This is a genomic window from Enterobacter cloacae complex sp. 342H5 (assembly GCF_050030905.1).
Classification (GTDB): Bacteria; Pseudomonadota; Gammaproteobacteria; order Enterobacterales; family Enterobacteriaceae; genus Enterobacter; species Enterobacter intestinihominis.
This window is the reverse complement of record NZ_JBLGVB010000001.1, coordinates 2,747,625-2,861,666: the sequence shown is the minus strand read 5'-3', so window position 1 is coordinate 2,861,666 and position 114,042 is coordinate 2,747,625. Positions and strand designations below refer to the sequence as shown.

Annotated in this window: 112 protein-coding genes, 3 tRNA genes and 4 pseudogenes (2 of these 119 running past the window's edge); 69 read left to right on the top strand and 50 right to left on the bottom strand. The window is 55.3% G+C overall.

Going from position 1 to position 114,042, the window contains the following annotated elements; translation table 11 throughout:
- Positions 1–1,157 carry the 3' portion of an MFS transporter gene (locus ACQG03_RS13735; RefSeq protein ID WP_022648579.1) on the top strand. 52 nt of this gene lie to the left of the window's left edge, so only the last 1,157 of its 1,209 coding nucleotides appear in the window; its start codon lies beyond the left edge, outside the window; its stop codon occupies positions 1,155–1,157.
- On the opposite strand, the gene mtfA is transcribed toward ACQG03_RS13735, so the two are convergent.
- Positions 1,154–1,951: a DgsA anti-repressor MtfA gene (gene mtfA, locus ACQG03_RS13730; protein ID WP_022648578.1), complete on the bottom strand. Its 798-nt coding sequence runs from the start codon at positions 1,949–1,951 to the stop codon at positions 1,154–1,156. The genes ACQG03_RS13735 and mtfA overlap by 4 nt on opposite strands.
- A gap of 266 nt (positions 1,952–2,217) precedes the next feature.
- Here mtfA and ACQG03_RS13725 point away from each other — a divergent pair, with 266 nt between their 5' ends.
- The gene (locus ACQG03_RS13725; protein WP_023300505.1) at positions 2,218–3,120 is read left to right on the top strand and encodes a LysR family transcriptional regulator; all 903 of its coding nucleotides are present in this window, start codon (positions 2,218–2,220) and stop codon (positions 3,118–3,120) included.
- On the opposite strand, the gene ACQG03_RS13720 is transcribed toward ACQG03_RS13725, so the two are convergent.
- The 3 genes from ACQG03_RS13720 to ACQG03_RS13710 form a co-directional block, all read right to left on the bottom strand.
- Entirely contained in the window at positions 3,092–3,880 is a 789-nt protein-coding gene (locus tag ACQG03_RS13720; protein WP_063150055.1) for a substrate-binding domain-containing protein, read from the bottom strand. The genes ACQG03_RS13725 and ACQG03_RS13720 overlap by 29 nt on opposite strands.
- A 6-nt stretch (positions 3,881–3,886) precedes the next feature.
- Positions 3,887–5,188 carry an MFS transporter gene (locus ACQG03_RS13715; RefSeq protein WP_023300503.1) on the bottom strand — a complete coding sequence of 434 codons (1,302 nt, stop codon included), beginning with the start codon at positions 5,186–5,188 and terminating at the stop codon, positions 3,887–3,889.
- 260 nt (positions 5,189–5,448) lie between these two features.
- A complete protein-coding gene (locus tag ACQG03_RS13710; protein WP_063162915.1) occupies positions 5,449–6,744 on the bottom strand; it encodes a serine hydrolase domain-containing protein in 1,296 nt (431 codons plus the stop codon).
- Positions 6,745–6,839: 95 nt separating this feature from the next.
- On the opposite strand from ACQG03_RS13710, the gene ACQG03_RS13705 reads away from it, so the two are divergent.
- Entirely contained in the window at positions 6,840–7,745 is a 906-nt protein-coding gene (locus tag ACQG03_RS13705) for a LysR family transcriptional regulator (protein WP_063162916.1), read from the top strand.
- Here the strand turns inward: ACQG03_RS13705 and fumA are convergent.
- Both fumA and ACQG03_RS13695 read right to left on the bottom strand, forming a co-directional pair.
- Positions 7,734–9,383: a class I fumarate hydratase FumA gene (gene fumA / locus ACQG03_RS13700; RefSeq protein ID WP_063162917.1), complete on the bottom strand. Its 1,650-nt coding sequence runs from the start codon at positions 9,381–9,383 to the stop codon at positions 7,734–7,736. The genes ACQG03_RS13705 and fumA overlap by 12 nt on opposite strands.
- 52 nt (positions 9,384–9,435) lie before the next feature.
- Positions 9,436–10,944, bottom strand: a complete 1,509-nt coding sequence (locus ACQG03_RS13695; RefSeq protein ID WP_074148335.1) for an anion permease — start codon at positions 10,942–10,944, stop codon at positions 9,436–9,438.
- A gap of 608 nt (positions 10,945–11,552) precedes the next feature.
- Here ACQG03_RS13695 and ACQG03_RS13690 point away from each other — a divergent pair.
- Positions 11,553–14,333, top strand: coding sequence for a flavocytochrome c (locus ACQG03_RS13690; protein WP_063162918.1), 2,781 nt, complete (start codon positions 11,553–11,555; stop codon positions 14,331–14,333).
- Positions 14,334–14,391: 58 nt separating this feature from the next.
- Positions 14,392–15,354 carry an FAD:protein FMN transferase gene (locus tag ACQG03_RS13685; protein WP_063162919.1) on the top strand — a complete coding sequence of 321 codons (963 nt, stop codon included), beginning with the start codon at positions 14,392–14,394 and terminating at the stop codon, positions 15,352–15,354.
- Here ACQG03_RS13685 and dcuR read toward each other — a convergent pair.
- Both dcuR and ACQG03_RS13675 read right to left on the bottom strand, forming a co-directional pair.
- The gene (dcuR, locus tag ACQG03_RS13680; RefSeq protein WP_023300497.1) at positions 15,335–16,054 is read right to left on the bottom strand and encodes a two-component system response regulator DcuR; all 720 of its coding nucleotides are present in this window, start codon (positions 16,052–16,054) and stop codon (positions 15,335–15,337) included. The genes ACQG03_RS13685 and dcuR overlap by 20 nt on opposite strands.
- Positions 16,051–17,667: a sensor histidine kinase gene (locus tag ACQG03_RS13675; RefSeq protein WP_063162920.1), complete on the bottom strand. Its 1,617-nt coding sequence runs from the start codon at positions 17,665–17,667 to the stop codon at positions 16,051–16,053. Before ACQG03_RS13675 ends, dcuR begins: the two co-directional genes overlap by 4 nt.
- Before the next feature lie 153 nt (positions 17,668–17,820).
- On the opposite strand from ACQG03_RS13675, the gene ACQG03_RS13670 reads away from it, so the two are divergent.
- Positions 17,821–18,684, top strand: a complete 864-nt coding sequence (locus ACQG03_RS13670; RefSeq protein ID WP_023300495.1) for an N-acetylmuramic acid 6-phosphate etherase — start codon at positions 17,821–17,823, stop codon at positions 18,682–18,684.
- A gap of 55 nt (positions 18,685–18,739) precedes the next feature.
- Here the strand turns inward: ACQG03_RS13670 and ompC are convergent, their stop codons facing one another.
- Complete coding sequence (ompC, locus tag ACQG03_RS13665) at positions 18,740–19,906, bottom strand: porin OmpC (RefSeq protein ID WP_023300494.1); 1,167 nt, start codon at positions 19,904–19,906, stop codon at positions 18,740–18,742.
- 284 nt (positions 19,907–20,190) lie between these two features.
- Between ompC and ACQG03_RS13660 the strand changes: the two genes are divergently transcribed.
- The 3 genes from ACQG03_RS13660 to ACQG03_RS13650 are packed head-to-tail and all read left to right on the top strand — an operon-like array spanning position 20,191 to position 22,841.
- Entirely contained in the window at positions 20,191–20,892 is a 702-nt protein-coding gene (locus ACQG03_RS13660) for a phosphohydrolase (RefSeq protein ID WP_023306528.1), read from the top strand.
- Between the two features lie 43 nt (positions 20,893–20,935).
- On the top strand, positions 20,936–22,369 hold the full coding sequence (locus ACQG03_RS13655; RefSeq protein WP_087878644.1) for a DNA cytosine methyltransferase: 1,434 nt from the start codon (positions 20,936–20,938) through the stop codon (positions 22,367–22,369).
- Positions 22,350–22,841 (top strand): very short patch repair endonuclease, encoded by a 492-nt coding sequence (locus ACQG03_RS13650; protein WP_022648562.1) that lies wholly within the window; start codon positions 22,350–22,352, stop codon positions 22,839–22,841. Before ACQG03_RS13655 ends, ACQG03_RS13650 begins: the two co-directional genes overlap by 20 nt.
- Here the strand turns inward: ACQG03_RS13650 and yedA are convergent.
- Positions 22,813–23,727: a drug/metabolite exporter YedA gene (yedA, locus tag ACQG03_RS13645; RefSeq protein ID WP_023300492.1), complete on the bottom strand. Its 915-nt coding sequence runs from the start codon at positions 23,725–23,727 to the stop codon at positions 22,813–22,815. The genes ACQG03_RS13650 and yedA overlap by 29 nt on opposite strands.
- Positions 23,728–23,902: 175 nt before the next feature.
- Between yedA and ACQG03_RS13640 the strand changes: the two genes are divergently transcribed.
- From ACQG03_RS13640 to dgcQ, 3 genes are all read left to right on the top strand, one after another.
- Complete coding sequence (locus ACQG03_RS13640) at positions 23,903–24,817, top strand: DUF808 family protein (protein ID WP_169441341.1); 915 nt, start codon at positions 23,903–23,905, stop codon at positions 24,815–24,817.
- A gap of 77 nt (positions 24,818–24,894) precedes the next feature.
- On the top strand, positions 24,895–25,077 hold the full coding sequence (locus tag ACQG03_RS13635; RefSeq protein ID WP_022648559.1) for a YodC family protein: 183 nt from the start codon (positions 24,895–24,897) through the stop codon (positions 25,075–25,077).
- Positions 25,078–25,161: 84 nt separating this feature from the next.
- Complete coding sequence (gene dgcQ / locus ACQG03_RS13630; protein WP_063162921.1) at positions 25,162–26,862, top strand: cellulose biosynthesis regulator diguanylate cyclase DgcQ; 1,701 nt, start codon at positions 25,162–25,164, stop codon at positions 26,860–26,862.
- On the opposite strand, the gene ACQG03_RS13625 is transcribed toward dgcQ, so the two are convergent.
- Together ACQG03_RS13625 and yodD are read right to left on the bottom strand one after the other, a co-directional pair.
- A complete protein-coding gene (locus ACQG03_RS13625) occupies positions 26,847–27,647 on the bottom strand; it encodes a mannosyl-3-phosphoglycerate phosphatase-related protein (protein ID WP_023300489.1) in 801 nt (266 codons plus the stop codon). The two genes, dgcQ and ACQG03_RS13625, sit on opposite strands and share 16 nt — an antisense overlap.
- A gap of 296 nt (positions 27,648–27,943) precedes the next feature.
- Positions 27,944–28,171, bottom strand: a complete 228-nt coding sequence (yodD, locus tag ACQG03_RS13620) for a YodD family peroxide/acid resistance protein (protein ID WP_017383339.1) — start codon at positions 28,169–28,171, stop codon at positions 27,944–27,946.
- Positions 28,172–28,299: 128 nt separating this feature from the next.
- Here yodD and dsrB point away from each other — a divergent pair, with 128 nt between their 5' ends.
- Positions 28,300–28,488, top strand: coding sequence for a protein DsrB (gene dsrB / locus ACQG03_RS13615; RefSeq protein ID WP_003859583.1), 189 nt, complete (start codon positions 28,300–28,302; stop codon positions 28,486–28,488).
- A gap of 98 nt (positions 28,489–28,586) precedes the next feature.
- On the opposite strand, the gene rcsA is transcribed toward dsrB, so the two are convergent.
- The 14 genes and pseudogenes from rcsA to fliF all read right to left on the bottom strand — a co-directional run bounded on the left by rcsA (position 28,587) and on the right by fliF (position 40,109).
- On the bottom strand, positions 28,587–29,210 hold the full coding sequence (rcsA, locus tag ACQG03_RS13610) for a transcriptional regulator RcsA (RefSeq protein WP_022648556.1): 624 nt from the start codon (positions 29,208–29,210) through the stop codon (positions 28,587–28,589).
- Positions 29,211–29,500: 290 nt separating this feature from the next.
- Positions 29,501–30,293, bottom strand: a pseudogene (gene fliR / locus ACQG03_RS13605) (flagellar biosynthetic protein FliR); the annotation flags it as partial.
- A 6-nt stretch (positions 30,294–30,299) separates the two neighbouring features.
- Positions 30,300–30,569: a flagellar biosynthesis protein FliQ gene (fliQ, locus tag ACQG03_RS13600; RefSeq protein ID WP_003859587.1), complete on the bottom strand. Its 270-nt coding sequence runs from the start codon at positions 30,567–30,569 to the stop codon at positions 30,300–30,302.
- Between the two features lie 10 nt (positions 30,570–30,579).
- Positions 30,580–31,317 (bottom strand): flagellar type III secretion system pore protein FliP, encoded by a 738-nt coding sequence (gene fliP, locus ACQG03_RS13595; RefSeq protein WP_022648554.1) that lies wholly within the window; start codon positions 31,315–31,317, stop codon positions 30,580–30,582.
- Positions 31,317–31,691 (bottom strand): flagellar biosynthetic protein FliO, encoded by a 375-nt coding sequence (gene fliO / locus ACQG03_RS13590; RefSeq protein WP_022648553.1) that lies wholly within the window; start codon positions 31,689–31,691, stop codon positions 31,317–31,319. The genes fliP and fliO overlap by 1 nt, the downstream gene beginning before the upstream one ends.
- Before the next feature lie 2 nt (positions 31,692–31,693).
- Positions 31,694–32,107: a flagellar motor switch protein FliN gene (fliN, locus tag ACQG03_RS13585; RefSeq protein ID WP_003859592.1), complete on the bottom strand. Its 414-nt coding sequence runs from the start codon at positions 32,105–32,107 to the stop codon at positions 31,694–31,696.
- Positions 32,104–33,108 (bottom strand): flagellar motor switch protein FliM, encoded by a 1,005-nt coding sequence (gene fliM / locus ACQG03_RS13580; protein WP_006811158.1) that lies wholly within the window; start codon positions 33,106–33,108, stop codon positions 32,104–32,106. The genes fliN and fliM overlap by 4 nt, the downstream gene beginning before the upstream one ends.
- A 4-nt stretch (positions 33,109–33,112) precedes the next feature.
- Positions 33,113–33,583, bottom strand: coding sequence for a flagellar basal body-associated protein FliL (gene fliL, locus ACQG03_RS13575; RefSeq protein ID WP_003859598.1), 471 nt, complete (start codon positions 33,581–33,583; stop codon positions 33,113–33,115).
- Positions 33,584–33,689: 106 nt separating this feature from the next.
- On the bottom strand, positions 33,690–34,904 hold the full coding sequence (fliK, locus tag ACQG03_RS13570; protein WP_063162922.1) for a flagellar hook length control protein FliK: 1,215 nt from the start codon (positions 34,902–34,904) through the stop codon (positions 33,690–33,692).
- A complete protein-coding gene (fliJ, locus tag ACQG03_RS13565; RefSeq protein WP_006811155.1) occupies positions 34,901–35,344 on the bottom strand; it encodes a flagellar export protein FliJ in 444 nt (147 codons plus the stop codon). Before fliJ ends, fliK begins: the two co-directional genes overlap by 4 nt.
- A gap of 21 nt (positions 35,345–35,365) precedes the next feature.
- Complete coding sequence (fliI, locus tag ACQG03_RS13560; protein WP_032624018.1) at positions 35,366–36,736, bottom strand: flagellar protein export ATPase FliI; 1,371 nt, start codon at positions 36,734–36,736, stop codon at positions 35,366–35,368.
- Positions 36,736–37,443 carry a flagellar assembly protein FliH gene (gene fliH / locus ACQG03_RS13555; protein ID WP_022648550.1) on the bottom strand — a complete coding sequence of 236 codons (708 nt, stop codon included), beginning with the start codon at positions 37,441–37,443 and terminating at the stop codon, positions 36,736–36,738. The genes fliI and fliH overlap by 1 nt, the downstream gene beginning before the upstream one ends.
- Positions 37,436–38,434: a flagellar motor switch protein FliG gene (fliG, locus tag ACQG03_RS13550; RefSeq protein ID WP_003859608.1), complete on the bottom strand. Its 999-nt coding sequence runs from the start codon at positions 38,432–38,434 to the stop codon at positions 37,436–37,438. Before fliG ends, fliH begins: the two co-directional genes overlap by 8 nt.
- Positions 38,427–40,109 (bottom strand): flagellar basal-body MS-ring/collar protein FliF, encoded by a 1,683-nt coding sequence (gene fliF, locus ACQG03_RS13545; RefSeq protein ID WP_063162923.1) that lies wholly within the window; start codon positions 40,107–40,109, stop codon positions 38,427–38,429. The genes fliG and fliF overlap by 8 nt, the downstream gene beginning before the upstream one ends.
- Positions 40,110–40,337: 228 nt before the next feature.
- Between fliF and fliE the strand changes: the two genes are divergently transcribed.
- Positions 40,338–40,652, top strand: coding sequence for a flagellar hook-basal body complex protein FliE (gene fliE / locus ACQG03_RS13540; protein ID WP_038416322.1), 315 nt, complete (start codon positions 40,338–40,340; stop codon positions 40,650–40,652).
- Positions 40,653–40,727: 75 nt separating this feature from the next.
- A complete protein-coding gene (yedD, locus tag ACQG03_RS13535) occupies positions 40,728–41,141 on the top strand; it encodes a lipoprotein YedD (RefSeq protein WP_022648547.1) in 414 nt (137 codons plus the stop codon).
- A gap of 558 nt (positions 41,142–41,699) precedes the next feature.
- Here yedD and amyA read toward each other — a convergent pair.
- The 4 genes from amyA to fliD all read right to left on the bottom strand — a co-directional run bounded on the left by amyA (position 41,700) and on the right by fliD (position 45,510).
- On the bottom strand, positions 41,700–43,187 hold the full coding sequence (amyA, locus tag ACQG03_RS13530; protein ID WP_063162925.1) for an alpha-amylase: 1,488 nt from the start codon (positions 43,185–43,187) through the stop codon (positions 41,700–41,702).
- Between the two features lie 98 nt (positions 43,188–43,285).
- Positions 43,286–43,657: a flagella biosynthesis regulatory protein FliT gene (gene fliT / locus ACQG03_RS13525; RefSeq protein WP_006811148.1), complete on the bottom strand. Its 372-nt coding sequence runs from the start codon at positions 43,655–43,657 to the stop codon at positions 43,286–43,288.
- Positions 43,657–44,067 carry a flagellar export chaperone FliS gene (gene fliS / locus ACQG03_RS13520; protein WP_063162926.1) on the bottom strand — a complete coding sequence of 137 codons (411 nt, stop codon included), beginning with the start codon at positions 44,065–44,067 and terminating at the stop codon, positions 43,657–43,659. The genes fliT and fliS overlap by 1 nt, the downstream gene beginning before the upstream one ends.
- Positions 44,068–44,097: 30 nt before the next feature.
- The gene (gene fliD, locus ACQG03_RS13515; RefSeq protein ID WP_063162927.1) at positions 44,098–45,510 is read right to left on the bottom strand and encodes a flagellar filament capping protein FliD; all 1,413 of its coding nucleotides are present in this window, start codon (positions 45,508–45,510) and stop codon (positions 44,098–44,100) included.
- A 269-nt stretch (positions 45,511–45,779) separates the two neighbouring features.
- Here fliD and ACQG03_RS13510 point away from each other — a divergent pair, with 269 nt between their 5' ends.
- The 8 genes from ACQG03_RS13510 (at position 45,780) to sdiA (ending at position 52,992) form a co-directional block, all read left to right on the top strand.
- Positions 45,780–47,141, top strand: coding sequence for a flagellin (locus tag ACQG03_RS13510; protein ID WP_032624022.1), 1,362 nt, complete (start codon positions 45,780–45,782; stop codon positions 47,139–47,141).
- Between the two features lie 163 nt (positions 47,142–47,304).
- Positions 47,305–48,024: an RNA polymerase sigma factor FliA gene (locus tag ACQG03_RS13505; protein ID WP_003859623.1), complete on the top strand. Its 720-nt coding sequence runs from the start codon at positions 47,305–47,307 to the stop codon at positions 48,022–48,024.
- Between the two features lie 54 nt (positions 48,025–48,078).
- Entirely contained in the window at positions 48,079–48,630 is a 552-nt protein-coding gene (gene fliZ, locus ACQG03_RS13500) for a flagella biosynthesis regulatory protein FliZ (RefSeq protein ID WP_015570235.1), read from the top strand.
- 86 nt (positions 48,631–48,716) lie between these two features.
- Positions 48,717–49,517, top strand: a complete 801-nt coding sequence (gene tcyJ, locus ACQG03_RS13495) for a cystine ABC transporter substrate-binding protein (RefSeq protein ID WP_063162928.1) — start codon at positions 48,717–48,719, stop codon at positions 49,515–49,517.
- A 103-nt stretch (positions 49,518–49,620) separates the two neighbouring features.
- Positions 49,621–50,607 carry a D-cysteine desulfhydrase gene (dcyD, locus tag ACQG03_RS13490; RefSeq protein ID WP_063162929.1) on the top strand — a complete coding sequence of 329 codons (987 nt, stop codon included), beginning with the start codon at positions 49,621–49,623 and terminating at the stop codon, positions 50,605–50,607.
- Between the two features lie 21 nt (positions 50,608–50,628).
- Positions 50,629–51,297: a cystine ABC transporter permease gene (gene tcyL / locus ACQG03_RS13485; RefSeq protein WP_022648540.1), complete on the top strand. Its 669-nt coding sequence runs from the start codon at positions 50,629–50,631 to the stop codon at positions 51,295–51,297.
- Complete coding sequence (tcyN, locus tag ACQG03_RS13480) at positions 51,294–52,046, top strand: L-cystine ABC transporter ATP-binding protein TcyN (RefSeq protein ID WP_023306513.1); 753 nt, start codon at positions 51,294–51,296, stop codon at positions 52,044–52,046. The genes tcyL and tcyN overlap by 4 nt, the downstream gene beginning before the upstream one ends.
- Before the next feature lie 223 nt (positions 52,047–52,269).
- Positions 52,270–52,992, top strand: coding sequence for a transcriptional regulator SdiA (gene sdiA, locus ACQG03_RS13475; protein ID WP_032622448.1), 723 nt, complete (start codon positions 52,270–52,272; stop codon positions 52,990–52,992).
- A 64-nt stretch (positions 52,993–53,056) separates the two neighbouring features.
- On the opposite strand, the gene ACQG03_RS13470 is transcribed toward sdiA, so the two are convergent.
- Complete coding sequence (locus ACQG03_RS13470; RefSeq protein WP_003859644.1) at positions 53,057–53,281, bottom strand: DUF2594 family protein; 225 nt, start codon at positions 53,279–53,281, stop codon at positions 53,057–53,059.
- Positions 53,268–53,348: a hypothetical protein gene (locus ACQG03_RS13465; protein ID WP_418235935.1), complete on the bottom strand. Its 81-nt coding sequence runs from the start codon at positions 53,346–53,348 to the stop codon at positions 53,268–53,270. The genes ACQG03_RS13470 and ACQG03_RS13465 overlap by 14 nt, the downstream gene beginning before the upstream one ends.
- Before the next feature lie 397 nt (positions 53,349–53,745).
- On the opposite strand from ACQG03_RS13465, the gene uvrY reads away from it, so the two are divergent.
- The 6 genes from uvrY to ACQG03_RS13435 all read left to right on the top strand — a co-directional run bounded on the left by uvrY (position 53,746) and on the right by ACQG03_RS13435 (position 57,298).
- Positions 53,746–54,402: a UvrY/SirA/GacA family response regulator transcription factor gene (uvrY, locus tag ACQG03_RS13460; protein ID WP_017384478.1), complete on the top strand. Its 657-nt coding sequence runs from the start codon at positions 53,746–53,748 to the stop codon at positions 54,400–54,402.
- Positions 54,399–56,231 (top strand): excinuclease ABC subunit UvrC, encoded by a 1,833-nt coding sequence (gene uvrC, locus ACQG03_RS13455; RefSeq protein WP_023300478.1) that lies wholly within the window; start codon positions 54,399–54,401, stop codon positions 56,229–56,231. Before uvrY ends, uvrC begins: the two co-directional genes overlap by 4 nt.
- A 56-nt stretch (positions 56,232–56,287) precedes the next feature.
- Positions 56,288–56,836: a CDP-diacylglycerol--glycerol-3-phosphate 3-phosphatidyltransferase gene (gene pgsA, locus ACQG03_RS13450; RefSeq protein WP_003859652.1), complete on the top strand. Its 549-nt coding sequence runs from the start codon at positions 56,288–56,290 to the stop codon at positions 56,834–56,836.
- A gap of 163 nt (positions 56,837–56,999) precedes the next feature.
- Positions 57,000–57,075 (top strand) — tRNA-Gly (locus ACQG03_RS13445).
- 51 nt (positions 57,076–57,126) lie between these two features.
- Positions 57,127–57,200, top strand: a tRNA-Cys gene (locus ACQG03_RS13440).
- Positions 57,201–57,211: 11 nt separating this feature from the next.
- Positions 57,212–57,298 (top strand) — tRNA-Leu (locus tag ACQG03_RS13435).
- A 139-nt stretch (positions 57,299–57,437) separates the two neighbouring features.
- Here the strand turns inward: ACQG03_RS13435 and ACQG03_RS13430 are convergent.
- A pseudogene (locus tag ACQG03_RS13430) lies at positions 57,438–57,557 on the bottom strand (integrase); the annotation flags it as partial.
- On the opposite strand from ACQG03_RS13430, the gene ACQG03_RS13425 reads away from it, so the two are divergent.
- Genes ACQG03_RS13425 through ACQG03_RS13415 form a run of 3 tightly spaced genes read left to right on the top strand, consistent with a single transcriptional unit; the run spans position 57,510 to position 59,079 of the window.
- The gene (locus ACQG03_RS13425) at positions 57,510–57,797 is read left to right on the top strand and encodes a DUF4225 domain-containing protein (protein ID WP_426726153.1); all 288 of its coding nucleotides are present in this window, start codon (positions 57,510–57,512) and stop codon (positions 57,795–57,797) included. The pseudogene ACQG03_RS13430 and the gene ACQG03_RS13425 overlap by 48 nt on opposite strands.
- 2 nt (positions 57,798–57,799) lie before the next feature.
- Positions 57,800–58,123, top strand: coding sequence for a hypothetical protein (locus ACQG03_RS13420; RefSeq protein ID WP_048966679.1), 324 nt, complete (start codon positions 57,800–57,802; stop codon positions 58,121–58,123).
- 29 nt (positions 58,124–58,152) lie between these two features.
- Positions 58,153–59,079, top strand: coding sequence for a LysR substrate-binding domain-containing protein (locus ACQG03_RS13415; RefSeq protein ID WP_046619373.1), 927 nt, complete (start codon positions 58,153–58,155; stop codon positions 59,077–59,079).
- A gap of 5 nt (positions 59,080–59,084) precedes the next feature.
- On the opposite strand, the gene ACQG03_RS13410 is transcribed toward ACQG03_RS13415, so the two are convergent.
- The 6 genes and pseudogenes from ACQG03_RS13410 to ACQG03_RS13385 all read right to left on the bottom strand — a co-directional run bounded on the left by ACQG03_RS13410 (position 59,085) and on the right by ACQG03_RS13385 (position 64,693).
- Positions 59,085–59,555 (bottom strand): hypothetical protein, encoded by a 471-nt coding sequence (locus ACQG03_RS13410; RefSeq protein ID WP_023306510.1) that lies wholly within the window; start codon positions 59,553–59,555, stop codon positions 59,085–59,087.
- A gap of 163 nt (positions 59,556–59,718) precedes the next feature.
- A complete protein-coding gene (locus tag ACQG03_RS13405; RefSeq protein WP_032622411.1) occupies positions 59,719–60,435 on the bottom strand; it encodes an ABC transporter ATP-binding protein in 717 nt (238 codons plus the stop codon).
- Complete coding sequence (locus ACQG03_RS13400; RefSeq protein ID WP_023306508.1) at positions 60,432–61,307, bottom strand: ATP-binding cassette domain-containing protein; 876 nt, start codon at positions 61,305–61,307, stop codon at positions 60,432–60,434. Before ACQG03_RS13400 ends, ACQG03_RS13405 begins: the two co-directional genes overlap by 4 nt.
- A complete protein-coding gene (gene livM / locus ACQG03_RS13395) occupies positions 61,304–62,578 on the bottom strand; it encodes a high-affinity branched-chain amino acid ABC transporter permease LivM (protein WP_063162930.1) in 1,275 nt (424 codons plus the stop codon). The genes ACQG03_RS13400 and livM overlap by 4 nt, the downstream gene beginning before the upstream one ends.
- An 11-nt stretch (positions 62,579–62,589) precedes the next feature.
- Positions 62,590–63,504: an ABC transporter permease subunit gene (locus tag ACQG03_RS13390; RefSeq protein WP_003859667.1), complete on the bottom strand. Its 915-nt coding sequence runs from the start codon at positions 63,502–63,504 to the stop codon at positions 62,590–62,592.
- Between the two features lie 68 nt (positions 63,505–63,572).
- A pseudogene (locus ACQG03_RS13385) lies at positions 63,573–64,693 on the bottom strand (branched-chain amino acid ABC transporter substrate-binding protein).
- A gap of 411 nt (positions 64,694–65,104) precedes the next feature.
- Here ACQG03_RS13385 and ACQG03_RS13380 point away from each other — a divergent pair.
- Positions 65,105–65,773 (top strand): YecA family protein, encoded by a 669-nt coding sequence (locus ACQG03_RS13380; protein ID WP_038416285.1) that lies wholly within the window; start codon positions 65,105–65,107, stop codon positions 65,771–65,773.
- 316 nt (positions 65,774–66,089) lie between these two features.
- Here ACQG03_RS13380 and tyrP read toward each other — a convergent pair whose 3' ends face one another.
- Complete coding sequence (gene tyrP / locus ACQG03_RS13375) at positions 66,090–67,301, bottom strand: tyrosine transporter TyrP (protein WP_063163110.1); 1,212 nt, start codon at positions 67,299–67,301, stop codon at positions 66,090–66,092.
- A 188-nt stretch (positions 67,302–67,489) separates the two neighbouring features.
- Between tyrP and ACQG03_RS13370 the strand changes: the two genes are divergently transcribed.
- Positions 67,490–67,729: a YecH family metal-binding protein gene (locus ACQG03_RS13370; protein WP_038416284.1), complete on the top strand. Its 240-nt coding sequence runs from the start codon at positions 67,490–67,492 to the stop codon at positions 67,727–67,729.
- 36 nt (positions 67,730–67,765) lie between these two features.
- On the opposite strand, the gene ftnA is transcribed toward ACQG03_RS13370, so the two are convergent.
- Both ftnA and yecR read right to left on the bottom strand, forming a co-directional pair.
- A complete protein-coding gene (ftnA, locus tag ACQG03_RS13365) occupies positions 67,766–68,263 on the bottom strand; it encodes a non-heme ferritin (protein ID WP_022648525.1) in 498 nt (165 codons plus the stop codon).
- A 200-nt stretch (positions 68,264–68,463) separates the two neighbouring features.
- Positions 68,464–68,802, bottom strand: a complete 339-nt coding sequence (yecR, locus tag ACQG03_RS13360; RefSeq protein WP_022648524.1) for a YecR family lipoprotein — start codon at positions 68,800–68,802, stop codon at positions 68,464–68,466.
- Between the two features lie 245 nt (positions 68,803–69,047).
- Between yecR and ACQG03_RS13355 the strand changes: the two genes are divergently transcribed.
- Positions 69,048–69,686 (top strand): RpiB/LacA/LacB family sugar-phosphate isomerase, encoded by a 639-nt coding sequence (locus ACQG03_RS13355; protein ID WP_003859680.1) that lies wholly within the window; start codon positions 69,048–69,050, stop codon positions 69,684–69,686.
- A 42-nt stretch (positions 69,687–69,728) separates the two neighbouring features.
- Here ACQG03_RS13355 and ACQG03_RS13350 read toward each other — a convergent pair whose 3' ends face one another.
- Positions 69,729–71,147, bottom strand: a complete 1,419-nt coding sequence (locus ACQG03_RS13350) for an MFS transporter (RefSeq protein WP_063162931.1) — start codon at positions 71,145–71,147, stop codon at positions 69,729–69,731.
- 214 nt (positions 71,148–71,361) lie between these two features.
- Here ACQG03_RS13350 and azuC point away from each other — a divergent pair, with 214 nt between their 5' ends.
- Both azuC and ACQG03_RS13340 read left to right on the top strand, forming a co-directional pair.
- Entirely contained in the window at positions 71,362–71,445 is an 84-nt protein-coding gene (gene azuC, locus ACQG03_RS13345) for a stress response protein AzuC (protein WP_003859682.1), read from the top strand.
- A 106-nt stretch (positions 71,446–71,551) separates the two neighbouring features.
- On the top strand, positions 71,552–71,803 hold the full coding sequence (locus tag ACQG03_RS13340) for a DUF2766 family protein (RefSeq protein WP_003859683.1): 252 nt from the start codon (positions 71,552–71,554) through the stop codon (positions 71,801–71,803).
- An 80-nt stretch (positions 71,804–71,883) separates the two neighbouring features.
- Here the strand turns inward: ACQG03_RS13340 and ACQG03_RS13335 are convergent, their stop codons facing one another.
- Positions 71,884–73,227: an anaerobic C4-dicarboxylate transporter gene (locus ACQG03_RS13335; protein ID WP_022648521.1), complete on the bottom strand. Its 1,344-nt coding sequence runs from the start codon at positions 73,225–73,227 to the stop codon at positions 71,884–71,886.
- Between the two features lie 141 nt (positions 73,228–73,368).
- Entirely contained in the window at positions 73,369–73,872 is a 504-nt protein-coding gene (locus ACQG03_RS13330; protein WP_063151903.1) for a non-heme ferritin-like protein, read from the bottom strand.
- 504 nt (positions 73,873–74,376) lie between these two features.
- Here ACQG03_RS13330 and ACQG03_RS13325 point away from each other — a divergent pair.
- The 6 genes from ACQG03_RS13325 to otsA all read left to right on the top strand — a co-directional run bounded on the left by ACQG03_RS13325 (position 74,377) and on the right by otsA (position 81,177).
- A complete protein-coding gene (locus ACQG03_RS13325) occupies positions 74,377–74,934 on the top strand; it encodes a DJ-1/PfpI family protein (protein WP_045308667.1) in 558 nt (185 codons plus the stop codon).
- 316 nt (positions 74,935–75,250) lie between these two features.
- Positions 75,251–76,240 (top strand): arabinose ABC transporter substrate-binding protein AraF, encoded by a 990-nt coding sequence (gene araF / locus ACQG03_RS13320; RefSeq protein ID WP_023300466.1) that lies wholly within the window; start codon positions 75,251–75,253, stop codon positions 76,238–76,240.
- Positions 76,241–76,311: 71 nt separating this feature from the next.
- The gene (araG, locus tag ACQG03_RS13315) at positions 76,312–77,826 is read left to right on the top strand and encodes an L-arabinose ABC transporter ATP-binding protein AraG (protein WP_023300465.1); all 1,515 of its coding nucleotides are present in this window, start codon (positions 76,312–76,314) and stop codon (positions 77,824–77,826) included.
- A gap of 14 nt (positions 77,827–77,840) precedes the next feature.
- Positions 77,841–78,821 (top strand): arabinose ABC transporter permease AraH, encoded by a 981-nt coding sequence (gene araH, locus ACQG03_RS13310; RefSeq protein ID WP_022648516.1) that lies wholly within the window; start codon positions 77,841–77,843, stop codon positions 78,819–78,821.
- A gap of 153 nt (positions 78,822–78,974) precedes the next feature.
- Complete coding sequence (otsB, locus tag ACQG03_RS13305; protein ID WP_032676180.1) at positions 78,975–79,778, top strand: trehalose-phosphatase; 804 nt, start codon at positions 78,975–78,977, stop codon at positions 79,776–79,778.
- On the top strand, positions 79,753–81,177 hold the full coding sequence (gene otsA, locus ACQG03_RS13300; protein WP_058677595.1) for an alpha,alpha-trehalose-phosphate synthase: 1,425 nt from the start codon (positions 79,753–79,755) through the stop codon (positions 81,175–81,177). The genes otsB and otsA overlap by 26 nt, the downstream gene beginning before the upstream one ends.
- Before the next feature lie 15 nt (positions 81,178–81,192).
- On the opposite strand, the gene uspC is transcribed toward otsA, so the two are convergent.
- Positions 81,193–81,621, bottom strand: a complete 429-nt coding sequence (gene uspC / locus ACQG03_RS13295; protein WP_022648513.1) for a universal stress protein UspC — start codon at positions 81,619–81,621, stop codon at positions 81,193–81,195.
- Between the two features lie 796 nt (positions 81,622–82,417).
- On the opposite strand from uspC, the gene flhD reads away from it, so the two are divergent.
- The 6 genes from flhD (at position 82,418) to cheW (ending at position 87,823) form a co-directional block, all read left to right on the top strand.
- Positions 82,418–82,768, top strand: a complete 351-nt coding sequence (flhD, locus tag ACQG03_RS13290; RefSeq protein WP_003859693.1) for a flagellar transcriptional regulator FlhD — start codon at positions 82,418–82,420, stop codon at positions 82,766–82,768.
- 2 nt (positions 82,769–82,770) lie between these two features.
- Positions 82,771–83,349, top strand: a complete 579-nt coding sequence (flhC, locus tag ACQG03_RS13285) for a flagellar transcriptional regulator FlhC (RefSeq protein ID WP_022648512.1) — start codon at positions 82,771–82,773, stop codon at positions 83,347–83,349.
- 123 nt (positions 83,350–83,472) lie between these two features.
- A complete protein-coding gene (gene motA / locus ACQG03_RS13280; RefSeq protein WP_003859696.1) occupies positions 83,473–84,360 on the top strand; it encodes a flagellar motor stator protein MotA in 888 nt (295 codons plus the stop codon).
- Complete coding sequence (motB, locus tag ACQG03_RS13275; RefSeq protein WP_022648511.1) at positions 84,357–85,286, top strand: flagellar motor protein MotB; 930 nt, start codon at positions 84,357–84,359, stop codon at positions 85,284–85,286. Before motA ends, motB begins: the two co-directional genes overlap by 4 nt.
- Positions 85,287–85,290: 4 nt before the next feature.
- Entirely contained in the window at positions 85,291–87,300 is a 2,010-nt protein-coding gene (gene cheA, locus ACQG03_RS13270) for a chemotaxis protein CheA (RefSeq protein WP_022648510.1), read from the top strand.
- A gap of 19 nt (positions 87,301–87,319) precedes the next feature.
- Positions 87,320–87,823: a chemotaxis protein CheW gene (gene cheW, locus ACQG03_RS13265; RefSeq protein ID WP_003859699.1), complete on the top strand. Its 504-nt coding sequence runs from the start codon at positions 87,320–87,322 to the stop codon at positions 87,821–87,823.
- Between the two features lie 96 nt (positions 87,824–87,919).
- On the opposite strand, the gene ACQG03_RS13260 is transcribed toward cheW, so the two are convergent.
- Entirely contained in the window at positions 87,920–89,179 is a 1,260-nt protein-coding gene (locus tag ACQG03_RS13260) for a dicarboxylate/amino acid:cation symporter (RefSeq protein WP_063162933.1), read from the bottom strand.
- Between the two features lie 427 nt (positions 89,180–89,606).
- Between ACQG03_RS13260 and ACQG03_RS13255 the strand changes: the two genes are divergently transcribed.
- From ACQG03_RS13255 to ACQG03_RS13170, 18 genes and pseudogenes are all read left to right on the top strand, one after another.
- Entirely contained in the window at positions 89,607–90,179 is a 573-nt protein-coding gene (locus ACQG03_RS13255) for a spore coat protein U domain-containing protein (RefSeq protein WP_022648508.1), read from the top strand.
- A 7-nt stretch (positions 90,180–90,186) separates the two neighbouring features.
- Entirely contained in the window at positions 90,187–90,732 is a 546-nt protein-coding gene (locus tag ACQG03_RS13250; RefSeq protein WP_022648507.1) for a Csu type fimbrial protein, read from the top strand.
- A 16-nt stretch (positions 90,733–90,748) separates the two neighbouring features.
- Positions 90,749–91,510: a fimbrial biogenesis chaperone gene (locus tag ACQG03_RS13245; protein WP_023306493.1), complete on the top strand. Its 762-nt coding sequence runs from the start codon at positions 90,749–90,751 to the stop codon at positions 91,508–91,510.
- Positions 91,486–93,870, top strand: a complete 2,385-nt coding sequence (locus tag ACQG03_RS13240) for a fimbria/pilus outer membrane usher protein (RefSeq protein WP_023300458.1) — start codon at positions 91,486–91,488, stop codon at positions 93,868–93,870. The genes ACQG03_RS13245 and ACQG03_RS13240 overlap by 25 nt, the downstream gene beginning before the upstream one ends.
- Positions 93,867–94,829: a Csu type fimbrial protein gene (locus tag ACQG03_RS13235; RefSeq protein ID WP_023300457.1), complete on the top strand. Its 963-nt coding sequence runs from the start codon at positions 93,867–93,869 to the stop codon at positions 94,827–94,829. The genes ACQG03_RS13240 and ACQG03_RS13235 overlap by 4 nt, the downstream gene beginning before the upstream one ends.
- Before the next feature lie 86 nt (positions 94,830–94,915).
- Positions 94,916–96,573 (top strand): annotated as a pseudogene (gene tar / locus ACQG03_RS13230) (methyl-accepting chemotaxis protein II).
- Positions 96,574–96,617: 44 nt separating this feature from the next.
- Complete coding sequence (gene tap, locus ACQG03_RS13225) at positions 96,618–98,219, top strand: methyl-accepting chemotaxis protein IV (protein WP_023300455.1); 1,602 nt, start codon at positions 96,618–96,620, stop codon at positions 98,217–98,219.
- Positions 98,220–98,238: 19 nt separating this feature from the next.
- Complete coding sequence (cheR, locus tag ACQG03_RS13220) at positions 98,239–99,105, top strand: protein-glutamate O-methyltransferase CheR (RefSeq protein ID WP_017384409.1); 867 nt, start codon at positions 98,239–98,241, stop codon at positions 99,103–99,105.
- Positions 99,102–100,151 carry a protein-glutamate methylesterase/protein-glutamine glutaminase gene (locus ACQG03_RS13215; RefSeq protein ID WP_014884341.1) on the top strand — a complete coding sequence of 350 codons (1,050 nt, stop codon included), beginning with the start codon at positions 99,102–99,104 and terminating at the stop codon, positions 100,149–100,151. The genes cheR and ACQG03_RS13215 overlap by 4 nt, the downstream gene beginning before the upstream one ends.
- Before the next feature lie 17 nt (positions 100,152–100,168).
- A complete protein-coding gene (cheY, locus tag ACQG03_RS13210) occupies positions 100,169–100,558 on the top strand; it encodes a chemotaxis response regulator CheY (RefSeq protein WP_000763862.1) in 390 nt (129 codons plus the stop codon).
- Positions 100,559–100,568: 10 nt separating this feature from the next.
- A complete protein-coding gene (gene cheZ / locus ACQG03_RS13205; RefSeq protein WP_022648501.1) occupies positions 100,569–101,213 on the top strand; it encodes a protein phosphatase CheZ in 645 nt (214 codons plus the stop codon).
- Between the two features lie 149 nt (positions 101,214–101,362).
- On the top strand, positions 101,363–102,511 hold the full coding sequence (gene flhB / locus ACQG03_RS13200) for a flagellar biosynthesis protein FlhB (RefSeq protein WP_022648500.1): 1,149 nt from the start codon (positions 101,363–101,365) through the stop codon (positions 102,509–102,511).
- On the top strand, positions 102,504–104,582 hold the full coding sequence (gene flhA, locus ACQG03_RS13195; RefSeq protein WP_003859723.1) for a flagellar biosynthesis protein FlhA: 2,079 nt from the start codon (positions 102,504–102,506) through the stop codon (positions 104,580–104,582). Before flhB ends, flhA begins: the two co-directional genes overlap by 8 nt.
- Positions 104,582–104,974, top strand: coding sequence for a flagellar protein FlhE (gene flhE / locus ACQG03_RS13190; protein ID WP_063162934.1), 393 nt, complete (start codon positions 104,582–104,584; stop codon positions 104,972–104,974). Before flhA ends, flhE begins: the two co-directional genes overlap by 1 nt.
- A 261-nt stretch (positions 104,975–105,235) precedes the next feature.
- Positions 105,236–106,819, top strand: a complete 1,584-nt coding sequence (locus ACQG03_RS13185; RefSeq protein ID WP_022648498.1) for an MFS transporter — start codon at positions 105,236–105,238, stop codon at positions 106,817–106,819.
- A gap of 4 nt (positions 106,820–106,823) precedes the next feature.
- Positions 106,824–107,963 carry a glycoside hydrolase family 88/105 protein gene (locus ACQG03_RS13180; protein ID WP_045308666.1) on the top strand — a complete coding sequence of 380 codons (1,140 nt, stop codon included), beginning with the start codon at positions 106,824–106,826 and terminating at the stop codon, positions 107,961–107,963.
- A gap of 245 nt (positions 107,964–108,208) precedes the next feature.
- The gene (locus tag ACQG03_RS13175; protein ID WP_022648496.1) at positions 108,209–108,499 is read left to right on the top strand and encodes a hypothetical protein; all 291 of its coding nucleotides are present in this window, start codon (positions 108,209–108,211) and stop codon (positions 108,497–108,499) included.
- 45 nt (positions 108,500–108,544) lie between these two features.
- Positions 108,545–108,985 carry a DUF3421 domain-containing protein gene (locus ACQG03_RS13170; RefSeq protein ID WP_022648495.1) on the top strand — a complete coding sequence of 147 codons (441 nt, stop codon included), beginning with the start codon at positions 108,545–108,547 and terminating at the stop codon, positions 108,983–108,985.
- 45 nt (positions 108,986–109,030) lie between these two features.
- Here the strand turns inward: ACQG03_RS13170 and argS are convergent, their stop codons facing one another.
- Complete coding sequence (argS, locus tag ACQG03_RS13165) at positions 109,031–110,764, bottom strand: arginine--tRNA ligase (RefSeq protein WP_063150079.1); 1,734 nt, start codon at positions 110,762–110,764, stop codon at positions 109,031–109,033.
- A 238-nt stretch (positions 110,765–111,002) separates the two neighbouring features.
- Between argS and ACQG03_RS13160 the strand changes: the two genes are divergently transcribed.
- Positions 111,003–111,563, top strand: coding sequence for a VOC family protein (locus ACQG03_RS13160; protein WP_063162935.1), 561 nt, complete (start codon positions 111,003–111,005; stop codon positions 111,561–111,563).
- Positions 111,564–111,641: 78 nt separating this feature from the next.
- Positions 111,642–112,385, top strand: a complete 744-nt coding sequence (cutC, locus tag ACQG03_RS13155; protein WP_032622415.1) for a copper homeostasis protein CutC — start codon at positions 111,642–111,644, stop codon at positions 112,383–112,385.
- A gap of 186 nt (positions 112,386–112,571) precedes the next feature.
- On the opposite strand, the gene cmoB is transcribed toward cutC, so the two are convergent.
- Complete coding sequence (gene cmoB / locus ACQG03_RS13150) at positions 112,572–113,543, bottom strand: tRNA 5-methoxyuridine(34)/uridine 5-oxyacetic acid(34) synthase CmoB (protein WP_063162936.1); 972 nt, start codon at positions 113,541–113,543, stop codon at positions 112,572–112,574.
- Positions 113,540–114,042, bottom strand: partial view of a carboxy-S-adenosyl-L-methionine synthase CmoA gene (gene cmoA / locus ACQG03_RS13145; RefSeq protein WP_038416270.1) — the 3' portion only. The gene runs 241 nt beyond the window's last position; 503 of the gene's 744 nt are visible here — the last part of the coding sequence; its start codon lies beyond the right edge, outside the window — the gene reads right to left on this strand; it ends in the stop codon at positions 113,540–113,542. The genes cmoB and cmoA overlap by 4 nt, the downstream gene beginning before the upstream one ends.

The window sequence follows — 114,042 nt, the reverse complement described above, 5'->3', positions numbered from 1 at the left end:
GGCCCCTTGCACTGGGCGCCGGTTTATTGGGTATCGGACAAAACGGTTTGCTGGTCATGCTGCCGCAGCTGGTCTCCCTGACCGGACTGTCGCTCTCCGTCTGGGCCGGGCTGCTGATGTTCGGCTCGATGCTCTTTTTGCCCGCATCGCCCTGGTGGGGACGCCAGAGCGAGCGGCACGGCTGTAAGGTCGTGATGCTGGCCTCGTTAGGCGGCTATCTGGCGAGCTTCGTCCTGATGGCGCTGGTGGTCTGGGCGATGGCCAACGGCGCGCTGAATGCCCTCTGGGGAATGGCGGGCCTGGTTCTGTCGCGCATGCTGTACGGCCTGACGGTATCGGGGCTGGTGCCTGCGGCCCAGACGTGGGCCATTCAACGCGCGGGGCTGGATAAAAGGATGGCGGCGCTGGCAACGATAAGCTCTGGCCTTAGCTGCGGGCGTCTGCTGGGACCGCCTCTGGCCGCGCTGATGCTCAGCGTCAGCCCGGTCGCACCGCTCTGGCTGATGGCGCTGGCGCCGTTTATCGCGCTGCTTCTGGTGCTGCGCGAAGCCGCCGATCCCCCGCTGCCGCCGGTGGCGCACCAGTCGACGCGGTTACAGGCCTCTATGATGCCTTTCCTGCTGCTGGCGCTGCTGCTGGCGGCGTTGGTCAGCCTGATGCAGCTTGGTTTATCGCCGCATCTTCATCCGTTATTTAATGGCGATGCCGTGCAAATCAGCCATCATGTCGCCCTGCTGCTGAGCCTGGCCGCGCTGGCGACCCTGGCGGCGCAGTTTCTGGTGGTACGCCCGCAGCATTTTAGCCCGAGGGTTTTACTCTTAATTGCCGCGGTCTTGATGGTGGCGGGGCTTGGGCTGATGTGTCTCGCCAGTTTAGCCCTGTTCTACGTGGGCATTGTCATCACCTCGCTGGGTGCCGCCATGGCCACGCCGGGATACCAGCTTTTGCTCAACGATCGGCTGACGACGGGCAAAGGGGCAGGGGTGATCGCCACCAGCCATACGCTGGGGTACGGGGCCAGTGCGCTGCTGGTACCCGTGGTGACGCGCTTTTACGGTGAGCAGTTTTTGATTACTGCCGCATGGGGAATGGCGCTGCTGTTTCTCGCGGTGAGCGTATGGGTAAGATCGACCGATCGTACCCCTGCTGAACATTAGTGGAACGGATGAGAGGAGGTGCTGGCTGCGTCCTCACTTTGCCGCAGACGCTGGAGCGGATCCTGCTGGTAAAACTGACAGAAACGCTGCCACAGCGCCGGGAAGCGTGGGGCAAAAAGCTCAGGTGCGCTAAAGAAATACTCGGACAGCACCGCGAAGCACTCGGCGGGATCGGTCGCGGCATAGGCATCAATGCTGGCCGCGCTTTCACCCACCAGGTCTATCTCATCCTGAATGTTTTCCATCGCCGCGTGCAGGTCGTGCTCCCATCCCGCGACTTCACGCAGCGGGATCAGCGGCACGCCGCTGGCGCGATCGCCGTTGCGGGTATCCAGCTTATGCGCTACTTCGTGAATGATCAGGTTGAAGCCCGAGGCATCGAACGAGTCCTGAATATCCAGCCAGTTGAGGATGATCGGCCCTTGCTGCCAGCTCTGCCCGGACTGCACCATACGCTGGTTGTGCACCAGCCCGATGTCATCCTCCCACTCATCATCGACGATAAACGGCGCCGGGTAGATCAGCACTTCGTGGAAGCCATCCAGCCATTCGATACCCAGCTCCAGTACCGGTAAGCAGAAGAGCAGGGCGATGCGCGAATTTTTAAGCGGATCCAGTTCGAAGCCCTGTAGCGGCACCAGCCGTTTTTGCTGTAAAAAACGCTCGGCCAGCTGAATCAGCTTTGATTGCTCTTCAGGCAAGAGATTCGCCAGCACGGGGATCGCCAGAGCCTCATCCCAGGGCAGCGCCATATTTCGACCAGCTTCGTTCGTTTTCCAGGGCCACTTAATCATCGCTTTGCTCGTTACTCGCACGTGAACAAAATGGAAAGGTCAGGGGCTGTTAGCATGCCAACATACTCTGTTAAGCAGTATGACACTCCTCTTCGGCGGCATGCAGACTGGCAGCCTGTTTAAGAGGAATCCAGCCCGCATAAACTATCACTATGTGCCGTCAGGTTGATAGCGCTTTAGGGGTATCCCCTTCATTTTGTGAAGTATGTCGTACGCGGCTATGATAAATCTCTTCTTACCCTACCGTGCTTAAGGATCCCGTCAGTATGCCCGTCAATTTTGACCTCAACGATCTCTACGCCTTTCGCGCTTTACTGGAATACGGCAATTTCCGTCTTGCGGCGGAGTCTATTTGCCTTTCCCAGTCGGCGTTGAGTCGCAGAATTGAAAAGCTGGAGGCGGCACTGGGGACAAAACTGTTCGACAGAACTACCCGGCGCGTCACGCTGACCCTGTATGGACAGACCTTTGCCGACCGGTGCGGGCAACTGCTTGTCGACGTGGAGTCCATGCTTTCGGATATCGATAAGGCCAGCGAGGAGCGCACGGGATTAATCACCGTGGCGACGGTGCCGTCAGCCGCCTGTTACTTTATGCCGGATGTGATCCGCCGCTTTCAGTCTCGTTACCCCCGCGTGCGCATTAAACTTATCGACAGCAGCGCCGGAAATGTTATCGAGGCCGTCACCCGCGGACAGGCGGATTTTGGTATCTGCTTTGCCCGGAGTTTACAGCCCGACATCGAGTTTGTCCCGCTGGTGGAAGACGTCTACGTGGCCGCCTGCCGACGAGACAGCCCGCTTGCAAAAAGAAAAAGCCTGACGTGGCAGGCTTTTTATCAGCAGGATTATATCGGTCTGGATAAGACCTCCGGCAACCGCAATCTTCTCGACCAGCGGGTCGGACATATTCGGCCTGAGCGCCCCAGCATCTGTGAAACGCGGCACGTGACGACTATGCTCGGGATGGTTGAAGCCGGGATCGGCATTGCGGCCGTTCCCGCCATGTCAATGCCCCGCGCAGAGCATTCGCTGCTGACGTCGGTGCCTTTAACCGAGCCAGAGGTCAGGCGAACCGTGGGGTTGATTCGCCGCCGCGGGCGGATCCAGTCCTACATTGCTGCCGAACTCGAAACGCTGATCACCGAGCAGTATCGCGAGGTGCACTGACGGGCGTTAAGCCCGTTGCCGTAATGACGCTGGCCGCCTGTGGCGAGGAGAGAAAGGCCAGCAGCGCTTTTCCCTGTTCGGGATGGTCGGCCTTCTGCGTTACGGCTCCGGCGAAACGGGTAATGTACTGCATGTCGTCAGGCAACTTACCCACAAACGTCACGCCCGGGACCGGCAGAAGCTCGCTCACCTGCTGAAAGCCGAGATCGTATTTCCCTTTTGCCACTTCAGACGCCACCGGGATGCGCTCAACCCGGTGCGCTTTATTTTGGACCTGGCCGTCGATGCCCAGCTTACGGAACAACTGGCTCTCAACATACCGGCCGCTGGCGCTGTCGGAATAAGCCATGGAATGCGCCTTCAGCAGCGTTTGCCGCAGGGCGGGTACCGTACTGATATCCGGCACCGGCGCGCCCGCTTTGACGACCATCCCGACGGGCGAATCCGCCAGCTCCACGCGGGAGCCCGCCGCCGTCCTGCGATCCTGTTCCAGTTTCGCCAGCGCATCGCCCACCATAATCACCACGTCCGCTTTTTCGCCCCGGGCGAGCCGGGCCGGAATGGCCTGCGGTGTTTTGCCCATCGACGGGCCGGAGACCACAATGAGCCTGTCGCCGCTTTGCGCTTCGTACTGCGGCGTCAGCTTCTCCAGCGCCGCTTTGAAGCCACCAGAAATCATCACCGTTACCTCCTGCGCAAGCGTGCCCGCGCTGAGGGTGGCGAAGGTCAGGGCGGCAATCACCGTTCTGAATGTAAGCATGAGGGATCACTCCTTAACGGCGGTTTGCAGGATTAACGTGCGACGACGATAGAGATAAAGCGTTGCCAGCAGGGCGCAAACGGCGGCAAAGCTCATCCAGTAGCCCGGGGAGGCTTTGTCGCCGGTGTACTCAATTAAGGCGGTAGAAATCACCGGCGTGAAACCGCCAAAGACCGCCGTTGCCAGGCTATAAGCCAGCGAGAAGCCCGCCACGCGCACCTCTGCTGGCATGATCTCCGTCAGGGCCGGGATCATCGCGCCGTTATACAGGCCGTAGAGGAAAGAGAGCCACAGCAGCACGGTCAGCATCATGGAGAAACTCGGGGCTGCCGCCAGCATCGTCAGTGCCGGATAGCTGGTCGCCAGCGCCAGCAGCGTCATGGCGATCAGCACCGGTTTGCGTCCGAAGCGGTCCGACAGCGCGCCGCCAATCGGTAGCCAGATGAAGTTAGAAATGGCTACCAGTAGCGTGACCAAAAGACTGTCCGAGGCGCTGAGCATCAGGACTTTTTTACCGAAGGTCGGTGCGTAAACGGTGATCAGGTAAAACGCGGTGGTGGTCATCGCCACCATCAGCATGCCCGCGATGACTACTGGCCAGTTGGCGAGCAGCGTTGTGAAGACCTGACGCATCGCCAGATGGTGGCGACGGGCGCTGAATTCCTCGGTCTCCTCCAGCTTGCGGCGCAGGAAAAAGATGAACGGCACAATCAGACAGCCAAACAGGAACGGAATACGCCACCCCCATTCGCGAATGGCACTCTCTTCCAGCACCATATTCAGCGCAAAGCCCATCGCCGCCGCGATCATAATGGCGACCTGCTGGCTACCCGACTGCCAGCTGGTGTAGAAACCCTTGCGGCCCGGCGTGGCGATCTCCGCCAGATAAACCGAAACCCCGCCCAGCTCGGCGCCTGCCGAAAAGCCCTGCAACAGGCGGCCAGTCAGCACCAGTAGCGGCGCCCAAAGGCCAATGCTCTGATAAGAAGGGATCAGCACAATCAGAAAGGTTCCGGCGGCCATAATCGACAGGGTGACGATCAGCCCTTTACGGCGGCCCACTTTATCAATGTAAGCCCCCAGCACAATGGCCCCGATCGGACGCATCAGAAAGCCCGCGCCAAAGACGGCGAAGGTCATCATCAGCGACGCAAATTCACTGCTTGCCGGGAAGAACGTGTGGGCGATGTAGGTGGCATAAAAGCCGAACAGAAAGAAGTCGAATTGCTCAAGAAAGTTGCCCGACGTGACGCGGAAAATTGCGCCCGCTTTCGAACGAACCGTTGCAGGTGAGGTTGAGGAAACCATGATTATCTCCAGTTTTATAGTGACGTTATGCTCGTCTGTTTCTGAAAACTGGATCAGGAAGTGGAAATTGATAAGCGCAAATCGCGCATGGACTGATGCGTGTGGTGCATTAATGACAAAGCGTTGACCAGTATTTACATATTCAACAATAACTTAACATTTCGGTGATCTTTTATTTACCACATTTCGCTAAGTTGCTGATATATCAGTTTTGTGACACCGCGCAGGTGAGAAGCCAGGCAGGGCCTGGCTTGGGATTATCAGCGCAGCGCGTTCGCAATCGCGCTAAACATCAGCGACGCTTCCAGCGGCTGGGCGCTGAATGACGGCTCTGCCTGCGGCCAGGTGGACCACTGGACGATAACCAGATTTTCTTTCTGATTAACCACGATCATCTGACCAAAAATACCCAGCGCCCACAGGGAATCCTTCAGCGAATTTTCGACTTTCGGCTCCACGTTTGTGGCGGTGGCCGGCACTTCGTTGTTCCACCACTGGTAGCCGTACAACCCCTTCGGATGCGCCTCGGACACCGATCCTTTGGCCTGTGTCCAGGCTGAGGACTGTTTCACCCAGCCCTCGGGGAGGATCTGCTTTCCGTCCGGCAGCGTACCGTTATGCAGGATAAACTCCCCGAAACGCCCCCAGTCTCCCAGCGTGGCGTTGAACCCATGCGCACCCACGTCGTGCTGGCCTTTGCTGTAAGCATGCCACACGCCGTCGCTCGCCATGCCGTACGGTTGCCAGATGCTTTTCTCCAGATACGCCGCGAGCGTCATGCCGGTGGCGCGCTCAAGCACATCGCCTAACAGCCAGGCGCCACCCGAGGAATAGGACCAGTTTTCACCCGCCGGGTGTTCACGGTGTAATCCTTTCACCAGGGTGCGCACGCAGTCGTAGGTGCCCGGTTTCGCTTCGCATTCGGTAAGCCGGGCGAAGTCTGACTGCGGGTTAGTGTAATCTTCGTTCCACGCCACGCCCGAGGTGTGGGTGATGAGCTGTTTTAGCGTTACGCCCTCCCAGGCGGTGCCTTTTAAATCCGGTTCGTACTGGGTGATGAGGTCGTCCAGGGAGTGGATTTTACCCTCTTTTATCGCAACGCCCACCAGCGCGGAAACCACCGATTTGCCCACGGAACGCGACGTCCAGAGCGTTGAGTTGGTATTGCCTTCTCCCAGGTATTTATAGGCCACTTTGCCATTTTTCAGCACCAGCATGCCGCTGACGTTCTGGCGCTTCAGGTAATCCTGAAGATTGTAAATCTTACCCTTCACCTGATAGCGGGCATCGGTGAGCGGTTTTTCTGCGGGCAGCAGCGGCGTTGCGTTGCCGTGGCGGAACACATCGCCCGCGTAGTTGCGGTAGTCATTGCGAAAGCCCACCACGCGATCGGCCTGGCTCCAGGTGAGCATGGTATGTGCGTCCGGGAGTCTGGCATCGAAAGGCGCCGGACAGGTCGTAAGGTCGGTACCGTTGCAGGCCGCCATGACGGCGGGCGAGAGCAGGCTGCTGACAACCAGCGCCGCGAGCAGCGTGCGGTTTGTTTTGATTTTCATATTTATCTCGTTTGGCTCAGGAAGGACTTCAGTTTAAGAACCTGCGGCCTATAATAAAAAACGCGTTATGGGGGAAAATCCCCCGGAAAAATCGCGTGGAGAATGACGTGGCATCACTGATCTATTCCTTTGCCCAACTTGAGGCCTTCACCGCCGTCGCTGAGCACGGCAGCCTGATGAAGGCGGCCAGTAAACTCGGCAAAGATCGTACAACCTTGCGGGATCTGATCGATTTTCTTGAGGATGGGCTGGGCTACGCTTTGTTCCTGCGGGAGGGGCGCAGCCTGCGCCTGACGCCGGAGGGGGAGCAGCTTCAGCGGCAGGCGCACCTGCTGATGCGGCAGGTCAAAGCATTTGAGGCGTTTGCCCGATCGGTGCCCGACAGCGCCACGCAGGACATTGCCCTCGTTTACGATCCGTTCACCCCCAGAGCTTTTTTACAGGCGCTGATTGCCACACTGGCGGCGAAAAAGATCCGCCTGAGCCTGACCAGCGCATCGCGCGATGAGGCGGAAGCCATGCTGGCGAACGGTCAGGCCGATCTGGGGATCTGCCAGGCGCGCAACCGCAGCGTGGGCAATGAGATGGAGTGGCGGGCGCTGGGGGCGATCGAAATGGATTTTTACGCCGCAACGACGCTTTTTGCGGAGGTTGCGTCGCCGGTGTCGCTGCTCGATCTCTCTCTGGTTCCGCAGGTGATTATGCATGCCGCGTCAGACGAGCCGGTTGCCCGTCGCCTGCAAATTTCAGGGCACACGCTTTTCACTAACGAACTGGAGATGCTGCGCGGCCTGCTGGAGCAGGGCTGCGGCTGGGGGTTTTTGCCGACCCATCTTCACGCAACGCAGTGGAAAAATGTAAAAAGGCTGCCCACCGAAGTGGGCAGCCAGGGGATCGGTCAAACGATGGTGACGATCTGGAAACCGGGCAGCGACAAGCGCGGGTCAATTAATGAAACGCTGTCGCTGCTGCCGTCATTGTGGAAAGACTCAGCGCTGTGAACAGCCTTTGCACTGCTTGTTCTGGATCTGCTGGAAGAAATCGTTGCCTTTGTCATCCACCAGGATAAACGCCGGGAAGTTCTCCACTTCAATTTTCCAGATCGCTTCCATTCCCAGTTCCGGATACGCCACGCACTCCAGACTCTTGATGCTGTTTTGCGCCAGCACCGCCGCCGGGCCGCCAATGCTGCCGAGATAGAAGCCGCCGTGCTTGTGGCAGGCGTCCGTCACCTGCTGGCTGCGGTTACCTTTCGCCAGCATGATCATGCTCGCACCTTGGGATTGCAATAAGTCCACGTAGGAGTCCATACGCCCGGCGGTGGTTGGACCTAAGGAGCCTGACGCGTAGCCTTCTGGCGTTTTGGCCGGGCCTGCATAGTAAATCGGGTGATCTTTGACGTACTGCGGCAGGGCTTCGCCGTTATCGAGCAGTTCTTTCAGCTTCGCATGGGCGATGTCGCGCGCCACAATAATGGTGCCATTCAGCGACAGGCGGGTGGAGACCGGGTGCGCGGAAAGCTGCGCCAGAATATCGGGCATCGGCTTGTTCAGATCAATGCTTACCACGTCGCCTTCTCCCTGCTGGCGCAGGGATTCAGGAATATACTGGCCCGGATTGTGCTCCAGCTTCTCAATCCAGATCCCGTTGCGGTTGATTTTCGCTTTGATATTACGGTCAGCGGAGCAGGAGACGCCCATGCCGATTGGACAGGAGGCACCGTGGCGCGGCAGACGGATCACGCGAATATCGTGCGCGAAGTATTTCCCGCCAAACTGTGCGCCAAGGCCGAGGTTTTGCGCTTCCTGAAGCAGTTCCTGCTCGAGCTGGACGTCGCGGAACGCCTGGCCGTGCGCGTTGCCTTCGGTTGGCAGGCTATCGTAGTAGCGCGCAGAGGCGAGCTTGACGGTTTTCAGCGTGGCTTCCGCTGAGGTGCCGCCGATAACGAAGGCGATATGGTAAGGCGGGCAGGCCGCGGTGCCGAGGGTCCGCATCTTCTCAACCAGATAATTTTTCAGCTTCGCCGGGGTGATCAGCGCTTTGGTTTCCTGATACAGATAAGTTTTGTTGGCGGAACCGCCGCCTTTCGCCATGCAGAGGAATTTGTACTCGTCACCATTCACGCTGTAGAGGTCGATCTGCGCGGGCAGGTTGGTGCCAGTATTCACCTCTTTATACATATCCAGCGCCGCATTCTGCGAGTAGCGCAGGTTGTCTTCAATATAGGTGTTATACACGCCCTGGCTCAGCGCTGCTTCGTCACCGCCGCCGGTCCAGACGCGCTGACCTTTCTTACCCATAATAATCGCGGTGCCGGTATCCTGGCAGGTCGGCAGCACGCCTTTCGCCGCAATCTCGGAATTGCGCAGGAATTGCAGGGCGACGTACTTATCGTTCTCGCTGGCTTCAGGGTCGCTCAGAATAGCCGCAACCTGCTTCTGGTGAGAGGTGCGCAGCATAAACGCCGCGTCGTGGAAGGCCTGCTGGGCCAGCAGGGTCAACGCCTCTGGCTCGACTTTCAGCACTTCCTGACCGTCGAACTCGGCAACGGAAACGTGCTCTTTGGTCAGCAGATAATATTCGGTGTCGTCATGCGCGAGTGGGAAGGGGTTCTGGTAGATAAAGGGTTTGTTTGACATAGCTTGCTCCACAAAAATTTAACCGCCGGAGGAAATGTCCGGCGGTCAGAAATCAGAACATCATGGACATCCACGGGTAACCAATCAGCAGCAGAGCTGCCAGGAAAATGGCACCGAAGATGGTGCCGAGGCGCCAGTAGTCTTTGGTTGGCAGGTAGCCGCTACCGTAGTAAATCGGGCTTGGGCCCGTACCGTACGGGGTGATGATCCCCATCACGCCCAGCGAGGTCACCATCAGCAGAACGAACACTTCCATATTCATGCCCGGAATGGTGGAGGCGATGGTCAGCATCGCAGGCAGCAGCGCCGTGGTGTGCGCGGTGGTGCTGGCGAACAGGTAGTGCAGCAGGTAGAACGCCAGCAGCAGGACGATGGTGGCGACATCCGGAGAGATACCGCTCATCAGCATGCCGCCTTCTTTACCCAGCCAGCTGATAAAGCCGGTGGAGGAGAGACCATCCGCCAGTGCCACCAGGGTGGCGAACCAGACGAAGGTATTCCACGCGGCTTTGTTGCCGGTGATGTCGTTCCACTCCAGCACGCCGGTCCACAGCATCAGGCCAACGATCAGCAGGGCAGCCATGGCCGGTTCAATCCACGCCGCGGCGAAGATCCACATCAGAAGCGCGCAGCACACGAACACCAGCAGCAGGATCTCATTGCGCGACAGTTTGCCCAGTTTTTCCAGTTCGCGGGTCGCCCACAGTGGTACTTCATTGTTTACCTTCACTTCTGGCGGGTAGAACCAGTAGGCCAGCAGCGGCATGGTCAGGATCAGCAGGATACCCAGCGGCAGGAAGGCGAGGAACCAGGTCCCCCAGGAGATATCAATTCCAACGGTGCTTTTCACCAGCGCCAGTGCCAGCAGGTTAGGTGCCAGAGCGGAAAGGAACATCGAGCTGGTGATACAAGCCGCGGTGATTGCCACCCACATCAGATAGGAACCGATTTTGCGCGCGCTTGGGTCGTTGGGTTTTGAACCGTACAACGGCGGCAGGTTAGCGATAATCGGGTAGATGGTCCCGCCGCTGCGCGCGGTGTTGGACGGGGTGAACGGGGCCAGCAGCAGGTCCGCAAACGTAATGGCGTAACCGAGCGTCAGGCTGCGACGGCCCAGGTACTTCACCAGAATCAGCGCCAGACGGCGGCCGAAGCGGGTTTTGTCGTAGCCTGCGGCAAACATAAAGGCACCGAAGATCAGCCACACGGTGGAGTTACCAAACCCGCTCACCGCCCATTTAAAGGAGGCGCCCGCCAGCTTGAATTTCGGGTCAGCCAGCTGTTCGGGGCTAAAGAGCACCCACTGGCTGCACAGCGCAATCGCCACCACGCCGGTGAGGCCGATTACGGCGCCCGGCAGAGGTTCGAAAATCAACCCGACGATGACGCCAACAAAGATGGCGAAGTAGTGCCACGCATATGGCGGCAGCCCTTCCGGAACGGGGACAAACAACAGCAGGACGGCGACAATGACGGGCAGGGCCATCATCAGCAGGCGTTTTGCTGTTCCATTTGATGCCAGATTCGCCGCAGGAGGCGTTACAGCAGTTTTTGTTTTCATAGTTTCACGTCTTAAGTTGTCAAAAATTCGTCGTACAGCGAAAACACAAATTCGATTGCTTTATTCGTTTTGCTTTTTTTAGTTATTTAAGGTGCGTTTTTGTGTTTTCAGTAATAGCGATTTAACGCATTTTTGTTTGCGCTAAATAAAAAATGATGATGTTTTTATATTGCGCCTTTGGATGCCATTACTATTGATCGCGATCAAAAAAACAGAATTGAGGACGTAATTTTATACTTTTTATAATAACCACTCTGAGTAGTGTGGTTATTCGCTATTTTTAAGCATTTTATTTATCAATTTTATAACATTATTAATTTGGGTTGTGTTTTAAGTTTTGATTTTAAAGGGTTTTTTATGTACTTGGTGTATTGGCTTTACCATTGTTGATTTAACTTTTTTTAAATTAATGTGAACGTATAAAACATTCACGCTAACACCAATGTGTTATTAATGTTATCGCAGGGATTAAATAGTTTATTAACTAACGTAATGGCTTTAGAAACTAAAAAAAGCTTTATATTAATGTCATGACATCGGCGAAAACACGAAATAAAAAATCCATACCGATAACGAATTCTTAATTTTTAAAGTTTGGAGTTTCTATTATGAGCACTAACGAACGTATTTTAAGCCCCTTCACATTACCGAATGGTACTGAACTGAAAAACCGTTTGTTAATGGCCCCGATGACAACCTGTACGGGGTATTTCGATGGCACCGTGACCAGCGAGCTGGTGGAGTACTACCGCGCCCGCGCTGGCAGCATCGGCACCATTATCGTTGAATGCTGTTTTGTTGACGATCTTGGCCTTGCGTTCCCGGGCGCAATTGGTATTGATAACGACGAAAAAATCGCCGGACTGGCAAAAGTCGCTGACGCCATCAAGTCCAAAGGTTCCAAAGCCCTTCTGCAAATTTACCACGGCGGCCGTATGGTCGACCCAAAACTGATCGGCGGCCGCACGCCGGTTGGCCCAAGCGCGGTTGCCGCGCCGCGTGACGGTGCCGCGACGCCGGTTGCTCTGACTTCAGAAGAAGTGGAAGGCATGATCGGCAAGTTCGGCGAAGCCGTACGCCGCGCAATTCAGGCCGGCTTCGATGGCGTCGAAATCCACGGGGCGAATACCTATCTGATCCAGCAGTTCTACTCCCCGAACTCTAATCAGCGCGACGACGAGTGGGGTGGCAGCCGCGATAACCGCGCGAAATTCCCGCTGGCGGTGCTGGACATTACCCACAAGATGGTGCGCCAGTATGCGGACGACGCGTTCATCGTTGGCTACCGCTTCTCACCGGAAGAGCTGGAAGTCCCCGGCATTCGCTTCGAAGACACCCTGTATCTGCTGGAAAAACTGGCCGCTCGTGGGGTGGATTATCTGCACTTCTCCCTTGGCGCCGCCCTGCGTCCTTCTATCGTCGATACTCAGGACCCGACGCCACTTATCGAAAAATACTGCGCCATGCGCTCTGACACGCTGGCGCAGGTACCGGTGATGGGCGTTGGCGGCGTGGTGAATGCCACGGATGTGAATGAAGCGCTGGATCACGGTTACGACCTGATAGCCGTTGGCCGCGCCACCATCGCCTATCCAGACTGGACCGATCGCATCGCGGCGGGCGAAAGCCTGGAGCTGTTTATGGACAGTACCCGACGCGAAGAACTGAGCATCCCGGAACCGCTGTGGCGCTTCTCGCTGGTGGAAGCGATGATCCGCGACATGAGCATGGGCGAATCTAAATTCAAACCGGGCACCTTTATTGAAAAAGTGCAGGACGATGCTAACGAACTGGTGATTAACGTCAGCCTCGAAACCGACCGCATCGCCGATATCGAACTGGCCTCCGGCCCGAGTGAAGACGTCGAGTTTGTCACCAGCTTCGAAGAGATCCGCACCCGAATTCTGGATGCCAATACCCCGCACGTGGATGCTATCACCGGCGCGACCAGCCAGAGCGAGGCGGTGAAAAAAGCGGTCTCGAAGGCGATGCTGAAATCCAGCAAAGCGCTGGCGGCAGAAGAGGGCGCTGACCCGAATGAGACTAAAAGCGTGGACGTGGTGGTGGTCGGCAGCGGCGGCGCCGGTCTGGCGGCGGCGATTCAGGCGCACGACGAAGGCGCGAGCGTGCTGATCGTTGAGAAAATGCCGACTATTGGCGGGAACACCATTAAAGCCTCTGCCGGGATGAACGCGGCGGAGACCCGCTTCCAGCGCGTGAAGGGCATTCAGGACAGCAAAGAGCTGTTCTACCAGGAAAGCCTGAAAGGCGGTGGCAATAAGAACAACCCTGAACTGCTGCGTCGCTTTGTCGAGAACGCGCCGCAGGCCATCGAATGGCTGGCAACGCGCGGCATTATGCTCAACGACATCACCACCACCGGCGGGATGAGCATCGACCGTACGCACCGTCCGAAAGATGGTTCCGCGGTGGGCGGATATCTGATTAGCGGTCTGGTGCGCAATGTCAACAAACGCAACATCGAGGTGATGCTGGATACCTCCGTGAGCGACATCATCTTCGAAAACGGCGAAGTGACCGGCGTGCGTCTGACCACCGAAGAGAACGAAACCCTCACCGTGGCAACTAAAAGCGTAATTGTCGCGACGGGCGGCTTCAGCGCCAACAGCCAGATGGTGGTGAAATACCGTCCGGACCTGGAAGGGTTCGTGACGACTAACCACAAAGGCGCAACCGGCGGCGGTATCGCGCTGCTGGAGCGTATTGGCGCAGGCACCGTCGATATGGGCGAAATCCAGATCCACCCAACCGTTGAGCAGAAAACGTCGTACCTGATTTCCGAATCCATCCGCGGCGGCGGGGCGATTCTGGTAAACCAGCAGGGCAACCGCTTCTATAACGAAATGTCGACCCGCGACAAAGTCTCGGCGCAAATCATCGCGCTGCCGGAGAAATACGCTTACATCGTCTTTGACGAGCATGTTCGCGCCAAAAACAAAGCCGCGGATGAGTACATCGCGAAAGGGTTTGTCACCAGCGCCAGCTCGCCAAAAGCCCTGGCGGAAGCGCTGGGGATGGATCACCACCAGTTCCTGGCAACGCTGGAACGCTACAACGGCTTTGTGGAAAAACAGCATGACGATGATTTTGGCCGCACCACCGCGCTGCGTGCGCCTATCAACGAAGGGCCGTTCTATGCCATTCAGATTGCGCCGGGCGTGCACCACACCATGGGCGGTGTGACCATCAATACAGAAACCTGCGTGCTGGACAGCAACCACAACGTATTACCGGGAGCGTTTGCTGCGGGTGAGGTTGTCGGGGGTATCCACGGCGGTAACCGCATCGGTGGTAATGCGGTGGCAGATATCATTATTTTTGGTACGCTTGCCGGACATCAGGCGGCTATGCGTTCGAAAACACGGTAAGGCTCCTGTTTCCCCGGCGGCGCGGTGCTTGCCGGGGCTACATCTGAGGACTTATGTAATGCCTGATAGCCATCGCGTTTACAGCTACAACGCCGTTCTGATGGGCTCGCCCATCCTCCTGAAACTCTTCTCCCATGACGAAGCCCTCGCGTCCCGCGTGTTTCGCCTGATCAAACAGTACGAAGATCTCCTCACCGTCAACCGTGCGCATTCGCAGGTGATGGATGTCAACCATGCTGCCGGTCAGCATCCGGTTGTCGTCAGTCGCCCGGTGTTTGACCTGATCCGCTGCGCGAAAGCGGCCAGCCTGCCTACAGACAGTGCGTTCAACCTGGCGATAGGTCCGCTGGTCAAACGCTGGAAAATTGGCTTTAAGGGGGACGCTGTACCGCCCGCGGACGAGATCGCCGCCTTGCTGAGTATCACGGATCCTGCGAACGTGGTACTGGATGGCGCCAACAGCAGCGTGTTTCTTACACGCCAGGGAATGGAGATCGATCTGGGGGCTATCGCCAAAGGTTATATCGCCGACAGGGTGCGGGATTACTTGCATAAAGAGGGCGCCGAACTCGGGTTGATCAACCTTGGCGGCAACGTCCAGACGTTAGGCTCGCCGGAGGACGGCTGGCACGTCGGCCTGAAAAAACCGTTCGCCGGTGATGCGCTGATTGGCGCCATAACGGTAGAAAACCGGTCGGTTGTGACGTCAGGCACCTATGAGCGCTACTTCGAGCAGAACGGCAAACGTTATCATCACATACTTGACCCGCGTACCGGCTACCCGCTGGATAACGAACTGGACAGCGTGACGATTATTTCGCAAGACTCCCTCGACGGCGATATCTGGACCACGCTGATCTACGGCATGGGCGTGGAGCAGGGCTGCGCCGCGCTGCGTTCGCGCCCCGATATTGAAGCCATTTTTGTCACCAAAACAAAAGAAGTGGTGATCTCCTCGATGCATCACTTCCGTTTTACCCTTCTGGACGACAGCTACCGAATTACTGGCAGTACTGTTTGAGCAGGCCGACCTGTTCCGGCTGCAAACGGTAGCGATATACCGGTCGACCGGTGGCGCCGTAGTGAATGCTGGTGAACAGGATATTGATTTGCGCCAGCCAGATCAGGTATTTGCGGCAGGAGACGCGGGAAATGTTGACCGCATTCGCCAGATCGTCGGTGGAAAATTCTATCTCCGGATGGCTGTCGATCCACTGGCAAATGGTGCGCAGCGTCTGCGGCGTTAAGCCTTTCGGTAATTTTTTGCTGTCGGCCAGCTCCGGCGCGCCGCCGTGGATCAGCCTGTCGACGTCGGCCTGTTCATAATACTGATGCGAGCCCATCAGACTGCGCTTTGCCTTCCAGCCGTTCAGCGCCTCTTCAAAACGCGGGAACTGGAACGGTTTAATCAGGTAATCCACCACGCCATAGTGCATCGACGTCTGGATCGTTGCGGCGTCGGAGGCTGACGAAATCATGATAACGTCAATCGGGCGGCCCGATGCGCGGATGATGGGCAATAGATCCAGCCCGTTATCCTGCTGCATATAGACATCCAGCAGCACCAGATCGATCGGCTGGCCTGGGTTTGCGATCAATGCTTCGGCCTGGTTGAGCGTGGAAGCGACGCCGCAGCAGTTAAAACCCTCAACGCGGTTAACATACAGACGGTTGAGGTCGGCTACCATGGCGTCATCATCGACAATTAATACATTTATCACGCGATATTCCTCTCGCTATCCCAGGGGATCTGAACAAAAAATTGGGTAAATACGCCAGGCTCCGACTCGACGATAATATCTCCGCCCAGGTTCTGGATCTGCTGACGTGCAAGGAACAGCCCAACGCCACGGTTTTCACCTTTTGTTGAGTAGCCCTTTGTAAAAATAGCCTCCAGCCGCTCGGGATCAATGCCGGGACCGTCATCGCTGACCTCACCGCTCAGCCAGCCGTTCTGATAATGCAGCAGCAGGCCGATCTCGCCTTCCGGCTGACCTTCCATCGCATCCAGGGCATTTTCGATTAAATTGCCCAGCACGGTGATCAGAACCGCAACCTGCTCTTCATTGCTGGTGTCAGGAAGCTGACTCTCCTCGGCCAGCGTCAGGGTCACTCCCGCCTCTTTGGCGCGGTTGATTTTACCCAGCAGGAAACCCGCAATGACCGGCGATTTAACCTTGCGCTGTATCGCGCCGATATCCGTCTGATAATTCTGTGCGGTCTGGATGATGTACTCTTCCAGCTTATCGTAGCGCTTCATGTGCAGCAGGCCGAGGATCACGTGCAGCTTGTTCATAAACTCATGCGTATGTGAGCGCAGGGCATCAACATAGTTGACCATACCATCGATACGCTGCATTAACTGGCTGATTTCGGTCTTATCGCGGAAGGTGCTGATTGCCCCGATGACCTGATTCTGGCTTTTCACGGGGACCATGTTGCACAGCAGTAGCCGTCCGTTACAGCCGATCTCTTGATCCTGACGAGCAATGCCGGTTTTCGCCACTTCCCGCAGGCTGACCAGCAATGGTTCGCCGCTGCTCTCGGAGTGCTCACCCGAGCTCAGGAGCAAAATTTCTCTGGCGGTGTGGTTAATCATCGTCACGCGCCCGTGCATATCAACAGCCATCACGCCTTCGCGCAGGGACTGCAACATGGCCTGGCGCTGCTCAAAGAGGGCAGAGATCTCGTAAGGCTCCAGCCCGAAGAGAATACGTTTCAGAACCCGGACCAGACCCCATATCGCCACTGAGCTCATCAGAACGCTGAATAAGATGGTCCACACGGCATTGAGCCGACCGCGGGCAATCTGATCTTCAACTTTATTCAGCGAAATACCCACCACGACCACGCCGATCTGGTCGTGCCGATCGTCATAAACGGGCGTAAAGACGCGCAGTGCTTCCGCGAGCGCGCCGCGGTTCACGGAGACATTCTCTTTCCCTTCGAGGGCGGGCGTCAGATCGTCGCCAATAAAATGCAAACCTAACAGCGCTTCGTTTGGATGGGAATAGCGGATCCCACGCAGGTCGGTAACCACGGTAAACAGCAGGTCGTTGCGCTTCGTCACCGCCTGGGCAATCGGCTGGATGATGCCAGCCTGCGGCGATTCCATCAGGCCACGCTTGATCTCCGGGCTGTCGGCCAGCGTTCGGGCGATACCCAGCGCAGTATCTTTCACGTCATCGCGCGTGGCACGGGTGATCTGCACAGAGTACAGCGCGAAGACCACCAGCAGCACAGAGCCGATAATGGCGCACACCATCAGCGTAACCAGCGTATTCAGCTTCATAGGGCGCTTGCGCGTCGGGGGGAAGGGCTGCAAATCGCTCATTAACACTCCGCGATGAAAAAGAAAGGGCTAATTATCGCTGATGACGGGCATTTCATAAAGCCATGTAAAGAGAGGCGTTTCGTGAGCCTTCTCTCATGTGACCTGTATAAAACACTTTATAGTGTGGGGGTACTCATAATAAGGAGGCAGTTTATGAGCATTATGCTTACCGGTACGGCCAGGGAAAGACGGCACGCCAGCACGATGAACATCGACAGATTATCTACGCTGGATATGCTTAATGTCATACACCAGGATGACGCACAAATCTCTTCTGCACTTACCCCTCACTTAAGTATGCTGGCTCGCGTGGTGGATAACGCGGCGGCGACGCTTAGTCACGGCGGACGTCTGGTGCTGATCGGCGCAGGCGCGTCCGGAGGCGTGGCGAAGCAGGCGGCAGAAGCGTTCGCGCCGGGAAAACATCCGGTCATTGCGATGACAGCAGGCGATAACGCCGGAAGCTACGCGCGCGGTGTTGCCGACCTTCAGACGATAAAATTCGGCGAGCATGACATGATGCTGGCGCTGTCCGTCAGCGGCAAAACGCCATGGGTTTGGGGCGCGATGCGTCATGCGTGGTCTCTGGGCTCAACGGTCGCGCTCATTACGGAGGATGCGCAAAGTGAAGCGGCGCAGCTGGCGAGCATGGTTATTGCCCCCGATCTGGGCGCGGATGTGGTTGCCGGGTATACCAACGCCAAAGCGGGCATTGCGCAAAGCATGATAATGCATATGGTCACCACCGGTCTGGCGATACGGACAGGACGGGTGTACAGCAACCTGCGTGTTGATCTGGAGGCAAGCAATACCAGATGGGCCGAGCGACAAATTGCCATTGTAATGGAAGCGGGGGGATGCTCCCGGGCGCAGGCGAAGGCGGCGCTGGAAAGCTGTAACCATCAGTGTAAAACGGCGGTGCTTATGGTGCTGACGGGTATGGATGCCTGGAAAGCGCATGAATTACTGGCACAGAATAACGGGTTTGTTCGCCTGGCCTTGCAGGAAGCGCCGTAATATTTCAGCGTCAAATAAAAAAAGCCCGCGTTGCGGGCTTTGCTATTTATGGGGATCAGAACTGGTAGATCATACCGATGCCAACGATGTCATCGGTTGCAATACCGTTGTCACTGTAGAAGGCATCATCTTCGTCCAGCAGGTTGATTTTATAATCAACGTAGGTGGAGAAGTTCTTGTTGAAGCTGTAGGTCATGCCCACGTCGATGTAGTTAACCAGATCCTGGTCTACATAGTCATAACCATTGCCTGGATGATAATCGTTACCACCCAAATCGATGCCTTTTGAATAGACCCACGCCAGGGATGGACGCAGACCGAAGTCAAACTGGTACTGCGCTACGGCTTCAAAGTTCTGAGTTTTGTTGGCGATGCCATCGTTGCCGTACGGAGTCATGTTGCGGGTTTCCGCATACATCATTGCCAGGTAGACATCATTCGCATCGTATTTTGCACCGATTGTCCACGCTTCCGCACGTTCACCGCCGGCATATTTGCTGAAGCGATTATAGGTACCTGCGCCGTAAGCAACCTGGTCGTTGGTACGGTCAGACGATGAATAAGCGGCACCCAGCGACAGACCGAAATCGAAGTCATAGGTAGTTGACATACCGAAGCCGTCGCCGTTCTGGAAACGAACATCATCATGGCCGTTTTTGGTGCCTTCCTGATTTTCGTTTGCGTTAGCACCTTCATTAGCACCCTGATATTGCAGTGCAAAGTTCAGGCCGTTAACCAGACCGAAGAAGTCATTATTACGGTAGGTCGCCACACCGTTAGTACGGCCAACCATATAGTTGTCGGTCCAGGTATAGGAGTCGCCACCAAATACTGGCAGCATATCGGTCCAGGCTTCAACGTCATACACGACGCCGTAATTACGGCCATAATCGAATGAGCCATATTCGCCGTATTTCAGGCCAGCAAAGGCCAGACGGTTAAAAGAGGTGTCGCCTGCGCCTTCGGTATCGTTAGCGTAGGTTTTATATTCCCACTGGCCGTAACCAATAAGATCGTTATTAATTTGTGTTTCGCCTTTGAAACCAATCTGGACATAGGTTTCATCGCCGTCGTCGCCTGGGTTGTCGGAGAAGGTATGACGTGCATCAACTTTACCGTACAGGTCAACTTTGTTGCCGTCTTTGTTATACATTTCCGCCGCATTTGCTGCGCCAGCCATTAATAACGCGGGTACGAGAATTGCCAGAACTTTTCTTTTCATTATATATTCCCTTTAAATATAAATTGTCTGAATATATGTAATTACCCTCCGTAACTACATGGCTGATACTATTCTATGGATTATTATTTAGGTTCAAAAATAAATGTAATTAAACTGGTAAAAATATTACAAAATATTTCTTTTTATCTCTTTATTTTTCGCGTGAATTAATTCATTGAAAATATAGCGGGTAATTATTATTAAGTATTTCTAAATTCTATTTATTAAGGGTTTTGATTCGGGTGTATTATAATTCACTCTCTTTTGAGCAACAGGATGGGATGATGGAACTTGCGCAGTGGCAGCACCGTTTTGAGCGCTGGCTCGACGAAAATCATTTTACTGATGATGCGGCGCACGATATCGCCCATTTTCGCCGCGTCTGGATGACGGCGCAGACCATTATGGCTGACGGGGATTGCGATCCGCTGGTTGTGCTGACCGCATGCTACTTCCATGACATTGTCAGCCTGCCGAAAAATCACCCGCAGCGTAGTCACTCCTCGCGGCTGGCAGCGCGAGAAACGCGCCAGATCCTGAGCCGCGATTTTCCTGATTTTCCGCCCGATCGGTATGCGGCCGTTGAGCATGCCATTGAAGCGCACAGCTTCAGTGCCGGTATCGCGCCGCAAAGCCCGGAGGCCAAAACGGTCCAGGATGCCGACCGGCTGGAGGCGTTAGGCGCCATCGGCCTTGCGCGCGTCTTTGCCGTGTCCGGTGCGCTGGGCACCGCGTTGTTTGATGCCGACGACCCGTTTGCCGGGGCGCGTGCGCTGGATGATAAAGCTTTCGCGCTCGATCACTTTCAGACCAAACTCCTGCGCCTGCCGGACACCATGCAAACCGCACGGGGACGCGAACTTGCGCGTCACAATGCCGATTTTCTGATCCAGTTTATGGCGAAGCTGAGTGCCGAATTACAGGGCGATTACCTCGGAACCGACAGCCAGATATTGACCCATTTCCGTCGCAGTGTGCGATCCTGAACTGTGGTACTCTGTTTTCTGTCTTTATTGTCCGGTTAAGAGAATGCAGGAAAATCGATCAGTGACTGTGCCCGCGCCTGAGCGGGTTGAGAAATCAACGGCAGCCGTGCAGGCACTCCTGCGTCAGCTGCTGGAAATGTATGATGCTAAAACGCTGGCAAACCAGCTGGTGGCACATGGCGAGAGCCACTGGAGCCCGGCAATACTCAAGCGACTGCTGATAAGCGACAGGGCAGGGCACCGCCTGAGCGACGGCGAGTTCTGTTATCTGCGTAACCTGCTGCCGCACCCGCCTGCTGCGCATCCGAATTATGCCTTTCGCTTTATCGATCTCTTTGCCGGTATTGGCGGCATTCGCCATGGCTTTGAAGCTATTGGCGGGCAGTGCGTGTTCACCAGTGAATGGAACAAACATGCCGTCCGCACCTATAAGGCGAACTGGTACTGCGACCCCAACGAGCACCAGTTTAATGCCGACATCCGCGACGTCACCCTGAGCCACAAAACCGGCGTCAGCGACGAAGAAGCCGCTGAGCACATTCGCAACACCATTCCGGCGCACGATGTGCTGCTGGCAGGCTTCCCGTGTCAGCCGTTCTCACTGGCTGGCGTGTCGAAAAAGAACGCGCTGGGACGCGCTCACGGCTTTGCCTGTGATACGCAGGGCACACTGTTCTTTGATGTTGCCCGGATTATTGATGCCCGCCGCCCGGCAATTTTTGTGCTGGAGAACGTCAAGAATTTAAAGAGTCATGACGGCGGCAAAACCTTCCGCATTATCATGCAAACGCTGGATGAACTGGGTTACGACGTGGCGGATGCAGAGGATATGGGGCCGGACGATCCGAAAATTATCGACGGCAAACACTTCCTGCCACAGCACCGCGAGCGCATCGTGCTGGTGGGATTCCGCCGCGATCTCAATCTGAAAGGCGATTTTACGCTGCGCGATTTGCCCTCGCTGTATCCGGCGCGCCGTCCGACAGTGGCCGATCTGCTGGAGCCCGCCGTCGATGCGAAATTCATTCTGACGCCAGTGCTGTGGAAATACCTCTATCGCTATGCCAAAAAGCATCAGGCCAAAGGCAATGGCTTTGGGTTTGGCATGGTCAATCCGCTTAATCCTGACAGCGTGACGCGTACGCTGTCGGCGCGCTATTACAAAGATGGCGCGGAAATTCTTATCGATCGGGGCTGGGATAAGGCGCTGGGCGAAAAAGATTTCGACGACCCTCAGAATCAACAGCACCGACCGCGGCGCTTAACGCCGCGCGAGTGCGCCCGCTTAATGGGCTTTGAGGCGCCGCAGGGCTACAGTTTTCGCATTCCGGTGTCGGATACACAAGCCTATCGTCAGTTTGGCAACTCGGTGGTGGTGCCAGCCTTTGCCGCCGTCGCAAAACTGCTGGCCTCACGCATCAGCAAGGCCGTTCAGCTGCGTCAGAGTGAGGCCGTCAATGGCGGACGTTCACAATAAGGCCACGCGCAGTAAAAACATGCGTGCCATCGGCACGCGTGATACCGCGATCGAAAAAAGGATCGCTGGCCTCCTGACCTCCATCGGGTTTGAATTCAGGGTTCAGGATGCCACGCTTGCCGGGCGTCCTGATTTCGTGATCGATGCGTATCAATGCATCATCTTTACCCACGGCTGTTTCTGGCATCATCACGACTGCTATCTGTTTAAAGTCCCGGCGACACGCACCGACTTCTGGCTGGAGAAGATTGGCAGGAACGTCGAGCGTGATAAACGCGATGTTTCGCAGCTTTACGCCCAGGGCTGGCGGGTGCTGATTGTCTGGGAGTGCGCACTGCGCGGAAGAATGAAGCTGAATGACGTGGAACTGACGGAGCGGCTGGAAGAGTGGATCTGCGGCGGCGGTCAGGCCGCGCAGATCGATACCCAGGGCATTCACCCGATCACGGTTTCTCCACCTCACACGCCGTGACAATCGGTTTCGCGGGCAGTAAATATTTACCCAGCGTGACCAGCACCACGGCAAAGACAATCACGCCCAGCGCCAACCATTCAATCGTCGACAGCACTTCGCCCGCAAAACCGGTACCCAGCAGCACGGCAACCACCGGGTTAACGTAGGCGTAGCTGGTGGCAACCGCCGGTGAGACGTTGCGGATCAGGTACATATAGGCGTTGATGGCAATAATCGAGCCAAACAGGGCCAGATACCCGACGGCCAGGAAACCTGAGAGATCTGGCATTGCCGTCAGTTTTTCACCCGTCAACGCCGAGGCAATCAGCAGCACGATGCCTGCCGCGAGCATTTCAATGGCACCCGCCATCATCCCGGAGGGCAGCTCAATGCGGGAGCCGTAGACCGAGCCGAACGCCCAGCTCATCGAGCCGATCATGATCATAACGGCAGCCCAGGGGTTTCCGCTCAGGTTACCGCCGCTGTTCAGCATGATAATACCTACAAGCCCAATCGCGATGCCCAGCCATTCGAGCTTACGGGTGCGGATCCCGAACAGACGACTAAAGCAGAGCGTAAACAGCGGCACGGTCGCGACGACCACGGCGGCGATGCCCGACGGCACGTTCTGGTGTTCGGCGACGGTTACTGCGCCATTGCCCACCGCTAGCAGCAGCAGGCCAATCAGGGCGGCGTTAAGCAGGGGACGCAGCGGCGGTAGCCTGTGGCCGCGCAGCAATAAAAACGCCATCAGCAGCACGCCAGCCGTAAGGAAACGAATACCGGCCATCATCAGCGGGGGCCAGCTTTCCACGCCAATACGAATGACAAAGTAGGTGGATCCCCAGATGATATACAGGGAAAAAAGTGCTCCAATGAGCGGTAATAAATGCCGAAAACGCATAGTCCCTCACGACGAAATAAAAAGTTCGCTCATAGTTAACGCCAAAACTATCGGGCTGGCGAGTGCTTTAATTGTGTTGTTAATGTGAAATTTTTGTTGACGTGAGGTGCCTGTTTCCGGGCGCTGAGTTTTGTTCCATACTATTCACTTAATTAGCAAAAAAAGAAGGATAGAGATTTTGGCAGGAAGTAGCTTATTAACATTACTGGACGATATCGCCACCTTGCTGGATGACATTTCAGTCATGGGAAAACTGGCGGCGAAAAAAACCGCCGGGGTACTGGGGGATGACTTGTCGCTTAACGCGCAGCAGGTCAGCGGCGTGCGGGCGAACCGTGAGCTGCCGGTGGTGTGGGGCGTAGCGAAAGGGTCCTTTATTAACAAGGTGATCCTTGTTCCGCTGGCGCTTCTGATTAGCGCCTTTATACCCTGGGCCATTACGCCATTGCTGATGATTGGCGGGGCGTTCCTGTGCTTCGAGGGTGCCGAAAAAGTGTTGCATATGTTTGCCGCACGCAAAGAGAAAGACACCCCGGAAATGCGCCAGCAGCGTCTGGAAGCGCTGGCCGCGCAGGATCCAAAAACGTTCGAGCGCGATAAGGTCAAAGGTGCGATCCGTACTGACTTTATCCTTTCGGCCGAGATTGTGGCGATTACGCTTGGGATCGTATCCGAAGCACCGCTGATGAATCAGGTCATGGTGCTTTCGTTGATTGCCATTCTTGTAACGGTTGGGGTGTATGGGCTGGTCGGTCTGATCGTCAAGCTGGATGATATCGGCTTCTGGCTGGAAAAAAAATCCAGCGCCATTGCCCGCGTTATCGGCAAAAGCCTGCTGGTGCTGGCGCCGTGGCTGATGAAAAGTTTGTCGATAGTGGGAACTCTGGCGATGTTCCTGGTCGGCGGCGGTATTATCGTGCACGGCGTTGCTTCGCTGCATCATGCAATTGAACATCTGGCGTCGGGACATGGTTCGGTGATCGCCGCCATTCTGCCGACGCTGCTTAACCTTGTGTTGGGCTTTATCGTAGGTGTCATTGTGGTGGCAGTGGTCAAGCTGGTAGAAAAAGTACGCGGAAAATCGCATTAATTTTTGCTGACCCCGGATGCAAAAAGACCATTCCTCGTCTAAATTGAAAACGTTTCACCCTGATACAGGAGGCAGGTATGGTCTTTTTGGTCAGTGATGAAGTTAAGCCAAAGAATGGTGGTCCATGCATGATTGTCACCGGTTATTCCAGTGGAATGGTGGAGTGCCGGTGGCATGACGGATACGGCATTAAGCGGGAGGCTTTTCGTGAAGATGAGCTTCAGCCTGGTGATAAAAGGCAAAAACGCGATAAGGCTTAATCACACAACGCCCGGCCTTGCCGGGCGTTTTTACTGGCAGAAGACTTATCATATCGGATGGTGAGCGACACTCAGGGAGTGCGTGTGCAGCACAATACCTTTGTTGTAAAACAATCTTTTTTGCAGTGGCTGCATAAGCGTAACAATCCCCGTTTGGTTGTTAACCTCTGTTTTATCGTTGTCCTGATCTTTTCCACCCTCCTGACCTGGCGCGAAGTTGTGGTACTGGAAGATGCCTATATCTCCAGTCAGCGTAACCATCTGGAAACGGTTGCCAGTGCGCTGGACAGACAACTCCAGTTCAGCGTCGATAAAATGCTGTTTTTTCGCCACAGCATGCGTGATGCGCTGGAAACGCCGCTGGCGTTTGGCGTGCTGCATGATGCGGTAAAGCGTTTTGCCCGTTTGCGCGCATCCCCCACCTGGCAAATTGAGGTTGATAAACAGCGCACATTGCCGATCAACGGTGTGTCTGATGCCTTCGTTGAAAAGACCACCCTTCTGAATCGCGATGATGAGTTTCTTGATAATGAACTGTCCGCCGCGCTTGAAGTGGGGTATTTATTGCGTCTGGCATCCAGTTCTTCCGGCAACGAAGAGCGCGTGATTTATGTCTCTCGCGCCGGATTCTTTCTGGAAACGGATACGCCGGAAAATGCCAGCGATATCGTGCAGCGTTACTACCATCTGGTCACTCAGCCCTGGTTTACCCAACAGTCCGAGCGTGAGAACCGTGCGCGTGCCGTGCGCTGGTTTATCTCGCCTCCTTCCTCCTTTGTGGGCAAAAAGCCGCTGATCACCGCCAGTGTGCCTGTTTATTACAATCACGTCTGGTATGGCGTGGTGGCGATGGATTTCACCTTTGCCACCCTGCGTCGTCTGCTGGTGGAGGCCGTAGGCGATAACCCGGAAGGGGAATACCAGCTGTATGACAGTCGTCTCACCCTGCTCGCGACGTCTGGATCATCTGCTGCGGACGTTAATCATTTTGACGCGCCCGAACTAGCGCAGATAGCGCACGCAATAGAATCGGATTCCGAAGGCGGCATTCGCCTGGGGAGTCGTTTTGTCAGCTGGGAGCGTCTCGACCACTTTGATGGCATCGTCCTGCGCGTGCACACCCTGGAAGAAGGGGTGCGCGGCGATTTCGGCAGCATCAGTATTGTGCTGGCATTGCTTTGGGCGCTGTTCACCGCGATGCTGCTCATCTCATGGCTGGTGATCCGGCGCATGGTCAGTAATATGTATTCGTTGCAGAATTCGCTGCAATGGCAGGCCTGGCACGACCCTCTGACCCGGTTGAATAATCGTGGGTCGCTGTTTGAGCGGGCGAAAATACTGGCGAAGCAGTGTGAACAGCAGGCGCTGCCTTTCTCTGTCATCCAGATCGATCTTGACTGCTTTAAGAGCATTAATGACCGGTTCGGGCACCAGGCGGGTGATAAGGTATTGTCCCATTCTGCGGGGCTGATTGCCAGTACCCTGCGCACTAAAGATATTGCCGGGCGCGTCGGCGGCGAAGAGTTCTGTGTGGTGCTGCCCGGCATGACGCTTGAAGAGGCGGCGGAAGTTGCAGAGCAGATCCGTGAGCGTATCGACAGCAAAGAGATCCTGATTAAGAAAAGTACTACCCTGCGCGTGAGCGCGTCGTTTGGCGTCTCTGGCGCGCAGGAGAAGGGCAATTATCACTTCGAAAATCTGCAATCCACCGCCGATGCGCGTCTGTATGAGGCGAAACAGCGCGGGCGTAACCGGGTCATCTGGCAGGATCACGTTAAAAAGTAATCAAGCCCCTCGCGCCAGCCGGCCGGTCCGGTGTGCTGAGTGCGATAAACCCGTGTGGGATCGTTGTTCTTAAGGCTGACCCCCTCCCGGTTGAAGCCTTTCACCACCACGGCGAAGGCTACGCTGTCCAGCAGAGGGGCATCATTGGGGCCGTCGCCCAGGCCCAGCGTTGTCGGGTCAAATCCGTCGTGCAGGCGATACTGTTCCACAAGCCAGTGCACCGCCACGTCTTTGCCACAGCTCGTGTCCAGAATATGCCAGAAGCGAGCACCCGGGACGATCTTCAGCCCCTGCCGGGCCAGTTCGGCTGCGAAGCGTTTCATTTGTTCATCACTGTCACGCCAGATCAGCGTCACGGAAGCCTCGTGTTTACGTGCAAGCGCCGCACGGGGACGGCTTAGCCCGGTCCATTCGGCGACCACGCGCTCATCCACATCGTCGAAGGTGGTGAATTTCAGATGCATCTCCTGGCGTACCCGGGCAATAAACTGCCGGATATCGTCATGCTTCTTTTCTGAGATGAACCGTGCGGCGTTTTCCCACCGTACGTCAGGCTGGATCACCGCGCCGTTTTCCGCAATGTAGGGCAGCCCGCCAAGGCCAAGTTCCTGCTGGATGTCACGCATTTCGGACGCGGTTTTGCTGCTGCACAGAATGACTGGTACCTGTTCATCCTGTAATCTCTTCAGCCAGGAAGCGGCAGGCTGCCAGTCGAGAGTGTGAAAATCCAGCAGCGTACCGTCGAGATCGGTAAAGACGAGCAGAGTCTCCTTTAGCGAAGGCATAACGTCTCCTGAATAATGATGTTCATCTAAGAAAAGTCTTAAAAAAAATCAGCATTGATGTCCCGTTGAAGTGGAAACGATCCCGATAAACCCACACGCAGCGCATGTTTATACTCATAACCAAAATTCACATGTATAAAATATAATATTCGCTAAGAGAATATATGCTTGTAAGACAAATCTGTTGGGGATAATGTCTTACCTGCATCAGATTTCCTGGTGTAACGAATTTACAAGTGCTTCTTGCATAAGCAAGTTTGATCCCGGTCATCCCCATGACCGGGATTTTTTTCGCCTTAGCGGTTCGTTTCCGAGACACTAAAGTCATGGATATCCAGCTCGAATGCTTCAGCCAGTTCACGGTAGGTATGGTAATCACGACCATTGACCACGACACGGTCTGAATTATCCTCCGCGCGATGAACTTCGGACTCACTGATTTCATTAATGGCGGCAAGCAGGGCATCGACATCCACTTCCACCTCACGCTTAATGGTGTCGCTGTACTCTTTGTCAGTCTTCACGGCGGGCTCCTCATTTAACCGTCTCAACAGCTAAGTATAGACCGCACACAAAAACGCCATTCGCGTCAGGCGGCGATGCCAGCCAGGGTAATTTGTTCTACACTGGCTCAAAACCACAGGAGGAATGTATGAAGGTCAACGATCGGGTAACCGTCAAAACGGACGGTGGGCCGCGCCGCCCGGGCGTGGTGCTGGCAATAGAAGAGTTTAATGAAGGCACAATGTATCTGGTGTCGCTGGAAGATTACCCGCTCGGCATCTGGTTCTTCAACGAACTGGGGCACCCGGATGGGATCTTTGTGGAAACGGCGGAATAGGTCGGCGTCGGGGGCGTCTTCTCCCCGGCCCGGCTGCTGAAAAGCAAAATCTCTGGCCAGGCCAGAGATCAAGGTAGGGTACAACATGGCCGTGCAAATTAGCGCATATTAACGAAAATCCCATTCGTCACATTATCTGTCAGGCGTACGACATGGTATATCACTTGCTTATTATGCGTTTTAATTTTCCTTTTAATATTTCCTTTGTGTGACGATACTGTTTTTGCCTTGATATTCATCTGGTCTGAGATCTGAATTGTCCCTTGTCCAGCCATCCACATTCTTAGCATACTTGATTCAGTTCTGCTTAATGATAGGGTTGGTAAGTTAACCGCCCCTACATTCTTAACTTCTTTATTCAAATAATCGCCCAGAATGTCATCAAGCGACTCTGGTTTAATCGATTTCGAACTGATTAATAAGTTTTTACGCACCAACAAATACTCATCGAAATGAATATTGGCGATCGCCATAAAAACAATAAACAGGGTTCTGGGATGCTGATTAATGATCTGCTTAATGTGCTGACTGTTAGCGGGGTCGTGAATGAAACAGTCCTCATTAATAAACACCACGCCGGGCTTGTGAGTCTCACAAGCGGCTGCGAGTTCTTCAACGGTGTGTGCATCGTTGATGTCTCTCTTTCTTACCCCTCTGCTTGCTAAGTACCCGGTTAACCCTAGCCGGGTGTAGCTGCATAAATCCATAATGATCGTTGACATGGCATACCCTCACTCAATGCGTAACGATAATTCACCACCTGCCTGAGAGCTCATAAACAGCCATACGGGATGGAAAAAATCTAATAAAACCTGTGAGCATGACAAAGACTTTCAGGCGAACTCACTATCCCGTAAAGTTACGTATAATTTGCCAGGAATCATCTTAAAGTAAAGTAAATATTAAGTATTGTGAGGTGGTTAGAAACATTTAAACCGCGTCAGATATATCCTGGTAGATGTTTTTCAAGATTATTTTTAGGAATATCCTCAGAAAGACATTGCAAACACTGCGGGTTATTATTTGCGTGGAAGTTCGCTGACAATATCCGCTAAGAGATTGAATATCTCGCTGAATAAATGCTCGCAGAAGGGGGCGATAAGTGGCATCAATAATGACATTAATAAAAGGCCAACCGTCAACGTCACCGGAAAGCCGATGACGAATACCGACAGCTGCGGGGCCATTCGGTTGAGTAAACCCAATGCGAGGTTAACGGTGAGCAGCAGGGTTATGACAGGCAGCGCCAGCATCAGCCCGTTGAGGAAGATCAGCCCGGCAGCCCGCACCAGCGCCAGAAAAGCGTTACTGTTCACCGGGTTGTCGCCAATCGGCAGCGTGTGGAAGGTGTCCACCAGCATAGAGATGAGCCACAGGTGGCCGTTGAACGAGAGAAACAACAGCATCGCCAGCAGGTCGATAATACGCGCCAGCACGGGCATATTCAGATGGCTGCCCGGGTCAACGAACGTCGCGAAAGACAGACCCATCTGCAAACCGATCAGTTCGCCCGCCGTTCGTACCGCGGCGAAGGCGAGCTGCATCGTAAATCCGACCGCCACGCCAATCATCACCTGTTGCAGGGCAATCCAGATCGCATTCGGGGAAAAAATCGGAATATCCACCGCCGGCAGGGAAGGGGCAACGATAATGGTGATAACCATGCCCAACCCAATTTTGATGCGTTTAGGCACCGACTTTTCACTGAGTATGGGGGCGGTGGAGATCAGCGCCATGATGCGCAGCATCGGCCAGAAATAGATCCCGAGCCACTGAACAAACTGATCGCTGGTGAATTGCAGCATCGTCCGTCAGCCGATGATGTAAGGCAGATTGGTGAACAGGTTGCGCATGTAATCCAGCAGCAAATTGAGCATCCAGGGCCCGGCAACGATAATCGCCACGAAGACGGCGATGATCTTCGGGATGAACGACAGGGTCATTTCGTTAATCTGCGTGGCGGCCTGAAGAATACTGATAATCAGACCGGTTACCAGCGCAACCAGAAGCAGGGGCGCGGCGACGGCAATCGCGACTTTCATCGCTTCCGTGCCCATCATCATGACCGACTCAGGCGTCATTGCGCGCTCCTCAACTGTAGAAACTCTGCGCCAGCGAGCTGACCAGCAGCTGCCAGCCGTCGACCAGCACGAACAGCATGATCTTAAAGGGCAGGGCAATAGTTGCGGGCGGGACCATCATCATCCCGAGCGCCATCAGGACGCTGGCGATCACCAGGTCAATAATCAGGAACGGAATGAAAATGGTGAAGCCAATCTGGAACGCCGTTTTCAGCTCACTGGTCACATACGCTGGCAGCAGAATGCGCATCGGCACCGCTTCCGGTCCCTGTAACTCGCCCGTGTTAGCGAGACGGGCAAACAGGGCCAAATCCGCTTCGCGCGTCTGGCGAAGCATAAATTCACGTAATGGCTGAGCCCCCTTTTCCAGGGCAACCTGCATGGAAATTTTATCTTCGCTGAACGGCTGGTACGCCTCGGTGTAAATCTTGTCGATCACCGGCGACATAATGAAAAAGGTCAGGAACAGGGCTAAACCCAGCAGCACCTGATTGGGCGGCGCGGACGGCGTGCCGAGCGCATTTCGCAGCAGACCAAACACAATGATGATGCGGGTGAAACTGGTCATCATCAGCAGGATCGCCGGGATAAAGGTCAGTGAGGTGATGAACACCAGCGTCTGCACGGAGAGGGACCAGCTTTGTCCCCCGTTCGCCAGCGGCGTGGAAACCAGCCCCGGCAGCTGCGCATACACAGAAGGCGCGAACAGGCCCAGACCTGCCAGCGTAAGCAATAACAAACGGCGCATCAGGATCTCCCGGAACGCTTGAGCAAACTCTTCATAACGGACTGAAAATCCGCAGGGGCCTGGGCGTTAGCCTCCACCGTGACAGGCGCAGGGGGCAGCGTGTGAAGAACGTTAATGCTGGAGGCGGTCACGCCCAGCACCAGTCGCGCATCTTCCACTTCCACAATGACCACGCGCTCGCGTGGGCCGAGTGTGGTGCTGGCGCTGACCTTCAGTCCGCGCGTGCCGGCCGTTTTCCCCGCCAGCCCAAAACGCTTTGCCAGCCAGGCGGCGATAAGGATAAAGGCAATAATACCGAACAGCGCGCCGCTCACCTGAAGCAGCGGGGAGCCGGGTACGGCGGAGGGCGCGGACAGTGTTGCCTGGGTTTTCATACTTAACGGCTCAGGCGACGCATACGTTCGGAAGGGGTAATGATGTCGGTGATACGTACGCCGTATTTATCGGCCACCACCACAACTTCGCCCTGTGCAATCAGGTAGCCGTTGATCAGAATATCCAGTGGCTCACCCGCTAAACCGTCCAGGGCTACAACGGAACCCTGCGTCAGGCGCAGCAGCTCTTTAATAGTCATGCGGGTGCGGCCCAGCTCAACGGTCAGCTTGACCGGAATGTCCATAATCAGGTCGATGTCCTGTAACGTCCCGCTGACGTCGCCGCCGCCTAACTGCTGGAAGACCGCGTCTGCCGCGCTTTTCGTCGGCGTCGTTTTTTGCTCGTTTAACGCGTCAGCCCACAGATCGTCCAGTGCTCCGCTGTTTTCATCGGACGGATTGTTCATGTCACTCATTTGGGCTGTTCCTCATTCAGCGAATTCAAAATCGGGTTGATCAAGTGCTCAACGCGTAACGCATACTGGCCGTTAATCGTGCCGTACTGGCTTGTCAGCACGGGTACGCCATCCACATGGGCAATAATGCGGTCGGGTTTATCTATCGGCAAAACGTCGCCGGGTTGTAATTTCAGGATCTGCGATAACCGCATGGAGATGTCGGCAAAGTTAGCCACCAGCTCCAGCTGCGAGTGCTGAACCTGGCGCACCAGGTTCTCACGCCAGTTCTGATCTTCATGGCGTGAGTTCTCCAGCGGCGGGTTCACCAGCAGTTCGCGCAGCGGTTCAATCATGCTGAACGGCAGGCAGATGTTGAACTCGCCCGTCAGGTTGCCGATCTCGACGTGGAACGGGGTGTTCACCACGATGTCATTCGGTGAAGTGGTGATGTTGGTAAACTTCACCTGCATCTCGGAACGCACGTACTCCACTTCCAGCGGGTTAATCGCTTTCCACGCGTCGCTGTAGGATTCCAGCGCCAGCTTCAGCATGCGGTTGATAACGCGCTGTTCGGTATGGGTAAACTCGCGGCCTTCCACTTTGGTCGGGAAACGGCCATCGCCACCGAACAGGTTGTCCACTGCGATGAATACCAGGCTTGGCGAGAACACCACCAGGCCGGTACCGCGCAGCGGTTTCAGATGGATCAGGTTAAGGTTGGTTGGCACCGGCAGGTTGCGGGCAAACTCATGATACGGCTGAATGCGGATCGCACCGACGGTGATATCCGGGCTACGACGCAGCAGGTTAAACAGCCCCATTCGGAACTGACGTGCGAAACGTTCATTGATGATCTCCAGCGCCTGTAAACGCTCGCGCACCACGCGACGCTGGGTATTGGGATCGTAGGGACGAATATTATCGTCGCCGGTCAGACCCGGCTTCGGATCGTCACTCTTATCGCTGTCGCCATTGAGCAGCGCATCGATTTCTGCCTGAGAAAGAATACTGTCGCCCATGTCGTTACCGCAGAATGAAGGCTGTATACAGAACGTCAGTGACTTCCTGCTTAGGTTGGCCATTGACCAGCGGGGTCGCCAGCGTCTGTTTGATCGCATCGACCAGCTTTTGCTTGCCCACATCGGTGGCGAGCGCGGAGGCATCCTGACGAGAAAACAGCAGCAGCAGACGGCTACGCACTTCTGGCAGGTAGTCGTTCAGACGTGCACGGGTCGCTTCATCTTTCAGACGCAGCGTAATGCCCACGTAAAGCACGCGATCCGCATCGCCGAGGTTCACGGTGAACGTATCCAGCGGGTAGAAGACCGGCGCCGGTGGAGGCGGCGCTTCAGCTTTGGCGGCTGCGCTGGAGGGTTCCTGCTGCATACGCCAGTAACTGTAGCCTGCGGTGGCGCAGGCCGCGAGGGTAATCAACACCAGCAGCGGGATCCAGATGGAACGCTTGCTTTTTTTGGTGATAGCGGAGTCTGTCATCTGATACGAGCTTCCTGTTTCGGTACAGCTTAATACGGTGATTATCCCGTGTCCGGCTTAGGTCAAAGCGTGGAAAAGACGGGGATAATCACGTTACCTCTGGCGTTTAGGCAAAGATGTCTACGGCACGGCTGCCGCGCGCGGCGGATTGCAGGGCGGCAGGGGTTGGCAATAACTCTTCGCTCTCCTCGTTAAACCCGCCATGCTGGCCTGAACGCGAAGCGTGCTGTTGTTGCCCGGATGAAGATTGCTGCTGCCCGGCAAAGCCTTCGCTGCTGACGCTGCTTTGGGAAAGCTGTATGCCGTTTTCCGCAAGCTGCGTGCGCAGGATCGGCAGGGCCGCTTCCAGCGCCGCACGAACGTGGCTGTGGGGCGAAACCATCTGCAACTGCGCCTGGTTGTCATCCAGCTTAAGCGAAATTTGCACCTGACCCAGATCTTCCGGGTGCAGGCGTAGCTCTGCGGTCTGTTGGCCCTGTCTGGTGAACAGGGTGATGTGCTGGCTTAGATTCTGCTGCCATTCGTGCGTGCCCAGCGGCTGGCTTAACACCGGCGCGGTCGCAACGGTAGCGGCAGGCTGGGGGGGTGCCAGGTGACTAACGATCGGGGCCAGCGTCGCGGTTGGGCTGGCGGCAGACGACGCCGTGCTCACTACGTCCTGCTTCTCCGCGACGGCGGCAACAGCTGGCGTAACGGCTGCCGTGGCGGGCAGCGACGTGTCGCTGTCCTGAACCGACGTTTTTTCCTGACCCGTTAACGCATGGCTAAGCGGCTGATGCTGGCCGTTGTCCGTCTGGGCTAGCGCAGAGGGGAGGGCGGCACGGGGGGCGACCTCCCCGGTGCTTGCTGGCTGCGTCGCCATTGGGGTGGTAGTCTGCTGGTGCGGTAACATCGCCATCAGCGCGCTTAACCCGGCCAGCTCCTCTTCTTCAGTCGTGGTCTCGCTATTTGCTTTCGCGTCCGTCCGGGTAAGCGCCTTCAGCGCATCCGTATTCGCTGCGGGTTTCAGGCCGGAGACGAGGCTTTGCAGGGAGACGGCGGTATCTTCATCAGTCAGGGTCTCCTGGCGGGAGAGCAGCTCGGCGATTTTGGCCTGGAGCGTGGTATCACCGTTTTTTTCCTGTGCCGCTGTCGACAGCTTGCTGCCCGCCGCTTTCAGATCGGCCAGCGTCAGCGGAGCATCTTTGCCTTTGCCGGTGGTCTCGGTCAGCGCGCCCGCCAGCAGAGAGAGAAAATCTTGCGCGCTCTCAGCGCCTTTTCCGGTCAGCGTGCCGCCGGACGGGTCGCTGTCGGTCATCAGCAGTTGTTGCAGTGTGATCATTCTGGTTTCCTCATTGATGCGCGCTGGGCAAACTCATCCATTTTTTTCTGATCCAGACGGTTTTCCGCCAGGGTCGAGGCTGCAATCTGCCGGTCCTGTAAGGTTTGCCAGGCCTGCAACCGCTGTTTTTTCTCGCGCCAGAAATTCAGCGCGGTATCGACTTTTTGCGTCCACTGGTTAAGCTGCTGGCGATGCTGCTCAATCGCCTTTTCCAGCGTCTGGATAAACTGCTGATAGTTAATCCAGCGCTGGCTACCAATGCCCTGCGTCATGTCGGTGTTAAGGTTGGTGCGATATTCATGCTGATAGTCGATTAACATCTTCAACTGTTCTTCAGCCTGCTGGCACCCGCGTCGCATTGCGCCAAGTTGCAATGCGGCATCATCAACTTCTTTTTCAGCCAGATCTTTCAGCGTTGATAACGCGCTGTTCTGCGCCATGACCTTCGCCCTCCACCTGTGTTACACCTGCGGGAAAATCAGCTCCAGTGCCTGGAGGGAATCTTCCCAGTCGGCACGTTCAAAAATACCCTGTTGCAGAAATGCCTCCAGCTGCGGCCACAGGGCAATCGCTTTATCGAGCATCGGATCGCTGCCTTTGGCGTACGCCCCGACGCTTACCAGATCGCGGTTGCGCTGGAAGCTGGAGAGCAGTTGTTTGAAGTTACGCACGCGGGCGTAGTGTTGTTCGGTGATCAAGGCCGTCATCGCACGGCTGATCGAGGCTTCAATATCAATCGCCGGGTAGTGTCCGGCTTCGGCCAGACGGCGCGACAGCACGATATGGCCGTCGAGGATCGCGCGCGCAGAATCGGCAATCGGGTCCTGCTGGTCATCGCCTTCGGTCAGTACCGTATAGAACGCGGTGATGGAACCTCCGCCGCTGATGCCATTCCCCGCACGCTCAACCAACGCCGGGAGCTTGGCGAAGACCGACGGCGGGTAACCTTTGGTGGCGGGCGGCTCGCCGATGGCCAGCGCAATCTCACGCTGCGCCATCGCGTAGCGGGTCAGGGAGTCCATAATCAGCAGCACGTGTTGGCCCCGGTCGCGGAAATCTTCCGCGATTCGCGTGGCGTAGGCGGCACCCTGCATACGCAGCAGCGGCGATACGTCCGCCGGGGCGGCGATCACCACCGAGCGGGCGCGACCCTCCGCACCAAGAATGTTTTCGATGAAATCTTTGACTTCGCGACCACGCTCACCAATCAGGCCGACGACGATAACGTCCGCCTGGGTATAACGCGCCATCATGCCGAGCAGGACCGATTTACCCACGCCGGAGCCGGCAAACAGCCCCATACGCTGGCCGCGTCCCACGGTGAGCAGGGCGTTAATCGGCCGCACGCCGGTATCCAGTACGTGCTCGATTGGCGTGCGTTGCAGCGGGTTAAAGGGTTGGGTGATCAGCGCGCCGGTTTCGGTGGTATCAGGGGAGGGCAGGCCATCGAGCGGTTTGCCGCTCCCGTCCAGCACGCGGCCCAGCAGCGCCGGACCGAGCGGGAGCTGTTTGCCGCTTTGCAGGCCGTCACCGCTGATGTTTTTCGCGTAGACGCGGGCGCCGGGCAAAATCCCTTCCACTTCCTCAAGGGGCATCAGAAACAGTCGCTGGCCGTTAAACCCGACCACTTCACTTTCCACTTCACGCGTCTCACTCCCGTCCTGACGCTCAATCACGCAGGTGGCGCCGAGCGGAAGTTGCAGACCCGTGGCTTCCAGGACCAGACCGGTGGCACGCGTCAGGCGTCCATAACGACGAACGGATGGCAGCTGCGCCATCTTCGTTTCAAAATTATCGAGCGTGTTAAGCCAGCGCGTAAGGCGAGCGGTCATCAGACGACTCCCGGTGCCGCCAGGCGGCACAGTTCCTGCCAGCGGGTCGCGACGCTGGCATCCAGATCTCCCTCATCCGCCGAGACCTTACAGCCTCCGTGATGGAGCGACGGATCGCCGCGCAGCCGCCAGCCGTGCAGGCTCAGCGTCGCGCCGAGGCTCTCTTCCACGCGCTGCAAATCATCAGGATGCACGCGCAGCTGCGGTTTGCCGCTGAACAGCGGCTCCTGCTGGAGCAGCCCCTGGATTTGCTTAATCAGCGCGGCGTTATCCACGACCGGCGTCTGGCCGATCACCTGACGGGCCGCCTCCAGCGCCATCTGCATCAGGCGCGAGGCAATCACGCTGTCCAGCGCATCCAGCGTGTGCTGAAACTCGCTCACCAGCTGCTGCATGCGGGCATGCAGCGGCGCCTGCTGCTGGCGCGCCTGCTCAATGCCCTGCTCTAAACCTTTCGCCAGCCCTTCCTGATAACCCTGTGCGTGCCCGGTCTGACGGCCTTCGTTCATCCCGGCGTTGAAGCCCTGCTCGTGCGCCTGCATTTGCATCTGGGCCAGCATCTGGGCGCGCTGTTCCTCTTCACTCAGCTCGGGCACGCCCGCCCCGGCGTCGCCCTCATCGGACGACACTATGGCAGGGGTGAACTCTGCGGTGGGAGGGGAGAGGTCGTCAGGCGTCCAGCGCTTCCACGACAGTTCATCAGACATAGGTGTCGTCTCCGCTGCCAATCACCATCTCGCCGGTTTCTGCCAGACGACGAACAATAAGCAGGATCGCTTTCTGTTCGTTCTCCACCTGAGACAAACGCACCGGGCCACGGTTGGCCAGGTCGTCGCGCAGGATATCGGCCGCACGCTGGGACATGTTGCGCAGGAACTTCTCGCGCAGCGGCTGCTCGGCGCCTTTGAGGGCGATAAGCAGGGACTCCGAATCCACTTCCTGAAGCAGGCGCTGGATGCTGCGATCGTCCACTTCGACCAGGTTTTCGAACAGGAACATCTCGTCGATAATTTTCTGTGCCAGTTCGCCGTCGAACTCGCGCACCGCCGTAATAACCGCCTCTTCCTGCTGCGTTTTCATCAGGTTGATGATTTCCGCTGCCGTTCTCACGCCGCCCATTTTGCTGCGCTTGAGGTTCTGGCCGTCGAGCAGGTTGTTCAGCACTTCGGTCAGCTCCGCCAGCGCGGCTGGCTGGACGCCGCCGAAGGTGGCGATACGCAGCATCACGTCGTGGCGCAGGCGCTCGTCGAACAGCGCCAGAATATCGGCCGCCTGGCCCCGTTTGAGGTGGACCAGAATGGTGGCGATAATCTGCGGGTGCTCGTCGCGAATAAGATCGGCGGCGCTTTGCGGCTCCATAAAGTTGAGCGTTTCGATCCCGCTGGCGGTGTCGCGCGTTTCGAGAATATCTTCCAGCAGGCTGGCGGCGCGTTCTTCGCCCAGCGCCTTAACCAGCACGGAGCGCAGGTATTCGTTGGCGTTGACGTTGAGCGCAGCAAACTGCTCGGCTTCCTGCTCAAACTCCGCCAGCACTTCGGTCAGCTGCTTGTTGGAGATCTGGCGCACGTTGGCCATCGCCGCGCTGAGGATCTGCACTTCTCGCTGAGAGAGGTGTTTAAACACCTCCGCCGCGCGATCTTCGCCAATGGTCATCAGCAGGATGACGCTCTTATCGGTGCCTGTAAGCGTATTACTCATGTTCGTTACCCATCCAACCGCGGATGACCAGCGCGACGACGCGCGGATCGTTATCTGACATTTCGCGAATGCGCTGGCTCATCACCTCTGCGCCCATACGCTGGTTAGCACGGCGCTGCTGCATCTGTTCATCTTTGCTGAGACGAACTTCAACCGCTTCTTCCTCGTCCGGACGCGCGTTCTTCTGTTCCAGCGCAGCTTTTTCGGCTTCAGCGCGACGCTGAAGCTGAGGACGGACACCCTTACGCCACAGCAGCCACGTGACAATCAGCACCAGCAGCCAGCGGCCTGCGGACATCAGCTGATCGAAGAACGCCTGCTGTTGCCAGAACGGCAGTTCGCCACCGGTCTCATCCACCGGGTTGAACGGTGAGTTCACAACGTTGAGGGTATCGCCACGTTTTTCAGAGAAGCCCATCGCTTCGCGGGTCAAATCTTCGATCTGCTTCATCTGCTCTGCCGTGAGCGGCAGCGGTTTACCGTCCGGCAGCGTTTTGTAGTTCACCACCACGGCAACAGAGAGACGCTGAATATCTCCCGTGTTCAGTTTGGTATGGCGGATAGTCCGGTCGACTTCGTAGTTGGTCGTTTCGTTACGGCTGCTGTTACGCGGGCCGGCACTGTTCGCGGTCGAGGTCGTCTGCTGATTCGTTTGCTGACCGTTCTGCGGGTTGGCCGGCGGCGTGGAGATTGGCGCGGCGTTGGCAGGCGCAGGCTGGTTAGAGAGCGCACCCGGCACACCACCAGGATACTGGCCACCGACCTGTTCCGTCTCATTGATCTGACGCGAGCGTAACACGGCGCGAGAAGCATCCCCGTTCGGGGCGTACTGCTCTTCGGTCTGTTCTTTATTCGAGAAATCAATCTGCGCGGTGACCTGCGCATGCACGTTGCTGTTGCCCACCACCGGGCCCAGAATCGCTTCGATGCGACGCTGGAGACGGCCTTCCACGTCGGCAGCGTATTTCAGCTGGGCGTCGTTGAGATCGCGCCCGGCGGTGTTGGACTGCGTCAGCAGGTGACCGCTCTGATCCACCAGCGTAACGTTACCCGGCGGCAGACCGGCTACCGCACTGGAGACCAGGTGCGTGACGGCGCTGATCTGCCCTTCATCCAGCGCACGGCCAGGTTCGAGGTTAACCGTCACAGAGGCAGAAGGGGACTTTTGTTCGCGGACAAACAGGGACGGCTTAGGCATCGCCAGGTGCACGCGGGCACTTTTCACCGGGCCTAAGGTTTCAATCGTACGGGCCAGCTCACCTTCCAGCGCGCGCTGGTAGTTAACCTGCTCGCTGAACTGGCTGATGCCGAATTTTTCCTGATCCAGCAGTTCAAACCCAACCGCGCCGCCTTTCGGCAGCCCCTGCTGGGCGAGACGCAGGCGAAGCTCGTGCACTTTATCTGCCGGCACTTCAAGCGCACCGCCGTTATCGGCAAAGCGATACGGGATGTTCATCTGGGTCAACTGGGTGACGATGGCACCGCCATCCTGGTCGGAAAGGTTGCTGTAGAGCGTGCGGTAATCCGGGCTTTTTGCCCATAAGACCATCGCGACAACGATCGCAATGGCGGCAGCGCCTGCCACAATCAACGGGATCTTAGGGTTGGCGCGAAGGCGGTTCATCCACTCGAGTGATTTATTCTGCGGCGCTGTCGATGCTGCTGTCGCACTCATTGCGCACCTCTTAAATCCTGGTGGTTTACGTTATTCGTGTAGAGAAACAAAACTGACTCCCGGGTCGGCAAACACGACAAAAGTTCCATACTGATGGCCCTGCCATTATTTGATGATTCGGGATTTTCTATGCGTCAAATAACCTGGTTTTTTAACGCTATTTACCGCCATTATCTTATTGACAAGCTGTTAGTCTTGACCTCGTAAAAAACCATCCAGGGGAGAGTCATGGCTATACAGGGCATTGAAGGGGTACTCAGTCAGTTACAGGCAACGGCGATGACCGCCCGTAATCAGAGCGTAACTGACCAGCCGCAGGGCATTAGCTTCGCCGGTCAACTGCATGCGGCGCTGGACCGGATCAGCGATAAGCAAAACGCGGCCCGTACCCAGGCTGAGAGATTTACCCTCGGTGAACCCGGCGTGGCGCTCAACGATGTGATGGCCGATCTGCAAAAAGCGTCGGTGTCATTGCAGATGGGGTTGCAGGTGCGTAACAAGCTAGTGTCGGCGTATCAGGAAGTCATGGGGATGCAGGTTTAATCAATACCTATCTTACGCTGGCAGCCTGATGGCTTTAATGCCACAATATTTTTTTCTTCGCATGCAGGAAAGATGATGAAAAAAGTAGCAATTGTGGCTGCAATGCTGACGTTAGCGGGATGCGTTCAGGTCGAAAACTATCAGGAAGTGGTTAAGCATCCGGCACCTTCGCATCTGGCAGGTTACTGGCAGTCGAAAGGGCCGCAGAGCGCGATGGTGAGCCCGGAGGCGATTGCCACGCTGGTGGTGACGCCAGAGGGTGATACCCTGGACTGCCGTCAGTGGCAGCGCGTTATCGCGGTGCCGGGTAAGATCATGCTGCGTTCAGATGATTATTATAACGTGACCGAAAAACGAGACGTCTATCCGCTCGATCGTGATGGGGCGGCGCTGGAGTATGACGGCATGGAACTGTACAAGGTTGACCGCCCAACGGTGGAATGCGCAGATTACCTGAGCAAGAATCCGCTGGAGAGTAAGCTTCCGTAACCGTTTTGGAGTTTGCGCCCTCTACCCGTGGTCTGAGGGATCTCCACAAAATAATGCCTTCACCGTCGGCCCCCTCTCCCTGGAGGGAGAGGGCTGGGGTGAGGGGGAACATACGGCTCTGGTGGTCATTCCGTTCACTTTATGTTCCTTGCTACTCTGTAGCGACATGAGCGGTGAACGTGCCAGAGTGGCTCAGTCGCCACCACCCTGGCGACCCGGGCTCCCGGCGGAAAATCGCCGCTTCGCGGTACCCTCAGCTTTTTCCTTCAGGCTATCGGGTCGGGCATGAGCCTGCATCCATGCAGGCCACGCCCTCTCGGCGCTTCCCTGCGCCACGCCCTCTCGGCGCTTCCCTGCGCCACGCCCTCTCGGCGCTTCCCTGCGCCTCGCCCCGGCCTTACGGAAACGCTTCGGCGATTTACAGCCGGACCAGGGCATCGCTGAAAGTCCTCAGTTATTATGAAGGCAACGTTATTGCTTCTGCTTTCAAATTACTGGAGATATCTCTCCCTGTGGGAGAGGGTCGGGGTGAGGGCATCAGGCCGCACCTTTCCCGTACTACAGCGCGTCTTCAATCACCCAGACGCTGACGCTTCCCCCGTTACAGAAGAACGTCCCTTCGCCATCCGCCGCCGTGGTCACGGTTTCCTCGCGGTTGCCTAAAAAATCCCGCCAGGTCTTATTGCCGTAATTCTCGCCGAGGCAGATCGTCTTCTCACCGTTATCACCATTCGACAGCACCACCACACAGCCCGGGTGCTCCTCTGTCCCGCTGCGGCTAAACGCAATGCAGTTTGGATGATCGAAAAAGAGGGTTTGCACGCCGTGGGCAAAACGCTGCCGGGCGAGGATCAGCTCGTGGAGCTGTTCAATCACCGGCATATCGATGTGATACGTCTCGCCATCCCCGCCGGTGTCGTCATAGCTGGCGCCAAAAAGATCCGGGTAGAATACGCTCGGCACGCCGTTTTCACGCAGCAGGATGAGCGCGTAGGCCAGCGGTTTGAACCAGGCTTCAACCGGGGCTTCCAGCGCCTGCAAGGGTTGGGTATCGTGGTTGGCTACCAGGGTCACGGCATGGAACGGATCGGCTTCCACCAGCGTACCGGTGAAAATCTGGCTCATATCGTAGTCGCGTCCCTGGCGTGAGGCTTCGTGAAATTTCATTTGCAGTGGCGCATCAAACAGCATGGTTTTACCGTTCACCTGATTGATGTAGTGCTGCAATTTATCCACTTCGTGAGACCAGTATTCCGCCACGATAAACAGCGGCTGCGGGGCCACCTCCTGGACGTGCTCAATCCACTCTTTGTAGAACCAGGCCGGGATGTGTTTTACCGCGTCCAGGCGGAAGCCGTCGCAGTGGGTTTGCTCCATCACCCAGCGCGCCCAGTATTTGATCTCCTCCGTCACCGCATGGTTGCGAAAATCAATATTTTCACCCATCAGGTAATCGAAATTGCCCATCTCGTCGTCGACCTGATCGTTCCAGCCTTCGCCGGTGTAGTCGTTCACGATTTTGAAGATACCGTCCTCATTGGGGTTTTCAATGTGGTCGATACCGCTAAAGCATTTGTAATCCCAGATGAACTTCGAATACTGGCCGGCCCGAACGGGAAAGGTGTAGCGCGTCCAGGCTTCACATTCGATGATCTCATCGCTGATTTGGGTGCGATCCTGAGCATCCACGCGCTGCACGCGGACGGGTTCCTTTTCATCGGCCCCCATTTTATGGTTGACCACCACGTCCAGAAGCACCGCAATCTGGTTGCTTTTTAAGGCGTTGATGGCCTCCAGCAGTTGGGCTTTATCCCCGTATTTGGTGGCGACACTGCCTTTCTGGTCAAACTCACCGAGGTCGAAAAGGTCATAAGAGTCATACCCGACGGAATAGCCGCCGGATGCGCCTTTGTAGGCCGGGGGTAACCAGACCATATTAATGCCGATTTCGTTCAGGTTGGGGGCTAATGCCGTGACTTCTCGCCACAATTCACCGCCGGTGGGGTAGTACCAGTGAAAACATTGTAAAAGTGTTGGGTTGCGCATGCACCATCTCCATGAGGTCGCGAAACTCAAGTATGGAGCAGGTTTGGCAGAAATGCCTGGCGAACGAAACGGTTAACGCTCGAACGCCAGTTAAATGGCTAATTGATATCGCTATTACTTTGCGGAACCAGGACATGACCGCCCTGGTTACCGTAGGTGGAGAGAACGGTTTTCTGGATGGAGGATTGCCCAACCAGCTTCGCCAGTTCATCCATTCTGGCTTGCAGCAACGTTTTTACCTGTCCTTCGTTGTCCAGGATCACCCGCAGCGTCGGGCGAAGCTGCTCCTGAATCTGCATCGAAGGTTCACTTTCCTGAGTGAGACGAGCCAGTGAGTGCACCGCATTAACATAGTCGGTTTCACAGATGATCAGATCATCCCATAGTCCCTGCCGGGCCAGTCGCAACATCAACTGGCTCTGCTCAAGGAGTTGCTGATAAAGGGCATAAAGTTGCGGTGCGTTACTCATTAGACGGCGTCCTGCATCAGTTGTGGCGTACCGGCAACCTCCTTCCACCCGTCAGCGATATTGCGCAGCAGGTTTTCCACCTCTTCGATGGCGCTGGCGTCGTTATTCACGTTGGCGTGCAGGAGGCGACGTACCATATAGGCATAAAGGGCAATCAGGTTTAGCGTAAGCTCATCCCCGTTATTTTCCACCAGGCCAACCTTCAGCCCGTTTTCGATAATGTTGATGGCTTTTGAGAGCGCCAGCCCTTTTGCCGGGATATTACCGTCTGCCAGGAACAGACGCGCGCGTACCAGCGCGCTGAGGGCTCCATCAAATAGCATGATAACCAGCTGCTGCTGGCTGGCGCTCATCACCGCGCTTTCAACTTCTATCTTTGCGTAGGCTTGCGTGCCTTTTGCGCCGTACATGTTATCCCCCTCGGGTCTGATTAGCGTTTACTACTTGTTACTGGACGTATTTTCGAACTGCTGCGTCAGGTAGCTGCTGGTGTTGTTCAGCGAGGTCATCAGTACGTCCAGCTGGGTAAACTGGGCTTTGTACTGCGCCACTCTCGCGTCAATACGTTCGCTCACGGCGTTATATTGATCCGTCAGCTTGTTCAGCGTTTTGCTGACGCCATCTTTGGCCGCCTGGATAATGCCTTTACTGGAAAGCCAGTCAGTCAGATGGGTGGCCATGGTGGTAGTGATCCCGGTGGTTTTACCGTCACCCACAACCAAATCTTTCACGGCAGACGGGTTATCCGTCAGCGCTTTTTTCAGCTTGTCGCTGTCCAGCTCCAGCTTGCCCGTGCTTGGATCGGAGGTAATGCCGACCTGAGACAGCGTTTTATAGGCGGTTCCGCCGACGGTGTTGCTCAGCATGGTTTTCAGCTGCGTCTGAATAGTACGCAGCGTGCTGTCCCCGAGCAGGGCGCCGTTGCTGGAGTCCTGCGCATCTGTACCCGCATCAACCGCCGTATATTTGGTTAATGATGCAAAACTGTCCTGAAGGGTGTTGTAGGCATCCACCCAGGCTTTCATCGCCGTTTCCGCTTTCGACGTATCTTTAGCGATCGTCAGCGTCTGGTTACCGGTGGTGACGTCGTTCAGGTTCAGGGTGATATCTTCCAGCGCATCGCTGATGGTGTTGCTGCTGTTTTCGATATCGACGTTATTCACCTTCAGCTTGGCGTTCTGCGCGGTGACGCTTTCCGTCATGCCGTTGCTGGCGTCGGTGCTGGTGCCGTTGTAACCCATAAAGGATTGCAGGGCGCTGTCGCCGCTCACGCTGATGCTGACCGCGTTGTCCGCCCCGGTTTCGGTGGAGGTGATGGACAGACGATACTGACCATTACCGACGTTAATAATACTGGCGGTCACGCCGGCGTCAGCTTTGTTAATCGCATCGCGAATGCCGGTCAGCGAGGAGTTTGCCGCGCTGATATCGACGGTCACCGGATCTTTACCGTTACCGGCGGTAAAGGTGATCTTGCTGTCAGCCGTGGCAATGGCCGTTTTGGTATCCGGCTGCGCGTTTTTGGTCGTCAGGGTTTGCGCCTGCGCCAGCTGCGACACGCTGATGGTGTATTTACCGGCAATCGCGCTGCCGGTAGTGGTGGCGCTGAATGCCGTGGTACTGCTCGACGTGCTGGTCGCTGTAAACAGGTCGGCTTTATTCAGCGCGGTGTTGGCGGTCTGAAACGCTTCCAGTGAACTTTTCAACGTGCCGTAAGCGCTCAGCTTGGCGGTATACGATGTCTGTTGTTTGGAAATTGGCGTCAGCTGTGCTTTTTCGGCCGTGGTCAGACTATCCAGAATGTCTGCTAACTTAAGACCCGAACCAATCCCCAATGATGAAATACTTGCCATATTTATTCCTTAATCTATCGACACGTAGAACGAATAGTGGGGTTATCGGCCTTAATGGGGGAAAGTTTACGGTTAATTTCTTTTTTTTAATGGCGGGAATAACGCTAATAGAGAAGAGCTTTTCCGTGGCTAAAAAAATTAACGCGATCCTGAAAAAAAATCTAAAGGTTGTTTTGGACCAGACGATAACACCTTTGACGGCGATGAAGCCGAAGGGTGGAAACCCAAATCTAACCAAACAGATTTGATGAACAACAGGAATCGAAATCATGGCACAAGTCATTAATACCAACAGCCTCTCGCTGATCACTCAGAACAACATCAACAAGAACCAGTCCGCTCTGTCTTCTTCTATCGAGCGTCTGTCTTCTGGTCTGCGTATCAACAGCGCGAAAGATGACGCTGCGGGCCAGGCTATCGCTAACCGCTTCACCTCTAACATCAAAGGCCTGACTCAGGCTGCACGTAACGCTAACGACGGTATCTCTCTGGCGCAGACCACTGAAGGCGCACTGTCTGAAATCAACAACAACCTTCAGCGTGTTCGTGAACTGACCGTTCAGGCAACGACCGGTACTAACTCTGATTCTGACCTGTCTTCAATCCAGGACGAAATCAAATCCCGTCTGGACGAAATCGACCGCGTATCCGGTCAGACTCAGTTCAACGGCGTGAACGTGCTGGCTAAAAACGGCACCATGAAAATTCAAGTAGGTGCTAATGATGGTCAGACAATTGCCATTGATCTACAGAAGATTGATTCCTCAACCTTAGGTCTTAATGGTTTGTCGGTATCTAAAAACTCGTTGAATGTTAGCGAGCCTGTTACTCAAATTAATAACGCCGCAAATACCGCACCTCTGAAGGTTGACCTCAGCGCTGTAGCTACAGATTTAGGCGTTGATGCGTCGTCCTTAACGTTGAGTAACGTTTTAGACAAAGACGGTAACGCAACCAAAAACTATGTTGTGAAGTCAGGAAACGATTACTTCGCAGCGTCTGTAGACCGTGCAACTGGTAAAGTTGCGCTTAACAAGGCCGATGTTGAGTATACAGATCCTGCAAATGGTCTTACTACTGCTGCTACACAAGCAGGTCAGTTTGTTAAAGTTTCAGCTGATAAAGATGGAAACGCAACGGCCTTTGTTACTTTCCAAGGTAAGAATTACGCGGCAAAAGCAGCTTCACTTGTTGATACAGGGGATGCAACTACAGCAGCACAAGGTACCGCTGCGACTACTAATAAAGTAACGCTTCAACTCAGTGATAAAGCTGCAGTGATTGGCACTGGTACAGCTGCAAACCCACAGTTCCCAGCCACTTCTGCTACAGCTGAATTTGCTGGCACTGCTACGAACGATCCACTGGCTCTGCTGGACAAAGCTATCGCGTCCGTAGACAAATTCCGTTCTTCACTGGGTGCGGTTCAGAACCGTCTGAGCTCTGCCGTAACCAACCTGAACAACACCACCACCAACCTGTCTGAAGCGCAGTCCCGTATTCAGGACGCCGACTATGCGACCGAAGTGTCCAACATGTCTAAAGCGCAGATCGTTCAGCAGGCCGGTAACTCCGTGCTGTCCAAAGCTAACCAGGTTCCTCAGCAGGTTCTGTCTCTGCTGCAAGGCTAATCGCCTGATTACGCTCAAACCCCGCTTCGGCGGGGTTTTTTCTGTCCGCATTTACGCGTAACCCCCCAAATAACCCCTCATTTCACCCACTATTCACCCGATTAAAACCCCTCCAGAATCGGATAATCATGCCGATAACTCAACTAACGCAGGGCTGTTTATCGTGAATTCACTCTATACCGCTGAAGGTGTAATGGATAAACACTCGCTGTGGCAGCGTTATGTTCCGCTGGTGCGTCACGAAGCATTGCGCCTCCAGGTGCGTTTGCCGGCGAGCGTGGAACTGGACGATCTGCTACAGGCGGGCGGTATCGGGTTATTGAATGCAGTTGACCGGTACGACGCTCTGCAAGGAACGGCATTTACGACTTACGCAGTGCAGCGTATTCGTGGTGCGATGCTGGACGAGCTGCGCAGCCGCGACTGGGTGCCGCGCAGCGTTCGCCGCAACGCGCGCGAAGTGGCGCATGCGATGGGGCAGCTGGAACAGGAGCTGGGGCGCAACGCGACGGAAACCGAAGTAGCGGAGCGTCTGGGCATTCCTGTTGAAGAGTATCGCCAGATGTTGCTCGATACCAATAACAGCCAACTCTTCTCTTATGATGAGTGGCGCGAAGAGCATGGCGATAGCATCGAGCTGGTGACCGATGAACACCAGCAAGAAAACCCGTTACACCATTTACTGGAAGGGAATTTACGCCAGCGCGTGATGGAAGCGATTGAAGCTTTACCGGAACGTGAGCAACTGGTGTTAACCCTCTATTACCAGGAAGAGCTCAATCTCAAAGAGATTGGCGCCGTGCTGGAGGTGGGCGAGTCACGGGTGAGCCAGCTGCACAGCCAGGCCATTAAACGCCTGCGCACAAAACTGGGTAAGTTATAGGTGAGTTATTCGCCTTGGAAATGCCGCACAACGTATTGACAACCAGGAGTTATCATGACGGTGCAGCAATCTAAAAGACGGCCTTTAAGCCGCTACCTGAAAGACTTTAAACACAGCCAGACGCATTGCGCCCACTGTAAAAAATTACTCGACCGCATCACGTTGGTTCGTCGCGGTGAAATCGTGAATAAGATTGCGATTTCCCGCCTCGACACGCTGATGGATGAAGCCGCCTGGCTTGAAGAGCAAAAAGAGTGGGTAGCGCTTTGCCGTTTCTGTGGCGATCTCCATTGCAAAGAGCAAAGCGACTTCTTCGATATTATCGGCTTCAAGCAATTCCTGTTTGAACAAACGGAGATGAGTCACGGCACCGTGCGTGAATACGTGGTTCGCCTGCGCCGCCTGGGTCAGCATTTGACCATGCAAAATATCTCCCGCGATCTGCTGACGACCGGATACCTGGATGAAAATCTGGAACCCTGGCTGCCCGCCACCAGTACCAACAATTACCGCATCGCGCTGCGAAAGTATGCACAATATAAAGTCCAGATGCCGGGCGTCATAAAGCAGAAAGTCCGCGCCGGAACAACTTCTGATATATATTAAAAAAGAATAAGATGTAGCGCAGCCGCCTTTGACGTTGCAGGCGATTTCTCTACACTACTCAAAAATTCCACTGTATCGGAGTACTTATGAAATTAGCACTTCTGGGTCGTCAGGCGCTGATGGGGATGATGGCCGTTGCGCTGGTAGCGGGGATTAGCGTGAAAACGTACGCGGCAGATAATCTGCTCAACAAAGTCAAAGAGCGCGGCACGCTGCTGGTTGGGCTGGAAGGAACCTATCCTCCGTTCAGCTTCCAGGGCGACGACGGTAAGCTGACCGGTTTTGAAGTGGAGTTTGCGCAGGAGCTGGCCAAGCATCTCGGCGTCAAAGCCTCCCTGAAACCGACCAAATGGGATGGTATGCTGGCGTCACTGGATTCCAAACGTATCGACGTGGTGATTAACCAGGTGACCATTTCTGACGAGCGTAAGAAGAAGTATGACTTCTCCACGCCGTACACCGTGTCCGGTATCCAGGCGCTGGTGAAGAAAGGTAACGAAGGCAGCATCAAATCCGCCGCGGATCTGAAAGGTAAGAAAGTCGGCGTCGGTCTGGGCACCAACTATGAAGAGTGGCTGCGCCAGAACGTGCAGGGCGTGGACATCCGCACCTATGATGATGACCCGACGAAATACCAGGATCTGCGCGTAGGCCGTATCGACGCCATTCTGGTTGACCGCCTGGCAGCGCTGGATCTGGTGAAGAAAACCAACAATACCCTGGCCGTCGCGGGCGATGCGTTCTCCCGTCAGGAGTCCGGCGTGGCGGTGCGTAAAGGTAACGAAGATCTGCTGAAAGCCATTGATGCTGCCATTGCTGAAATGCAGAAAGACGGCAGCCTGAAGGCGCTTTCTGAGAAGTGGTTCGGCGCAGACGTGACGAAATAAGTCTCTGACCGACAAAAAAAGGCGCTTTTAAAAGCGCCTTTTTTATTTCTCGCGCGTCTGCGTGCATAATGAAATAACAATTGTTTGCGTGACCGGAGGAACCATGTCACTACAGAATTTAACGCGCTTTCCTCGTCTGGAATTTATCGGCGCACCCACGCCGCTGGAGTATCTGCCGCGATTTTCTGACTATCTGGGGCGCGATATTTTCATTAAGCGTGACGATGTGACGCCCATGGCGATGGGCGGGAATAAGCTGCGCAAGCTGGAATTTCTCGCCGCCGATGCCCTGCGCGAGGGCGCGGATACGCTGATCACCGCCGGGGCAATTCAGTCTAACCACGTTCGCCAGACGGCGGCAGTGGCGGCGAAGCTGGGCCTTCACTGCGTAGCCCTGCTGGAGAACCCGATTGGCACGCAGGCAGAGAATTACCTGACTAACGGTAACCGCCTGCTGCTGGATCTGTTCAACGTGCAGGTTGAAATGGTTGACGCGTTGACCGACCCGGCTGCACAGCTTGATGAACTGGCGACGCGCCTGGAAGCGCAGGGCTTTCGTCCGTACGTCATCCCGGTTGGCGGCTCGAATGCGCTGGGTGCTCTCGGCTATGTTGAGAGCGCGCTGGAAATCGCCCAGCAGTGCGAAGGCGCGGTGAGTTTGTCCTCGGTGGTAGTGGCGTCCGGCAGCGCGGGTACCCATGCCGGTTTAGCGGTCGGGCTTGAGCAACTGATGCCGGACGTAGAGTTGATTGGCGTGACGGTTTCCAGAAGCGTTGCGGATCAAAAGCCGAAAGTCGTCACCCTGCAACAGGCGGTGGCAGAACAGCTTGCGCTTCAGGCGAAGGCGGAAATATTGCTGTGGGATGACTACTTCGCGCCGGGTTATGGCACCCCCAATGATGAAGGGATGGAGGCCGTTCAGCTGCTGGCCCGCCTCGAAGGTATTCTGCTTGACCCTGTCTATACCGGTAAGGCGATGGCGGGCCATATCGACGGTATCGCCCGCAAGCGCTTTAAGGATGAAGGACCTATTTTGTTTGTTCATACTGGCGGGGCGCCTGCGCTGTTTGCCTATCATCCCCATGTCTAAAAATCAGGTAGAAAAATAATAATGCAAGAAAGTATTCAACTGGTTATTGATTCGCTGCCGTTCTTGCTTAAGGGCGCGGTGTTTACTTTACAGCTCAGTATCGGCGGGATGTTCTTCGGGCTGGTGCTCGGGTTTGTGCTGGCACTGATGCGCATGTCGAACGTCTGGCCGGTGCGGTGGCTGGCGCGGTTTTACATCTCCGTGTTTCGCGGAACGCCGCTTATCGCCCAGCTGTTTATGATTTACTACGGGCTGCCCCAGTTCGGTATCGAGCTGGATCCGATCCCGGCGGCGATGATTGGCCTGTCGCTGAATACGGCGGCGTACACCTCTGAAACGCTGCGTGCGGCGATCTCGTCCATCGATAAAGGACAGTGGGAAGCGGCGGCCAGTATCGGGATGACCCCGTGGCAGACGCTGCGCCGGGCGATCCTGCCCCAGGCGGCGCGCGTGGCGCTACCTCCGCTGAGCAACAGCTTTATCAGCCTGGTGAAAGACACCTCGCTTGCGGCGACCATTCAGGTGCCGGAGCTGTTCCGTCAGGCGCAGCTGATCACCTCGCGCACGCTGGAAGTGTTTACCATGTATCTGGCGGCCTCGCTGATTTACTGGGTGATGGCGACGGTGCTGTCCGCCCTGCAAAACTATTTTGAAAACCAGCTTAACCGCCAGGAGCGAGATCCAAAATGAGTGCAATTGACGTCAAAAACCTGGTGAAAAAATTCCACGGGCAAACGGTGCTGCACGGCATCGACCTTGAGGTTGAGCAGGGCGAAGTGGTGGCAATTATCGGCCCGAGTGGGTCAGGGAAAACCACGCTGTTGCGCAGCATTAATTTGCTTGAGCAGCCTGAAGGCGGGACGATCCGCGTGGGCGATATCACCATTGATACCGGGAAACCCATCAGCCAGCAAAAAGGGCTGATTCGCCGCCTGCGTCAGCATGTTGGCTTCGTATTCCAGAGCTTTAATCTCTTTCCGCACCGTACGGTGCTGGAAAATATTATCGAAGGTCCGGTCATCGTAAAGGGTGAACCAAAGGAAGACGCGACGGCCCGCGCCCGCGAGCTGCTGGCGAAGGTTGGCCTGGCCGGGAAGGAGACGAGCTATCCGCGTCGGTTATCTGGCGGACAGCAGCAGCGTGTCGCCATTGCGCGCGCGCTGGCGATGCGCCCGGATGTGATCCTGTTCGACGAACCCACATCCGCACTCGATCCTGAGCTGGTCGGGGAAGTGCTTAACACTATCCGACAGCTGGCGCAGGAAAAACGCACGATGGTGATTGTGACGCATGAAATGAGCTTCGCTCGCGACGTTGCCGATCGGGCAATTTTCATGGATCAGGGGCGAATAGTAGAGCAGGGGCCAGCTAAGGCGCTGTTTGCCAATCCTCAGCAGCCTCGAACCCGCCAGTTCCTTGAAAAATTCTTAATGCAGTAGCATTTTCACGCTCAATTTGCTCCAGATGTCGCTTCTGGAGCAAATTATCCTCCCATAACTTCAGTTTTGTTGATTTTTTATTCCGCCCGATGTGGATAAGCCATCGCCAAATTAAAGATAATCCGTCTGTGGTCGATATTTTATATAAATGATCCTGCTTTATGTGTTAGGTTATATTCACCATAATAATGATTATCTTTATCAGAGGCTTCATTCGGCAAGTATGAGGGATATAGACTTTTTCACCTGGCGACGGGAATGCGTCCTCCGGTTTCAGGAAATGACCTGTGCTGACGAGGTATATCAGGAACTTCAGCGACAAACGCAGGCGCTTGAATTCGATTATTATGCGCTTTGTGTTCGACACCCTGTGCCATTTACCCGCCCGCGAACATCCGTCCATTCCAGTTATCCGCAACAATGGATGGCGCAATATCAATCCGAGAATTATTTCGCCATTGACCCGGTACTGAAGCCGGAGAATTTCATTCAGGGTCATTTGCCCTGGACGGATGAATTATTCACGGATGCCCAGCAATTATGGGACGGCGCGCGGGACCACGGTTTACGTAAGGGAATTACCCAGTGTCTGATGCTGCCAAATCATGCGCTCGGCTTCCTCTCCGTGTCATGTACTAGCTTACAGGCACACTCGATATCCAGTGAAGAAATTGAGCTGCGTTTACAAATGCTGGTTCAGATGGCGCTCACTACACTGTTGCGCTTTGAACATGAGACGGTGATGCCGCCGGAAATGAAATTCAGCAAGCGTGAACGGGAAATTCTGAAGTGGACCGCAGAAGGGAAGACGTCGGCAGAAATTGCCATCATTCTTTCCATCTCGGAAAATACCGTCAACTTCCATCAGAAGAATATGCAGAAGAAATTCAACGCGCCGAATAAGATCCAGATAGCGTGTTATGCCGCGGCGACTGGGCTTATTTGACTGATATCACGTTCTGCGTGTCAGACGAGGAAAAGGCTGAATGCACTGCATCCAGCCTTTTTTGTTACTGGCGGTAGGCTTGTTTAATTTGCTTAACTGTATTGGCAAAAACAGCGGATTCCGCCTGATCTTCCATCTGCGCGATCTGTTTTTCCATTTTAATGATCACACGTCCAGCATCAGCCTGGCCCATCGCCTGTAGCATAAGCGTCAGCAGCGACTTCAGGCAGTTTACTTCCTGTGCCAGTTCCTGGTTATTCTCGGCAGTGGCAAATTCAGGTGTGCTCATTTATTTTCCTCATTATAAAACAGCGCATGAGCGCGACGATGAAAGTTAAGGCGGCGGAGTATACCACAAGCTGCGGCAAAAAATGCAGTGGTTGTTTTTTATACTTTTACGCGTATTGATTATTGGCTGGTGCGGATTATGAAGGTAATCTGCCCAATATGTTAGCGACAATTAAATGTTTATCGCCGGTACGCCATCCGTTAATTGTTGTTACAAAAAAATGAGAGCATTTTTTAGTTTACGTTAACAAATGTTTTGGTGGCTTTTTGAATGCTGGTGCTAAAAAATAGCGGTAAAGCCCAGTACACATGGGTTTTCTTTCCACTTACTGTACAGCCTAATTTCCAAAAACGAGACCCGAATCGTATAGACGATTTTTTAGCGTTTTAATCTTGCATGGAAAACCGTTAATATAAACCCAATTAGCAGTCAGTAGCGTTATCCCTATTCTGGAGACATTTCCTTTGATCAACGTCCTTCTTGTTGATGACCACGAACTGGTGCGCGCAGGGATACGACGCATTCTTGAAGATATAAAGGGTATTAAAGTTGCCGGCGAGGCGTGCTGTGGCGAAGATGCCGTCAAATGGTGTCGCGCGAACTCCGCAGACGTGGTGCTGATGGATATGAACATGCCCGGTATTGGCGGGCTTGAAGCCACGCGCAAAATCGCGCGCATGTTCGTTGATACCAAAGTCATCATGCTGACCGTCCATACCGAAAATCCGCTGCCCGCCAGGGTCATGCAGGCGGGGGCTGCGGGGTATCTCAGTAAAGGTGCTGCACCGCAGGAAGTCGTCAATGCGATCCGCACCGTTCACGCAGGGCAGCGCTATATCGCTTCTGATATTGCTCAGCAGATGGCGTTGAGTCAGATTGAACCGGAAAAAACGGAATCTCCGTTTGCCAGTTTGTCTGAGCGCGAATTGCAGATTATGCTGATGATCACTAAAGGTCAGAAGGTGAATGAGATTTCTGAGCAGTTGAATCTCAGCCCGAAAACGGTCAACAGCTATCGCTATCGGATGTTCAGTAAACTGAACATCCACGGTGATGTCGAACTGACTCACCTGGCCATTCGCCATGGTTTGTGCAATGCGGAGTCGTTAATAAGTCAGTGAGTGAAGCGTTCGATTCAAAAGCATTTCTGAAAACCGTCACCAGCCAGCCAGGCGTCTACCGGATGTATGATGCTGGCGGTACGGTTATCTATGTCGGTAAGGCGAAAGATCTGAAGAAACGCCTTTCAAGTTATTTCCGCAGCAACCTTGCCTCCCGTAAAACCGAAGCGCTGGTCGCACTTATACACAACATTGATGTCACCGTAACGCACACGGAAACGGAAGCGCTGCTCCTTGAGCACAACTACATTAAGTTGTATCAGCCGCGCTACAACGTTCTGCTGCGTGATGACAAGTCCTATCCGTTTATCTTCCTGAGCGGCGACACGCACCCGCGGCTGGCGATGCATCGTGGCGCTAAGCATGCGAAAGGAGAATATTTCGGCCCCTTCCCGAACGGTTATGCCGTGCGGGAAACGCTGGCGCTTTTGCAAAAAATCTTCCCTGTTCGCCAGTGCGAAAACAGCGTTTATCGCAACCGCTCCCGGCCATGCCTGCAATATCAGATTGGCCGCTGCCTGGGACCATGCGTTGAAGGGCTGGTGAGCGAAGAAGAGTACGCGCAGCAGGTGGAATATGTCCGCCTGTTTTTAGCCGGGAAAGACGATCAGGTGCTGACGCAACTGATTACCCGCATGGAAAAAGCCAGCGCGGCGCTGGAATTTGAGGAGGCCGCACGCATCCGCGACCAGATCCAGGCGGTGCGCAGGGTGACCGAGAAGCAGTTTGTTTCCAATACGGGCGACGACCTCGATGTCATCGGCGTTGCCTTTGACGCCGGCCTGGCCTGCGTTCACGTGCTGTTTATTCGTCAGGGCAAAGTGCTCGGCAGCCGCAGTTACTTCCCGAAAGTGCCGGGCGGGACTGAGATGGGTGAAGTGGTGGAGACCTTTGTCGGCCAGTTTTATTTGCAGGGCAGCCAGATGCGTACGCTGCCCTCGGAGATCCTGCTCGACTTCACGCTGGACGATAAAACCCTGCTGGCGGACTCACTTTCAGAGCTGGCAGGTCGCCGGGTGAATGTCCAGACGAAACCGCGCGGCGATCGTGCGCGTTATCTGAAGCTGGCGCGAACCAATGCCGCCACGGCGCTGACCACCAAACTTTCCCAGCAATCGACCGTCAGCCAACGTTTAACCGCCCTTGCTACGCTGCTCAAGCTGCCGGAAGTGAAACGCATGGAATGCTTCGACATCAGCCATACGATGGGTGAGCAGACCGTGGCGTCGTGTGTGGTCTTTGATGCCAATGGCCCACTGCGGGCAGAGTATCGTCGCTATAACATCACCGGCATTACGCCCGGTGACGATTATGCCGCCATGAATCAGGTCCTGCGTCGTCGCTATGGTAAAGCGATTGAAGAGAGCAAAATCCCGGACGTTATCCTTATCGACGGCGGGAAAGGGCAGTTGGGGCAGGCGAAGGCGGTATTCGAATCGCTCGACGTGGAGTGGGATAAGAACCATCCGTTGCTGCTAGGGGTAGCGAAAGGGGCAGATCGTAAGGCTGGCCTGGAAACGCTGTTCTTTGAGCCGGAAGGCGAGGGCTTTAGCCTGCCGCCAGATTCCCCTGCACTGCACGTGATCCAGCACATCCGAGATGAGTCGCACGATCATGCCATTAGCGGACACCGCAAAAAACGGGCGAAAGTGAAAAATACCAGTACCCTTGAGACGATTGAAGGCGTCGGGCCAAAACGTCGCCAGATGCTGTTGAAGTATATGGGCGGATTGCAAGGATTACTCAACGCCAGTATGGAAGAAATTGCAAAAGTGCCGGGTATTTCGCAAGGGCTGGCAGAAAAGATCTACTACTCGTTGAAACATTGAGGGCTCTGTAGCAACATAGAGCTAAATTTTACTGACAACAGACAGTTACCGTCATCATGCGATTTAATATCCCTACGTTGCTTACTCTCTTTCGCGTTGTGCTCATTCCGTTCTTCGTCCTGGCATTTTACCTGCCGGTCGTCTGGGCGCCTTTTGCCTGTGCGCTTATTTTCCTGATTGCCGCCGTGACGGACTGGTTTGACGGTTATCTGGCGCGTCGTTGGAACCAGAGTACCCGCTTTGGCGCGTTCCTCGATCCGGTTGCGGATAAGGTGATGGTGGCAATCGCGATGGTGCTGGTGGCGGAACATTATCATACCTGGTGGGTGACGCTGCCTGCCGCGACCATGATTGGCCGTGAGATTATTATCTCTGCCCTGCGCGAGTGGATGGCGGAGCTGGGTAAACGCAGCAGCGTGGCGGTGTCCTGGATCGGTAAAGTTAAAACCACTGCGCAGATGGCGGCGCTGGTGTGGATGCTGTGGCGTCCGAATGCCTGGGTAGAGTGGGCCGGCATTGGTCTGCTGTGGGTTGCGGCGGTGCTGACATTGTGGTCAATGCTGCAATATTTGAACGCTGCGCGCGGTGATTTGCTTGAACAGTGATCGTTTCGGCTTAATTTTCAGCAAACGATCCTGAGATGCAAAAAATAACGTTGACTCATAACGTCATATCAGTAGAATGCAACGCATCGAACGGCGGCACAGTAAGCCGGACGATAATGAAATCAAGTGCTTAGCAAGGCGTTAAATAGTTACTTGATAACATGCGGGAATAGCTCAGTTGGTAGAGCACGACCTTGCCAAGGTCGGGGTCGCGAGTTCGAGTCTCGTTTCCCGCTCCAGATTAATGCATCGGCAGTTTGCGGGTGCAGGTCGAAAGACAAAAGATTTAAGGCGCGTTAGCAAAGCGGTTATGTAGCGGATTGCAAATCCGTCTAGTCCGGTTCGACTCCGGAACGCGCCTCCACTTTCTTCCCTGGCCGGATGGTGGAATCGGTAGACACAAGGGATTTAAAATCCCTCGGCGTTCGCGCTGTGTGGGTTCAAGTCCCACTCCGGCTACCATGGGAAAAGTAGAATAAAATCAATGATAAGCAGTGTCGTGTAAACCACCGAAAGGTGGTTTTTTATTGCCTAATTTTCGCCATTCGCCATTCTTTCGCCATTCAGCTTCACCACAAAAAGAGGGCATTACTGCCCCTTCGACTACCGGAACTATAGGAATTTTTCTATCATAACGTGCTGTCTGTGACGCGTTTTTATGACCAGCGATTCCCTGTTTTTCGTTAAGCGTGCCTTCCAGATCCGATATCCCTTTAGATTTGCTGCTACGAAGTTAGGTTATGGTAATAACCAGGCTGACTTAGTCTATGGCGTCGTTGATCTCTCTTTATCGGCATATGGTGCGGGCAGAAAAGTTTTGGGTCCCAGAGAGAGGTCCTGGAGTTTATTCCACGATTATATCAGAGGTTGGCAAGAGGCTTTTAAAACCGCAATGGCGCTGGATTTGACCAGTGGGAGCATTACGGGGTGGCAGATGTACCAGATAGCAAAAGAGAATTGATTATGTCTCAAGAGTTAGAATTTTCGCTTCATCCACCTGTTTGGCCTGCCGTGGCCTATTTCATTGTATCTATTGCAATTTTTCTCTTGCTTTATCTCGGCAAACTAAAAGTTCACAGGCTGCATAAATACCCGCTATTTATCGTGTATAGGGTGTTTGTAATCGCTATTGCAGCCGTTCAGATAAACATCTTTGCCAATGGCTACGAGTTTGTCAGCAGCTTTTTGCATATAGATTTTGACCCCTATCGCTATGACTCGGTATATTGGGGATCATTGTTTTTCTCCATAATTTACTTGCTGGCGTTGCCCCGGAACAAGTTTTAGCATAATGAAATTTTCATTTAAGGGACGCTATGTCTTTACCGCCATTGTATGCACTGCGTGCGTTTGAAGTTGCTGCGCGGTTGAACTCCTTCAGTAAAGCCGCTGAAACGCTCAATATTACGCCGGGCGCGGTCAGCAGACATGTCCGTACCCTTGAACTGTGGTTCGACTGCGAGCTTTTCAAAAGGCTAGGTCCTCGCGTGGAGGTCACTGAAGCCGGGCGAGTGCTTGCCGGACAGCTTAACGAAAGCTTCACGAGCATTGAATGGGCCTGCCGGGCATTTCGCAGTGAAAACCATCTGCTGCGGTTAAAAACACCCAGCACCCTGACCATGAGATGGCTTCTCGACGTGCTGCGATCTTTTCGCAACAACCATCCAAAACCGCAGGTGGAGATTGCCAGCGTCTGGATGGACATTGACACCGTTGATTTCAATCTTGAGCCATACGACTGCGCCATCCTTCTCGGTAATGGCCGTTTTGGTGAGACAACGGAAAGCCAGCTGCTTTTTCATGAATGGCTTATCCCGGTTTGCACCCCATCGCTTATCGAACCGGCCCGGCAGCAGCTTTCGCAATGCGATTTGATCCATCCTTCACCGGACAGACGTGACTGGCGGCGCTGGCTGCGAAGAACAGGATTGTTTCCGGGGCTCGATATGAGCAGCGGCATGGTGTTTGATACCCTTGAACAGGGAAGTATCGCCGCGATGAACGGGCACGGCATCGCTATCGCCGACCTGCATCTCACGCTTGATGCCCTGAAAAGCGGCCTGCTGGGCCTGCCGTTCAGGGAAGCTATCGCGACGGGAGATGGTTACTACCTCGTCTGGCCAAAAAATTCGCTCAAAAGAGAGAGCATCCAGCACCTTCTGGGCTGGCTGCAAAACCATACCCCGGTCGTTCCGGCTCTGGATATCGATTACCTGGAATACGATGAAAGCCGGGTTTATTAATACCGTTATGAGTAAGAGATGTTTGCCATCTTTTTATAGCGTTCTGGCAAAGCGCTGTTCAGGCTGAGTACCTTATCCAGAATATAAAATGCTGGCGTGTTTTTCTGCTGCTCAGCGTCAATAATTGCACCGCGTAATATCGTGGCGGCAGACGAAATCCTGTGAAAATATTCTTCAGTCTCGGGCGTCTGTAATTCACCCGACGTGGCGTAGCGCACGTGCGGCCAGCCGGAGAAGTCGAGCAGCGGAAGGGGCTTTCCTGCTTCAGGATGACAGGCTGAAATCAGCGCAGCCGCTTGCTTAGGGTCGCGATGGGCAACGGACAGCATGTATACGCGCTGCGAAAACGGTGACAGAGCCTCTGAGTGATGTTTCGTCGCCATAAGCATGGCCATAAAATCCTGTAAATCATCGGCTGAATCGGTGTCAGGTGGTAATACAGTTTTCATTAACTGATATAACGCATCAAGTGTCATATTTGCCCCGGATCCTCTTATCATTATTATTCAGTTTGCGGCTGAACGTTTTATCGACCCGCGCAAAGGCGGGTCGTAAAGATGATATTTGAATGCGGTCGCATCAGAAAAACGATTAATAATGGCAATCACTGTGAGTTTTTCTCACTATAGCCTCCAGGCTTCACACGCCGCCCAGGTACGCCTTTCTCACCTCCGGATCCTTTAGCAACGCCTCGCCGCTGCCGCTTAACCGAATCTGGCCGTTAACCATCACATAGCCGCGGTCGGACAATTTCAGCGCGTGGTGGGCATTCTGCTCGACCAGAAAAATCGTCATTCCGTTACGGGCCAGTTCGCGCAGCGTCTGGAAGATCTGTTTAACCACGATTGGTGCGAGGCCGAGGCTGGGTTCATCCAGCAGCAGAAGTTTAGGACGGCTCATCAGCGCCCGGGCAATAGCCAGCATCTGCTGTTCACCGCCGGAGAGCGTCATCGCCCGCTGGTTACGCCGCTCCTTGAGGCGAGGGAAGAGGTCGAACATGCTTTGCATATCTTCAGCTGCATGCTGATTGCCGACGGGGATTGTCCCCATCAGCAGGTTCTCTTCTACAGACATATCCGGGAAAATGCGTCGTCCCTCAGGTGCCTGCGCGATGCCGCCGGTGGCAACATAGTGGGTGGATTTGTGGCTGATATCCTCGCCGCAGAAGAGGATCTGCCCGTTGCGGATCCGGGGCTGACCAAAGACAGACATCAGTAATGTTGACTTCCCCGCGCCATTAGCGCCAATCAGGGCCACGGTTTCCCCTTTGTTTACCTCAAGTGAAACCTGCTTCAACGCCTGGATCACCCCGTAAAAAACGTCCACATTATGAAATTGAAGCATCGGTGCGCTCACAGATTTACCTCGCTTTCGTCAGTGCCCAGATACGCGGCAATCACTTTTTCATTGTGCTGGATCTCAGCCGGTTTACCTCTGGCAATCACATCGCCGTGATCGAGCACAATGATGTCATCTGAAATGCCCATCACCATCCCCATATCATGCTCGATCAGCAAAACCGTGATGTCGTGGTGGTCGCGCAGGAACCGGATGATCTCGCTCAGCTTGTGCGTCTCCACCGGGTTCAGACCGGCAGCAGGTTCATCGAGACAAATCATCTCCGGGCCGGTGCACATGGCGCGGGCGATTTCGAGGCGTCGTTGCTGGCCATAGGACATTTCCCCGGCCAGACGGTTCGCGCAATCTACCAGATCCACCACCTCCAGCCAGTAAAACGCCCGGTCCAGCGCCTCGTTCTCTGCCCGACGATACGCAGGGGTGTTCAGCACCCCCGCCAGCAGATTGCGATTGACGCGCATGTGCTGTGCCACCAGCAGGTTTTCCACAACGGACATCTCGCGGAACAGGCGGATGTTCTGAAACGTGCGCGCAAGACCCGCGCGGTTCACCAGATGCGTGCCGCCAAACATCTTATAGAACAGGCGTTGACCAAGCTGCGCCGGGCTGAGCCAGTCGCCCGGCTGGAGTTTCTGGCCGAGCACCTGAATGACATTGGTAGTTTTATTTCGTGCATTGAACAGAATGTTGCCGCCGGAGGCCCGGTAGAAACCGGTCAGGCAGTTAAAGACGGTTGTTTTTCCCGCGCCGTTAGGCCCAATGAGTGCAGTAATAGAGCCGCGCTGCACCTCAAGATTGACGTCGTTTAAGGCCTTGATCCCGCCGAAGTGCATCATCAGATGTTCTACACGCAAAATCGTTGCGTTCATGGCGCCACTCCTTTACGCACGGCAAATCCGCTGCGGTTGATGCGGATCAGACCGCGAGGACGCCAGATCATCATCACCACCATCAGCATGCCAAACAGTAGCACGCGGTATTCCGCAAAGCTGCGCAGCAGTTCCGGCGTGACGGTCAGCACAAAGGCGGCCAGTACGACGCCGACGGTGGAGCCCATCCCGCCCAGGACCACAATCGCGAGGATGAGGGCCGATTCAAAAAAGGTGAAAGAGGTGGGGTTAACAAACCCCTGCCAGGTGGCAAAAAACACCCCGGCGATACCTGCCGTCGATGCGCCCAGGGTGAAGGCCGAGAGTTTGACCAGAACGTGATTCAGCCCCATGGAACGGCAGGCAATCTCATCCTCACGGAGCGCTTCCCACGCGCGTCCAATGGGCATTCGGGTCAGCCGGTGTTTAATGTACAGCACCAGCATGACTACCAGGAACAGTACCGCATAGATGAAAATAAACTTCATGTTGGGGTTATAGGTCAGGCCGAAGAACTCGTGGAAGGGGATGCCACCTTCTTTGGCGCGTCGGCCAAACTCCAGGCCAAAAAAGGTCGGAGCAGGGGCTGAAACGCCGTTAGGCCCGCCGGTGAAGGTAAGCCAGTTGTTCAGCACCAGACGGATGATCTCGCCAAACCCGAGCGTGACGATGGCGAGATAATCCCCGTGCATGCGCAGCACCGGAAAGCCGAGCAGGGCGCCCGCGCCCGCAGCCATTAGCGCCGCCAGCGGCAGCATGCTCCAGAACCCAAGCCCCAGATACTGATACCCGAGCGCCAGTCCGTAAGCGCCGATGGCATAGAAGGCGACATAACCCAGATCCAGCAACCCTGCCAGGCCAACGACAATGTTCAGCCCAAGACCGAGCAGGACGTAGATCAGTCCGAGTATAGCGACCGTCAGAACGTATTTTGTGGCCACAAACGGGAAGCAGATCGCCAGCGTGACAATCAGCGGAATGATCCAGCGCATGCGGCTTTTATACGCCGGTGGCCGGACATACACCCCCGCATTGTCAGATTCAAACCGCGCCTGTAAACGTCTTCCGGCCGCCGTAGCTGAAAAGGCGCTCAGCAAAAAGCGTCCCACCATCACCGTGCCTACAATCCACGCCAGCCGCTGGCCGTCAAAGGTAAAGCTGTAACCATCCAGTATGACGCCCGCAATCGGGCCGAAAATAATCAGGGCGATCATTCCGGAAAAAATCGCGTCCAGAATGCAGCGCTTCAGGGAAAAGCCGTCAGAGGTCATCGCGTTGTTCCTTACACTTTAGCCACGACAGGGCGGCCCAGCAGCCCCTGAGGACGGAAGATCAGGATTAATACCAGCAATCCAAACGAGAACACGTCTTTATAATCCGAGTTCACCATCCCGGAGAATTGCGCTTCTGCGACGCCCAGAATCAGCCCGCCAAGCATCGCACCGGGCAGAGAGCCGATGCCGCCCAGCACCGCCGCCGTAAAGGCCTTGATGCCGATAACGAACCCGACGTAAAAATCAAAGGTGCCGTAATTCATGGTGATCAGCACGCCCGCCAGCCCGGCCATGGCTGCGCCGATAACAAACACCAACGAAATAATTCTGTCGGTGTTGATACCCAAAATGGAGGCCATCTTACGATCCTGCTGCACCGCACGGCACATGCGCCCTAAGCGGGTACGGTTGATAATCCAGGTCAGCACCAGCATGCCCGCGAACGAGGCGATGAGAATAAAGACTTTGGTATAGGTTATCTGGACAAACCCTTCGCCGAGGTGAAAACGCAGCACGCCATCCAGCATGGTCGGTACGCCCTGCTGCCGTGGGCCCTGGCTGAGCTGGACGTAGTTTTGCAGTATCAACGACATCCCGATGGCCGAAATCAGCGGCGCCAGACGCGTCGAATTGCGTAGCGGCTTATAGGCGATGCGCTCAATCGTCCAGCCATAAACGCCGGTGACCACGATGGTGAAAACCAGGGTTCCCAGGATCAGCAGCGGAAAGGAGTGGAGTCCAAAAAACGCCAGCAGGGCCAGGCCAATGGCCGAGAGATAGGCGGAGATCATATACACTTCGCCGTGGGCGAAATTGATCATACCGATGATGCCGTACACCATGGTGTAGCCGATGGCGATAAGACCATAGACCGAACCCAGCGTTAAGCCATTAATTAATTGTTGCAGGAAGAATGTACTCATGGTCGCGCACCTGAATAAAGGGTTACGCCGACAGTCAGACCTGCCGGCGTTGAGCAGATTCCGTCCCGTTATGGCACTTCTTTATATTTGCCTTTGTCGTCCCACTGGTAGACCACGTAGTCAGACACTTTGAGGTCACCTTTGCTGTCCCAGGCTTTTTTACCCATCACCGTGTCGACAGGGTTGGCCTTCAGCCACTCGCTGGCTTTTGCGGAATCCGTCCCTTTCGTGGCCTTGAATGCCGCTGCGATAGCCTGCACAGACGCGTAGGCGTAGAGGGTGTATCCTTCTGGTTCAAATTTACCGGCGCGGAATTTCTCGATGACGGCTTTTCCGTCCGGGATCAGGCGCGGGTCTTTACCGAAGGTCATGTAAATACCGTTGGTGTACTGCGCCCCACCGGCGGCGGTGACCATCTCTTCATTGACGATACAGTCTCCCGAGAAGAACTTCGCCTGCACGCCCTGTTCACGCATCTGGCGAACCAGCGGGCCCGCTTCCGGGTGACAGCCCCCGAAGAACACCACGTCTGGTTTTTGTGCGCCAATTTTGGTCACCAGCGCGTTAAAGTCTTTCTCCCCGCGGGACAACCCTTCGTACATCACATCCTTAACGCCGCGTTTCGCCAGCGCCGCTTTAGTGGCGTCCGCCAGCCCCTGACCGTAGGTGTCTTTATCGTGGATGATGACGACCCGTTTGGCTTTAAGCTTATCAAGAATAAAATCGCTGGCGACCTGGCCCTGCTGGTCGTCACGTCCGCACATGCGGAACATATCGCTCATGCCCCGCTCGGTAATAAGCGGGTTCGTTGAGCCGGGGTGATGGAGAGGATCCCGGCATCGCTATAGACCTCGGAGGCGGGCATGGTCGACGAGGAGCAGAAGTGGCCGACGACCGCTTTCACTTTATCCTGATCGACTAAGCGGTTGGCGACGGCAACGGCCTGTTTGGGTTCGCAGGCGTCATCGCCCTGAACCAGTTTGATTTTCTCACCGTTGATCCCGCCAGCGGCGTTAATGTCTTCCGCCGCCTGCGTAGCGCCATGCCAGTATTGATCGCCATAGGTTGCGTTCGGGCCTGTGAACGGCCCGGCCACGCCGATCACGATATCGGCCTGTGCAGAAAAGGCCGTCACCAGACAACCGGCCAGCAACAGGGAGAGGGGAGTTTTGGTAAATTTCAGCGACATTATTATGTTCCTTAGCAAAGAGGTTTTTGCACCAGGTATAAACCCGAACGCCTGATGGCATCGTAAATCCAAAAACAAGAGCGAGAACAAAATGCACTTTAGAAGCAATCTCGTGCTTAATACGGCGAGGATCCCACGCACCGCGAAGCGCGCAGAACATTAAGCAAAAAGGTTGCCAGAATGGTTAATCCCTTGACCGGGTCACAACACGTTGAGTATAGAGCGCCGTTTTATGCGCCTTTGCGGGATGAGATGAATTTACAGCGGAGATCACATCTCCTTAACAACAAAGCCCATAAGTTGTGCAACGGTCACGATTTGCACGTTTTTGCAGCAATAAAGACCTAAACTTCAGATAGGCATGCGCGGCGATATATGTCAGGATCGTTTTTTTTATCAGGAGTATCAGCAATGGCTGAAGGCCCATTAAATGAAAGCGAGATGGCGTGGCTGGAAGAGACATTAATCTCTTACGGACACGACGATGCATCCGTGATTGACGTGTCCGAACTGGACGGCATGCTTACCGCAGTACTTTCCGGTCCCGTTGTGGTGGAGCCCGACACCTGGCTGGTGGCGGTATGGGGTGGCGAGAAGTATATTCCGCGCTGGAAAAACGATCGTGAGATGAACCGTTTTATCGATCTCTGCTTTAAGCACATGAACGATATTGCCGAGCGCCTGAGCGAATACCCGGATCAGTTTGAACCGCTGTTTGGCTATAACGACGTTGACGGTCAGAGCTATACCGTAGTGGAAGAGTGGTGCTATGGCTACATGCGCGGCGTGGCGCTGACGGACTGGTCATCCCTGCCGGAAGCGCTGGAAGCGGATCTGGCGGTGATTGCCCTGCACGGAACGGAAGAGCACAGCGAGAAGCTGGAAGCGCTGACCGAAGAGGAGTATATGGCCAGCATCGAGAGCATTCAGCCTGCGGCGCTGCGTTTGTACAACTACTGGGTGGCTAATCCGCAGCAGCCGGAAGCGAAAAAGCCGATCGTGAACGGGTCGAAGGTGGGACGTAACGATCCGTGTCCGTGCGGGAGCGGGAAGAAGTTTAAGAGTTGCTGCCTGCATTAAATCATTAATTACTGTGGCCTGAATGGGGCACGGGTGTTGAGTCCCCGCTAAAATCGGCGAACCGGAGACCAGATGACAAGGGCTGGACGCCATGGATGGCGGCCAGAGGCGAATCGAGACAGGATGTCGAGTTGAGCCGACCGCAGGCAGATGGTCGGGAGGTGAGCGCAGTGCGAAGCACCGATTTTCCGCGGGGCCGCGGGGATTGATAAGGGGGCCGCGGCGGCCCCCTTATCCCGTTCACATGCTGTGAAAAAATCATATTCTGTTGATCTTAAGGTGAACGGAACAGTACCTCAGGACCTGTATAAATAAGTTATCCCACTTCCGGCAGCATCCCCGCTGCAATCAAAATCTGCACCAGAATAATCACCACCCCACAACCAAACACCACGCACAGCAGCGGCTTACCACCCTCCACGCGGTATCCTTGCTGCGGATGTTGCTGGCGGCTCTTCCACGCCAGCAGGGAAGGCAGCAGCAGGGCCAGTACCGATAACGCCACGCCAGCATATCCTAGCGCCATCACAAACCCGCGCGGATAAAAGAGCGCGAAGGCCAGCGGCGGCAGGAAGGTCATCGCCCCCGTCTGTAAGCGTCCGGCAACGGTATTGCGACGCTGGAACAGATCCGCCATATAGTCAAACAGGCCAAGCGCCACGCCGAGGAAGGAGGTTGCCAGCGCCAGGTCTGCAAACAGATGTACCGCCAGCTCCACGTGTGAAGAGGCCACCACGTTACGCAGGGCAACCAGGAATCCATTCAGACCAGAATGCTCTGCCATCAGGCCGATAAAGGTGGTGGAATCAATACTGCCCAGCGTCACCAGCTGCCAGAACAGGTAAGCAATCAACGGAATGGCGCTGCCGATCACAAAGACGCGGCGCAGCTTGCGAATATCCCCGTTCATATAGCTCACGATGCTCGGCACGCTGCCGTGAAAACCGAAAGAGGTGAAAATCACCGGGATGGCCGAAAGCGCCAGACCTTTCTCAAGCGGGAGGGAGAGCAGGTTAACCTTGTGCACATGCGGTGCCAGCAGCACCAGCATCACAACAAGGAAGAGAATTTTGGCGCTGAACAAAAAACGGTTAAACAGATCGACCAGCGACGTGCCCGCACAAACCACACCGCCACCGATCAGCGTAAAGACAATGGCGCCTGTTTCCGGTGAAAGCGACGCACCGAAGCCGTCATTGATACTTGACGCAATTAGCTCCCCGGCGCCGCTGATGTAGGCGGCGGTCAGCGCGTACATCAGGAACATCATGCTGAAACCGGTGATCCACTGCCCGTAGCGTCCAAGATAGCGTGCAGCCAGGGAGCCTAAGCCGGTATCGGCAGGGACATGTTGATAAACCTCCAGCAATAATAGCGCGGTGTAACACATCAGGGCCCAAAGACCGCCCAGCAGCACTACGGTAACCCCAAACCCGACGCCGGCGGCAGCCAACGGCATGGCCAACATTCCTGCGCCAATTGTCGTTCCGGCGACGATAAAAATACTTCCCAGAGTTCTGTTCTTCACGCTTTCCTCTACAACGCTTCCATACCGCGACTCATTCTGCGGCGCAGAGTAAGGTAAAAGCACCATCTCGTCAAATCACCGTTACATAGGGTGTAATGATTAATTTACAAAAAGAAAGGGGGAACCTGCGCCAGCGCAAAGCGTGCCGTGGAGGGAGCATTTAGTCTGCTTTTTATTTGCGAGAGGTAATGATGTCAATTCACGGACACGACGTGCTGAATATGATGATTGAGTCAGGTGAGCGCTATACGGAGCAGAGTCTGGTTGAGGCGATACATGCCCGCTTTGGCGAAGCGGCGCGTTTCCATACTTGTTCAGCTTCGGAAATGACAGCCGCGGAGCTGGTGGCGTTTCTGGCGGCGCGCGGAAAATTCATTCCGGCAGCAGACGGATTTTCCACGCACGAAAGTAAAATTTGCCGTCATTGAATAAAGCGGTGCTGAAAACTCAGCACCGCTTTTCTATTAATTCTGCGTGTCGAGCGTCGACAGCTCTTTATCAATGAAGTACAGACCTTCCCCGGATTTACCTGCCAGAGATAATTTATCCAGCACGGATTTAAACAGCTTCTCTTCTTCGTGCTGTTCAGCCACATACCACTGAAGGAAATTAAAGGTTGGATAATCCTGACTGGTCATGGCGGCATGAGCCAGTTCATTTATTTTCTGGGTGATCAGCTGTTCGTGCTCATAGGTGGCACGGAACAGTTCATCAAGAGAGCCGTACTCGGCGAAAGGCGATACCACGTTATCAATGCGCGGCAGGCTGCCGGTGTCCGTCAGGTAATCAAACAGACGCTGCATGTGCGTCATCTCTTCCTGGGCATGACGACGCAGGAAGGCGGCAGCCCCTTCAAAGCTGTGATAGCTGCACCAGGCGCTCATCTGCTGATAAAGCAGGGAAGAAAATAGCTCAAGATTCATTTGCGCATTGAGCTTGTCGATCATTTCAGTTTTTAACATGGTGCAGCTCCGGTTTATTAATTCTGGTTCACGATGAGCGACACTATAATTTGTTATTTAATTATTTGCAAAAAGTAAAATAAATATTTATTTATTAAAAATACGAATGGGAATAAAACGCATTGCCGCCATTTGTATTTATTAATGAGAATTGTTTTTGTTCTTATTAAATAAACTGCCAGCGTGACTGGCAGTCGCGGTTAATACCACGGATTCTGGCTGGAAGAGGTAACGGCATATCCCTGACATTTATACTGAATGGTCACACTTTCGTTCAGACAGAGTGAACCGCTGATCAGGGTGCAGGTTTTAATCGGCTGCCCGTAGGCTGACGCGGAGGCGTAGCCCATGCGTTGGCAGGCCTTTGTTGCCGTACCGTTATTAACATAGTCATCAGACCAGGCGTTTTGCAGCATGGTCTGGCCATAGTCGAGGCGCACAATTCCGTTTGGGGCATCCGTACTACTGACTTCTGCCTGACGGTTGATGCTGCACCCGGCGAGCAACAGGATCGTTCCGGCTATGATTACACGTTTCATGTTTCACTCTGCGTGACGGGAAATACGCCATTGTAACCAACGCGACGGGACGCAATGGCCGGAATAGCCGGAGGATCTGCCCTTTCACTCTACAACGAGCCGGGCCACCGCGCGAAATTGTGAGCGCATCTTTGTTTTTTAAAACAAGTTTTCACTTAATTTGAAAGTGCGTTTGTTTGATAGTAAGGTTAAGTTGAAAAGGTATCCACAGCGGGATCGCCCGCCATGCATTCAGGAGAGACAAGATGAAAATTGCACTGATGATGGAAAACAGCCAGGCCGCTAAGAATCCCATCATCCTTAATGAGCTGAAAGCCGTTGCTGATGAGAAAGGTTTCCCGGTCTATAACGTCGGTATGAGTGATGAGAACGATCATCATCTCACTTATATTCACCTGGGCATCATGGCGAGCATTCTGCTTAACGCAAAAGCCGTTGATTTTGTTGTCACCGGCTGCGGTACCGGGCAGGGCGCGTTAATGTCCCTGAACATCCATCCGGGTGTGATTTGCGGTTACTGCATCGATCCTGCGGATGCTTTCCTGTTCGCGCAAATCAACAACGGTAACGCGCTTTCTCTGCCGTTTGCGAAGGGCTTCGGCTGGGGGGCAGAACTGAACGTACGCTTTATCTTTGAGAAAGCGTTTACCGGACGCAATGGCGAAGGCTATCCACCAGAGCGTAAGGAGCCGCAGGTGCGTAACGCCGGTATTCTGAACCAGGTGAAAGCGGCGGTGGTAAAAGAAAACTATCTGGATACCCTGCGTGCAATCGATCCTGAGCTGGTTAAAACCGCCGTCTCAGGCCAGCGCTTCCAGCAGTGCTTCTTCGAGAACTGCCAAGACAAAGAGATCGAAGCCTTCGTGCGCGGTATTGTTGGCTGATTTCCTTTGCCGGGCGGTGCGTTGCCCGCCCGGCACAGAGCCTTACTTTTTCGATGATACCGCGCTGCCTGCATTTTTGGTCAGACGCAGCGTGTCAACCATTCCCACCAGGCAGATCAGCGCGATCGCCACAAATGCCAGCCGGAAGCTCATTCCCGGCATGCCGGCAATCCCCATCGTCTCACTGACTTTTTCCCCGATACGAATACCAATTGCCCCGAGCGTGATCCCAAGTCCCACGGCAAGCTGCGTTGCGGTTGAAAACAGCGTATTGGCATAGCTCATCTGCGCAGAGGGTACATCCGCAAAGGCCAGCGTACTGATGGCTGTAAACTGGATCGAACGAAAAACGCCACCCAGATAGAGGATCAGCATGACGAGCCACACAGGAGTCTGCGGCGTAAGAAAGGCGCAGGCCAGCAGCGCCAGGACATTCAGTGAACCGTTAATCAGCAACAGCCGCTTAAACCCCAGGCTGCGGATCAGGGGCGTCGTCGCCGGTTTAATGGTGAGATTGCCTACGAAAACGGCCAGCACCAGCAGGCCAGAATGGAACGCGTCCATGCCAAAGCCGACCTGGAACATCAGCGGTAACAGGAACGGAACCGCGCTGATGGAGGCGCGAAACAGCGATCCGCCGTACAGGGTGACGCGAAACGTCGGCACTTGCATCGCATCGAGCCTGATCATCGGCCAGGTTGCCCGCTTAAAGTGGCGAAGCGCCAGGCTCAACGCGACGACACCGACGATAAACAGCGTGGCGGTTAATTCTGTCCGCAGAGGCTCTGCGCCCATTAACTCCATCGCATAAACCAGGCTCACCATGGCAAGGGTGGTGACCACAAAACCCGGCAAGTCAAACGGTCGGCGCGTATCTTCATGCAGGTCTGGAATGATTCGCAGTGCCAGCAAAATGGCGATTATCCCCAGCGGCACATTAATAAAGAAGATCCAGCGCCAGTCGGCATAGCTTGTAATGAACCCGCCCAGCGGCGGGCCGATGATCGGCGCGACCAGCGCAGGCCACGTCAGGGTGGCGATTGCCGTGATGAGCTGATGCTTTGGCGTTGTACGTAACACGGCCAGGCGACCCACGGGCACCATCAGCGCGCCACCCATGCCCTGGAAGACGCGCATTGCGACAAACTCCTCGAGCGTGGTGGACAGGCCGCAAAATACCGAGGCCAGCGTGAAGATCGCCAGCGCGAGGGCAAATACTTTTCGCGCGCCGAAGCGGTCGGCGATCCAGCCGCTGGCGGGGATCAGCACGGCAAGGGTGATCAGGTAGGCGCTGATGCCGATATTCAGATCCACGGCCTGTACGCCGAAGCTTTTTGACATATCCGGCAATGCGGTGGCGATCACCGTCCCGTCCAGAAACTCCATAAAGAAAGCACCGGCCACCAGCAGTGCCGCAGGCGATAATCCACGGCTCTCTTTGCCGGATACGTTTTCACTCATTCTCTTCCTGCCCGCTCAAAAAATTTTATAAAAATTTACTGGAATTTATAAGTCTGTAACGTGCGGATTTATCGTGCCTTTTTTTAACAAACCGGCAGCACTGAGGGTTTGTTAACCGTGATGCAGGTCACAAAATGGTTGATTTTTGTGATGACGGTCATATTATAAGCGTATTGATAATAACACCTGCATAACACGTTACTGGAGCAACATAATGAAACTGCGCAAAATCCTGAAAAGCATGTGGGCTAACTACTGCACAACGTTTAAAGACGTCCCACCGGGTGCGATGTTCTGATAAAAAAACCTGCTTCGGCAGGTTTTTTTATGTCTGCGGACGACGAGAGGGAGATGGAAGGGCGTCTGTTTTGCTACTATGGCGGCCTTTGAATAAGGAGAACCCCATGTCACAAAACCTGAGCGCCGATCAGGAACTGGTATCTGACGTCGTCGCCTGCCAGCTGGTTATCAAACAAATCCTTGATGTGATTGACGTTATCGCGCCGGTTGAGGTACGCGAAAAGATGTCGACCCAGCTAAAAAACATCGATTTCACCAATCATCCTGCTGCGGCGGACCCGGTTACGCTCCGCGCGATCCAGAAAGCGATCGCGCTGATTGAACTGCGCTTCACGCCGCAGGGTGAGTCACATTAAAATAAACCGATGTTTTAAAATTAGAAACCGTTTTCTGATTTTACGTCGAAGGGCGACAGAGTCTGTCGCCCACAGAAGGCTCAAAAGAACGTCTGCACCAGCAGATAGCTCACCACGCAGGCACAGCTGACGCCAATCAGGCCCGGCAGAATAAAGCTGTGGTTGATGATGAATTTACCGATGCGGGTGGTGCCGGAGCGATCGAATCCAATACAGGCCAGATCGCTCGGATAGGTGGGCAGCACAAAGTAGCCGTAGGAGGCCGGGAAGAAGGCCACCAGCATTTTCGGATCGATGCCTAACATCAACCCCATCGGGGCGACTGCGGTTAAGGCCGCGGCCTGGCTGTTGACCAGTTTCGACACCAGAAACAACACGATGGCATACGTCCAGGGATGACTCTTCACTACCCCCTCCAGTGCCATTTTCAGTTCGTCGAGATGCGCCTGGAAAAAGGTATCGCTCATCCATGCCACGCCAAACACCGAGAAGATGGCGACCATCCCCGCCTTAAATACCGCTCCGTTTGAAATGGCCGACGCATTAACCTTACAGGTCATCAGCATGATGGCCCCGGCAATAAGCATCATCATTTGAATGACAAGGTTCATCGACAGGGCCGTCATTTTGCCTTTGATCTCAAACGCCGGACGCAACTCGGGCAACGCACCCAGCAGGACCACAACGGCAATCCCGGCGAAGAAGATCCACGTTGACCAGTAGGCCTGTTTAGGGAAACGCTGATCCATCAACGTCTCCGTTCCCCCATAGATAAACTCCCGCTGTTTCGGATCTTTCAGCTTTTCCTGAAATTCAGGATCGTCTGCGAGGTTTTTCCCCCGGCGCAGGCTCCACAGTGCCGCAATGGCGACGCCTGACAGTGAGGCCGGTACGGAAACGGCGAGTATTTCGAGGATCCCCCACGCGTGGCCGATACCGTGCTGCGCACCCAGTATTGAGACCAGCGAAACGACGGCCACGGAAACGGGGGAGGCGGTGATCGCCATCTGTGAGGCCACCGAGGCTACCGCCATCGGCCGTTCCGGGCGAATGCCTTTTTTCAGGGCGATATCCGCGATAATGGGAAACATAGTGTAGACGACGTGGCCGGTCCCGCAGAGAAAGGTCAACATCCAGGTGGTAAACGGCGCGAGAAGGGTGATGTGCTGGGGATGTTTACGCAGCAGGCGCTCTGCGAATTGCATCATCACGTTCAGGCCACCGGCGGTCTGTAGTGTGGCCGCGCAGCCGATGACGGCGAGGATCGTGAGCATCACGTCAACCGGCGGTTTACCGGGTTGCAGACCAAAGACAAAACTCAAAATAAACAGGCCGATGCCGCTTATCAGCCCCAGGCCCATCCCGCCGAAGCGGGTACCTACCAGCAGGCAGAGGATAATGACAATAAACTCAATGGTGATCATGATGCTCCCTCGTTAATGAATGTAATTAAACAAATCATTACACGATGTGTGGTTATTCATTGGGAGCAAGATCTGATTTGTTAAATGTCAGCAAAAGCAGGGAGTTGGCACCCACTCCCTGACGGGAGCGGGTGAAGGGACTTAGTGGTGTTGCACGGTAGCTATGTCGAGAAGATGGCGGTCCGTCTGCTCCAGACAGATCCCCGCGCGTTTCGCGTTGCGAATTTCGTCTGCGAGCGTTTTCAGCAGCATGCCATCCTGCTGCTGCTCTCTGTCCATATCACGTAAAAACTTGAGGGTAATGTTGTCCTGTTGCGCTTTGGCTTCATCGGCCAGCTTGTTCAGCTTCGTACAGCGTTGCTCATACTCTTCAAGCGTTTTCTGGAACAGTTCCTCCAGAGAGGAGTAATTATCTTCAATCGTTTCAAGCTCTTTGACTGTGGGATTGGCGCCGATGGCTTTCAAAAAGTTAAAGACACGCATCATGTGCGTGACGTTACTTTGCGCCTGAGTACGAAAGAAGGTGGCAGTGCCGTTGAGGCTTTTTCTGGAACACCAGGCGCTCAAATGCAGATGCAGATTTGAAGCATAAAACTCCAGGTTCATCTGGGCATTCAGTTTTTGCATCATCGTTTGGGTAGTCATACTCATATCCTTATTGACTGTGGGACTTGATGTCCGCTACTAAACCTGACCCGGCAGGTACTGACGATTGAATAACAGAAAAAGATTTCTGCAAGGTAAACAAACTCGAAAATTCACGTCCTGTGTTCGATTTAAATAAGCATACGCTTCTCTTGGAATTAAGAAAACTCTTAGTTGGGCTGTGTTTACCATACATTACAAATTTAAATATAGCGCAGAACAGAAAACAGGTGGCGAGATAAAATATTTTTTATCTATATGATTTTAATGATATTAAAATCAGTTCTTCCCATTTTTATCGTTTCAGGAAACCTTCTGTGGCGGGAAATTCTGTGAAAGTGTTAAATCAGAAATAATAACTGCAAATATATCCTGCTGTAGCAAATTTGAGCTAAATCAATTTTCCCGCAATATACGGTTCTGTGATCGCGTCGTAAGATTGTTATCTAACAAATCTGGAAAATGAAACGATGTTTTATATCTTTTCACTTGTAGGGGTTTATGATGACAAAAGTTGCGGTGCTGCTGGCACCTGGTTTTGAAGAAGCAGAAGCGATTATCACAGTTGATATCCTGCGTCGCTTGCAGATTGAGGTGGAAACGCTGGCCTGCGCGGAGTCCCGTGCGGTAGTGAGTTACCACAATATCCCCATGGTGGCTGACAGTACATTAACGGAACGTATTAATACGCTGTATGACGCGGTCGTGTTACCCGGTGGGCCGCAGGGGAGTATCAATCTTGCGGCTAACCAGGAGGTGATCCGCTTTGTTTCCGCGCATGACGAGCACGGCAAACTCATCTGCCCGATCTGCTCTGCGGCTGCGCGGGTGCTGGGCGCAAACGGGCTACTGAAGGGGCGGCGCTACGTCTGTTCCGGCGATCTTTGGCAGACCGTTGATGATGGAGTATATGTGGATGCGCCGGTGGTGGAGGATAACAACCTCATCAGCGGCAAGGGGCTGGGGCACGCTTTTGACTTTGCGCTGACGCTCTCTGCGCGTCTGTTGGGCGACGATGCCCCCGTGCGCGATCATGCTGAACACATCTATTACCGCTGGTAAATTTTCTGCCGGACGCTAAGGCGTCCGGGTTACAGGGATTTCTTAGCTGACCTTATGGATAATCCTGCTTAACTCCTTTCCATTTGTAGGACAATTACGTCCTTTTTTATGTCATTTTTCGCTGAATTTATGTACGCAATTACTGTAATTCTGCGGTGTGATGTCGCTCTCTTATGGATGATTAATTTCCCGCTAAAACTATCACCAGCAATAACGCTTATGACGAGGTAAGCGCTAATGCCTTGTTTTAAGTCCGATTAAATAAATTGTTCGCCATTATTCCCTACAGATAAGAATGCTAAAGCTGGAGTTTACCATGCACAAATTTACTAAAGCGCTGGCGGCCATCGGCCTGGCTGCCGTTATGTCACAATCCGCTATCGCTGAAAATTTAAAGCTCGGTTTTCTGGTTAAACAGCCGGAAGAACCGTGGTTCCAGACCGAATGGAAATTTGCTGATAAAGCCGGAAAAGATTTGGGATTTGAGGTAATTAAAATCGCCGTACCTGACGGCGAGAAAACGCTTAACGCCATTGATAGCCTGGCGGCGAGCGGCGCGAAAGGTTTCGTTATCTGTACGCCGGATCCAAAGCTGGGTTCAGCGATTGCCGCGAAAGCGCGCGGTTATGACATGAAAGTGATTGCGGTGGACGATCAGTTCGTGAATGCCAAAGGCAAACCGATGGATACCGTTCCGCTGGTGATGATGGCGGCCACCAAAATCGGCGAGCGTCAGGGCCAGGAGCTCTATAAAGAGATGCAAAAACGCGGCTGGGATGTAAAAGAGACCGCCGTGATGGCGATTACCGCTGACGAGCTGGATACCGCCCGTCGTCGCACCACGGGCTCCATGGACGCGCTAAAAGCGGCTGGCTTCCCGGAAAAACAAATCTACAAAGTCCCGACCAAATCCAACGATATCCCGGGCGCCTTTGATGCGGCGAACTCTATGCTCGTCCAGCATCCGGAGGTGAAACACTGGCTGGTGGTGGGGATGAACGATAACACCGTGCTGGGCGGCGTGCGTGCAACGGAAGGCCAGGGTTTTAAAGCACCGGACATTATTGGGATCGGCATCAACGGCGTGGACGCCGTGAGCGAACTGTCTAAAGCGCAGGCGACCGGCTTCTACGGCTCTCTGCTGCCAAGCCCGGATGTCCACGGCTATAAATCCAGCGAAATGCTTTACAACTGGGTGACCAAGGGGGTTGAGCCGCCGAAATTCACCGAAGTAACCGATGTGGTGCTGATCACCCGCGATAATTTCAAAGAGGAGCTGGCGAAAAAAGGACTGGGCGGTAAGTAATACGCTGTGATTGCGCCCCTCACACGCCGTGAGGGGCCTGACGTACACACTACAGGAATCACGGAGTCGTTATGCAACAGTCTGATCCGTATCTCTCTTTCCGCGGCATCGGTAAAACATTCCCCGGCGTAAACGCGCTGACCGATATCAGCTTCGACTGCTATGCCGGTCAGGTTCATGCCCTGATGGGGGAGAACGGCGCGGGAAAATCCACGCTGCTAAAAATTCTCAGCGGCAACTACACGCCCACCACCGGCACGCTGGCCATTCGCGGCGAAGAGGTGGCCTTTGCCGATACCACGGCAGCGTTAAACGCGGGCGTCGCCATCATCTATCAGGAGCTGCATCTCATTCCTGAAATGACCGTGGCGGAGAACATCTACCTGGGCCAGCTTCCGCATAAAAGCGGCGTGGTCAACCGCTCGCTGCTCAACTATGAAGCGGGCTTGCAGCTCAGGCACCTTGGGCTGGATGTCGATCCGCAAACGCCCCTTAAGTATCTCTCCATCGGCCAGTGGCAGATGGTGGAAATTGCCAAAGCGCTGGCGCGTAACGCCAAGATCATCGCTTTTGACGAGCCAACCAGCTCGCTCTCGGCGCGTGAAATTGAAAACCTCTTTCGCGTGATCCGCGAGCTGCGCAAAGAGGGCCGCATCATTCTGTACGTCTCCCACCGTATGGAAGAGATTTTTGCCTTAAGCGATGCCATCACCGTGTTTAAGGATGGCCGCTACGTGCGCACCTTCACCGATATGCAGCAGGTCAATCATGACCAGCTGGTGCAGGCGATGGTCGGGCGCGATCTCGGGGATATTTACCACTGGAAGCCGCGCGAGTACGGCCCGGAGCGTCTGCGTCTGGATAGCGTTAAAGCCCCAGGCGTGCGCACACCTATTTCACTCTCGGTGCGCAGCGGCGAAATCGTCGGGCTGTTTGGCCTTGTGGGGGCAGGGCGCAGCGAGCTGATGAAAGGGCTGTTTGGCGGGACGCGTATTACCCAGGGCCAGGTCTTCGTCGACGGGAAAAAGGTCGATATACAGAAGCCTGCGCAGGCGATTAACGCGGGCATCATGCTCTGTCCGGAGGATCGAAAGGCCGAAGGCATTATTCCAGTGCACTCGGTGCGCGACAACATCAACATCTCTGCCCGGCGCAAGTTCATCCGCGCGGGATGTCTGATTAACGACGGGTGGGAGGCGCGCAACGCTGATCACCATATCCGTTCGCTGAACATCAAAACTCCCGGGGCTGAACAGCTGATCATGAACCTGTCCGGCGGCAACCAGCAAAAAGCCATTCTGGGGCGCTGGCTGTCGGAAGACATGAAGGTCATTTTGCTGGATGAACCAACGCGCGGTATCGACGTGGGGGCGAAACACGAAATCTATAACGTCATCTATGAGCTGGCAAAACGCGGCGTGGCGGTGCTGTTCGCCTCCAGCGATCTGCCCGAGGTGCTGGGCGTCGCTGACCGCATTGTAGTGATGCGTGAAGGCGAAATTGCCGGTGAATTGCTGCATGAACAGGCGAATGAACAACAGGCGTTGAGTCTCGCCATGCCTAAAGTTAGCCAGGCTGTCGCCTGAGTAAGGAGTCAATGATGTCCTCTGTTACTACATCCGGAGCGCCGAAGTCGGCTTTCAGTTTTGGCCGCATCTGGGACCAGTACGGCATGTTGGTGGTTTTTGCCGCCCTGTTCGTTGCGTGCGCGATTTTTGTGCCAAACTTCGCGACCTTCATCAACATGAAGGGGCTGGGGCTGGCCATCTCCATGTCCGGCATGGTGGCCTGCGGAATGCTATTCTGCCTGGCCTCCGGCGATTTTGACCTGTCGGTCGCCTCGGTGATTGCCTGTGCCGGGGTCACCACTGCCGTGGTGATCAATATGACCGAAAGCCTGTGGATCGGCGTGCTGGCGGGGCTGATGCTCGGCGTGCTGAGCGGTCTGGTGAACGGCTTTGTGATTGCGCGCCTGAAGATTAACGCCCTGATCACGACGCTTGCGACCATGCAAATCGTGCGCGGTCTGGCCTATATCATCTCCGACGGTAAGGCGGTGGGGATTGAAGACGAGCGCTTCTTTACGCTGGGCTATGCCAACTGGCTGGGCTTGCCTGCGCCTATCTGGCTGACGGTAGCCTGTCTGATCCTGTTTGGTTTCCTGCTTAACCGCACCACCTTTGGACGTAACACCCTGGCGATTGGCGGGAACGAGGAAGCGGCGCGTCTGGCGGGTGTCCCGGTCGTACGGACCAAGATCATTATCTTTGTGCTTTCCGGGCTGGTGTCGGCAGCGGCGGGGATTATTCTGGCGTCGCGTATGACCAGCGGCCAGCCAATGACCTCTATCGGTTATGAGCTGATTGTCATTTCAGCCTGCGTATTGGGGGGCGTATCCCTCAAGGGCGGCATCGGAAAAATCTCATATGTGGTGGCGGGGATCCTGATTCTGGGGACCGTGGAGAACGCCATGAACCTGCTTAATATTTCTCCGTTCTCTCAGTACGTCGTACGCGGCCTAATCCTGCTGGCAGCAGTGATCTTCGACCGTTACAAGCAAAAAGCTAAGCGTACCGTCTGATTTATTTTTAGCCACTTATCTGCTTAACTATTAACCATAGTTGACCCACTGACCGGCCCGCCAGTTATGCTGACGGGCCGGTTGCTAAATGGCGAGCGCCGTCACACTGTCTATACTTACATGGCTGTTTTGTTCACTGTAAGGAGGATTAGGGTGGCTGACTTGTTAACCGCACCGCCTGTACTGCCCGGAAAATTTGCTTTCTTTTTTGACCTCGACGGGACGCTCGCCGGGATTGAACCGCATCCTGACGACGTTGTTGTACCGGATCTGGTGTTAGAGAATTTGCAGCAACTCTCCCGACAGAACGAGGGGGCACTGGCATTGATTTCAGGGCGCTCAATGGCCGAGCTGGATGTGCTCGCCAGTCCTTATCACTTTCCGCTGGCCGGTGTGCACGGAGCGGAGCGCCGCGATATCCATGATCAACTGCATATAGTTTCACTCCCCGATACGCTGGTTCAGGCGCTGCATGCGCAACTCTCTTCTGCTCTGGAACTGCTTCCCGGTACGGAACTGGAAGCCAAAGGCATGGCCTTTGCGCTGCACTACCGTCAGGCGCCTCACCATGAGGCGGCGATCTTTTCGGTAGCAAGAAGCGTGGCGGAAGCCCATCCGGAGCTGGCGTTACAGCCCGGTAAATGTGTGGTCGAGATTAAACCAGCAGGAATTAATAAAGGCGCTGCCATTGCAGCGTTTATGGCGGAAGCGCCGTTTAAAGGGCGTACGCCAGTATTTTTTGGGGATGACCTGACCGATGAGGCCGGGTTCAGCGTGGTAAACCGGGCCAGTGGCATGTCTGTCAAGGTAGGGCCGGGTGAAACCGTTGCCGGATGGCGGCTGGAAAACGTCGCCAGCGTCTGGCAGTGGATATCTGATGTCGCTAACCAGCAACAACAACAAATAGCGCAAAACAACGGGAGAAATCATTATGGGTCGCTTAGTCGTCGTCTCTAATCGCATCGCACCGCCGGATGATAAAAAAGCCAGTGCCGGTGGCCTGGCGGTCGGGGTATTAGGTGCCCTCAAAGCCGCGGGTGGTCTCTGGTTTGGCTGGAGCGGGGAAATCAGTAATGATGAGAAACCGCTTAAAAAGGTGTCACGGGGCAATATCACGTGGGCTTCCTTCGCACTCAGTGAGAAGGACTATGATGAATATTATTCCGAGTTCTCAAACGCCGTGCTGTGGCCAGCGTTTCACTATCGTCTGGACCTGGTGAAATTCCAGCGTGAATCCTATGAAGGCTATATGCGCGTTAATGCGCTGCTGGCAGATAAACTGCTGCCGCTGATCGAAGAAGACGATATTTTATGGATCCACGACTACCATCTGCTGCCTTTCGCCAGAGAGCTGCGAAAACGTGGTGTGAATAACCGAATCGGTTTTTTCCTGCACATTCCTTTCCCGACGCCGGAGATTTTCACGGCACTGCCGCAGCATGAAGAGATCCTTGAGGCGCTGTCCGATTACGACCTGCTCGGTTTCCAGACGGAAAACGACAGGCTGGCCTTCCTCGACAGCGTGTCCGGTAAAACCCGACTGGTTACTCACGGCGGCAAATCTCACACCGCGTGGGGACGTCATTTCCATACCGAGGTCTACCCGATTGGTATTGAGCCAGACGAAATTGCCGAGCAGGCCTCCGGTCCATTGCCTCCGAAGCTTGCCCAGCTTAAGGATGAACTCAAGCACGTTAAGAATATCTTTTCGGTTGAACGACTTGATTATTCCAAAGGGTTGCCGGAGCGATTCCTCGCGTACGAAACCCTGCTGGAAAAATTCCCGCAGCATCACGGCAAGATTCGTTATACCCAGATAGCGCCGACCTCACGCGGTGAGGTTCAGGCCTATCAGGATATCCGTCACCAGCTTGAGACCGAAGCAGGGCGCATCAACGGGCGCTACGGGCAGCTTGGCTGGACACCACTTTTCTATTTGAATCAGCACTTTGAGCGCAAAATTCTGATGAAAGTGTTCCGCTATGCGGACGTCGGGCTGGTCACGCCCCTGCGCGACGGGATGAATCTGGTGGCAAAAGAGTATGTTGCAGCACAAGATCCTGCTGACCCGGGTGTGCTGGTGCTGTCTCAATTTGCCGGTGCGGCAAACGAGTTAACCTCAGCGCTGATTGTAAACCCTTACGATCGCGATGACGTGGCAAATGCCCTGAACCGTGCGTTAACTATGCCGCTTGCGGAACGTATTTCACGCCATTCGGAAATGATGGAGACCATCATGAAGAATGATATTAACCGCTGGCAGGCGCGTTTTATTGACGATTTGCGCGCGATCCAGCCGCAAAGTCAGGAAGGTGATCTGCAAAAAAAGATCGCGACCTTCCCTAAACTCGCCTGATTTTCTCCGGGGGCATTAATTGCCCCCAAGAGGCACCAGCAGGACATCAACCTGGCTTGACGAAACGATAGATTTTGCCGAGCATGCCGCACGAGAAAAAAAACTCTGGTTATGATTTCCGCAAATAACCAGGTCAATATTCTCTTTCTGACAGATGTCGAGTATATGCGCGCTTAATTCACCGGTCGCGATAACGGTCTGATGAATCGGATAGTCTGCCCTCTCCACCAACTCTTGCAGGAATTGGTGCGTTTCCTCCTGCAATACCTCACGTATATCTTCCAGCATCGGCGCAGCCAGCTGATTATACATTTCGGGTTCCGCGGCCAGCGTGATCAGGCTGATGCGGGCATTGGCGGGGCGGGCGATGGATACGGCTCGGGCGACAAGCTGGTGGCTTTCGGGAGAAACAGCAACTGAAACAAGCAGATGGGAGTAACTCATCACGCACTCCTTTGATGTCAGAATGACAAGTTTCCCCAGCTTTACCGCGAAAATGTCATTACTGCAAGAGGTGAATGCGTCATTAGTGTGAAGCTTATCATAATTATTCATTAATTATTCTTATAAGAAGAATAACTGAAAAGATGGCCTAAATGAAAAAAATTAACAGCTTAACGTAAATTACACATTTTCCCTTCCGGGTGGTTAACACGCCTTAACTCATCATCAACCCGGCGTAGATCGTTACGCAACGAAACTGATTTTTGTGTTGCCAGCGTTAACCCCCTGTTTTTACTTTATTAATTAATGGTAGTTTCAACGTGAAGTTTTCCCCATAGCAGATCAATGCGGATTTGCCCTGTCTTTACATTTCCCAGACCCAATTCCCCCGTCCGGATGCATGAGTATTCGTTTCTGAAGAATATAAACAAGCTTGGGTTGGATAAAAAACACCCAAATTACAAGTCACGCTGATGGATTTATGGGTTACATTCGCGTAAATTATGTGACACAGATCACATTTATTTTAAATTCCAGGGGGGGCTGCATTGTATGTGTCAAAACTGACGAGTAGAGTTTGCGTCGAATTAGGAAAAATCTTAGTTATTTGTAAGAAAAGATAAAATGTGTAACCGACATTTTGGCCATGTTAACCGGTCACGCGCTTTACGACGTACAAACCTAAATTCAACTATGCATTTGGCCTTTTCTTTTTATACCGGGTGATTTCCCGGCGACATCACGGGGTGCGGTCTTTCCGCATAAAAATAATAGTTGGTTATTCGGGATGGGAAAAATGCATACATCCGAGTTGCTAAAACATATTTACGACATCAATTTGTCGTATTTATTGCTCGCGCAGCGTTTGATTAGTCAGGACAAACCGTCAGCGATGTTTCGTCTGGGTGTTAACGAAGAGATGGCAACCATGCTGGGGGGATTAACACTTCCGCAGATGGTCAAGCTGGCTGAAACCAATCAGCTTGTCTGCCAGTTCCGTTTCGATAACCCGCAGACCATTACGCGTCTGACTCAGGAATCCCGCGTGGACGATCTGCAACAGATCCACACCGGTATTCTTCTCTCCACCCGCCTGCTCAACGAAATCAGCCAGCCTGACGACGTAGCCCGGAAGAAAAGGGCTTAACAATGAGCGAAAAAAGCATTGTTCAGGAAGCCCGTGATATCCAGCTGGCAATGGAACTCATCACGCTGGGTGCGCGTTTACAAATGCTGGAAAGCGAGACGCAACTGAGCCGTGGTCGTTTGATCAAGCTGTACAAAGAATTGCGTGGTAGCCCACCGCCAAAAGGCATGCTGCCGTTTTCGACTGACTGGTTCATGACCTGGGAGCAGAACATCCATGCTTCCATGTTCTGTAACGCCTGGCAGTACCTGCTTAAAACGGGCTTATGCAGCGGCGTGGATGCCGTGATTAAAGCCTACAAACTTTACCTTGAGCAATGCCCGCAGCAGGAACAGGGACCCCTGCTGGCGCTGACCCGCGCATGGACGCTGGTGCGTTTTGTTGAAAGCGGAATGCTTGAATTGTCGCGCTGCAACTGCTGTGACGGCAATTTTATTACCCACGCGCACCAGCCTGCGGGCAGCTTCGCCTGTAGTTTATGCCAGCCTCCATCCCGAGCCGTAAAAAGACGTAAACTTTCCCGGGATGCTGCCGATATTATTCCACAACTGCTGGATGAACAGATCGAACACGCTGTTTAACCCGAACCTGTGGGCAAGATTCCAGCAGCGGTAAGCGATTACCGCTGCTTTTTTTTACCCTGCGTTCAGGTCACGCGCTCGAAATGAACGTCCTGCCATAGTCACTAGCGGAAGGATGATGTCGTGCTTATCTTATTAGGTTACCTGGTAGTTCTCGGTACAGTTTTCGGCGGTTACATGATGACCGGCGGGCACCTTGGAGCACTCTATCAACCGGCTGAACTTGTCATCATCGGCGGTGCAGGGGTAGGGGCTTTTATCGTTGGTAACAACGGTAAATCGATCAAGGGCACGCTGAAGGCGATTCCGCTGCTGTTTCGTCGCTCGAAATACACCAAAAGCATGTATATGGATCTTCTGGCGCTGCTCTATCGCCTGATGGCGAAGTCACGTCAGCAAGGAATGTTCTCGCTGGAGCGGGACATTGAAAACCCGAAAGAGAGCGAAATTTTCGCCAGCTACCCGCGTATTCTGGCTGACGCGATGATGCTCGATTTTATCGTCGATTACCTGCGACTGATCATCAGCGGCAACATGAACACCTTCGAAATTGAAGCCCTGATGGACGAAGAGATCGAAACCCACGAGAGCGAATCCGAAGTTCCGGCCAACAGCCTGGCGCTGGTGGGCGACTCGCTTCCGGCGTTCGGTATCGTGGCGGCGGTCATGGGCGTCGTTCATGCCCTGGCCTCGGCGGATCGCCCGGCGGCTGAACTGGGCGCCCTGATTGCCCACGCGATGGTGGGGACGTTCCTTGGTATTTTACTGGCATACGGCTTTATCTCCCCGCTGGCGAGCGTGCTGCGCCAGAAGAGCGCTGAAACCACCAAAATGATGCAGTGCGTGAAAATTACGCTGCTCTCAAACCTCAACGGTTATGCGCCACCGATCGCCGTCGAATTTGGTCGTAAGACGCTCTACTCCAGCGAACGTCCGTCGTTTATCGAACTGGAAGAGCACGTGCGCGCGGTGAAAAACCCCAACCAACAGACGACAACTGAGGACGCATGAAAAACCAGTCCCATCCGATCGTCATCGTAAAAAAGCGCAAGCATAAGGGGCACGGACACGGTTCCCACGGCTCGTGGAAAATTGCTTACGCCGACTTTATGACTGCCATGATGGCGTTCTTTCTGGTGATGTGGCTGATCTCCATCTCCAGCCCGAAAGAGCTTATTCAGATTGCGGAATATTTCAGAACGCCGCTGGCGACGGCGGTCACCGGCGGGCCGCGCATTTCGAACAGCGACAGCCCGATCCCCGGCGGCGGTGACGATTACACCCAGCAGCAGGGCGAAGTGAAAAAACAGCCTAACATCGACGAGCTGAAAAAACGGATGGAGCAGGCGCGCCTGAAAAAACTGCGCGGTGACCTGGATCAGCTGATTGAGGCGGACCCTAAATTGCGCGCGCTGCGTCCGCATCTGAAAATTGACCTGGTGCAGGAAGGGCTGCGTATTCAGATCATCGACAGCCAGAACCGACCGATGTTCAAAACCGGCAGTGCCGACGTGGAGCCCTACATGCGCGATATTCTGCGTGCGATTGCACCGGTGCTGAACGGCATTCCGAACCGCGTTAGCCTCTCCGGTCACACGGATGATTTCCCGTACGCCACGGGAGAGAAGGGATACAGCAACTGGGAGCTTTCTGCCGATCGCGCCAACGCCTCGCGTCGCGAGCTGGTGGCGGGTGGGCTTGATGATGGCAAGGTCCTGCGCGTGGTCGGCATGGCTGCAACCATGCGCCTGACCGACCGCGGACCGGATGACGCCATCAACCGTCGTATCAGTCTTTTAGTGCTGAACCAGCAGGCGGAGCAGGCCATCCTGCATGAAAACGCCGAAAGTCAGAATGAGTCACTGGACGATTTAAAACAGCCTGGGGCCGTCCCTTCGGCTGCCGTTCCAACATCGCCACCAGCCAATCCGAGATGATAGCGTGAGCATGGATATTACCGATTTTTACCAGACATTTTTTGATGAAGCCGACGAATTGTTGGCCGATATGGAGCAACATTTGCTGGATCTGGTGCCCGAGGCACCGGACTCAGAACAGCTCAACGCCATCTTCCGTGCGGCGCATTCCATTAAAGGCGGAGCCGGAACGTTTGGATTTACCATTTTGCAGGAAACGACCCATTTAATGGAAAACCTGCTGGATGAAGCACGACGCGGTGAGATGCAGCTCAATACCGACATTATCAACCTGTTTTTGGAAACGAAAGATATTATGCAGGAACAGCTCGACGCCTATAAAAGTTCGGCAGAGCCTGATGCCGCCAGCTTTGAATACATCTGCAACGCGCTGCGTCAGTTAGCGCTGGAAGCCAAAGGTGAGGCGTCTGCGCCCGTTGTCCCTGCGGCAAAACTGAGCGTTGTTGACGCCGCGGCCAAACCAGACAGTGCGCCTGATGCGCCCGCAGGAAAATTGCGCGTAGTGCTGTCACGGCTGAAAGAGAACGAGGTCAACCTGCTGGAAGAGGAGCTGGGTAACCTGGCGACGCTCAGCAACGTGGTGAAGGGTAAAGACAGCCTGGCCGCGACGCTCGACGGCGGGATCGGCCAAGATGACATTGTGGCGGTGCTGTGCTTCGTGATTGAAGCGGATCAAATTGCGTTTGAAACCGAGGCGGCGGCCGTTGAAGTGCCCGCGCCGGCAGAAATTGCCCCTGCGGTAGTTGCTGCTGCTCCGGCCCTGAAAGCCGTGCCAAAAGAGACGGCTGCCCCGGCCCGCGGTGAAAAACCGGCGGCGCGTTCCAGCGAGTCCACAAGCATTCGCGTGGCGGTGGAGAAAGTGGATCAGCTGATCAACCTGGTGGGTGAACTGGTGATCACCCAGTCGATGCTGGCCCAGCGCTCCAACGAGCTGGACCCGGTGACCCACGGCGATCTCATCACCAGCATGGGCCAGTTACAACGTAACGCCCGCGATTTGCAGGAATCGGTGATGTCCATCCGCATGATGCCGATGGAATATGTCTTCAGCCGCTTCCCGCGCCTGGTGCGCGACCTGGCCAGCAAGCTCAACAAACAGATCGAACTCACGCTGATGGGCAGCTCCACCGAGCTGGATAAGAGCCTGATTGAACGCATTATCGACCCGTTAACGCACCTGGTGCGTAACAGCCTCGACCACGGCATTGAGCTGCCGGAAAACCGCGTGGCAGCCGGAAAATCGCCAGTGGGCAACCTGATCCTGTCAGCAGAACATCAGGGCGGCAACATCTGCATCGAAGTGACCGATGACGGCGCGGGCCTGAACCGCGAGCGCATTCTGGCGAAGGCGATTTCGCAGGGCATGGCGGTCAACGAAAACATGACTGACGAAGAAGTGGGCATGCTGATTTTTGCCCCGGGCTTCTCAACCGCAGAGCAGGTCACCGACGTTTCCGGCCGCGGCGTGGGCATGGACGTGGTGAAACGTAACATTCAGGAGATGGGCGGTCACGTTGAGATCCAGTCTAAGCAGGGCGCGGGCACCACGATCCGTATCCTGCTGCCGCTGACGCTGGCCATTCTTGACGGCATGTCCGTTAAAGTGGCGGACGAAGTCTTTATTCTGCCGCTGAACGCGGTGATGGAATCCCTCCAGCCGCGCGAAGAAGATCTGCATCCGCTGGCGGGCGGCGAGCGCGTGCTCGAAGTGCGCGGCGAGTACCTGCCGCTGGTGGAACTGTGGAAAGTGTTCGAAGTGGACGGGGCAAAAACCGAGGCCACGCAGGGTATCGTTGTGATCCTGCAAAGCGCCGGACGCCGCTACGCGCTGCTGGTCGATCAGCTGATTGGTCAGCATCAGGTGGTGGTTAAGAACCTGGAAAGTAACTACCGCAAAGTGCCGGGGATCTCTGCTGCCACCATCCTGGGTGATGGTAGCGTCGCGCTGATCGTCGATGTATCGGCACTTCAGGGATTAAATCGTGAACAACGTGTGGCGAACACAGCCGCCTGATTAAGTAAAAGGTAATAACATGACCGGTATGAGTAACGTAACGAAACTGGCGGGCGAGCCATCTGGGCAGGAATTCCTGGTTTTCACTTTAGGTGATGAAGAGTACGGTATCGACATCCTGAAAGTGCAGGAAATTCGCGGGTACGATCAGGTAACGCGCATCGCGAATACGCCAGCGTTTATCAAGGGTGTGACCAACCTGCGCGGTGTGATTGTGCCTATCGTGGACCTGCGCGTGAAGTTCAGCCAGGGCGATGTGGAGTACAACGATAACACGGTGGTGATTGTTCTGAATCTGGGGCAGCGCGTGGTGGGGATTGTGGTGGACGGCGTGTCAGATGTGCTGTCGCTGACCGCCGATCAAATCCGTCCTGCGCCGGAGTTTGCGGTCACGCTGTCGACGGAATACCTGACAGGGCTGGGTGCGCTCGGCGAGCGTATGCTGATTCTGGTGAATATTGAGAAGCTGCTGAACAGCGAAGAGATGGCGCTGCTGGATATTGCGGCGAATCACGTGGCATAAAATAATGCCGGGTGGCGGCTTCGCTTTACCCGGCCTACAAATGGCTCGAACACGTAGGCCGGGTACGCGTCAGCGCCACCCGGCTCTTTTGTATCTTTACGCCTCCTGCTCCACCAGCTCTGCCTCCGCTTCCCGCGCCCCTTCATTCTGCGACAGCATCGCCGTCGCAATCCCGTTCCCCAGCACGTTAATAGCCGATCTCCCCATATCCAGGAAATGGTCAATCCCCATCAGCAGCAGGATCCCGGCTACCGGAATGTTAAAGCCTGGAATGGTTGCCGCCAGCACCACCAGCGACGAGCGCGGTACGCCCGCAATGCCCTTCGAGGCCAGCATCAGCGTTAACATCAGCACCGTCACCTCGGTAAAACTCAGGTGAATGTTGTACGCCTGGGCAATAAACATTGAGGCGAACGAGCAGTACACCATGGAGCCGACCAGGTTAAACGAGTAGCCGATCGGCAGGACGAAAGAGGCGATATTCCGTGAACAACCAAAGCGCGCTAACTGCTCCAGCGTTTTAGGGTATGCCGCTTCAGAGCTGCTGGTGGTAAACGCCACCAGCACCGGATCTTTCAGCATCGCCACCAGACGGAAAATCTCTTTCTTCAGTACCATGTAACCCACGGCCAGCAATACCAGACAGGTCAGGAGGATCGCCACATAATAACCGCCAATAAACGAGGCATAGTTCAGCAAAATGCCCAGCCCCTGGGTGGCAATGACGGACGAAATCGCCGCGAAAATGGCCAGCGGCGCAACGTACATCACGTAGCCCGTCACCTTCAGCATAATGTGGGATACCACATCCAGCGCCGCGACCAGCGGGGCGTTGAATTTTTGGCCCAGTGACGCGCCGCCAATGCCGAAGAACATCGAGAAGACCACAATTTGCAGGATCTCATTGTTCGCCATCGCGCCGGCAATGCTGGTTGGAATGGTGTGTGACAGGAAGGCTTTCAGCGACATCCCGCTCACGGCCAGGCCGGTATCAACCGTCTCTGTCGGAATGCTCAGGTTCAGACCGCTGCCGGGTTGTTCAAGGGTAACAATAAACAGCCCCACCAGAATGGAAAGTACGGATGAGCTGATAAACCACACCATCGCTTTACCCCCGACGCGCCCAATCGTAGACGTTTCACCCAGCCTCATAATGCCCACCGTCAGGGTGCTGAACACCAGCGGGGCTATCACCATCTTGATCAGCCGCAGGAAAATATCGGTCAGCAGGGTGATGTTCTCCGACCAGGCCTGTATCGCGTCGGGCGAAGCATACTCATGGATCGCCGCACCGGAAAGAATGCCCGCCAGCATGAAAATCACGATGAAGAGCGTGAGTTTGTTTGCACTTGCCACAAAAAGATCCTCTATGCGCTAAAAGAGTTTCCTGCGTCAATGCATACAAAATTTTTATTTAAGCGCAGGAAAATATTCGGGGCATAAATTGAAGTAAAGCTGCGTGAGTTACAACTTGTTTTTAATTTTTATGAAATTCGTTGTTTTTATCATGACGATATATTGTGACTCAGATCACGCTGCAGGCGATATATCCTCAAGTTAAGCAAGAATAATGCCCATTTTTTTTTGCTAACCCTTTGTAATGTTTGTTAATAACCTGTTAATTCGAGCGGGGTTGCCCTCTTTTTGATGAAAGTGGTTGAAGTGCTAACCATAAACTAAATTCTCAGTAACCGCGCCGGGGAATGTTTAAGCGGGGCTAACATACTGAACAGTATGAATAAAATATGGCAAGCGAACCTATATTTCTTCTGGAGGGTGGTAAATGAAAAGAAAACTTCTTTTTATCTGCGCGGGCACGCTGCTGACGGCGGCAACGGTCGGTCAGGCTCTCGCGGTCACCAGTAGCGGCACTATCGGCGCGACGTTGACGCTGACCAACGGCTGCTTGATCAACGGCTCGCCAACGCAAAACGGCATTAACTTCGGGACGCTCGATTTCGGCACTCATCCTGCAACATTCTCCACCCTGACAACCCAGTTAACCGGTGCCAGCGGAGGAAACACCTTTACCATTCAATGTACCACTGCCAGTTACACGGTGGCGATCACCGGCAACACCAACGCTACCGCACCCGGAACCGTTGTCGGCACCCCAGGTACGCCGGGCCGCTATCTGGTCAACACCGCCAATGCGGCGCAGGGCGTTGCCTACAGCCTGTTCAGCGATAGCGGTTACAACAACGTGGTTGCGAACAATGCCGCGTTGCCGGTCGCCTCTACTGCGGGTGGGGTGGATAGCTACACCCTCTACGCACGCATTACGGGCGGCGGCAATAGCGTAACGGTCGTACCGGGAACCTATACCGACACGATTAACGTCAGCGTCACCTACTGATTCAGCCATGAAGGCATTGTTATGTCTGCGCGACAGCGCAGAGGGCGTCGTGCACCCTTTTTTAACCCTGTTGGTCGGGCTGATGTTGATCCCAGACGCCGGGGCGGTGACGTCTCAGTCATTCAGGGTGAGCGCGACGGTTGTGCCTGGATGCTCGGTGAGCACCGGCACCGGCGGGCGTTTCGGTACGCTGAATTTCGGGACCCGCAGCGGCGTGGAGAGCGCACCGGTCAGCACCAGCTTTGTTGCCGACGGCGCGTTGTCCATCGCCTGCACACCGGGTGTGGCGCTAAGTATGAGCATTAATGGCGGTCAGAATTATAGCTCTGTGCGGCGGATGACGCGTTCAGGCGGGACAGAGGTGGTCGGTTACCGGCTCTACAGCAGCAGCTCTTTGGCCGCAAACAGTGAAATTGGGGTTAACCAGGCAATACCGATTACCTATACCAACAGCAATAACATCGCGCTGCCTCTTTTTGGCGTCGCGCTTTTGACCGGGTTTAGCCCGTCAGGAACGTATTCAGATCAACTCACCGTGACCTTGTCATGGTAGGAAAGGGAGAGCATTGATGAAGCCATTTTTCAGGCGGTCAGGCCTGTTGAGTCTGTTGGGGATAACGGCCCTTACAGCGGTTAAGGCGCAAGCAGCCGCAACCATTCTTCTTTGGCCTATCGATCCGTGGCTTTCGGCAGACGCCAGAGCAACTGAATTGTGGATCCAAAATCAGGGCAACAGCGCCACGACAATGCAGATACGCATTGTGCGCTGGAAACAGGAGGGCGGATATGAGCGTTACACCGCCCAGCAGGATGTGGTCGCCAGCCCGCCGATCGTGACTATCGCTAAGGGCAGTAAACAGCTTATTCGCCTGATTAAGCAGGGGACGATCCCGTCCGGCGTCGAGCAAGCCTACCGCATCATTGTGGATGAGATTCCCCAGCCGGATGCCAAAGCGGAACCGTCTATGGGCCTCAAACTGCAAATGCGCTATTCCATTCCCTTATTTGTTTATGGACAGGGGATCCCCACCCTCAACGAGGGAGAGCATCACGCGCTGGCGAACACTCATCAGCTCAACTGGCGGGTCATTCAGGAGGAGGGGAAACCCGCGCTTGAGGTCCGCAATCAGGGGAACGTTCACGTCAGGCTCAGCCAGGTTGCGGTTGAGCAGGGCGGGCAAAAACGCACGGTTGCCGAGGGGCTGCTGGGTTATGTGCTGCCAGGCAGCACCCGAAGCTGGCCGCTTCCGGCAGGGATTTATCAGCCGAATCGGATGAGCGCGCAAATTAATGCCAGGGATACACAATGGCAATCGACGCCCGTCAACTGAAACCGGCGATGATGATCCTGCTTTGCGTCAGTACCAGCGCATTTGCCGAAACCGGCGACGACAGTTTACCGCCGCCGCCGGACGCGCGGACGATGAACGGCGAAGCTGTATTCCAGCTCGCCCTGGTGCTGAACCACTATGACACGGGTCTGGTGGTGCCGGTGACGCAGCGCGAGGGCGCCTGGTTTATTTCAGGAGCGGATTTGCTTCGTGCCGGACTGCCGCAGGAGCATGTGCCTGCCGGAGAGGTGAACCTTTCAACGCTCTCATCGGTACGCGTAGAGTATGACAGCAGCGCCCAGCGGCTCATGCTGACGGTCCCCCGGGACTGGGTTGCGGCGCGGATCACGTCGTTTAGCGGTCAGAGCGCGCAAAGCAAGCCGCATTATGGCCGGGGCGCGCTGCTCAACTACGACGTTTATACCAACCATACCGAACACACGGGCGGCCAGGCGTCGGTGTGGCATGAGTTCCGCTATTTCAACGAAGACTATTCGTTTTCTTCGACAGGGTACGCCCGACAGAATTTCGCCGGAAGCAGCGGGCAGCAGGAAGGATACGTGCGCTATGACTCAACCCTGCTGATCACCAACGAGGAGGATGCCACCACCTGGACCGTCGGGGACGTCATCAGCGATGCGCTGAGCTGGAGCACCAGCGTGCGGATGGGCGGGATCAGCTACGGGCGCGACTTCTCCCTGCGTCCGGATCTGGTGACCTGGCCGCTGCCGGCGTTTTCCGGTGAGGCGGCCGTCCCGACCTCGGTCGATCTCTTTATTAATGGCTACCGTTCCGGCTCCACCCGCCTTCAGCCGGGGCCGTTTACCCTCACTAATCTGCCGTACATCAACGGCGCAGGGGATGCGGTACTGGTCACCACCGACGCGCTGGGACGTCAGGTGAGCACCACGCTGCCGTTTTATGTCAGCAGCGATCTGCTGAAGCAGGGGTTAAGCGACGGCGCCGTGACGCTGGGCAGCCTGCGGCGCAACTACGGTATAGAGAATTTTGACTATGGCCCGGCGGCGGGCAGCGGATCGTATCGCTACGGGGTGACCGACTGGCTGACGCTGGAGGGGCATGCGGAAGGGGCGGAGTCGCTGGCGCTCGGCGGCGCGGGCACGGTGCTGAAGCTCGGGCGTTTTGGCGTGGTGAACACGTCTTATACCCAAAGCCGGATGCGCGGCGACGAAGGGGGCCAGATGAACTGGGGCTATCAGTACAGCACCAGCGAGTTTAGCGTAGCGACCCAGCATACCCGACGCGACCGCGGCTTCGGCAACCTCGCCCTGTACGATCAGCCCACCGTTTATGATGAATATGATAACCCCGTTGCCAGCCTGAGCCGCAATACCGACCAGTACTCCTTAACCTTTAACCTCGGTGATTACGGCAATATCGGTGCGGCGTGGATCGGCGTGGAGAGTTTTGACAGCCGGAAAACCGAGCTGCTCAACCTCTCCTGGAGCCGAAATCTGTGGCGCTCAAGCAGTATTTACCTGGCGGCCAGCCGTGACCAGCAGCGGGATGACTGGACGGTTGCGCTGTCGTTGCAGGTCCCTCTGGGCGAACGTGACAGCGCCGCCGTTACCTTTGAAAACACGCCTGACGCAGGCAGCACTCAACGCATTAACTACAACCACTCGATGCCGTCTGACGGCGGCTTTAGCTGGAACATGGCCTGGGCCAACCAGTCGCGGTCGAGTAACTATCAACAGGCCACGCTCGGCTGGCGGAACAACAATGTTGAGCTTCAGGGCGGCGGCTACGGTGAGAAGGGGATGATGACCTGGTGGGGCGAGGCGATGGGCTCTGTCGTCCTGATGGACGGTGAGCTGTTTGCGGCGAACAAAATCAACGATGCGTTTGTGGTGATCAGCACCGACGGACATCCGGACGTACCCGTCAGCTACGAGAACCAGCCGGTTGGTAAAACCAATAACAAAGGTTATCTGCTGGTCAGCGGCGTTTCCGCCTATTACCCGGCGAGCTACCGCATTGATACCCTAAACTTACCTGCGGATACCCGGCTGAAAGAGACCGAGCGTCGGGTGGCGATTCGTCGGCATAACGGTTATCTGGTGGATTTCCCGATGGAGCAGGAGCGGGTTGCCAGCGTGATCCTGCATGACGCGCAGGGCAATGCGATCCCGGTGGGAAGCCAGGTCAAACGCGCGTCCCGCAGTAGCGCGGTTGTTGGCTACGACGGCCTCGCCTGGCTGGAAAACCTCAACGATGTGAATCCTCTGGAGGTCATCACCCCGGACGGTAAACGCTGTATCGCAACGTTGAACGTGGGCGCAAATCCCGAGCATAAGCTGCAAACCTACGGTCCGCTGACCTGCCGGGAGGCGCCGTGAAACGCCTGTTGATAGCCATACTGCTGCTGTTCTCGGGCAGCGGCTGGGCGGCCTGCACCGTCAGTACGGTGAACGCCTCGTTTGGCAGCGTCACCTCATTCGCCCTGAGCAGTACGGGGGAGGTGCAAACCACCGGCACGCTGGTGGTGTCCTGCGATACTGTTCTCAACCTGCTAACCAACGACTCGGTGACGCTGACCTACACCTCGGCGTCGATAGCCGCCAACAGCCGCGCCACCATGAAGCGTACCGATAATGCGGCCATCGCGGACGTTATCCCCACGCGCCTGTGCGGTGCCACTGGCTGCGGCGGAAACAGTGAAGTACAAATCAGCAAAACCTATACCTGGAATGGCAACACCCTGCTCGGGCTGCTGGGGTCAAGGCGCTACAACATTCCGCTTTATTTCCGTACTGTGCCGGGGCAGAACGTCACGGCCGGGCCGTACCAGGTGTTGTTAACGTTCAGCATCAACTACAACGTGTGCGCCGTTGGCGCGGGCGGGCTATGCCTGACCCCGCAAACCGGCACGGCAACTACCTCCATTCTCCTCAACATGACCGTCACCAACGATTGCAGCACGATGACCACGCCGGACGTGAATTTTAACAGCGCGCCGCTGGTGCAAAATTTTCCCACCGTTTCGCAGTCGATCGCCGTCACCTGCACCAAGGGCAGCACCTACACCATAGGCATTAATAATGGAGCAAACGCCCTGAACAACGTTCGTCGTATGGTTAGCGGCAGCAATTTTATGAGTTACGACATCTATAAAGAGGCGACCAGCAACCGCTGGGGCGGCAGTGGCAGCGAGCGCTGGGCCAGCGCCAGCTCATCCCAGGTCAGTACCGACGGGCTTTTACGCACCTATAACTACAGCGCTAAGGTCCTGACCAGCCAGGCCACGCCGCCTGCCGGAACCTACACCGACACGCTGATCGTTGACGTCGCGTTCTGACTCCCCGCGCTTTTCCCTTTCGCAAATGTAAAGTTCCCGTGGCCCCTGCCGATAACACCGTTAATCAATCGATGAGAAGGTGTTGTATGTTGAACCGTATCCGCGTTGTCACAATGCTTATGATGGTGCTGGTCATTTTCGCACTTCTTCAGCTTATTTCTGGCGGCCTCTTTTTCTCCTCGTTAAAACAGAACCAGGACAGCTTCGCGGCCTCGAACGATTTGCGGATGCAGCAAAGCGAACTGACCACAACCTGGGATCTGATGTTGCAGACGCGTATCAATCTGAGCCGCTCGTCTGCCCGCATGATGATGGATCCGAACAACCAGCAGAGCAGCGCAAAAACGGAACTGCTGAAGAATGCGCGCGCCACCCTGGCAGACGCGGCGAAACATTACGAGGCCTTCAAAAAAATCGCCCCTCAGCCCGCAATGGCGCAGGCGAGCGCGAACATAGATGAAAAATATCAGGCCTACTTCGCCGGCCTCACGGAGCTGGTGCAGTTCCTGGAGAAGGGCAATATGGACGCCTATTTCGCGCAGCCGACCCAGGGCATGCAGAACGCACTCGGCGCGGCGCTCGGCGAGTACGCCAAAGCCAGCGGCGAGCTTTATCACTCCGCCTTTACGCAAAGCCAGAACGACTACCGTTTCGCGAAATGGCAGATGGCGGTGCTCGCCCTCGCGCTGGTCATCGTGCTGGTGGCCGTGTGGTACGGCATTCGTCATATCCTTCTTAATCCGCTTGGCCGCGTCATTGCCCATATCCGCGATATTGGCCGGGGCGATCTCACGAAAACGCTGACCGTTTCTGGTCGCAACGAGATCACCGAGCTGGCGACCATATGCAGCGTTCGCTGATTGATACCGTCGCCAACGTGCGCGAGGGGGCGGATGCCATCTATACCGGCACGAGTGAAATCGCGATGGGCAACAACGATCTCTCGTCCCGTACCGAACAGCAGGCGTCCGCTCTGGAAGAGACGGCGGCAAGCATGGAGCAGCTCACCGCGACCGTGAAGCAGAATGCCGACAACGCCCGTCAGGCGTCGCAGCTTGCAGAAAGCGCGTCCGACACCGCCCAGCGCGGCGGTCGGGTGGTCGACGGCGTGGTGAAAACCATGCATGACATTGCCGACAGCTCGAAGAAAATCGCCGATATCATCAGCGTTATCGACGGCATTGCCTTCCAGACCAACATTCTCGCGCTGAACGCGGCCGTTGAAGCGGCGCGTGCGGGCGAGCAGGGACGTGGGTTTGCCGTGGTCGCTGGCGAAGTACGTAACCTCGCCAGCCGCAGCGCCAATGCGGCGAAAGAGATCAAAGCCCTGATTGAAGACTCTGTTTCACGCGTGGATACCGGCTCGGTGCTGGTGGAAAGTGCGGGTGAAACCATGAATGACATCGTGAATGCCGTGACGCGCGTGACGGACATCATGGGTGAAATCGCCTCTGCATCGGATGAGCAGAGTCGTGGTATTGACCAGGTCGCTCTGGCGGTATCGGAAATGGATCGTGTGACGCAGCAAAACGCCGCCCTGGTGCAGGAGTCCGCTGCCGCGGCCGCTGCGCTTGAGGATCAGGCGAGCCGCCTGAAAATGGCCGTCTCGGCGTTCCGTCTTACTTCAAAAACAACAAATACGGTCAGCTCGCGGTCGGCGTACAGCGAAGCAACCCCGGCGCCCGTGACAACACCTACGCGCGCAGCGGTGACCGGACAAGATGAAAACTGGGAAACATTTTGACTGACAATTAAACCGCGGCTGCTTGCCGCTTGATGGGAGCGTGGATGTTAAATCGTATTCGTATCTCGACCACACTGTTTTTGATTCTGATCCTGTGTGGGGTTTTGCAGGTTGGCAGTAACGGGTTGTCTTTCTGGGCGTTTCGCGATGGCTATCAGAATTTGCAGGAAGTTGAGACGAGTAATCAGCAGCGCTCCGCACTGGCACAAACGCGTGCCGTGCTGTTACAGGCAAGCACTGCGCTGAACAAAGCAGGGACGTTAACCGCGCTGAGCTATCCGCCGGATGATATTAAGGCGCTGATGGTCGTGGCCCGCAGCAGCCTGAAGCAGGCCGACGCGCAGTTTAAGACGTTTACGGCGCAGGAGGCGGTGAGTGAGAAAGAGAAAACGCTGAAAGTCGCCATGAAAAAGAACTTTGATGTGTGGTACGGCGATCTCGACCATCAGGCGACGTGGCTGGAGAACAACCAGCTTTCTGACTTCCTGACCGCGCCGGTGCAGGCGTCTCAGGCGGCATTTGACGACAGCTTTAACGCATGGCAGCAGGATATTAACCAGTTTGTGGCGCGTGCCGGTGCGGACAGCCGTACCAGCTACCGCATGTCAGGGGTGATTTTCCTGACCATGGTGATCCTGGCCGCCCTGCTGACCGGCGGCTCGCTGTGGTGGTCGCGCAAAATGATCGTCCAGCCGCTGGCGATCGTCAGCAGCCACTTCGACAGTATGGCGAAGGGCGACCTGGCGCGTCCGGTGGCCGTGTATGGCAGGAATGAAATATCAGCGATTTTCGCCAGCCTGAAGGCGATGCAGAGTTCGCTGCGGGAAACGGTAAGCAACGTTCGTCAGGGCAGTTACGCCATGCATACCGGGATCTCCGAGATTGCGGCAGGCAATAACGACCTCTCATCCCGCACCGAACAGCAGGCGGCATCGCTGGCGCAGACGGCGGCCAGCATGGAGCAACTGACCGCGACGGTAAGCCAGAACGCCGATAACGCGCGTCAGGCGTCCGACTTGTCAAAACAGGCGGCGATGACGGCGAAACGTGGGGGCGACCAGGCTTCTCACGTCGCCAGCACGATGCAGCAGATTGCCGCCAGCTCGCAGAAAATTGGCGACATTATCAGCGTCATCGACGGTATCGCGTTCCAGACCAATATTCTGGCGCTGAACGCGGCCGTTGAAGCGGCGCGTGCCGGAGAGCAGGGGCGCGGGTTCGCGGTGGTTGCCGGTGAAGTCCGAAACCTCGCCAGTCGCAGCGCCAACGCGGCGAAAGAGATCAAAGGGCTGATAGAAGAGTCGGTCTCCCGCGTTCAGCAGGGCTCCGCGCTGGTGGATACCGCCGCGCAGACCATGCACGAGATTGTCACCTCCGTGACGCGGGTTAACGACATTATGGGCGAGATTGCCTCGGCGTCTGATGAACAACGCCGTGGTATTGAGCAGGTGGCGCAGGCCGTTACACAGATGGATCAGGTTACGCAGCAGAACGCCTCACTGGTGGAAGAGGCGGCGGCGGCTACCGATCAGCTGGCAAACCAGGCGGATCACCTTACCGGGTTGGTCGCCGTATTTAATGTGAAAGAGCACGTTGAAGCAGTAACAGAAGTCGGACGGTCACAGGCCGTGCCCGTTGTATCCTGAATGTGATTGAGAAGGCGCTATGACATCACCCATGCCCTCAGGGCAAACGTCATTATTGTTGCAGATGACACAGCGCCTCGCGCTGTCCGACGCGCATTTTCGTCGGATATGTCAGTTAATCTACCAGCGTGCGGGGATCGTGCTTGCGGACCATAAGCGAGACATGGTCTACAACCGGCTGGTGCGGCGCTTGCGCACGCTGGGGCTGGATGATTTTGGCCGCTATCTGAGCATGCTCGAAGCGAACCAGAACAGCGCCGAATGGCAGGCATTTATCAACTCATTAACCACCAACCTGACCGCGTTTTTCCGCGAGGCGCATCACTTCCCGGTGCTGGCGGAACACGCCCGTCGCCGTAGCGGAGAGTATCGCGTCTGGAGCGCGGCAGCCTCTACCGGGGAAGAGCCGTACTCGCTGGCCATCACCCTTGCAGACACCCTGGGAATGGCGCCGGGCCGCTGGAAAGTGTACGCCAGCGACATCGACACCGAAGTGCTGGAAAAAGCCCGTAACGGCGTTTATCGCCAGGATGAACTAAAAACGCTGTCTCCTCAGCAGCTACAGCGTTACTTCATGCGCGGTACCGGCCCGCATGAAGGACTGGTGCGCGTACGCCAGGAGCTGGCGAACTGCGTGGAATTTGCTCCCGTTAATTTACTGGATAAGCAGTACAACGTGCCGGGGCCATTCGACGCCATTTTTTGCCGTAACGTGATGATCTATTTTGATAAAACGACGCAACAGGACATTCTGCGTCGCTTTGTTCCGTTGCTCAAGCCTGACGGTTTACTGTTTGCCGGGCACTCGGAAAACTTCAGCAACCTCGTGCGTGAGTTTAGCCTGCGTGGGCAAACGGTTTATGCGCTGAGTAAGGAAAAAGCATGAGTAAAATCAGGGTATTGTCTGTCGATGATTCTGCGCTGATGCGTCAGATCATGACCGAAATCATCAATAGCCACAGCGATATGGAGATGGTGGCAACAGCGCCCGATCCGCTGGTCGCGCGGGATTTAATCAAAAAATATAACCCCGACGTGCTGACGCTGGATGTCGAAATGCCACGCATGGATGGCATCGATTTCCTGGAAAAATTAATGCGCCTGCGCCCGATGCCGGTGGTGATGGTGTCATCTCTGACCGGTAAAGGTTCAGAAATCACCCTGCGCGCGCTGGAGCTGGGGGCGGTGGATTTTGTCACCAAGCCGCAGCTCGGCATTCGCGAGGGGATGCTGGCGTACAGCGAGATGATCGCCGAGAAAATCCGTACCGCGTCGCGCGCAAAACTGGCGGCCCACAAGCCGATGGCCGCGCCGGCAACCCTGAAGGCCGGACCGTTACTCAGCTCGGAAAAACTGCTGGTCATTGGGGCGTCAACCGGAGGAACAGAGGCAATTCGCCATGTACTCCAGCCATTGCCGCTCTCAAGCCCGGGTATCCTGATTACGCAACATATGCCGCCGGGGTTTACCCGCTCATTCGCGGAGCGCCTGAATAAGCTGTGCCAGATCAGCGTGAAAGAGGCGGAAGACGGCGAGCGCGTGCTGCCAGGTCACGCGTATATCGCCCCGGGTGACAAACATATGGAGCTGGCGCGCAGCGGGGCGAACTATCAAATCAAAATTCATGACGGGCCGCCGGTTAACCGGCACCGTCCGTCGGTGGATGTGCTGTTTCATTCGGTGGCGAAACATGCGGGGCGCAACGCCGTGGGGGTGATCCTGACGGGGATGGGCAACGACGGCGCCGCCGGAATGCTCGCGATGCACCAGGCTGGCGCCTGGACGATTGCGCAGAATGAAGCAAGTTGTGTGGTGTTCGGCATGCCGCGCGAGGCCATCAATATGGGTGGCGTAAGCGAAGTGGTCGATCTTAGCCAGGTAAGCCAGCAGATGCTGGCGAAAATCAGTGCCGGACAGGCAATACGTATTTGACTCAGGAGTATTATTTTATGGCGGATAAAGAGCTTAAGTTTTTGGTTGTGGATGACTTTTCCACCATGCGTCGCATTGTGCGCAACCTGCTAAAAGAGCTAGGCTTCAACAACGTTGAAGAAGCAGAAGACGGGGTGGATGCGCTGAACAAACTCCAGGCTGGCGGGTTTGGTTTTGTGATTTCCGACTGGAACATGCCGAACATGGACGGTCTCGAACTGCTGAAAACCATCCGCGCGGATGCAGGCATGGCCTCTCTGCCGGTGCTGATGGTGACCGCAGAAGCGAAGAAAGAGAACATTATTGCCGCTGCACAGGCGGGCGCAAGTGGCTACGTGGTGAAGCCATTCACCGCGGCGACTCTGGAAGAGAAGCTCGGGAAGATCTTCGAGAAACTCGGCATGTGAGGTGATGGAAATGTTGCAACCTGCTATGAAACCCGTTGAAGAACATTCGCCGAGCGACATTATTGCCCGTATTGGTAGCCTGACCCGCATGCTGCGCGACAGCCTCCGTGAGCTGGGGCTGGACCAGGCTATCGCCGAAGCGGCGGAAGCCATCCCCGACGCGCGCGACCGTCTGGACTACGTGGTGCAGATGACCGCGCAGGCGGCCGAGCGAGCGCTGAACAGCGTTGAGGCGTCACAGCCGCACCAGGATGCGATGGAGAAGGGGGCGAAAGCGCTGACCCAACGCTGGGATGAGTGGTTTGAGAACCCCATTGAGCTGGCGGATGCCCGCGAACTGGTAACGGACACCCGTCAGTTCCTGGGCGATGTGCCAGGGCACACCAGCTTCACCAATGCGCAACTGCTGGACATCATGATGGCGCAGGATTTCCAGGACCTCACCGGCCAGGTGATCAAGCGCATGATGGATGTGATTCAGGAGATTGAACGTCAGCTGTTGATGGTGCTGCTGGAAAATATTCCGGAACCGGCTGCCCGACCGAAACGCGAGAATGAAAGCCTGCTCAATGGTCCACAGCTTGACACCAGCAAAGCGGGCGTGGTGGCAAGCCAGGATCAGGTGGACGATCTGCTGGACAGTCTTGGTTTCTGATTGCCCTTCTGCCTCAGGCTGTGAACGCGGCCTGAGGTGGTTCAGAACAAAAACAGCGAAAAGAGCCCGAATAAACGGGCTTTTCCCGCCATTGGATTTTCTCTGCGCTGGCATGATACCCGTGAATTAATGGGCTGCGAGCAGGCACAGTGGCAGAAGAGAACGACGACAAAACAGAAGCCCCCACACCCCACCGACTTGAAAAAGCCCGTGAGGATGGGCAGATCCCCCGATCCCGAGAGCTGACCTCCCTGCTGATCCTGGTGGTGGGCGTCTGCATAATCTGGTGGGGCGGGGAGATGCTTGCCCGCAGACTGGCGGGAATGCTCTCTGCTGGCTTACGTTTTGATCACAGCATGGTCAATGACCCCAATCTGATCCTCATTCAGATCATCAACCTGGTTAAAAGCGCCATGATCGCTCTGCTGCCGTTGATTGCCGGGGTGGTCATCGTGGCTCTTGTTTCGCCGGTCATGCTCGGTGGCCTGGTGTTCAGCGGTAAATCGCTGCAACCGAAATTCTCCAAGCTCAACCCGCTACCCGGTATTGCGAAAATGTTTTCAGCTCAAACCGGGGCTGAGCTTCTTAAAGCGATCCTGAAATCGCTTCTTATGGGCAGTGCTGCCGGGTTTTTTCTGTGGCACCACTGGCCGGAGATGATGCGTCTGATCAGTGAATCCCCCATGACGGCGATGAAGAATGCCCTGAACCTGGTCGGATTAGGCTCGCTGCTGGTGGTTCTCAGCATTATTCCGATGGTGGCGTTCGACGTTATCTTCCAGATCTTTTCCCATATCAAGAAGCTGCGAATGTCGCGTCAGGATATTCGCGATGAATATAAACAGATGGAAGGCGACCCGCACGTCAAGGGCCGTATCCGCCAGATGCAACGTGCTGCCGCGCGTCGTCGCATGATGGAAGATGTGCCGAAAGCCGATGTGATTGTCACTAACCCGACCCACTACTCCGTGGCGCTTCAGTACGACGAAAACAAAATGAGCGCACCGAAAGTAGTGGCGAAAGGGGCCGGGCTGATTGCGCTGCGCATTCGTGAAATCGCGACGGAAAACCGCGTACCGATCCTTGAAGCACCGCCATTAGCCCGTGCGCTGTATCGCCACGCGGAAATTGGACAACAGATCCCGGGCCAGCTCTACGCCGCTGTCGCAGAGGTGCTGGCCTGGGTGTGGCAACTGAAACGCTGGCGTTTAGCGGGCGGTCAACGACCTGTAAAACCTGAGAACCTTCCGGTGCCTGAAGCACTGGATTTTTTGAACGAGAAGGACACTGATGGCTAATCTGGTGGCAATGTTGCGCCTGCCCGGCAACCTGAAATCGACGCAATGGCAGATCCTTGCCGGACCGATTCTGATCCTGCTAATTCTGTCGATGATGGTGCTGCCGTTACCGGCATTTATCCTCGACCTGCTTTTCACCTTCAACATTGCGTTGTCCATCATGGTGCTGCTGGTGGCGATGTTCACCCAGCGCACGCTGGAGTTCGCCGCGTTTCCAACGATCCTGCTGTTCACCACGCTGCTGCGCCTCGCGCTGAACGTTGCCTCCACGCGTATCATCCTGATGGAAGGGCACACCGGCGCGGCGGCGGCGGGCAAGGTGGTCGAAGCCTTCGGTCACTTCCTGGTGGGCGGCAACTTCGCCATCGGTATCGTGGTGTTCGTCATTCTGGTGATTATCAACTTCATGGTTATCACTAAAGGGGCGGGGCGTATCGCAGAAGTGGGCGCGCGCTTCGTGCTCGACGGGATGCCGGGCAAGCAGATGGCAATCGACGCCGACCTGAATGCCGGGCTGATTGCGGAAGATGAAGCAAAAAAACGCCGTGCCGAAGTGACCCAGGAGGCAGATTTCTACGGCTCCATGGACGGCGCGAGTAAGTTTGTGCGCGGTGACGCCATCGCGGGCATTCTGATCATGGTGATTAACGTCGTCGGCGGCCTGCTGGTCGGCGTGCTGCAACACGGCATGGACATGGGCCACGCAGCGGAAAGCTATACGCTGCTGACCATTGGTGATGGTCTGGTGGCGCAGATCCCGGCACTGGTGATCTCCACCGCGGCGGGGGTGATTGTGACCCGGGTCAGCACCGATCAGGATGTAGGCGAGCAGATGGTGGGGCAGTTGTTCAGCAACCCGCGCGTTATGCTGCTCTCCGCGGCGGTACTGGGCCTGCTCGGTATGGTGCCGGGCATGCCAAACCTGGTATTCCTGCTGTTCACTGCCGCGCTGCTGGGCCTTGCCTGGTGGATGCGTGGCCGCGAAACTCAGCCTAAGGCAGAGCCAGCGCCGGTCAAAATGCCTGAGAACACCCAGGCGGTGGAAGCCACCTGGAACGACGTTCAGCTCGAAGATTCGCTGGGGATGGAAGTGGGGTACCGCCTGATCCCGATGGTGGATTTCCAGCAGGATGGCGAACTGCTTGGCCGTATCCGCAGCATTCGTAAAAAATTCGCCCAGGACATGGGCTTCCTGCCGCCGGTGGTGCATATCCGGGACAATATGGATCTCCCGCCCGCACGCTACCGCATCCTGATGAAAGGGGTGGAAATCGGCAGCGGTGATGCGTACCCTGGCCGCTGGCTGGCGATTAACCCTGGCACTGCCGCTGGCACGTTGCCGGGTGAGCAGACGACCGACCCGGCCTTTGGTCTGGCGGCCATCTGGATTGAGAGCGCCCTGAAAGAGCAGGCGCAGATCCAGGGTTACACGGTTGTTGAGGCCAGTACCGTGGTCGCGACGCACCTCAACCATCTGATTGGCCAGTTCTCCGCGGAACTGTTTGGACGTCAGGAGGCGCAGCAGCTGCTTGACCGCGTAACGCAGGAAATGCCGAAGCTGACCGAAGATTTGGTGCCGGGCGTGCTGACCTTAACCACCCTGCACAAAGTGCTGCAAAATCTGCTCGATGAGAAGGTGCCGATCCGCGATATGCGCACCATTCTGGAAACACTGGCCGAGCATGCGCCGCTCCAGAGCGATCCACATGAGCTGACGGCGGTGGTGCGCGTGGCGCTCGGGCGCGCCATAACCCAGCAATGGTTCCCGGGAACCGGCGAAGTGCAGGTGATTGGCCTGGACACGCCGCTGGAACGTCTGCTGCTTCAGGCCCTACAGGGCGGTGGCGGGCTGGAGCCGGGTCTGGCGGACAGATTGCTGGCGCAAACCCAGGAGGCGCTGGCGCGTCAGGAGATGTTGGGCGCGCCGCCGGTGCTGCTGGTGAATCATGCGCTGCGTCCGTTGCTGTCGCGCTTCCTGCGCCGGAGCCTGAACCAGCTGGTGGTGCTGTCGAATATGGAGCTGTCCGATAACCGCAATATTCGCATGACGGCGACCATAGGAGGGAAATAATGCGTAAGTGGCTGTGGATCTTATTTTTCCCGCTGGCGGTGCAGGCCGCAGGCGAGGGGGCATGGCAGGCCAGCAGTATCGGCTTAACGCTCTACCATCGGGGGGAGTCGATCTCCTCCCGTCCGCTGTCAGCCTCTGAGCCCGTCTCCGGGCAGATGACGCTGGTGGTCTGGAATTACACCCTGACGGGACCCACACCGGCCGGGTTGCGGGTGCGGCTGTGCTCGCTGACCCGCTGCGCGGAAATCGAGGGCCAAAGTGGCATCACCCAGGCCTTCAACGGGGTGTCTGCTCAGGAACCTTTACGCTTTATCTGGGAAGTGCCAGGCGGTGGACGTCTGATCCCGGCGCTGAAGGTTCAGCGCAACGAGGTGCTCGTCAACTACCGCTAACTGCCCGCCTTTTCGCCAGTCTTCAGGCATTTCTGAAGGCTGGCTCGCAAAATTGACCTTCCCTTTTGATACAAAAGAAACGCTGTTTTATAAATCAGTGACACGCGTATTGACACTCTTTGCATTTTTGCCATTCACCACCCTGTGATGGCAGAAACAGAAAGGTTTCACCAGGTCGATACTTTTACTGTAGCCGTGTAAAAGCTCCCGGACGAGGTTTGCTTACAGGGAGTCTCCCAAAACTGATTAGGGTTGACGGCAATGAAAACACGTAAAATTGGACTCGCAAATTATCTTGCTTACGGTTCAGGGGACTTCCTCGGAGCGGGGACTACCGCCCTGACGGCCGCCTGGCTTTTGTATTTTTATACGACCTTCTGTGGACTCACACCGATTGAAGCAACCTTTATCTTCGCCGCCGCAAGGGTGCTGGATGCGGTTGTCAGTCCGTTAATGGGCTTTTTAACCGATAATTTTGGTACCACCTGGCTGGGTAAACGTTTTGGCCGGCGTAAGTTCTTCATCCTGCTGGGTATTCCCTGCGTTTTCAGCTACTCGCTGATGTGGGTAGGGGACATGAGTTTCTGGTATTACCTGCTGACGTATCTGATCTTTGATATTGTTTACACCATGATTCTGGTGCCGTATGAAACGCTGGTGCCGGAAATGACTGACGATTTCAAACAAAAAACCAAATTCTCCGGGGCGCGTATCTCCATGGCCCAGATGTCCGCCATTCTGGCCTCCTTCCTGCCGGGGATCCTGCTCACGCATTTCGGCAAAGACAACGCGATCTCCTTCTTCTATGCAAGCCTGGTCTTCTCCGTACTCTGCGCGCTGATGCTTACTTTCGTCTGGTTCTTCACCTGGGAGCGTCCGCGGGAAGAGTGGTCTGAAGCAGCCCTGCGCGCTGAAGAAGAGAAGAAAAAGCTGACCCTGGGACAGAGCCTGAACCGTCTTTTTGTCGAATTAAGTTCGACGCTGCGTATCAAGATTTTCCGCCAGCATCTGGGCATGTATCTCGGTGGCTATATTGCCCAGGATGTGTTCAACGCCGTATTCACCTATTACGTGGTGTTTGTGCTGATGCAGGAAGCATCCATGGCGTCCAACCTGCTGGGCACGATGGCCATCTTCCAGTTCCTCGCCGTGATTGGCATGATCCCGCTGTGCATTCGCTTCGGACCTGCGCCGTCTTACCGCATGGTGGTCGTGCTGTTTGGCCTGGCCTCGCTCTCTTACGCGGTGCTTTATTACGCGGGCCTGAGCGACGTTTACGCTCTGCTGCTGCTGATCTCTGCGGTTGCCGGTCTTGGCCGCGGGGGTATCAACTACGTACCGTGGAATACCTACACCTACATTGCTGACGTGGACGAAGTGATCACCGGTCAGCGTCGCGAAGGGATCTTCGCGGGCATCATGACGCTGACCCGTAAAGCGTCCCAGGCCGGTGCGGTAATGCTGGTGGGGATCGTGATGCAGATGTCTGGCTTTGTCAGCGGTCAAAAAGTGCAGCCTGCGGAAGTGAGCCACACTATCCTGATGATCCTGAGCGTCGGCACCATTCTGGTACTGTTCTGCGGCTTCCTGGTCTCCCTGCGCTTCAAACTCAATTTGCAGACCCACAGCACCCTGCGTGAAGAGACCGCGAAAATGCGCGAGTCCGGCCATGCGATGCCGGAGGCGGCGACCCCGCAGGCCCGCGCCACCGTGGAGATGCTGGCCGGTATGCCGTATGAATCCCTGTGGGGCAACAACAATATCGGTTACCTGAATCGCAACAAGCCGGCGGCCCCTTCACTGAAGGATCGTGCGGTACTGAATTCGACATACAACAGAGGTTAAGATGATGAAAGTTTGGCCTGTCAAACATAGCCCGTTACTGCGTCAGCCTGAGCGCTTTATCGCCAGGGATGAACTGAAATCGCTGATTCAAAAGGTGACGCATAATCTGGTCAATATCCACGACAAAACGGGTGAGTTTTTGCTGCGGCTGGACGACGGGCGCGTGATCGACACCAAAGGCTGGGCCGGATGGGAATGGACGCACGGCGTTGGTTTGTACGGTATCTGGCAGTATTACTGCCAGACCGGTGACGCAGGCATGCGCGAGATTATCGACAGCTGGTTTACTGACCGTTTCGCAGAAGGCGCAACCACCAAAAACGTGAATACCATGTCGCCGTTCCTGACGCTGGCGTATCGCTACGAAGAGACCAAAAACCCGGCCTGGTTGCCGTGGCTGGAAAGCTGGGCGGAATGGGCGATGAATGAGATGCCGCGCACCGAACATGGCGGCATGCAGCACATCACACTGGCGGAAGAGAACCATCAGCAGATGTGGGATGACACGCTAATGATGACGGTGCTGCCGCTGGCGAAAATCGGCAAGCTGCTTAATAAGCCGGAGTACGTCGAGGAGGCGATCTATCAGTTCCTGCTCCACGTACAGAACCTGATGGATCGTGAGACGGGGCTGTGGTTCCACGGCTGGAATTACGACGGCAATCACAACTTTGCCCGGGCCCGCTGGGCGCGCGGCAACAGCTGGCTGACCATCGTGATCCCGGATTTCCTCGAACTGGTGGATCTGCCAGAAAACAACGCCGTTCGTCGCTATCTGGTGCAGGTGCTAAATGCGCAGATCGCCGCACTGGCAAAATGTCAGGATGAGAGTGGATTGTGGCATACGCTGCTGGACGATCCTGATTCTTATCTGGAGGCGTCGGCCACGGCAGGGTTTGCCTACGGCATTCTGAAAGCCGTGCGCAAGCGGTATGTCGGCGCAGAGTATGCAGAGGTGGCGGAGAAAGCGATCCGCGGTATCGTGCAAAACATCTCGCCGGAAGGGGAACTGCTGCAAACGTCCTTCGGGACGGGGATGGGCAGCGATCTGGCGTTTTACCGCCAGATACCGCTGACCTCGATGCCGTATGGCCAGGCAATGGCGATTCTGTGTCTGACGGAATATTTACGGAAATATTTTTAATACCTGAATAATAATCTCATTACTGCAAAGCCTCTTTTAGAAGAGGCTTTTTTTTATAATGGCACCGGGAAAATACCTTACGCTATCAATATCAGGCGTGTTATATATTGATGGGGTGAATACTAGGCTGGAAATACATTACGCTTAGTATTAAATCGTGATTTTCTTCACAAAACACAATCCGTATTTATCCTATTTTTTATCTGCGTTAAGATTCTTCTAATATTCATACAAGGAGTGATGCAATGGAAAATACAATGGGCGGTATTATCGTTAACCCTGCTGTAAATATGCATGCCGATAAAATGTCTGATGAACATATCAATATGTTCGACACGGTTTTCAAGGATATTGATGGTGCGGGTTATTTCCCACTACTGTATGTCGGAAGCCAGCTTGTGGCTGGCCAGTTCCATACCTTTATTGCGCTTCGCCGTTTTATCCATGCGGAAGGCCCGGAAAAATCACTGGTTAAGGTGATTATTTTTCAAAGCCTGAATAATGACTTTGCCATTCATTCAATTTCTGAGTTTTAATGATTTTAACTACGGATAATTATTTAGACTGAAAAGGACATCATTATGTGGAAATCAGCGAAAAGGGATGAGTTTATCCCATTGGACGCGCCTGTAGCAGGTTATGAAATAGGTGTTCCTGGTATCAAAGGACCATCTCCATTGTTTATTATTCGTGCAAAAGTGAATGGTGGGATTCATCCGGGGAAATGGGTGTTCGGCAATACGGCATGGGTCCCATGGGGAGGAAGAGAGCACTTTTGTAATGAATTTGAAGTTTACGTGGGCGCTTTAAAATGGGTAGACGTTAAGGATAAACATTTCCCACCGAATATGGTTGAGGCGGGACATGAAGCCAATGGCACTAAGCTCTACGTTGCCCGTGCAAAATTCGATAACGGTCTCTTTGTGGGTAAAGCTGGAAGTCACCTCAGCAGAGGTTGCTGCATCGGCTATAACGGCAGAGAGTATGAATTAGATACCTTCCAGGTACTCGTTCACGACTGATGGCGTTCATTTATAAAAAAACCCGGCAACCGCCGGGTTTCTTTTTTACATACGTTCTATGGTTTCGATACCCAGGGTATCCAGACCCAGTTTCAGGGTCTTCGCCGTCAGCTGCGCCAGCTTCAGGCGGCTGTTACGCACCGCTTCGCTCTCGGCGGTCAGGATAGGGCAGTGTTCGTAGAAGCCAGAGAACAGACCGGCCAGATCGTAAAGGTATGCACACATAACGTGCGGCGTACCGTCGCGCGCGACCACAGAGAGCGTCTCTTCGAACTGAAGCAGGCGGGCAGCCAGCTGTGCTTCACGGTCTTCGGTAAGGGTCACCGTGGCGTTCGCCAGCACGCTTTCGTCAATACTGGCTTTACGGAAGACGGAGAGTACGCGGGTGTAAGCGTACTGCATGTACGGCGCCGTGTTGCCTTCAAACGCCAGCATGTTGTCCCAGTCGAAGATATAGTCGGTGGTACGGTTCTTGGAGAGATCCGCGTATTTTACCGCACCGATCCCAACCGCGTTAGCCAGTTTCTCCAGCTCGTCAGCAGGCATATCCGGGTTCTTCTCGGCCACCAGGCGACGGGCGCGCTCCAGCGCTTCATCCAGCAGATCGGAGAGCTTCACGGTGCCGCCCGCACGGGTTTTGAACGGCTTACCGTCTTTACCCAGCATCATGCCGAACATGTGGTGTTCCAGCGGCACGGATTCAGGTACATAACCCGCTTTACGCACGATAGTCCACGCCTGCATCAGGTGCTGGTGCTGACGGGAGTCGATGTAATACAGCACGCGGTCCGCATGCAGGGTTTCGTAACGGTATTTCGCACAGGCGATATCGGTGGTGGTGTAGAGATAGCCGCCATCCTTTTTCTGGACGATCACGCCCATCGGTTCGCCTTCCTTGTTTTTATACTCATCAAGGAATACTACCGTTGCGCCTTCGCTTTCCACCGCCAGGTTTTTGGCTTTCAGGTCCGCCACAATGCCCGGCAGCATCGGGTTATACAGGCTTTCACCCATTACGTCGTCGCGGGTCAGGGTCACGTTCAGACGGTTATAGGTAAGCTGGTTCTGGGACATGGTGATGTCCACCAGCTTGCGCCACATCTCGAGGAAGTACGGATCGCCGCCTTGAAGTTTCACCACGTAGCTGCGCGCGCGCTCGGCAAAGGCTTCGTCTTCGTCGTAGTGTTTTTTGGCTTCACGGTAGAAACCTTCCAGGTCTGCCAGCGCCATTTCGCCTGCGTTTTCCTGCTGCTGTTTTTCCAGATATGCGATCAGCATACCGAACTGCGTGCCCCAGTCGCCTACGTGGTTAGCGCGGATCACCTTGTGACCGAGGAACTCCAGGGTACGCACGGCCGCATCACCGATAATGGTGGAGCGCAGGTGACCGACGTGCATCTCCTTCGCCACGTTTGGCGCGGAGTAGTCAACCACCACGGTCTGCGCTTCTGGCTGAGCCACGCCCAGACGGTCAGATTTCAGCGCCGCGTCAACGTGGCTTGCCAGGAACGCAGGCTCAAGGAAAATGTTGATAAAGCCCGGACCGGCGATTTCGGTTTTGCTGGCGATGCCGGTGAGATCCAGATGCGTCAGTACCTGCTCAGCGAGCTGTCGCGGCGGCATGCCCAGTTTTTTAGCCACTGCCATCACGCCATTAGCCTGATAGTCGCCAAACTGTACTTTCGCTGACTGACGAACCTGTGGTTCGCAATCCGCAGGCGCACCTGCGGCAATCAGTGCCTGACTGACTTTTTCTGAGAGAAGAGCCTGAATATTCACCTGGATACCTTACGTTTTTGATGCGGGTAAAAAACACCCACGCCAGTTTAAGAATTTAGGGCGGGAGTATACTGCAAATGGCCTCGGGCGTCAGCCCTGCGGGGGGCGAAGATTGCTCAGAATCCAGGCGAAGACGGTATGCATAATCATGCAGTCAAAAAAACCGTGATTCTGCGGTTGGTCGACAGAGGTCAACAGAGTAAATTAGCGGCTTTGCGACACGAAACGAGACTGACCCATGGCGAACTGGCACACCATTGACGAACTGCATGATATTTCCGCAGATTTACCGCGCTTCACCCAGGCGTTCACAGAACTTGCCACCCGTCTCGGGCTGGATATCGCGCCGCTTGAGGCCGATCACATCTCTTTGCGCTGCCACCAGAATGCCACCGCAGAACGCTGGCGGCGTGGCTTTGAACAGTGCGGTGAACTGCTGTCAGAGAATATCATTAACGGTCGCCCGATTTGCCTGTTCAAACTTTACGCGCCGGTTACGGTGGCGCACTGGCAATTCACCGTTGTGGAACTGCCCTGGCCAGGAGAGAAGCGTTATCCGCACGAAGGCTGGGAGCATATCGAAATTGTTCTGCCTGGGGAGCCCGAGACGCTGAACGCCCGTGCGCTGGCGCTGCTTTCCGACGAGGGGTTAAGCCAGCCGGGTATTTTCGTCAAAACCAGCTCGCCAAAAGGTGAGCGCGAACGCTTACCGAACCCTACGCTTGCCGTAACGGACGGCAACGTGACGGTGAAATTCCATCCCTGGACTATTGAGCAGATCGTCGCCAGCGAAGCGTAAGCACTGTGAGCGTCGATCCAGACACGAATCGGGCAACGTGCCACGATGGTACGTTGAGTGAAATTTAAGGAGGATGACATGGCGCTGCTGGAAATTTGTTGTTACAGCGTGGAGTGTGCCGTCACTGCGCAACGGCAGGGGGCCGATCGCATCGAGCTTTGCGCGGCACCGAAAGAAGGGGGATTAACCCCGTCCTTTGGCGTGCTGAAATCAGCCCGTCAGGCCATCACCATTCCGGTGCACCCGATTATTCGCCCGCGCGGCGGTGATTTTTGTTATACGGCGGGTGAGTTCAGTGCCATGCTTGAGGATATCGCCCTCGTCCGTGATTCCGGTTTTCCGGGCCTGGTGATCGGTGTGCTGGACGAAGACGGAAACATCGATCTTTCGCGTATGCGCCAGGTCATGCGTGCAGCCCAGGGAATGGCGGTCACTTTTCATCGTGCGTTCGATATGTGTCAGGATCCGATACAAGCCTTTGATACGCTGGCAGAACTGGGCGTGGCGCGCGTTCTGACGTCGGGCCAGCAGCCCTCGGCTGAAAAAGGACTGAAATTAATTACGGAACTAAAAGTACATTCCGGTGTTCCAATAATCATGGCGGGCGCAGGAGTACGCGCCAGCAATCTGGAACTGTTTTTAAACGCAGGGGTGGAAGAGCTACACAGCTCGGCGGGTAAATGGATACCTTCACCCATGCGTTATCGCAATACAGGGTTGTCAATGTCGACGGATGCTGAAGCGGATGAGTACTCGCGCTACGGTGTGGATGGAGAGTCGGTTGCGGAAATGAAATCGCTGATTGAACGTCATCACGTGTAGCAACGTACCGATTTTTACCGCGCATCATGTCGCCCAATATGATGCTTGCTTGTACCAGGCCCCTGCAATTTCAACAGGGGCCTTTTTTTATTCTTGCCCCTCACCCCACAGGGGAGAGGGAACTGCACGGTGCGGTCTTTTCACCCTCGCCCCTTTGGGGAGAGGGCCGGGGTGAGGGGATAAATACTACGGCTTGGTCGCAATCAATACCGCACGCATCGGGGCCGGATAGCCTTCGATGGTTTTACTGTGATCGTCCGGGTCGAGGAACTGCTCCAGCGATTCGGTGATCATCCAGTCGGTGCGGCGCTGTTCCTCAACCGACGTCACGCACACATCGGCGATGCGTACATCGACAAACCCACATTTCTCCAGCCAGTTCTTCAGCGCCAGCGCGGAAGGGATGAAGTAAACGTTGCGCATCTGCGCATAGCGATCGCCTGGCACCAGAACGGCATGTTCATCCCCTTCGATGACCAGCGTTTCCAGCACCAGCTCACCGCCGCTGACCAGCTGATCTTTCAGTTGCCAGAGATGCTCCAGCGGGGAACGACGGTGGTACAGCACGCCCATCGAGAACACGGTATCAAACGCTTTCAGGGCAGGGAGTTGCTCGATACCCAGCGGCAGCAGGTGCGCGCGCTGGTCGTTACCCAGCAGCTTTCGCACCGCTTCAAACTGGCACAGGAACAGCTGCATCGGATCGATACCGACGGCCAGATGCGCGCCTGCGCCGATCATGCGCCACATGTGATAGCCGCTACCGCAGCCCACGTCCAGAATGGTGCGCCCGGTCAGGTCGGATAAATGCGGCAGAACGCGATCCCACTTCCAGTCTGAGCGCCATTCGGTATTGATGTTCACGCCGTACAGCGAGAACGGCCCTTTGCGCCACGGCATCAGGTTACGCATCAGCGTTTCGATGCGGTTGATCTGCCCGGCCGGGAGCGGCTCTTCGCTCTCCGCCGTCACGCTGTGCAGTAAATCCAGACGATGAGGCGTCAGTTCAGGCAGAAACTCCACGGCGTTGGACCACTGCTTCAACAGACCATGCTGCTGATCGCGCTGCCAGGTGGCAATTTGCGCAGGCAGGATTTCCAGCCAGTGGGAAAGGTGGTTTTTGGCAATTAGTTGATAGAAATTACCGAACTCGATCATGCTGTGTCTCCGGCTTTCAGCGCCACCAGAGAACCAAAATTAAAGCACTGGAACCACAGTTCGCTGTGTTCAAATCCAGCTTTGCGCAGGCGCGCTTTGTGTGTTTCAACGGAATCCGTCAGCATGACGTTTTCAAGCATGCTGCGCTTCTGGCTGATCTCCAGCTCGCTGTAGCCGTTTGCACGCTTGAAATCATGGTGCATATTGAACAGCAATTCGCCCACGCTGGCGTCTTCAAAGCTGAATTTCTCAGACAACACCAGCGCGCCGCCCGGGTTCAGACCCTGATAAATTTTATCCAGCAACCGCTGACGATCGTCCGGCACCAGGAACTGAAGGGTAAAGTTCAGGACCACCATCGAGGCGTTCTGGATGTCGATATCGCGGATATCGCCTTCCACCACCTCCACAGGCGTAGGGGCTTTATACGCGTCAATGTGGCGACGGCAGCGTTCAACCATGGCCGGTGAGTTATCGACAGCCACAATCTTGCAGCCTT

Excerpts from the sequence above, each read along its gene's own strand:
- cmoB (WP_063162936.1), bottom strand. The coding sequence starts at position 113,543 with ATGATCGAGTTCGGTAATTTCTATCAACTAATTGCCAAAAACCACCTT.
- ACQG03_RS13635 (WP_022648559.1), top strand. The coding sequence starts at position 24,895 with ATGGTCTTTTTGGTCAGTGATGAAGTTAAGCCAAAGAATGGTGGTCCA.
- rcsA (WP_022648556.1), bottom strand. The coding sequence starts at position 29,210 with ATGTCAACGATCATTATGGATTTATGCAGCTACACCCGGCTAGGGTTA.
- tcyJ (WP_063162928.1), top strand. The coding sequence starts at position 48,717 with ATGAAATTAGCACTTCTGGGTCGTCAGGCGCTGATGGGGATGATGGCC.
- fliP (WP_022648554.1), bottom strand. The coding sequence starts at position 31,317 with ATGCGCCGTTTGTTATTGCTTACGCTGGCAGGTCTGGGCCTGTTCGCG.
- araF (WP_023300466.1), top strand. The coding sequence starts at position 75,251 with ATGCACAAATTTACTAAAGCGCTGGCGGCCATCGGCCTGGCTGCCGTT.
- ACQG03_RS13650 (WP_022648562.1), top strand. The coding sequence starts at position 22,350 with ATGGCGGACGTTCACAATAAGGCCACGCGCAGTAAAAACATGCGTGCC.
- ACQG03_RS13655 (WP_087878644.1), top strand. The coding sequence starts at position 20,936 with ATGCAGGAAAATCGATCAGTGACTGTGCCCGCGCCTGAGCGGGTTGAG.
- motB (WP_022648511.1), top strand. The coding sequence starts at position 84,357 with ATGAAAAACCAGTCCCATCCGATCGTCATCGTAAAAAAGCGCAAGCAT.
- flhC (WP_022648512.1), top strand. The coding sequence starts at position 82,771 with ATGAGCGAAAAAAGCATTGTTCAGGAAGCCCGTGATATCCAGCTGGCA.
- pgsA (WP_003859652.1), top strand. The coding sequence starts at position 56,288 with ATGCGATTTAATATCCCTACGTTGCTTACTCTCTTTCGCGTTGTGCTC.
- araH (WP_022648516.1), top strand. The coding sequence starts at position 77,841 with ATGTCCTCTGTTACTACATCCGGAGCGCCGAAGTCGGCTTTCAGTTTT.
- fliG (WP_003859608.1), bottom strand. The coding sequence starts at position 38,434 with ATGAGTAATACGCTTACAGGCACCGATAAGAGCGTCATCCTGCTGATG.
- fliH (WP_022648550.1), bottom strand. The coding sequence starts at position 37,443 with ATGTCTGATGAACTGTCGTGGAAGCGCTGGACGCCTGACGACCTCTCC.
- livM (WP_063162930.1), bottom strand. The coding sequence starts at position 62,578 with ATGACCTCTGACGGCTTTTCCCTGAAGCGCTGCATTCTGGACGCGATT.
- ACQG03_RS13240 (WP_023300458.1), top strand. The coding sequence starts at position 91,486 with ATGGCAATCGACGCCCGTCAACTGAAACCGGCGATGATGATCCTGCTT.
- fliE (WP_038416322.1), top strand. The coding sequence starts at position 40,338 with ATGGCTATACAGGGCATTGAAGGGGTACTCAGTCAGTTACAGGCAACG.
- fliI (WP_032624018.1), bottom strand. The coding sequence starts at position 36,736 with ATGACCGCTCGCCTTACGCGCTGGCTTAACACGCTCGATAATTTTGAA.
- ACQG03_RS13675 (WP_063162920.1), bottom strand. The coding sequence starts at position 17,667 with ATGAGCGATTTGCAGCCCTTCCCCCCGACGCGCAAGCGCCCTATGAAG.
- ACQG03_RS13255 (WP_022648508.1), top strand. The coding sequence starts at position 89,607 with ATGAAAAGAAAACTTCTTTTTATCTGCGCGGGCACGCTGCTGACGGCG.
- fliJ (WP_006811155.1), bottom strand. The coding sequence starts at position 35,344 with ATGGCGCAGAACAGCGCGTTATCAACGCTGAAAGATCTGGCTGAAAAA.
- ACQG03_RS13160 (WP_063162935.1), top strand. The coding sequence starts at position 111,003 with ATGGCGAACTGGCACACCATTGACGAACTGCATGATATTTCCGCAGAT.
- dcyD (WP_063162929.1), top strand. The coding sequence starts at position 49,621 with ATGTCACTACAGAATTTAACGCGCTTTCCTCGTCTGGAATTTATCGGC.
- ompC (WP_023300494.1), bottom strand. The coding sequence starts at position 19,906 with ATGAAAAGAAAAGTTCTGGCAATTCTCGTACCCGCGTTATTAATGGCT.
- ftnA (WP_022648525.1), bottom strand. The coding sequence starts at position 68,263 with ATGTTAAAAACTGAAATGATCGACAAGCTCAATGCGCAAATGAATCTT.
- ACQG03_RS13175 (WP_022648496.1), top strand. The coding sequence starts at position 108,209 with ATGGAAAATACAATGGGCGGTATTATCGTTAACCCTGCTGTAAATATG.
- ACQG03_RS13400 (WP_023306508.1), bottom strand. The coding sequence starts at position 61,307 with ATGAACGCAACGATTTTGCGTGTAGAACATCTGATGATGCACTTCGGC.
- ACQG03_RS13350 (WP_063162931.1), bottom strand. The coding sequence starts at position 71,147 with ATGAGTGAAAACGTATCCGGCAAAGAGAGCCGTGGATTATCGCCTGCG.
- tap (WP_023300455.1), top strand. The coding sequence starts at position 96,618 with ATGTTAAATCGTATTCGTATCTCGACCACACTGTTTTTGATTCTGATC.
- azuC (WP_003859682.1), top strand. The coding sequence starts at position 71,362 with ATGAAACTGCGCAAAATCCTGAAAAGCATGTGGGCTAACTACTGCACA.
- fliS (WP_063162926.1), bottom strand. The coding sequence starts at position 44,067 with ATGTACGGCGCAAAAGGCACGCAAGCCTACGCAAAGATAGAAGTTGAA.
- fliT (WP_006811148.1), bottom strand. The coding sequence starts at position 43,657 with ATGAGTAACGCACCGCAACTTTATGCCCTTTATCAGCAACTCCTTGAG.
- uspC (WP_022648513.1), bottom strand. The coding sequence starts at position 81,621 with ATGAGTTACTCCCATCTGCTTGTTTCAGTTGCTGTTTCTCCCGAAAGC.
- ACQG03_RS13180 (WP_045308666.1), top strand. The coding sequence starts at position 106,824 with ATGAAAGTTTGGCCTGTCAAACATAGCCCGTTACTGCGTCAGCCTGAG.
- ACQG03_RS13380 (WP_038416285.1), top strand. The coding sequence starts at position 65,105 with ATGGCTGAAGGCCCATTAAATGAAAGCGAGATGGCGTGGCTGGAAGAG.
- fliL (WP_003859598.1), bottom strand. The coding sequence starts at position 33,583 with ATGACAGACTCCGCTATCACCAAAAAAAGCAAGCGTTCCATCTGGATC.
- ACQG03_RS13335 (WP_022648521.1), bottom strand. The coding sequence starts at position 73,227 with ATGATCACCATTGAGTTTATTGTCATTATCCTCTGCCTGCTGGTAGGT.
- flhE (WP_063162934.1), top strand. The coding sequence starts at position 104,582 with ATGCGTAAGTGGCTGTGGATCTTATTTTTCCCGCTGGCGGTGCAGGCC.
- dsrB (WP_003859583.1), top strand. The coding sequence starts at position 28,300 with ATGAAGGTCAACGATCGGGTAACCGTCAAAACGGACGGTGGGCCGCGC.
- flhA (WP_003859723.1), top strand. The coding sequence starts at position 102,504 with ATGGCTAATCTGGTGGCAATGTTGCGCCTGCCCGGCAACCTGAAATCG.
- fliN (WP_003859592.1), bottom strand. The coding sequence starts at position 32,107 with ATGAGTGACATGAACAATCCGTCCGATGAAAACAGCGGAGCACTGGAC.
- fliO (WP_022648553.1), bottom strand. The coding sequence starts at position 31,691 with ATGAAAACCCAGGCAACACTGTCCGCGCCCTCCGCCGTACCCGGCTCC.
- fumA (WP_063162917.1), bottom strand. The coding sequence starts at position 9,383 with ATGTCAAACAAACCCTTTATCTACCAGAACCCCTTCCCACTCGCGCAT.
- ACQG03_RS13245 (WP_023306493.1), top strand. The coding sequence starts at position 90,749 with ATGAAGCCATTTTTCAGGCGGTCAGGCCTGTTGAGTCTGTTGGGGATA.
- fliF (WP_063162923.1), bottom strand. The coding sequence starts at position 40,109 with ATGAGTGCGACAGCAGCATCGACAGCGCCGCAGAATAAATCACTCGAG.
- ACQG03_RS13695 (WP_074148335.1), bottom strand. The coding sequence starts at position 10,944 with ATGAAAACAAAAACTGCTGTAACGCCTCCTGCGGCGAATCTGGCATCA.
- mtfA (WP_022648578.1), bottom strand. The coding sequence starts at position 1,951 with ATGATTAAGTGGCCCTGGAAAACGAACGAAGCTGGTCGAAATATGGCG.
- ACQG03_RS13670 (WP_023300495.1), top strand. The coding sequence starts at position 17,821 with ATGAGCATTATGCTTACCGGTACGGCCAGGGAAAGACGGCACGCCAGC.
- otsA (WP_058677595.1), top strand. The coding sequence starts at position 79,753 with ATGGGTCGCTTAGTCGTCGTCTCTAATCGCATCGCACCGCCGGATGAT.
- ACQG03_RS13725 (WP_023300505.1), top strand. The coding sequence starts at position 2,218 with ATGCCCGTCAATTTTGACCTCAACGATCTCTACGCCTTTCGCGCTTTA.
- cheR (WP_017384409.1), top strand. The coding sequence starts at position 98,239 with ATGACATCACCCATGCCCTCAGGGCAAACGTCATTATTGTTGCAGATG.
- ACQG03_RS13470 (WP_003859644.1), bottom strand. The coding sequence starts at position 53,281 with ATGAGCACACCTGAATTTGCCACTGCCGAGAATAACCAGGAACTGGCA.
- ACQG03_RS13215 (WP_014884341.1), top strand. The coding sequence starts at position 99,102 with ATGAGTAAAATCAGGGTATTGTCTGTCGATGATTCTGCGCTGATGCGT.
- ACQG03_RS13340 (WP_003859683.1), top strand. The coding sequence starts at position 71,552 with ATGTCACAAAACCTGAGCGCCGATCAGGAACTGGTATCTGACGTCGTC.
- ACQG03_RS13170 (WP_022648495.1), top strand. The coding sequence starts at position 108,545 with ATGTGGAAATCAGCGAAAAGGGATGAGTTTATCCCATTGGACGCGCCT.
- fliD (WP_063162927.1), bottom strand. The coding sequence starts at position 45,510 with ATGGCAAGTATTTCATCATTGGGGATTGGTTCGGGTCTTAAGTTAGCA.
- ACQG03_RS13415 (WP_046619373.1), top strand. The coding sequence starts at position 58,153 with ATGTCTTTACCGCCATTGTATGCACTGCGTGCGTTTGAAGTTGCTGCG.
- ACQG03_RS13710 (WP_063162915.1), bottom strand. The coding sequence starts at position 6,744 with ATGAAAATCAAAACAAACCGCACGCTGCTCGCGGCGCTGGTTGTCAGC.
- araG (WP_023300465.1), top strand. The coding sequence starts at position 76,312 with ATGCAACAGTCTGATCCGTATCTCTCTTTCCGCGGCATCGGTAAAACA.
- yedD (WP_022648547.1), top strand. The coding sequence starts at position 40,728 with ATGAAAAAAGTAGCAATTGTGGCTGCAATGCTGACGTTAGCGGGATGC.
- ACQG03_RS13185 (WP_022648498.1), top strand. The coding sequence starts at position 105,236 with ATGAAAACACGTAAAATTGGACTCGCAAATTATCTTGCTTACGGTTCA.
- ACQG03_RS13625 (WP_023300489.1), bottom strand. The coding sequence starts at position 27,647 with ATGCCTTCGCTAAAGGAGACTCTGCTCGTCTTTACCGATCTCGACGGT.
- yedA (WP_023300492.1), bottom strand. The coding sequence starts at position 23,727 with ATGCGTTTTCGGCATTTATTACCGCTCATTGGAGCACTTTTTTCCCTG.
- cheY (WP_000763862.1), top strand. The coding sequence starts at position 100,169 with ATGGCGGATAAAGAGCTTAAGTTTTTGGTTGTGGATGACTTTTCCACC.
- fliM (WP_006811158.1), bottom strand. The coding sequence starts at position 33,108 with ATGGGCGACAGTATTCTTTCTCAGGCAGAAATCGATGCGCTGCTCAAT.
- sdiA (WP_032622448.1), top strand. The coding sequence starts at position 52,270 with ATGAGGGATATAGACTTTTTCACCTGGCGACGGGAATGCGTCCTCCGG.
- amyA (WP_063162925.1), bottom strand. The coding sequence starts at position 43,187 with ATGCGCAACCCAACACTTTTACAATGTTTTCACTGGTACTACCCCACC.
- ACQG03_RS13690 (WP_063162918.1), top strand. The coding sequence starts at position 11,553 with ATGAGCACTAACGAACGTATTTTAAGCCCCTTCACATTACCGAATGGT.
- fliK (WP_063162922.1), bottom strand. The coding sequence starts at position 34,904 with ATGATCACACTGCAACAACTGCTGATGACCGACAGCGACCCGTCCGGC.
- ACQG03_RS13420 (WP_048966679.1), top strand. The coding sequence starts at position 57,800 with ATGTCTCAAGAGTTAGAATTTTCGCTTCATCCACCTGTTTGGCCTGCC.
- fliZ (WP_015570235.1), top strand. The coding sequence starts at position 48,079 with ATGACGGTGCAGCAATCTAAAAGACGGCCTTTAAGCCGCTACCTGAAA.
- ACQG03_RS13370 (WP_038416284.1), top strand. The coding sequence starts at position 67,490 with ATGATGTCAATTCACGGACACGACGTGCTGAATATGATGATTGAGTCA.
- flhD (WP_003859693.1), top strand. The coding sequence starts at position 82,418 with ATGCATACATCCGAGTTGCTAAAACATATTTACGACATCAATTTGTCG.
- ACQG03_RS13355 (WP_003859680.1), top strand. The coding sequence starts at position 69,048 with ATGAAAATTGCACTGATGATGGAAAACAGCCAGGCCGCTAAGAATCCC.
- ACQG03_RS13715 (WP_023300503.1), bottom strand. The coding sequence starts at position 5,188 with ATGGTTTCCTCAACCTCACCTGCAACGGTTCGTTCGAAAGCGGGCGCA.
- cheZ (WP_022648501.1), top strand. The coding sequence starts at position 100,569 with ATGTTGCAACCTGCTATGAAACCCGTTGAAGAACATTCGCCGAGCGAC.
- ACQG03_RS13250 (WP_022648507.1), top strand. The coding sequence starts at position 90,187 with ATGAAGGCATTGTTATGTCTGCGCGACAGCGCAGAGGGCGTCGTGCAC.
- ACQG03_RS13660 (WP_023306528.1), top strand. The coding sequence starts at position 20,191 with ATGGAACTTGCGCAGTGGCAGCACCGTTTTGAGCGCTGGCTCGACGAA.
- ACQG03_RS13720 (WP_063150055.1), bottom strand. The coding sequence starts at position 3,880 with ATGCTTACATTCAGAACGGTGATTGCCGCCCTGACCTTCGCCACCCTC.
- ACQG03_RS13330 (WP_063151903.1), bottom strand. The coding sequence starts at position 73,872 with ATGACTACCCAAACGATGATGCAAAAACTGAATGCCCAGATGAACCTG.
- ACQG03_RS13510 (WP_032624022.1), top strand. The coding sequence starts at position 45,780 with ATGGCACAAGTCATTAATACCAACAGCCTCTCGCTGATCACTCAGAAC.
- ACQG03_RS13325 (WP_045308667.1), top strand. The coding sequence starts at position 74,377 with ATGACAAAAGTTGCGGTGCTGCTGGCACCTGGTTTTGAAGAAGCAGAA.
- cutC (WP_032622415.1), top strand. The coding sequence starts at position 111,642 with ATGGCGCTGCTGGAAATTTGTTGTTACAGCGTGGAGTGTGCCGTCACT.
- fliQ (WP_003859587.1), bottom strand. The coding sequence starts at position 30,569 with ATGACGCCTGAGTCGGTCATGATGATGGGCACGGAAGCGATGAAAGTC.
- ACQG03_RS13390 (WP_003859667.1), bottom strand. The coding sequence starts at position 63,504 with ATGAGTACATTCTTCCTGCAACAATTAATTAATGGCTTAACGCTGGGT.
- tcyL (WP_022648540.1), top strand. The coding sequence starts at position 50,629 with ATGCAAGAAAGTATTCAACTGGTTATTGATTCGCTGCCGTTCTTGCTT.
- yecR (WP_022648524.1), bottom strand. The coding sequence starts at position 68,802 with ATGAAACGTGTAATCATAGCCGGAACGATCCTGTTGCTCGCCGGGTGC.
- cheW (WP_003859699.1), top strand. The coding sequence starts at position 87,320 with ATGACCGGTATGAGTAACGTAACGAAACTGGCGGGCGAGCCATCTGGG.
- ACQG03_RS13685 (WP_063162919.1), top strand. The coding sequence starts at position 14,392 with ATGCCTGATAGCCATCGCGTTTACAGCTACAACGCCGTTCTGATGGGC.
- tcyN (WP_023306513.1), top strand. The coding sequence starts at position 51,294 with ATGAGTGCAATTGACGTCAAAAACCTGGTGAAAAAATTCCACGGGCAA.
- ACQG03_RS13410 (WP_023306510.1), bottom strand. The coding sequence starts at position 59,555 with ATGACACTTGATGCGTTATATCAGTTAATGAAAACTGTATTACCACCT.